Genomic DNA, 110,954 nt, shown 5'->3' with positions numbered 1-110,954 from the left:
CCTGCGGGTGCAGGCCATGGGCGACGTCGACGAGCTCAACTCACAGATCGGCGTGCTGCTCTGCGAGCCGATGCCGGGGCCGGTGCGCGAGCTGCTGGTCGACGTGCAGCACCAGCTGTTCAACCTGGGGGGCGAGCTCTCGATGCCCGGCTACACGCTGCTCAAGGACGAGGCCCTGCTGCAGCTCGACCAGGCGCTGGCTGCGCACAACGCGGCCCTGCCGCGGCTGGCCGAGTTCATCCTGCCGGCGGGCACGCGCGCGGCCTCGCTGGCCCATGTGTGCCGCACCGTGGCGCGGCGGGCCGAACGGGCCGTGGTGGCGCTGGGCGCGGCTGAGGCGATCAACGCCTCGCTGCGCCACTACCTCAACCGCCTGAGCGACTTGCTGTTCGTGCTGGCGCGGGTGCTCAACCGGATCGACGGTGGCGACGATGTGTACTGGAAGAGCGAACGTCTGACGCGCGCCGCGGCCGAGGACGCGCAGGATGCGAAGGCATCGCCGACCTGATCCTGTCCCGCCGCCTTCAAGGAGCGCTCCGATGAACTCCTCAGCTTCTTCTCTTTCACCCGCCTGGTTCCTGGGCGCCCTGCTGGGCCTTGCGCTGGGGCTGCCCGCCGCGGCCCAGGCCCAGAACGCCGACAACCCGCCGCGCGCCCAGCGCGCGCAGACCCTCAAGACGCCGCCACCACCGCGCGACGGCACGGTACTGGGCAGCGCGAAGCGCGGCGCCGATGCCGCGGGTCGTGGGGTGGACCGCGCCGAGGGCGCCACCCGCCGCGGCGTCGACAACGTGTCCGAGCGCGCCAGCCGGGCGGTGCGCCGGGCCGGCGAATCGCTGGGCCGCAAGCTGCCGGGCGGCACGCGCCATCCGGCCCCGCCGCCCGTGGGGCCGCAGAGCACGCAGATGTCGCCGTCCTGAGGCGGCGCAGGCGTGTTCGCGTACGGATACGCGCGCTTACCGCCTTCACGCGATGCGCACCTGCGCCGTGGCTGCGCGACACGCGGCCTGCCGATACTGAAACCCTCATCCAACGCAGAAGGAGTTCCAGATGAACAACAACAGATCCAAGCGCGTCACCACTCTCGTGGCCGGCGTGCTCGCACTGTGCATGGCCGGAAGCGCCTTCGCCCAGGATCGCCGAGGCGACGACCGGGACTATCGCGGTCCACCGCGCCCGGGGCAGCTCTACATCAAGAGCCCCCACGAGCAACGCCAGGACCAGCGCTACAACCAGCAGCGCTACGACCGCCAGGATTACCGCGACGGCCGCTTCGCAGATCGCCGCGGCTATCCGCAGCCGCACGTCGAGTGGCGTCGGGGCGGCCGGGTGCCGACCGAGTACCGCGGCCGCAACTATGTGGTGGACGACTGGCGTGGCCATCGCCTGCAGCAGCCGCCGCGCGGCTACCAGTGGGTCGGCGTGGGCGGCGACTTCGTGCTTGCCGCCATCGCGACCGGTGTGATCGCGCAGATCATCGCCGCGCAGTAAGCTGCGGCGCCCGCCGGCCCGGGGTCAGACCGAGGCCGGCGCGGTGGTCATCTGGGCGCAGACGTTGCGCCCGGTGATGGTCAGGCGCAGGCCGCCGCCGTGCCATTCGAGCCAGTTGAGGCCCACGTAGGCTTCGATGTCGCTGTCCTCGATCAGGTCGGCCTGGCGGTGGTTCAGCCGTTCGACCGTGAGCGGCAGGGCCTGGCGCAATCGTTCGCGCACCACGGCGGCGGCTGCCGCCTTCAACTCAACGCGCGTCTGCTGGTTCGATGCCATGGCGGATCCGTTCCGGAAGCTGAGGAATGAAGTCCAATGTACCTCTTGCAGGTGACAGTCTCCTCAACTTATTTGCGCGGCTGTGTACCTTGGCACACAGAAGCCCCGCTCCAGGCTTCAGACGTTGCTGGTGGACCGCACTTCCTCGATGGTCGTCTGCCCGGCCAGCACCTTGTCGATGCCGTCCTGGCGCAGCGTGCGCATGCCCTCGCGCAGCGCGGTCGCCTGCAGCGCCTCGGCGCGGGCGCCCGTCTGCACCAGGTGGCGCAGCTCGCGTGAGATCACCATCAGCTCGTGCAGCCCGGCCCGGCCCTTGAAGCCGGTCTGGTCGCAGAAGGAGCAGCCCGGGCTGGCGTACATCTGCAGCCGGCCGTTCTGGCCGTGGCGCGCAGTCCAGCGCGCCAGCACCTCTTCGCTGGTCTCGGGCGGCTGTTCGGCCTCGCCGTAGGCGCGCAGGTAGTCGCCCATCAGCTCCTCGATCTCGGCATCGGTCGCGTCGCGGTTCGTGCGGCAGTGGGTGCAGAGCCGGCGCACCAGCCGCTGGGCCAGCACGGCCAGCAGCGAGTCGGCGAAGTTGAACGGGTCCATGCCCATGTCGAGCAGGCGGGTCACGGTCTCGGGCGCGCTGTTGGTGTGCAGGGTGGACAGCACCAGGTGGCCCGTGAGCGAGGCCTCGACCGCCATCTTGGCGGTCTCCTCGTCGCGGATTTCGCCCACCATGATCACGTCCGGGTCGGCCCGCAGGAAGGCCCGCAGCGCCTTGGCGAAGGTCCAGTCGATGCGCGGGTTCACCTGCACCTGGCGCAGGCCGGGCTGGGTGATTTCGATCGGGTCCTCGGCGGTCCAGATCTTGCGCTCGGGCACGTTGATGTGGCTCAGCGCCGAGTGCAGCGTGGTGGTCTTGCCCGAGCCCGTGGGGCCCACGCACAGCACCATGCCGTAGGGCCGCTCGACCGCGTGGCGCAGGCGCTCCAGGTTGAGCTCCGACAGGCCCAGCCGGTCGAGCGCGATCGGCTTGGCCGAGGCCAGGATCCGCATCACCACGTCTTCCAGGCCGCTGTTGGTGGGGATGGTGGCCACGCGCAGTTCGATGCGGTGCTGGGGCGAGAACTTGGCGAAGTTGATCTTGCCGTCCTGCGGCTTGCGGCGCTCGCTGATGTCGAGGTCGCACATGATCTTGATGCGCGCGATCATCGCGTTGCGGTAGTTCGAGGGCAGCTCGAGGTAGGTGCGCAGCAGGCCGTCCTTGCGGAAGCGGATGCGGATCTTCTCGCGGCCGGGGTAGCTCTCGATGTGGATGTCCGACACGCCGCCCGTGTGCGCCTCCAGGATCATCCGGTTGATCAGCTTGACCAGCGAGTTGTCGGACTGCTCGATCGGCGCGTCCTCGTCGACCCGGTCCTCGCCTTCCTTCTCGAGCGACTCGACCAGCGCCGTGGTGTCGCCCGGCTCGAACTCGATCGGGCGCAACGCCTGCGAGAAGCGGCTGTCCGAGGCTGCGCCGATCTTGTCGTAGGCGGCGTGCAGCCCGCGCTCCATGTCGCGGCACTGCGCCAGCACCGGCGCCACCTTCATCTGGGCGATGAACTCGACCTCGTCGACCGCCGCGCGGCGGTTGGCCGGATCGTCCAGCGCCACCACCAGCCGGCCCTCGCTCATCATCAGCGGCATCACCTGCAGGCGCTGGGCCGCGGCATAGGCGATCTTGCGCAGCGCCTCGGGCTCGGGCACGAACACGTCGACGTCGACCAGCGGGTAGCCCATCTTGCGCGTCAGCGCCACCTGCAGGTCGGCCCGCGACACCACGCCGCGGCGCACCAGCAGCTCGCCCAGCGGCACGCCGCGGTCCTTCTGCTGGTGGGCCAGCGCATCGCGCAGGTCGTCGGCGCTCACCATGCCCAGCGAGATCAGCGCTTCGCCGATGCGCACCATCGGCATGCGCGCCTGGTGCTGCAGCGCCTCGACCAGCTCGGCGGCGGTGGTGACGATGCGCGACAGCAGCGGCGTGGACAGCGCTTGCGCCGGGTCGCCGTCGTCGGAGGGGGCGTCGACCTCGAAGCGGGCGAAGGCCGAGCGCGGCAGGAACTCGCGCAGCACGCCGCCGTCTTCACCGGCCGGCGGGAACAGGAACAGGCCGAACGGGCTCTCCACATGGCCGACCGTGCGGCTCTGGCGCTCGGTGCCGTCCTTCATGATCACGCGCACCGCGGCGCTGGCCGGCTCGCGCGGCACGCCCGACTGCGGGTCCACCGCGGGCGTGGCCAGCGGCGCCATCGGGGTGGTCAGCATGATCGACTGGAACTGGTCGAAGCGCAGCGGCACCGTGGTGCGCGCGCGCGGCAGCTGCACCAGCGCCACGGCCTGGTCGGGAATGAAGAAGGTCATGCGGCCGGCCGCGTGCTGGCCGTTGGTGCCGCGGATGTCGCAGGGCAGGGGCTCGGTCTGCACGCGCGGGGGCGGGTAGGCGCCGCCCGGCGGGCTGGGCCACAAAAAACCTTCGGCGTCCGCCGATTCGGCAGGCGTTGCCTTCTTGGGCGCGTCCCACTCGAGGGGCTTCAATGTCGTCATCTGCAACTCCAGGGGTCGTGCGCCATCGTGTGCCGTGGCGGCTTTGCCCCTCCCTGCCCCCCGACTCTAGCGCGCGGATGCGCGCGGTCGAAGCGAAGAAGGCCTCAGCGGGCCGGGACGGCCGTGCTTTCGGGCAGTTCGATCTTGATGTCCAGCACTTCCAGGTCGTCCTGGCGTTCCAGGTGGACCTTGATGTCCTCGGGGCTGATCGACACGTACTTGGAGATCACCGCCACCAGTTCGCGCTGCAGGTCGGCCAGGTATTCGGGCCGCTTGGCGCTCAGGCTGGAGCGCTCGTGGGCCAGGATGATCTGCAGGCGTTCCTTGGCGACGCTGGCCGTCTTCTTCTTTTCGCCGAGAAGAAAGGAAAGGAAGGACATGCTCATTTGCCTCCGAAGATGCGCTTGAAGAAGCCGGGTTTCTCCGCGTCGATGAAGCGCATCGGGCGGTCTTCGCCGAGGAAGCGCGCCACCACGTCGCTGTAGGCCTCCGACACGTCGGTGCCCTTGTCGTGGATCGCGGGGATGCCCTGGTTGGAGGCGTTCAGCACGGTTTCCGATTCCGGGATCACGCCGATCAGCTTGATGCGCAGGATGTCCTGGATGTCTTCCAGCGACAGCATCTGGCCGCCGGCCACGCGGTTCGGGTTGTAGCGGGTGATCAGCAGGTGCTCCTTGATCGGCTCGCCGCCGTCCTTGGCGCGCTGGGTCTTGCTGCCCAGCATGCCCAGGATGCGGTCGGAGTCGCGCACCGAGGAGACTTCGGGGTTGGTCACGATCAGCGCCTCGTCGGCGAAGTGCATGGCCATCATGGCGCCGGTCTCGATGCCCGCGGGGGAGTCGCAGACGATGTAGTCGAAGTCCATCGCCGCCAGGTCCTTGAGCACCTTCTCGACGCCTTCCTCGGTCAGGGCTTCCTTGTCGCGCGTCTGCGAGGCGGCCAGCACGAACAGGTTGTCGCACTGCTTGTCCTTGATCAGCGCCTGGTTCAGGTTGGCCTCGCCCTGGATCACGTTGATCAGGTCGTACACCACGCGGCGTTCGCAGCCCATGATCAGGTCGAGGTTGCGCAGGCCGACGTCGAAGTCGATCACGGCCGTCTTCTTGCCCGCCAGGGCCAGGCCCGACGCGAAGCTTGCGCTCGTGGTCGTCTTGCCGACGCCGCCCTTGCCCGAGGTCACCACCACAATTTTGGCCATTGCCGTTCCTCTTTCGTTATCCGGTTGTTCAGTTGCTGCTGCGGGAGCGGCGATCAGAGGATCGGCTCCATGAGAATTTTCTTGTCGTCCAGATGGATCTGGACCGCCTTGCCCGCCAGGTTGGCCGGCAGCGCGATTTCGGAGGTGCGGTAGATGCCGGCGATCGCCACCAGCTGCGCTTCCATGCAGGTTGTGAAGATGCGGGCCTCGGTGTTGCCGCGCGCGCCGGCGATGGCCTTGCCGCGCAGCGGTGCGTAGACATGCACGTTGCCGTCGGCGATGACCTCGGCGCCGAAGTTCACCACCGCCATCACGATCACGTCGCCGCCGCGGGCGTAGACCTGCTGGCCCGAGCGCAGCGGCCGGTCGATGACCAGCGTGCCGTTGGCGGGCACCTGCACCTCGCGCACGATCTGCGGCGCCTCGCTGGCCGGGGCCGCGGAAGGCGGCGCGGGTGCGCGCGGGGTGGGCGTGACCGGCATCGCGGCGATCGACAGGCCGGCGGCGCGCGCCGCGGCGTTCTGGGCGTCGTTGCCGCCGCGCACCGCGATCGGCTGGGTCTGGTGGCGCGCGAGCAGGTCGCGCAGCACTGTGAAGTCGAGCGGGGCGGCCGTGTCGTCCTCGGGCAGCTGGGACAGGTCGATGACCACCGGCTCCTGCTCGAAAAAGTCGGGCGAGTCGGCCAGCTGGGCGTCGAGCGCCGTCGTCAGCACGCCGAGGTCCGTCGTCTTGAGGATCAGCGCCACCAGCGGCAGCGTGGCGCTCTTGAATTCGAAAACCGCCTTGGTGCGCGCGGCGGAAGCATCGGCCATGTGAAAAGGTCGTCCGAAAAGCGTTGAAGTCTAACGGCCTGCCGCTGTGCCGGGTGGGGCCGTTGGGGCTTCAGCCCCGCCGGCCCACACATTTCTTGCATCGCGTTTCAACTCGGGCCGTGCCCGGTGCCGCTTCAGGCGTTGCGTGCGCGGCCCAGCAGCGCCCACAGGATGATCGCGCCAAAGGTGGCGGTCCCGATGCCGCCCAGCGCGAACTGGCCGAACTTGAGCGTGAAGTCGCCGGTGCCGATGATCAGCGTGATCGCCGCCACGATCAGGTTGCGGTTTTGCGAGAAGTCGACCTTGTTGTCGACCCAGATCTTGGCGCCCGCGACCGCGATCAGGCCGAACACCACGATGCTCACGCCGCCCATCACCGGCAGCGGGATGGCCTGGATCAGCGCGCCGAACTTGGGCGAGAAGCCCAGCACCAGCGCGATCAGCGCGGCCACCACGAACACCGCCGTGGAGTAGATGCGGGTGGCGGCCATCACGCCGATGTTCTCGGCATAGGTGGTCACGCCGGTGCCGCCGGCCGAGCCGCTGACCACCGTCGCCACGCCGTCGGCGATGAAGGCGCGGCCCATCAGCGGGTCCAGGTTGCGCCCGGTCATGGCCGTCACGGCCTTCAGGTGGCCCAGGTTCTCGGCCACCAGGATGATCGCCACCGGGGCGATCAGCAGCATCGCGCTGCCGGTGAACACCGGCGTGGTGAACACCGGCAGGCCGAACCAGGCCGCCTTGGCGATGCCGCTCAGGTCCATCGGCTTGCCCAGGCCCAGGCCGTTGGTGAGCGCCGCATAGACCACCGTCGCCAGGATCAGCCCGACCAGGATCAGCAGGCGCTGCACCATGCCGCGCGCGAACACCGCCACCAGGCCCACGCAGAGGAAGGTCACGGCCTGCATCCAGGCGTCGAAGTTGTTCGCCGCCATGTTCTTGATCGGCACGTTGGCCAGGTTGAGCCCGATCACCGCCACCACGGCGCCGGTCACCACCGGCGGCATGAAGCGCTCGATCCAGCCGGTGCCGATGGCCTGCACCAGCAGGCCGATCAGGATGTAGAGCACGCCGCAGGCCACGATGCCGCCCAGCGCCACCGCCAGGTTGGCGTTGGGGCCGGTGCCCGCATAGCCGCTGGCCGCGATCACCACGCCGATGAAGGCGAAGCTCGAGCCCAGGTAGCTGGGCACGCGCCCGCCGGTGATGAAGAAGAAGAGCAGGGTGCCGACGCCGCTCATCAGGATCGCGATGTTGGGGTTGAAGCCCATCAGGATCGGCGCCAGCACCGTGGCACCGAACATCGCGATCACGTGCTGCACGCCCATCGCGGCGGTCTGCGGCCAGGGCAGCCGCTCGTCGGGCGCCACGACCGCGCCCTCGGTGGCCTGCACCTCGCGCCATTGGAAGATTCCGGACATTGATTTCTCCTCGTTTGTAGTGCGCCCGATGATGCCCGCTCCGAGGCGCTTTGGCGGCCCGGATCGGCATGAATCAACGCTTCAAACGACGAGGGGAATCTGTTCGCAAGACGCCGCGGAACCGGCTTTGCCGGGCCGCTGGCGTCGCCCCCGGAGGGGGAAGGCGAAGCGACACGAAGTGCGCGAGACCTCGGGGGAGAGCCAAGTGCTGCCGCGGAACCGGCTTTGCCGGGCCGCTGGCGTCGCCCCCGGAGGGGGAAGGCGAAGCGACACGAAGTGCGCGAGACCTCGGGGGAGAGCCGTTTTACCTGGGGAGCAGCATGGACATGGTGATGCGCGACACGCAGGTCAGCTCGCCGGCTTCGTTCGTCAGGTCGATCTGCCAGACCTGGACCGTGCGGCCGCGGTGCACCGGCCTGGCGGTGCCCGTGACCCAGCCGCTGCGGGCCGAGCGCAGGTGGTTGGCGTTGATGTCCAGGCCCACGGCGGCATGGCCTTCGGGCGAGGAATAGTAGGCCCCCATCGACCCCAGCGTCTCGGCCAGCACCACCGACACGCCGCCGTGCAGCAAGCCGAAGGGCTGCACCGTGCGCTGGTCCACCGGCACGCGGCCGCGCAGGAAGTCGTCGCCGATCTCGATGAATTCGATGCCCAGGTGGGCGGACGCGGTGTTGACCGCAGCCTTCGCCATCATGTCGAGCGAGAGGGGTTTTTGCCAGATGGCCATGGAGACTCCAGAGAAAGATGGTCAAAACTATAGCGACAGGACGCGCCCCGCGACTACACGGCCTGTCACCCCCGCGCGGCTAAGCTCGCCGCATGAAACGCTCGGTGCTCTGGCTGGCAGGTGGCGCGACCGCGCTCGCGGTGGCCGCCGGGCTGCTCGCTTGGTGGGTGCCCAGCAACGCCGAGCTGGCCGCGCGTGCGCAGGCCGAGTTCGAGCAGCGCACCGGCATCGGCCTGCGCATCGGCGGCCTGCACTGGTCGGTGCTGCCGACGCCGCGCCTGGTGCTGGAAGAGGTGGCGACCATGCAGGACGCTCCGATCCGCGTGCGCCGGCTCGAGTTGCGCGCGCCCTGGCGCACGCTGCTCGAGCGCCGCATCCGCATCGATTGGGCCGAGGCCGACGGCGTGGCCCTGCCGCGCGCTTCGGTGCGGGCCTTCCGTGGCCAGGGCGATGCGGTATCGCCGCCGGGCGGCGGCGCCTGGACGCTGGACCCGCTGCCCGTCGCGCAGGTCCGCTTCACCGACGTCACCTGGATCGACCGGCGCGAGATCGCGCTGGCCTACGACGGCGAGATCGACTTCGATCCGCACTGGCGCCCGCGCAGCGCCGAGCTGCGCCGGGCCGCCGACGCCTCGAGCCCGGTCCGCCTGCGCCTCGAGCGCGAAGGCGATGCGGACCGCTGGCGCACGCTGATCGACGTGGGCGGCGGCACGTGGAACGGCCAGACCGCGCTCGAGACGGCCCAGGACGGCAGCCTGCTGCTGACCGGCCAACTCGAGCCGCGCAACGTCGACATCGAGCAGCTCATGAAAAGCTTCGGGCGTTCCACGCCCGTGGCCGGCAAGGTCAACGGGCGCACCGAGTTGCGCGCCACCGGTGCGGACGCGGGCGCGCTCTGGCGCAGCGCCCACACGCGCACCCGCTTCACGGTGCAGCCGGCCACGCTGACCCGCTTCGACCTGGCCAAGGCGATCCGCAGCGCGGGCACCAGCCGGGGCGGGCGCACGCCGCTCGACTCGCTCACCGGCACCCTCGACACCCAGGCCACGGGCGACGGCACGCGGCTGCAGTACAGCGACCTGAAGGCACGCTCCGGCGTGCTCACGGCCACCGGCAGCGCGCGCATCTTCCTGCGCAAGCTCGATGGCGAGGTGGCGGTCGACATCGTCGACGGCGTGGTCGGCGTGCCGCTCAAGCTCGGCGGCACGCTCGACGATCCCGAACTCTCGCTGACCGGCGGCGCGCTCACCGGCGCGGCCGTCGGCACCGCCGTGCTGCCGGGCGTGGGCACGGCCATCGGCGCGCGCATCGGCCAGCAGGTCGAGCGGCTGTTCGGCGGCGACAAGAAGAAGCCGGCAACCCGGGGACCGCGCGCGCCCTGAAGCGAGTGCGACGCGTCGCGCGCGGGACAGTCGCGCGGCGCCATCGGGCATTCCCGTGGGGCGCGGCGGCGGTGCGCGCCGTAAGCTTCGAATCCTCATGAATCCAGCACCACCGAACGTTCCCCAACTCCGTCTCTACCAGGACTGGCTGCGTGACCATCGCGGCCTGCGCTTCGACGACTACGACACGCTGTGGCGCTGGTCGACCACCGAGCTCGACGCCTTCTGGCAGAGCATCTGGGACTACGCCGGCATGCACTCGCCCACGCCCTACAGCGCGGTGCTGGCCGAGCACCGCATGCCCGGCGCCGTGTGGTTCCCCGGCGCACAGGTCAACTACGCGCGCGAAGTGCTGCGCCATGTCGACGCGGCCCACGCCGCGGGCATGCCGGCGATCGTGAGCGACGACGAGCGCGGCCAGGTGCGCGAGATGAGCTGGCCCGAGCTGCGGCGCCAGGTCGCGTCGGCGGCGCTCAGCTTGCGCGCGCTGGGCGTGCGGCGCGGCGACCGCGTCGCGGCCTACCTGCCCAACATCCCCGAGACCATGGTCGCCTTCCTGGCCTGCACCAGCATCGGCGCCGTGTGGAGCGTGTGCGCGCCCGACATGGGCACGGCCGCGGTGGTCGACCGCCTCCGCCAGATCGAGCCCACGTTGCTGATCGCGGCCGACGGCGTGCACTACGGCGGCAAGGCGCTGGATCGCAGCGCGGTGGTGCAGGAACTGCGCGGCCAGCTGCCCAGCGTGCGCAAGCTGCTGCTGCTGCGCACGCCTTTTGCAGCGACGCAGATCGAGGCCGACGCCGACTGGACCGAAGCCATCGCGCGCGACGACGCCGAGGTCGCGGCCTTCGAGCCCGAGTGGCTGCCCTTCGACCATCCGATCTGGATCGTCTACTCGAGCGGCACCACCGGCCTGCCCAAGCCCATCGTGCATGGGCAAGGCGGCATCATCATGACCATGTACGCCTGCGGGCTGCACAACGACTTCGGCGCCAGCTACGGCGCCAACAACTTCGGCGAGCGCTTCCACTGGTACAGCTCCACCGGCTGGGTCATGTGGAACTGCCAGCTCGCGGGCCTGGCCGCGGGCACCACCATCGTGCTCTACGACGGCAACCCGGCCGGCAGCAAGGAGAAGCCCGACTGGAGCGTGCTCTGGCGCTTCGTCGCCAAGCACCGCGTGACCTTCTTCGGCGCTGGCGCGGCCTACTTCACGCATTGCATGAAGGCCGGCGTCGAGGCCTCGGCCTGTGGCGACCTGTCGCGTGTGCGCGTGCTGGGCAGCACCGGCTCGCCGCTGTCGGAGGAAGTGCAGCGTTGGGGCAGCGCGCAGTTCCGCGCCGCGGGTTCGAAGGACATCTGGTGGTGCAACATCTCGGGCGGCACGGATTTCTGCGGCGCCTTCGTCGGCGGCAACCGCGAGCTGCCTGAAGTGCCGGGCCAGATGCAGTGCCGCCAGATCGGCCACGCGGTCGAGGCCTGGAACGAAAAGGGCCAGCCGGTGATCGGCGAGGTCGGCGAGCTGGTCTGCGTGCAGCCCATCCCCTCGATGCCGCTGTACTTCTGGGGCGACGAGCCGATCGTGCAGCCCCCGGGCGGCGAAGCCGCCCACCCCCCGAGGGGGTCCGGCTCCGACTTGGGGCGGCCCGGCGTCGAGCCGGGGCCGCGCTACCTCTCGAGCTACTTCGACACCTACCCCGGCGTCTGGCGCCACGGCGACTGGCTCAAGGTGGGCGAGGACGGCGGCTGCATCATCTACGGCCGCAGCGACGCCACCATCAACCGCCAGGGCCTGCGCATGGGCACCAGCGAGATCTACAGCGCGGTCGAGGGCCTGCCCGAGGTGCTGGACTCGATGGTGGTCGACCTCGAGTACCTGGGCCGCGACAGCTACATGCCGCTGTTCGTGGTGCTGCGCCCGGGCGTCGCGCTCGACGACGCGATGCGCGCCAGGATCAACGACGCGATCAAGACCTCGCTGTCGCCGCGCTTCCTGCCCAACGACATCTTCCAGGTGGCCGAGATCCCACGCACGCTCTCGGGCAAGAAGCAGGAGCTGCCGATCAAGAAGCTGCTGCTCGGGCAGCCGATCGAGAAGGTGGTCAACCGCGAAGCGATGGCCAACCCGGGCAGCCTGGATTGGTATGTGGCGCTGGCGGCGAAGCGGGCCGAAGCCGCGGCCTCGGCCTAGTCACGCGCGGCGGGGTCAGCCCGCCTCTTCCGACTTGATGATCCACATCACGCGCGTGGTGCCCGTGGCCAGGTTGGTGAAGCGATGGGGTTGCGCGCTGTCGAACTGGAAGGCATCGCCCTCGTCCAGGATGTAGCGCTGCTCGCCCACCTGCAGTTCGAAGCGGCCCTGCAGCACCATGCCGCATTTCTCACCCACGCGGCGCCACGGGTCCGGGCCCGAACTGCCGCCGGGTTCGATGCTCAGGATCAGCATCTCGAGTTCGCGGTGGCCGGCCGGGGACAGCAGTTCCTTGGTCAATCCCGAGTCGCTGAACAGCAGCGCGGAGCGCTGGTGCACACGCGTCACCACGCTGCGTTCCTGGCTCTGGCCGGCGTCGGTGTCGAAGAAGCTGGCCAGCGGCACGCCCAGGGCGATGCGCAGCCGGTCCAGCGTCTTCAACGAGGGCGAACTCTTGCCGCGTTCAATATGGCTCAACATGCCCACAGAGATCTGGCTGCGCTCCGACAGCGCCGCCAGGGTCATGTGCCTCTCGGCGCGCAGCTTGCGCAGGCGATCGCCCAGGCCCCGCAGGGTCTCGGCGTCCAGGTCTTCTTCGACGGCCATGTGCTTCCTCTTGGTTGGTGCGACGAGCGACCCTTCGACCGCTCGGCCAAGCCTTATACCACCAGTGAATTTCTGTGTCGTTGGTGAAGATGCGGATAGGTCAAATTTCATTCACACGATAAATTTCCGTTCGTACTTGCATCTTTCTGGGGCGTATCGGCGCCAGATTGGTTCGAGCGGGAGAGCAGGTGTCCTGTGAACGGCTGAATGAGGAAGTCGATCCGATGCCGTTCTCCTCGCAATCCACGTCGGAACGGTTCATTTTTTCACTGTGGATGAAATTGGCCCAGAAGTTGCAACGAACACGGTGCAACGCATTCGTCACATCAGGAGTACCCGAATGAAGTCATTCAAGCGTCTTCGCCAGCTTGCCTGTGCAATGTCGGTCATGTTCGCCGCGTCGATGGCCGCCGCCGCGCCGCAGTCGGGCGGCACGGTGGTGATCACCACCTCGCCCGAGCCGGCGCTGATCACCAACGCGCTGAGCTCGGCGCCCACCACCGCGGAGCTGGCCACCAAGATCTTCGATGGCCTGCTCGAGTACGACATGAACCTGCAGCCCAAGCCCTCGCTGGCGGAGTCGTGGACGGTGAGTCCCGACGGCAAGAAGATCACCTTCAAGCTGCGCGAGGGCGTGAAGTGGCACGACGGCAAGCCCTTCAGCAGCGCCGACGTGCAGTTCTCGCTGCTCAAGGTCGTCAAGGACTACCACCCGCGCGGCCAGGGCAACCTCGGGCCCGTGACCTCGATCGACACGCCGGACGCGAGGACCGCCGTGCTCAACCTGGCCTATCCCTACCCGCCGTTGATGATGGGCCTGTCCAGCCTCGAGGCGCCGATCGTTCCGAAGCACCTCTACGAGGGCACCGACTTCCGCAACAACCCGGCGGTCAACCAGCCCGTCGGCACCGGGCCCTTCAAGTTCGTGCGCTGGGAGAAGGGCAACTTCATCGAACTGGCGCGCAACGAGAACTACTGGCGTCCGGGTCGGCCCTACCTGGACCGGCTGATCTTCCGCTTCATCGCCGACGGCGCGACCCGCGCGGCCGCGGTGGAGCGCGGCGAGATCGACGTGGCGACCTTCGGCACCATCAATCCGGTGGAGATGCGGCGCCTCGAGAAGCTGCCCAACATCACGATCGCCAAGGGCGGCTACGAAGCCATCGCGCCGGTCATGATGCTCGAGCTCAACGTGAAGCGGCCGCCACTCGACGACAAGCGGGTGCGCCAGGCCATCGCCTATGCGATCGATCGCAACTTCGTGGTCAAGAACGTCTGGTACGGCTTCGGCAAGCCGGCGGTCGGACCGATCTCGTCCTTCGTCAAGGCCTCGGGCGCGTTCACCGACGAAGGCGTCACCAAGTTCGACGTCAAGGACCGGCTCGAGATCGCCAACCGCCTGCTCGACGAGGCCGGCCTCAAGCGCGGCGCCAACGGCATGCGGACCAAGATCGTGCACGACGTCTCGCCCTTCGGCGAGGACTACCGCCGCATGGGCGAGTACATCAAGCAGGCCCTGGCACGGGTGGGCATCGACGTCGAATTGCGCAGCCGCGACTACCCCACCTTCGTCCGCCAGGTGCACAACGAGTACGACTTCAACATGACCTCCACCTGGTCCATCGGCATGGCCGACCCGACGCTGGGCGTGCAGCGCCAGACCTGGTCGAAGATGATCAATCCGAAGGTCCCGTTCGGCAACGTCTCGCAGTACAGCAACCCCGAAGTCGACCAGCGCTGGGTGGCGGCGCAGACCGAGACCGACCGCGCCAAGCGCAACCAGCTGTTCCATGAACTGCAGCGCCTGCTGGTCGACGACAGCCCGATCATCTGGCTGATGGAGATGGACCTGGTCGCGGTGCAGAACAAACGCGTCAACGACCTGATCACCTCGCCGCTGGGCCTGCGCGGCGGCCTCTACGACACCTGGGTCAGCCGCTAAGCCACGGCCTTCGCACCACCGGGGCCCTGCGCCCCGGCCTTCAGCGCGTCATCAACAGGAGAGTGCCATGTGGGCATCGCGGGCAAGGTACGTCCTGGGTCGATTGATCCATGGGCTGCCGATCATCTTGGCCATCGTGGTCGTCAACTTCTTCCTGATCCGGCTGGCGCCAGGCGACGCCGCGCAGGTGATGGCCGGGGAGTCGGGCGCGGCGAGCCCGGAATACATGGCGCAGATCCGGGCCCAGTTCGGCCTGGACCAGCCGCTGTACGTGCAGTTCCTGCAGTACATGAAAAACATCCTGGTGTTCGACATGGGCTACTCCTTCCGCCATGCGCGCGGAGTGGCCGAACTGATCTTCGACCGCCTGGGCGCCACCGCGTTGCTGATGGCCGCCTCGATGCTCATCTCGGTCGGCGTCGGCATCCTGCTGGGCGCGATCGCCGCGGTGCGCGACCGCACCTGGACCGCCAACCTGATCGTGACCTTCGCCATCGTCACCTATGCCACGCCGCTGTTCTGGGTCGGGCTGATGCTGATCATCGCCTTCTCGATCCACCTGCCGTGGTTTCCCACCAGCGGCATCTCGGTGGTGGGCGCGGCCGACACCGGCCTGCGCCATGTGCTGGACGTGGCCCATCACCTGGTGCTGCCGGCCCTGACGCTGTCCTTCTTCTACATGGCGCTGTACACGCGGCTCATGCGCTCGTCGATGCTCGAGACGCTGCGCATGGACTTCATCAACACCGCGCGCGCCAAGGGGCTGGCGAACGGGAAGATCGTCTACCGCCACGCGCTGCGCAACGCCATCCTGCCGGTGCTGACCATGGCCGGCGTGCAGGTCTCCAGCATGCTGGGTGGTTCGGTGATCGTGGAGTCGGTCTTCGGCTGGCCGGGCCTGGGCCTGCTCGCCTTCGAGGCGCTGTTCTCGCGCGACCTGAACCTGCTGCTGGGCATCTTCTTCCTGAGCTCCATCCTGGTGGTCATCACCAACGCCATCGTCGACGTGGTCTACACCATCGTCGACCCGCGCATCGAACTTCGCCGCCAACGCCATGTCAAGTCCTGATGTCCCCTTCAAGGCGTCCGGCCTGCTGGTGCGCACGCTGCGCACGCCGCAGGGCGCGATCGGCCTGTTCCTGCTGCTCTGCGTCGCCGGCCTCGCGTTCACGGCGCCCTGGCTGTTCCCAGAAGGTCCCTACGAGATGCTGGGGGCGCCGTTCAGCGAACCCTTCGGCGAGTTCTGGCTCGGCACCGACATGCTGGGACGCGACATCGCCGCCGGCATCGCCTATGGCGCGCGCATCTCGCTGATCGTCGGACTGGTGGCGGCCTTCGTCATCGTCGTGCTCGGCACCGTGGTGGGCGGCATCGCCGGCTACTACGGCGGGCGCATCGACACCGCGGTGATGCGCGTGACCGAGTTCTTCCAGACCATTCCGACCTTCATCGGCGCGATCGTGATCGTGGCGGTGCTGGGCTCGACGCTGCCCAACGTCATCGGTGCCATCGCCATCGTCTCGTGGGCCCCGCTGGCGCGCCTGGTGCGCGCCGAGGTGATCAGCGTGAAGAACCGCGAGTTCACCTCGGCCTGCCTGGCGCTGGGCATGAGCGACATGCGGATCATGCTGGTGCAGATCCTGCCCAACGTGCTGTCGACCATCACCGTGGCGGGCTCGCTGATGGTGGCCACCGCGATCCTGTTCGAGTCCGGCCTGTCCTTCCTCGGCCTGGGCGACCCCAACATCATGACCTGGGGTTTCATGATCGGCGCCGGCCGGGCGGCGATCCGCACCGCCTGGTGGATGGTCACCATCCCAGGCATCGCCGTGCTGCTGACGGTGCTGTCGATCAACCTGATCGGCGATGCCCTGAACGAAGCACTGAACCCGAGGCACAAGTCATGAGCACGGCCGAACCGGTCCTCCAGGTGCGCGGCCTGCGCACCGAATTCCTCTCGCGTTCCAAGCGCTGGTTTCCCGTCGTCAACGAGGTCGACCTGCAGGTGCGGGCCGGCGAGACGCTGGCCGTGGTGGGCGAGTCGGGCTGCGGCAAGAGCATGCTGGCGTATTCGATCATGCGGCTGCTGCCCAAGCGCATCGCGCGCAACGGCGGCGGCCAGGTGCTGCTGCGCGGGCGCGACCTTCTGGCGCTGGGCGAGCCGCAGATGCGCGCCGTGCGCGGCAAGGACATCTCGATGGTGTTCCAGGAGCCGATGACCAGCCTGAACCCACTGATGACCGTGGGTCGCCAGATCCTCGAGAGCGTGGTCGAGCACGAGCGCTGCACGCCGGAAGAGGCGCACCGGCGCGTGATCGACCTGATGGACCTGGTCGGCATCCCCGAGCCGGAGGCCCGCTTCCACCAGTACCCGCACCACCTGTCGGGCGGCATGCGGCAGCGCATCGTGATCGCCATCGCGCTGGCCTGCCGGCCCCAGGTGCTGATCGCCGACGAGCCCACCACCGCACTCGACGTGACGATCCAGGCCCAGGTGCTGGAGCTCATCGACCGGCTCAAGCGCGAGCTCGGCATGGGCGTGATCCTGATCACCCACGACCTGGGCGTGGTCGCCGAGTGGTCGCAGCGCGTGATGGTCATGTATGCCGGGCGCAAGGTGGAGGAGGCCGATGCCGAGACCTTCTTCTCGGCGCCCGCCCATCCCTACAGCCGGGCGCTGCTGGCCAGCGTGCCGCGCCCCGACATGTCGGTCGACGGCGCGTTCGCGCCGCTGACCGAGATCCGTGGCGCCGTGCCGCCGCTGGACCGGCTCGGTGCCGGGTGCGCCTTCGCCCAACGCTGCGATCGCGCCGATGCGTCGTGCACCGCAACGACGCCGCCGCTCCAGACCTCGGCCTTCCGCGCCGTCGCCTGCTTCAAGGCCGACGCGACAGACATCACTTCCTCGGGGACCGCGCATGCTGCAGCCATTGCTTGACGTCAAGAGCCTGGTCAAGTACCACGCGACCCACAGCGGCACGGTGCGTGCCGTGGACGGTGTGGACCTCCAGGTCCATGCCGGCGAAACACTGGGGCTGGTCGGCGAATCGGGCTGCGGGAAGTCCACCCTGGGCCGCACCATCGTGCGCCTGCACGACCCGGACGAGGGCCGCATCAGCTTCAAGGGACAGGACATCAGCCGGCTGTCGCGGCGTGAACTGCGCCCCGTGCGGCGGCAGATGCAGATGGTGTTCCAGGATCCCTATGCCTCGCTCAACCCGCGCCGCACGATCCGCCAGATCCTGACCGAACCCTTCACCGTGCACGACGTCGGCACGCGGCGCGAACAGGCGCAGCGCGTCGACGAGCTGGTGGCGCGGGTCGGCCTGCATCCGGACCATGCCGACCGCCATCCGCACGAGCTGTCGGGCGGACAGCGCCAGCGCATCTCCATCGCCCGCGCCATCGCGCTGGAGCCCAGCCTGGTGGTCTGCGACGAACCGGTGTCGGCACTCGACGTGTCGATTCAGGCGCAGATCATCAACCTGCTGCGCCGGCTGCAGTCCGAGAGCGGCTCGGCCTACCTCTTCATCTCGCACGACCTGTCGGTGATCGGCTACCTGGCCGATCGCATCGCGGTCATGTACCTCGGCGAGATCGTGGAGATCGCGCCCAAGCGCGCGCTGTGGAACCAGCCGCTGCATCCCTACACGCAGGCCCTGTTCTCCGCCATCGCCGAGCCCCTGCCGCCCAGCGTGCCGCGGCGGCCGCGCGTGTCGATGAAGGGCGACCTGCCCAGTCCGCTGAACCCGCCGTCGGGCTGCCGCTTCCATACGCGCTGCCCGCAGGTCATGCCGCGCTGCCGCGAAGCCGCGCCGCCGCTGCAGGAGGCCGCGCCGGAAGCCGGCGGCGGCCACCGCGTGGCCTGCTGGCTGCACCACGTTCCCTGAGCCGCTTCGGCTCGTTCACAACCCCAGAGGCTATCCATGCACTACATCTCCGCACGCATCCGACCCGCCAAGGTCTTCCATGGCTACGACCAGGCCGGCAAGCTGGTCACCGCGACCATGCCCAACGAGCACTTCGTCGAGAAGGTGATCAAGGTCGAGCGCATCCTGTCGATCACCGAGGACCACATCTTCATCCAGTGCCCGCACGACACCGTGCAGAACTGGGAGTACGAAGGCGGCTTCGACACCATGAAGGGCCGGCTGCGCCAGGCCGGCCTGTTGATCGACTGATGCGATGAAGGCCCGGCTTGCCCTCGACGTCAACGGGTGCGCGACGTCGACCGAAGTGGACACGCGCACCACGCTGCTCGATTTCCTGCGCGAGCAGCTGGGCCTGACGGGCGCGAAGAAGGGCTGCGACCACGGCCAGTGCGGTGCCTGCACGGTCATGGTCGACGGACGGCGCACGCTGTCCTGCCTGCGCCTGGCCGTGGCCGTCGAGGGACGCAGCGTGACCACCGTGGAGGGCCTGGGCAGCGCCGAGACCCTGCACCCGGTGCAGGCTGCCTTCGTGCGCCACGATGCGTTCCAGTGCGGCTTCTGCACCCCGGGCCAGATCATGTCGGCGGTCGAAGTGGCGGCCGATCCCTGCGCCACCAGCCGCTGCGCGATCCGCGAACTCATGAGCGGCAACCTCTGCCGCTGCGGCGCCTATCCGAACATCGTGTCGGCGATCGAGGAGGTCCGTTCCCATGGCGCCCTTTGAGTACCGGCGTGCCGGCGGTGTCGAAGAGGTGCTGGCGCAGTTGGGCCGGCCCGGGCTGCGGCTCCTGGCCGGTGGCACCACGCTGGTGGACCTCATGAAGCTGGGCGTCGAGACGCCGGCCACGGTGCTGGACATCAGCGCGCTGGCGCTCGACGGCATTGCCGTGGAAGACGGATGGCTGCGCATCGGCGCGCTCGCCACGAACACCGACGTCGCGCAGCATGCGCTGGTGCAGGCGCACGCCGGGCTGGTGTCCAAAGCCATCCTGTCGGGGGCCTCGGGCCAGATCCGCAACGTGGCGACCATTGGCGGCAACCTGCTGCAGCGCACGCGCTGCGTGTATTTCCGCGGCACCGACTGGCGTTGCAACAAGCGCAGTCCCGGTGCGGGCTGCTCGGCCATCGACGGGTTGCATCCCGGCCACGCGGTGCTCGGTACGAGCGCCGCATGCCATGCCGTCCATCCCTCGGACCTCGCGGTGGCGCTGCTCGCCGCCGACGCGCAGGTGCATGTGCGCAGCCTCCGGGGCGTGCGCCGCATTCCCTTCGATGCGTTCTATGTGCTGCCGGGTGCGACGCCGCAGATCGAGCATGCGCTGGCCGAGGACGAATTGATCACGCATCTGTCGTTGCCCGTGACGGGGGCGGCGCCGCGCAGCGACTACCTGAAGCTGCGCGGCCGTGCGTCCTACGAGTTCGCCACCGTCTCGGTGGCGGCCTCGCTGCGCATGCACGGCGGCCAGGTGGCGGAGGTCGCGGTCGCGCTGGGCGGCGTGGGCACGGTGCCCTGGCGCATGCGCTCCGCCGAAGCCCTGCTGCACGGCCAGCCCCTGACCGACGCCGCGCTCGACGCCTTCTGCGATGCGCTGCTGGACACCGCGGTCGCCACCGAGCAGAACCGCTACAAGCTGGCTATGGCGCGTGCCGCGGTCTGTCGGGTCCTCGGAGGCTTGCAATGAGCGCGCCGGATGCAGGCGGCACCGCCTCGCACGTCGGCCGCGCGCTGCCGCGCACCGACGGCATCGCCAAGGTGACCGGCGCCGCGCGGTACGCGGCCGACGAGCAAGCGCCCGGCTTGCTGCATGCCGTGGGCGTGCGCGCGACCGTGGCCGCGGGCCGCATCGCGCGGCTCGACGCCCACGCCGCGCTGGCCTTGCCCGGCGTAGTGGCGGTCTATTCGCACCTGAACGCCCAAGCGGCGCTGGGCTGGCGCCGCTCGCCCGAGATCATGCGGCTCAGCGCGGAGGAACTCGGCCTTGGTGCGCTCGCCGATGGGGCCGATCGCCGCGCCGAGGCCTGGCGACCGCTGTGCGCGCCCGATATCCGCTTCGCCGGCCAATGGGTGGCGGTGGTGGTCGCCGAATCGCTCGAGGATGCGCGGCTGGCCGCGCGCCTGATCGACGTCGGATACGAAGCCGAGCCCGCCACCCTGGCCTTGCGGCGTCCTGGAGAAGCGCTGCTGCGGCCGGGCTTCTTCTTCGGCGAAGAGATGCAGGTCGCCGTGGGCACCGCACCGGATGCCTCGACGGTCGCGCATCGACTCGAAGCCACCTACGAGACGCCCACGCAGCACCACCAACCGATGGAGCCGACCGCCACGCTGGCGGCCTGGGACGGCGAACGCATGACGGTGCACGACTCGACGCAGGGCGTGGGCGCGGCACGCGACTACATCGCGGCCTCGCTGGGCATCGCGGCGGCGCAGGTGAGCGTGCATTCGCGCTTCGTCGGCGGGGGCTTCGGCAGCAAGAACCAGATGTGGCCGCACCAGGCCCTGGCGGCGCACCTGGCCCGGGCGCTGTCGCGGCCCGTGCGGCTGCAGCTGTCGCGCGCCGACATGTCGGTGGCCACCGGCCACCGCGGCGAGACCAGCCAGGACGTGGCCTTGGCCACAGACGGCGCCGGGCGCTTCGTGTCCGTGCGCCACGAGAGCTGGACGCCAACGTCCCTGCAGGGCGGCTTCTTCGAGCCCTGCGGCCTCAACACGCTGGTGCTCTATCCCTCGGCGCACCTGCAGGTCGCGCACCACGTGGCGCGGCGTGCGATCCCGACGCCCACGCCCTTCCGCGGACCGGGCGAGACGCCAGGCTCCTTCGCGCTGGAATCCGCAGTGGACGAACTGGCCTGCGGAATGGGCATCGATCCGCTGGCCTTCAGGCTGCAGAACTTCCCGCACCGCGACGCCTTGCACGACCGTCCCTGGTCGTCCATTCACCTCGCGCAGTGCTACGCGGAAGGCGCACGCCGCTTCGGTTGGTCGCAGCGCGCGGCCGAACCCCGCGCGCGGCGCGAGGGTTTCGAATGGGTGGGCTGCGGCATGGCCACCACCGCCTATCCCGCGCCGGCCCTGCCGGCCAGCGTCCGCGTGACGCTGAACGCCACCGGAGACGCGCTGGTGGAGACGGCCGCCACCGACATCGGCACCGGCATGTCCACGATCCTGGCGCAGCTCGTGGCGTCGGAGCTGGGCCTGTCCGTGGCCGCGGTCGAGGTGCGCCTGGGCGACTCCGGCCTGCCGGCGGCACCCACGGCCGGGCGCTCCAAGTCGACGGCCAGCGTGTTGCCCGCGGCGCAGGCGGCCTGCACCCAGCTGCGCGAAAAGATCGAGGCCGCCGAAGCGGCGCTCGGTGCAAGGCCGCGCACGGGGCCTCTGGCGCATCGGATGACCGAAGCCGCGGTGGCCTCGCTGCAGGCGACGGCCACCTCGGCGGGCAAGCCCGCGACGACGGCGTTGAGCTTCCACTCCTTCGGTGCGCATTTCGTCGAGGTCCGGGTGGACGAGGACCTGGCACGCTTGCGCGTCACGCGGGTGGTCAGCGCCTTCGATTGCGGCCGCATCGTGAACCCGTCGCTGGCGGCCAGCCAGATCAAGGGCGGCATCGTCTTCGGCATCGGCATGGCCTTGATGGAAAAGACACAGTTCGACCCGGGCACCGCGCGCATCGTGAACGACAACCTCGCCGACTACCACCTGCCGGTGAATGCCGACGTGCCGGACATCGAGGTGCTGTTCGTCGGCGCGCCGGACGAGCAGTTCAACGCGCTCGGCGTGCGCGGCCTCGGCGAGATCGGTGTTCCGGGCGTCGCCGCCGCCGTCGCGAACGCCGTGTTCCATGCCATCGGCCGGCGCGTGCGCAGCCTGCCGATCCAGGCGGGCGATCTGCTGCCCCGCTGACGTCGGACCCTGCGCATCACTGTTGCGCCAGGTCAAACCGCCTCGAGGCGCGTACCGATAGCCTGAGGTTTTCCGCACAAGGAGAGCCGCATGGCTGCATTGCAATGGTCCGAGTCGCTGTCGCTGGACCTGCCCCCGATGGACCAGACGCACCAGGAATTCGTCGAACTGCTGGCGCAGGTCGAGGGCGCCGACGACGCGCAACTGGTGCCGGCCTGGCGCGCGTTGATCGATCACACGGTCGAGCATTTCGGCACCGAGGACGCCTGGATGCGCAGCACCGGCTTCTCCTCGGCCAACTGCCACACGGTGCAGCATCGCGTGGTGCTGGAGGTGATGCGCGAGGGCCTGGTGCAGGGCCTGAAGAATGAGACCGAGGCCATCCGCCGGATGGCGCGGGAACTCGCCGTGTGGTTCGTGCAGCACGCCCAGACCATGGACGCCGCGCTGGCGCTGCACCTGCGCAGCGTGGGCTTCGATGCGGCCACGCAGCAGGTGCGCATGCCGCAGGGGCTGCCGGCCCAGCCGCTGACCGGGTGCGGCTCGGCCGCCTGCGCGACGGCCTGAGGCGGGCTACAGCCAGGTGCCGCTGCTGGGCATCTGGATGTTCGTCGCCGGGTCGCTGCCGCCGACCATCGAACCGATGGCGATGCTCAGCAGCGAGATGAAGATGCTGGCGAAGAAGGCGGTCCAGAAGCCCGAGACCTTGAAGCCGCGCACCAGGGCCGACACCAGCAGGATCATCAGCGCGTTGATCACCAGCAGGAACAGGCCGAAGGTCAGCAGGGTCAGCGGCAGCGTGAGCACGATCAGCAGCGGCTTGACCACCGCATTGGCGAAGCCCAGCAGCAGGGCCGACACCACCAGTGCCCCGGTGCTGTCGAACTTGAGGCCCCGGAACAGGAAGCTGGCGATCCACAGCGACAGGCCGGTGATGGCCCAGTGGACCAGGAAGGGGGTGAGGTTCTGCAGCATGGACGTTTCTCTCTCTTGCTTGTTGTGTCGGTGAGAAGGCGGTGCGTCGATTCTCGCCCGGCGCCGTGACGCCGAGCGGTGCCGCCCGCAATGGCATCGCGTCCCGCCGGACTTCGGCGGCGGTGCACGAGGCGATCGGCTATGGTGGCCGGATGTCGCAACTCCCCGTCAACCATTTCAAGCGCGCGCTGGCCGAGGGCCGGGCGCAGATCGGGCTGTGGTGCAGCCTGCCCGACCCCTACATCGCGGAGATCGTCGCCGGTGCCGGCTACGACTGGCTGCTGTTCGACACCGAGCACGCGCCCACCGACGTGCCGCGCATGCTTCAGCAGCTGCAGGGCGCGGCCTCGGCGGTGCCCGCCGGTGAGCGAGCGTCGTCGGCCGTGGTGCGCCCGGCCTGGAACGATCCGGTGCTGATCAAGCGCTACCTCGACATCGGTGCCCAGACCTTGCTGCTGCCCTTCGTGCAGAACGCCGACGAGGCGCGCGCCGCGGTGCGCGCCATGCGCTATGCGCCCGCAGGCATCCGCGGCATGGGCGGCTCGATGCGGGCCTCCAACTACGGCCGCACGCAGGGCTATGCGCAGCACGCGCACGAGGAGCTGTGCCTGCTGGTGCAGGTCGAGACCCGCGAGGCGCTCGACCGGCTCGAGGAGATCGCCAGCGTCGACGGGGTCGACGGCGTGTTCATCGGCCCGGCCGACCTGTCGGCCAGCATGGGCCATCCGGGCAATGCCGGCCATCCGGAAGTGCGCGCGGCCATCGACGGCGCCATCGCCCGCATCCGCGCCTGCGGCAAGGCGCCGGGCATCCTGCTGGTGGACGAGGTGCGGGCGCGCGAGTGCCTGGACCTCGGCGCGCTGTTCGTGGCGGTCGCGATGGACCTGCAGATCCTCGCGCGCGGCGCCGAGGCCATCGCCACGCGCTTCGGCGCCGGGGGTGCCGTGCCGGCCGCGAAGATCAGCTACTGAGCGCGGCGGCGCGCCCGGTCGCGCCCCGCGAGACGCGCCACAGCAGCGTGGCCGCGATCGACATGTTGAGCAGGTTCCACGCGATGCCGTTGAGGAAGGCCGCGTGATAGCTGCCGGTGAGGTCGAACACCTTGCCCGACATCCAGCCGCCCAGCGCCATGCCCAGCAGCGTGCACATCAGCACCGTGCCGACGCGCGCGCCGGCCTCGGCGGGCGGGAAGTGCTCGCGCACGATGATCGCGTACGAGGGCACGATGCCGCCCTGGAACAGGCCGAACATCGCCGACACCACGAACAGCGGCACCAGCCCGTCGAAGGGCAGGAACAGCAGCAGCGCCACGCATTGCAGGCCCGAGCCCAGCAGCAGCGTGCGCAGGCCGCCGATGCGGTCGCAGATCGCGCCCGAGATCAGCCGGCTCGCGATGCCGCAGGCCAGCATCAGCGACAGCATCTGGGCGCCGCGCGCCGCGCCGAAGCCCAGGTCGGTGCAGTAGGCCACGATGTGCACCTGCGGCATCGCCATCGCGACGCAGCAGGCCACGCCGGCCACGCACAGCAGGCCCTGGGCGGTGCCCAGGCTCAGGCCGAAGGGGCGCATGCCGGGCACCGGCCGGCCGGCGACGGCGCTCGGCATCGCCATCGAGAGGGCCGGTGGCCGCGCGTGCATCAGCAGCGCCAGGCCGGCCATCGCGAGGCCGCAGAACAGGCCCATGCCCAGGTAGGTCTGGCGCCAGCCCACGGTCTCGACGAAGTGCTGCGCGATCGGCGGCCAGACGGCACCGGCGATGTAGTTGCCGCTCGCGCACACCGCCACCGCGATGCCGCGCCGTTTCACGAACCACAGCGAGGTGTCGGCCACCAGCGGCGCGAAGGCGGCGGAACTGCCGAGCAGCCCGACCAGCACCGCCTGCGCCGCGATGAAGGCCACGATGTTCGGCGCCAGGCCGCAGGCCACGTAGCCCAGGCCCAGCGCGACCGCGCCGCCCAGCAGGGGCCACATCACGCCGAAGCGGTCGGCCACCTTGCCCATCAGCATGCCGCCCACGCCGAAGCCGATCATCAGCAGCGTGTAGGGCAGCGAGGCCTGCGCGCGGTCGATGCCGAAGTCGGCCTGCACCGCGGGGATCACGACCGAGACCACGTACATGCCGCTGCTGCCCACGGTCATGATCAGCAGCGTGACCAGCAGGCGCCAGAGGGCGTAGCGCGAATCGGGCAGGTGGGGCGGGGCGGCGGCGGCGGTCGTGGTCATGCGGCTTGTCTCTGGTTCGCCATCTGGTGTGGCTGGGGCGGCGGTGGCCGTTGCCGGCCCCGCCTTTGGCACGCATTGTGGCCGCGTCAGGCGAAGGGCAGCGCGAGCGTGGCGGCCAGCGGCACCTCGCCGATGCGCTCGCCGCTCGCGACGATGACGGCGCGGTCGCCCTCGGCCGCGATCTCGGCGAGGGTGCGCCACAGGCAGCGCATCGAGGCCGCATCGAGCCCGCCGGTCGGCTCGTCGAGCAGCGTGAGCGGGTGCTTCGAGGCCAGGGCCGCCGCGAGCCAGACCTTGCGCTTGGAGCCCGTGGAAAGCATGTACATGGCCTTGTCGATGTGGGGCGCGAGCGAGAAGCCTTCGACCAGCGCCGCCCAGCGCGCTTCGTTGAACGGCAGGTCGGCGCGGCGCAGCGACAGCGCGCAGTCGCGGCCGCTCATGGCGTCGAAGGCATCGGTGCCGGGCTCGATGAAGAACAGGTGGCGCCGGTAGGCCGCCACGTCGCCGGGCAGCGATGCGCCGCACAGCGTCAGCGTGCCGGCGCTGGCGGGCACCTGGCCCGCGAGCACGCGCAGCAGCGTCGACTTGCCGCTGCCGGTGTCGCCGTGCAGCAGCGTCACGCCGGGGCCGATGGCGACGGACCAGTCGGCCACCAGCGGCGGCTCGCCGGGGTAGGCGAAGCGCAGGCGGTCGATGGCGAGGAGGGGAGAGCGGGAGGGTGCAGCCGTTGTCATGGTTCGAACCGTACCGCAACCTGGCGCCGGCTCAGGCGATCGTCTCCAGCACCCAGCCCTTGGCGTCGAAGCGCAAGCTGTGGGTCGGCCCCAGCGCCTTGATAAAACGCGCATCGTGCGAGGCCACGACCAGCGCGCCCGGGTAGCCCGCCAGCGCCTGCTCCATCGCCTCGACCGAGGCCAGGTCCAGGTGGTTCGTAGGCTCGTCCAGCAGCAACAGCTGCGCGGGCTCGCCGGCCCACAGCGCGCAGGCCAGCGCGGCCTTCATGCGTTCGCCGCCGCTCAGCGCGCCCGAGGGCATGCCGACCTGCGCGGCCCCGAGGCCCAGCCAGGCCAGGTGGCTGCGCAGCATGCCCTCGGGCAGCGGCGTGTGCAAGGCCTGCAGGCGTTCCAGCACCGACTGGTGGCGCGGCAGCAGGCTGTCGGCGCGCTGGTCCAGCCAGGCGTGCGGCACGCCGATGTGGCAGCTGCCCGCGGCGGGCGCGATCTCGCCGGCCAGCAGCTTCAGGAGCGTGGTCTTGCCGCAGCCGTTGGGGCCCTGCACCGCCACGCGCAGCGGGCCGGCGAGCGCCAGCGACAGCGGCGCGGCGCCGGGCGGGAAGGGCGGCACCGCGTCTTCCAGCGTCAGCACGCGCTTGCCGGCCGCCACCGAGGTTGCCGGCAGCATCAGCGCGAGTGCCGGTGCCTGCTCGGTGCGCGCGAGCGCCTGCCGGACCGCGCCCGCGAGCCGGTCGGCGGCGTCGCTGCGGCGTGCGTTCGCCTTGCCGGCGCTGGCCTGCGCTGCGTCCTTCATGCGGCCCAGCACCAGGGCCGGCAGGTTGCGCGTCTTCGCGTCGCGCTGCTGGCGGGCCGTGCGCTGCTGTTGCGCATCGTGCTGTTCGCGCAAGGCGCGCAGGCCGGCCTTCTTCTCGGCCCGCGCGTGCTGCAGCGCGGCCTCCGCGGCGGCCGCCTGCTGCGCGCGCTGCTGCGCGTACAGCGTGAAGTTGCCGCCGTAGCGGGTGAGCCCGTCGGGTCCGAGTTCCAGGATCGCGTCCACGGTTTCGAGCAGTTCGCGGTCGTGGCTCACGACCACGGCCGCGCCGGGCCATGCAGCCAGCTTCGTGCGAAGCCAATCGCGCGCGCCGGCATCGAGATGGTTGGTCGGCTCGTCGAGCACCAGCGCCTCGGCGCCCGACAGGAAGGCGCCGACCAGCGCCACGCGGGTCAGCTCGCCGCCGCTGAGCCGGTCGGCCGGGTCCGAGGGCCGCAACGGCGCCAGCCCACCCTCGGCCAGCGCCTGGGCGAAGGTGGCGGCGATGTCCCACCGACCCTCGAGCAGCGCGAAGTCGGCGGCATCGAGCCCGCCGGCCTCGATGCGCGCGAGCGCGTCGAACAGCGGCGCGAGGCCCGCGACCGTCGCCACGCATGTGCCCGCCGTGGCGCCGACCTCCTGCGGCACCCAGGCCACGCTGCCGCCGCGCACGACGCGGCCCGCACCGGGAGGCAGGCGATCGACCAGCAGCCGGGCCAGCACGCTCTTGCCCGCGCCGTTGCGGCCCACGAGGCCGATGCGTTCGGCATGCAGTTCGGCGTTCAGGCCGTGGAACAGCGCCCGTCCGTCGGGCAGGGCGAAGCCCAGGTGGCGCAGCGAAAAAAAGGAGGCACCGGGGGCGAGGGATGCATCGGCCGAGGCCGGGATCCACGCCATGTGCGCATCGTCATGAAGAACAGCCATGCAAGCGCCTGACAAGAAAGGAAAAGGCCGCGCTCCGGGACGCTCTGGGCGTGCGGGCGCGGTGCTTCTTGAGGAGGACGACGGGCAGGGATCACATGGCGCGTGACGGGGCTTCGAGGGTGGCGGGCCAGGTCGGAGCGCGCGGTGGCGGCGAAAGTTCCTTCGGCGCCGGCTCAGCCGCCTTGCGCCTGGCCCACCAGCCAGTCGGAGAACAGGCCCAGCAGCGGGCGGCCTTCGCCGCGATCGGGCGTGACCAGGTAGTAGTTGCGCTGGCCCGAGAGCACCTGCGCGCAGGCCACGACGAGCTCGCCGCGCGCGAGTTCGTCCTCCACCAGCAGGGTCGGCATCAGCGCCACGCCCAGGCCCTGGGTGGCGGCCGCGGCCAGCATCGAGAACAGCTCGTAGCGCGGCCCGGTGCGCGCGCGGGGCGCATCGACCTGCTGCGCGTCGAACCATTGACGCCAGCCCTCGGGCCGGGTGCTCTGCTGCAGCAGCGGCATCCTGGCGACGGCCTCCGGCGCCACGGGCTGGCCCTGCGGCAGCAGCCGCGGGCTGCACAGCGGCATCACGTCCTCGCGCAGCAGCAGCACCGCGCGCGTGCCGGCCCAGTTGGCCACCTGCGCGGGCGTGCCCGCATAGAGCGCGGCGTCGAATTCGGCGTCGGCGAACAGGAAGGGGCGGGTGCGGGTCTCGATGTGCACCACCACCTCGGGCTGCTGGCGCGCGAAGGCCGGCAGCCGCGGGATCAGCCAGCGCGTGGCGAAGGTGGGCACGGCCGCCAGCGCCAGCGCGCCACCGGCGCCCTGGTCGGCCATGGCGTCGAGCGTGTCGCGCTCCATGGCCTCGAGCCGCTTGGCCGTCTGGCGCGCGTAGGCGGTGCCGGCGGGCGTCAGCGCCACGCCGTGGCGCGTGCGGCGGAACAGCGTGACGCCGAGGAAGGCCTCCAGCGCGCCGATCTGGCGCGAGACCGCGCTCTGCGTGAGGGCGAGCTCCTGCGCGGCCCGCGTGTAGCTCTCGTGGCGCGCGGCGGCGTCGAAGCAGACCAGGGTCTGCAGCGGCGGGATCTTTCGGCGCACTAGAGATCCTCCCCGCTGCGTCTCACCTCGCACAGGAAAATGCGCCGCGTGTGACGCGTGCAGAAACTCAAGGTATTCGTGCAATGCATATCTGGCTGAGTATTGCTCGTTTGCGCCGACCCGGTGCCGAGGCTAGGATCGAGCCATTCATTTCCCGTCTTTTCCCTCTTCTTCCGGAGACAGCACATGGCCGCCAAAGCGCAATTCCACTGGGACGATCCCCTCCTGCTCGATCAGCAGCTGACCGACGAAGAACGCATGATTCGCGACGCGGCCAATGCCTACTGCCAGGAGCGCCTGCTGCCCCGCGTGACCGAGGGCTTCCGCAGCGGCGAGACCGACCCCGCCATCTTCCGCGAAATGGGCGCGCTGGGCCTGCTGGGCCCAACGATTCCCGAACAGTACGGCGGCCCGGGCCTCAACTACGTGGCCTATGGCCTGATCGCGCGCGAAGTCGAGCGCGTCGATTCGGGCTACCGCTCGATGGCCAGCGTGCAGAGCTCGCTGGTGATGGTGCCGATCTTCGAATTCGGCACCGAGGCGCAGAAGCAGAAGTACCTGCCCAAGCTCGCCACCGGCGAGTTCATCGGCTGCTTCGGCCTGACCGAACCCGACCACGGCTCCGATCCCGGCAGCATGGCCACGCGCGCCAAGAAGGTGCCGGGCGGCTATTCGCTGAGCGGCGCCAAGATGTGGATCAGCAATTCGCCCATCGCCGACGTGTTCGTGGTCTGGGCCAAGGAAGTCAGCGAGTCCGGCACGGTCGGCCCGATCCGCGGCTTCGTGCTCGAGAAGGGCATGAAGGGCCTGAGCGCCCCCGCGATCCACGGCAAGGTCGGCCTGCGCGCCAGCATCACCGGCGAGATCGTGATGGACGGCGTGTTCTGCCCCGAAGAGAACGCCTTCCCTGAAGTGCAGGGCCTGAAGGGCCCGTTCACCTGCCTCAACAGCGCGCGCTACGGAATCTCCTGGGGCGCACTCGGCGCCGCCGAGGACTGCATGCACCGCGCCCGCCAGTACACGCTGGACCGCAAGCAGTTCGGCCGCCCGCTCGCGGCCAACCAGCTCATTCAAAAGAAGCTGGCCGACATGCAGACCGAGATCACGCTGGGCCTGCAGGGCAGCCTGCGCCTGGGCCGCATGAAGGACGAAGGCATCGCGGCGGTCGAGATCACCTCGATCATGAAGCGCAACAACTGCGGCAAGTCGCTGGACATCGCCCGCATGGCGCGCGACATGATGGGCGGCAACGGCATCAGCGACGAGTTCGGCGTGGCGCGCCACCTGGTGAACCTGGAAGTCGTGAACACCTACGAAGGCACGCACGACATCCATGCGCTGATCCTGGGTCGCGCGATCACCGGCATCGCCGCTTTCGCGAACTGAGCCCACCCCCGTCCCTCGCTCACTTCGTGTAGCTCGACTCCCCCTCAAGGGGGGCGATGCCGGCGGCCCGGCAAAGCCGGTTCCGCGGCATCCCACTAAGGGGATACTTACAGGACATGCCGATGAAGAAAGAAAACGCAGGCGCGCTCGCCGGCCTCAAGGTCCTCGACCTCTCCCGCGTGCTCGCGGGCCCCTGGTGCACGCAGATCCTGGCCGACCTCGGCGCCGAGGTCGTGAAGATCGAACGCCCCGGCGTCGGTGACGACACGCGCGGCTGGGGCCCGCCCTTCCTCCAGGACGCGGACGGCAACGACACCGACCAGGCCACCTACTTCACCGCCTGCAACCGCAACAAGCGCTCGGTCACGGTCGACATGGCCACGCCCGAGGGCCAGGCCCTGCTGCAGCAGATGGCCGCGCAGAGCGACATCGTGGTGGAGAACTTCAAGACCGGCGGCTTGAAGCAGTACGGCCTCGACCACGAGAGCCTGCGCGCGGCCAACCCGCGGCTGATCTACTGCAGCGTGACCGGCTTCGGCCACGACGGCCCGCACGCGCAGCGCGCCGGCTACGACCTGATGATCCAGGCCACCAGCGGCATGATGAGCATCACCGGCCGGCCCGACGAGGTGCCCGGTGGCGGCCCGCTGCGCGTGGGCGTGGCGCTGACCGACCTGTTCACCGGCGTTTACGCCAGCACGGCCATCCTGGCCGCGCTCGAGGTGCGCCATCGCACGGGCGAAGGCCAGCACATCGACATGGCGCTGCTCGACGTGGGCATGGCGATCCTGGCCAACCAGGCCAGCGCCTTCCTCAACGCGGGCGTGGTGCCGCAGCGCCAGGGCAACAGCCACCCGAGCCTCGCGCCTTATCAGGATTTCCAGACCCAGGACGGCTCGATGCTGCTGGCCATCGGCAACAACGGCCAGTTCGCGCGCTTCTGCGAAGCCGCCGGCCATGCCGAGTGGGCCGCCGATCCGCGCTTCGCGAGCAACACGCTGCGCGTCACGCACCGCGAGGTGCTGATCCCGCAGATGCAGGCGGTCACGCGCACGCGCAGCACCGCCGACTGGATCGCGCTGCTGGAAGACAAGGCCGTGCCCTGCGGCCCGATCAACAACATCGCGCAGGCCTTCGACGACGAACAGGTCAAGGCGCGCGGCCTGGCCGTGACGCTGCCGCGCGATGCGGGCGACGGCATCACCAGCATCACCGGCGTGGCGAGCCCGCTGCGCCTGTCGGCCACGCCGCCGGTGCTGCGCTACGCGCCGCCGGCGCTGGGCCAGCACACCGACGAGGTGCTGGCCGAGTTCGGCCTGGATGCGGAAAAAATCGCGGCGCTGCGCGCCGGCGGGGTGCTCTGACGGCGTCCGCCCGCCTCGCGTCCGCGGCGCCGGCGCCCGATGCGCTGACGCCCGCGGACCGCTACGCGGAGCTCTTCACCGCGGTGCAGGGGGCGCGCGTGTTCCCTGACAGCAAGACCTTCGTCGACTGCGCGCCGCGCGGCGAACCGGCGGCCATCCTCGCGGCCTACCGCGCGCAATGCGGCGCGCCGGGCTTCGACCTGCGGGCCTTCGTGGCCGCCCATTTCGACGAGGAGCATCCGGAGCCCAGCGACTACGTCTCGGTGCCCGGCCAGTCCATCGCGGCCCACATCGACGACCTGTGGCCGGTGCTCACGCGCCATCCACACGCGCATCCGGCCCACGGTTCGCTGCTGCAGGTGCCGCACCCCTACGTGGTGCCGGGCGGGCGCTTCGGCGAGCTCTACTACTGGGATTCGTATTTCACGATGCTGGGGCTCGCGGCCAGCGGGCGCCACGATCTGGTCGGCGACATGGTGCGCAATTTCGCGCACCTGATCGACGAGCACGGCCATGTGCCCAACGGCACGCGCACCTACTACCTGAGCCGCTCGCAGCCGCCGCTGTTCGCCTGCATGGTCGAGCTCGCAGCGCGGCTGGGCGTGACCGATCCGCTCGAGCAGCTGCCGCAGCTGCGCCTCGAACATGCCTGGTGGATGCGTGGCGGCGAGGGCCTCGCGCCCGGCCACGCGCAGGCGCGCGTGGTGCGCCTGCCCGATGGCGCGCTGCTCAACCGCCACTGGGACGCGCGCGACACGCCGCGCGAGGAGGCCTGGGCCGAAGACGTGGCGACCGCCCAGGCCAGCGGCCGCGAACCGGCCGAGGTCTACCGCCACCTGCGCGCCGCGGCCGAATCGGGTTGGGACTTCAGCACCCGCTGGCTCGACGAAGGCGAAGCGCCGACGCTGGCCAGCATCCGCACCACCGACATCGTGCCGGTCGACCTCAACGCCTTTTTGTTCAAGCTCGAGACCACCATCGCCGCGCTGTCCACGCAGGCCGGCGACAGCGAGAGCGCGCGGGCCTTTACGCAGCAGGCGCAGCGCCGGCGCGATGCGGTCACGCGCTGGCTGTGGAATGGGGAACAGGGCGCCTTCTTCGACCACGACTGGCGCCAGGGCCGGCAACGCCAAGGCCTGACCGCGGCCTGCGTCGCGCCGCTGTTCGCGGACCTGGTCGATGGCCCGCAGGCCGACGCGCTGGCGCAGACGGTGCGGCAGCGCCTGCTCGCGCCCGGCGGCCTGTCGACCACCGAATGCTTCAGCGACCAGCAGTGGGACCAGCCCAACGGCTGGGCGGCGCTGCAGTGGATGGCGATCGACGGCTTCGCGCACCATGGCCACCTTGGGCTGGCTGGCAGCATCGGCAAGCGCTGGCTGGCCACGGTGGCCGCCGTCTACGAGCGCGAGGGCAAGCTGGTCGAGAAGTACGCGCTGCGCCAGCAGGAACACCAGCGCTCGGCTGGTGGCGGCGGCGGCGAGTACCCGCTGCAGGACGGCTTCGGCTGGACCAACGGCGTCACGCGCGCGCTGCTGGCGGCCCATCCGCAGCACACGGCGCATGGCTGCGTGGCGCATGCGGCGGAGCCGCTGCACCGATAACGCGCTTCAGAGTGCGCGGCCCACGATCGCGAGCGCGAACACCGCGACGCCGATCGACAGGTTGACCGCCACCAGCTTGCGGATGCTGTTCAGCTGCGCCGCGGCCACCGGCCACTCCTTGGCGGCGATCGCACGCTGCAGCCGCGGGTAGGGCGCGAAGCGGATGTGCAGGAACAGCGCCATCATCACCAGCCCCAGCGTGAACATGCCGTGCACGCTCCAGTGCACACGCGCGAAGCCGCCGGCCGCCATCACCAGCGCGAGGCCGCTCGCGAGTGCGGTGGCCACCGCGACCGAGACGCCGACGAAGAAGCGCGAGAGCGCCGCGGCCATGAAGGGCAGGCGCTGCGGCGGCTCGAGCGTGGCGACGGCCGCGGGGCGCACCGCGAAATGCATCACCGCCATGCCGCCGACCCAGAAGGTCACGGCGAGCAGGTGCAGCAGGAGGAAGAGGGAGGTCGTGAGGAACATGCCGCAGCGTAGTCCATCGCCACGGCCGGCGTGTGCAAAGCCCTTAGAGCCGGCCGATGCGCAGAAGGATGCAGAGACCGGGGAACCACAGTGCGGCCTCGCGCTCCTATGCCCCTCAGGCCGGGCGCAGCGCATGCGCGCCCCGGCGCCTTTTTCTTCTTTCTCCCCCCGCTTCCATGACAGAAATCCGCAACGCCGTTGCAGAACAGATGCGCTTTCGTCGCCGCGTCTTCGTGATCGCCGGCGTCGTGCTGTTCGGCTTCGGCCTGCTGTCCTCCCGCCTCGTCTACCTGCAGGTCACGCGCCACGAGGACCTGTCCCGGCAGGCCGAAAGCAACCGCACGGCCATCGTGCCGGTGGTGCCGAACCGCGGCGTCATCGTCGACCGCAACGGCATCGTGCTGGCCTCGAACTACGCGGCGTACACGCTCGAACTGACGCCCTCCAAGGCCGGCGACATCGATGCGGCCATCGCCGACCTGCAGGAACTGGTGCCGATGTCGCCGCGCGAGGTACGCCGGTTCAAACGCCAGCTCGACGAGTCGCGCCGCTTCGACGCGGTGCTCCTGCGCAATCGGCTCAGCGAAGAGGAAGTGGCCCGCTTCGCCGCGCAGCGCTACCGCTTTCCGGGCATCGAGATCAAGGCACGCTTGCTGCGCACCTACCCGCACGGCGAGACCGGCGCGCATGTCATCGGCTACATCGGACGCATCAACCAGCGCGAGAAGACCGCGATGGACGACTGGGACGACGAGGACAAGGCCAACTACCGCGGGACCGACTACATCGGCAAGCTGGGCATCGAACAGAGCTACGAGAAGGAACTGCACGGCCAGACCGGGGCCGAACTGATGGAGACCTCGGCGGGCGGCCACGCGGTGCGGCGGCTGTCCAGCCATCCGTCGGCGGCGGGGCGCACCGTGATGCTGTCGCTCGACATCAAGCTGCAGAAGCTGGTGGAAGACATGTTCGGCGAGCGCCGCGGCGCGCTGGTCGCGATCGATCCGGGCACGGGCGAGGTCCTGGCCTTCGTCAGCAAGCCCAGCTTCGACCCCAACCTCTTCGTCGAGGGCATCGACGTCGAGAACTGGAAGGCGCTCAACGAATCGCCCGACAAGCCGCTGCTCAACCGCGCGCTGCGCGGCACCTATCCGCCGGGGTCGACCTACAAGCCCTTCATGGCCCTGGGCGCGCTCGAGACCGGTACACGCGCGGCCCACGTGGTGCAGAACGACCCGGGCTTCTACAACTTCGGCGGCCGCACCTTCCGCAGCCATGACGGCGGGCTCGGCGGCGTCGACATGCACCGGGCGATCCAGCGCTCCAGCAACACCTACTTCTATTCGCTGGCCAACGAGATGGGTGTCGACAGGATCCACGATTTCATGAAGCCGCTGGGCTTCGGCCAGCTGACCGGCATCGACCTCGCGGGAGAGAGCCGCGGCGTGCTGCCGAGCACCGCTTGGAAGCGCAACGCCTACAGGAAGGCCTCGATGAAGACCTGGTTCCCGGGCGAGACCATCTCGCTGGGCATCGGACAGGGCTACAACAGCTTCACCATGCTGCAGCTGGCCTCGGCCAACGCCACGCTCGCCAACGGCGGCGTGAAGTACACGCCGCACCTGGTGCGCGCCATCCAGGACCCGATCACCGGCGCGGTGGTGCAGAAGATCCAGCCGCCCGGCGAAGACCTGGGCTATGCCCGCGCGCATGTCGAGGTGGTGCGCAACGCCATGGTGGCCGTGACCCAGGGCGGCACCGGCACCCGCGTCTTCGCCGGGGCGGCCTATGCCTCGGCCGGCAAGACGGGGACCGCGCAGGCAGTGTCGCTCAGCGCGGCCGCGCGCGCGAGCGGCAAGGCGCTCGACCCGCGCCAGCGCGATCATTCGCTCTACATGTCCTTCGCGCCGGCCGCCGAGCCGACGATCGCGGTGGCGGTGATCGTCGAGAACGCGGGCTTCGGCGCGGCGCATGCCGCACCGATGGTGCGGCGCGTGTTCGACTACTGGATCTCGGGCCTGTACCCCAACGAGGCCGACATGGCGGCGGTCAGGGAAGGCAAGGCCGGCGCGCCGATCGGCACGCCCCTGCAGGCCCGCGAGGTCTGGCCCTTCGACGACGCCGATGCGGCCTCGGAAGAGGGCGCGACCGAGTCGCTCTGAGCACCGCCTAGACCGCCGCGCACCCGCAACTGAAGCGCCAGTTCCCCTGGTCGCCGATGATCACCGGCGCCGTCGTCGCGCTGCCGCAGCAGCCGCCCTGGTGCGCGGCCGGCGCGTGCGCCACGGTGCCCTTGCGCCGCTGCTGGTAGCCCCCGTAGACGTTCACCGGCAGCCAGTCGGGCATGGGCTTCACGATGGCCGGCGACTGCGCGGCGAAGGGCCCGCTCGCATGCACCACCTCGCCGCCGACCACGGTGAACACGGCCGTGATGTCCTTGATGTCGTCCTCGTCGACCGCGAAGTAGTCGTCGGACAGCAGCGCAAAGTCGGCCAGCCGGCCGGCCACGATGCTGCCCTTGCGCGCCTCGTCGCCGGTGAGCGCCGCGCCCTCGACGGTCCACATGCGCAACGCCTCCTCGCGGCTCACCAGGTTGCGCTCGGCGTTCAGCCGGGTGTCGCCCAGCGTCTTGCCCGTGACCAGCCAGTGCAGCGAGACCCAGGGGTTGTAGCTGGTCGCGCGGCTCGAGTCGGTGCCGCAGGCCACGGGCAGGCCCATCGAACGCATGCGGCCGATGGCCGGCGCGTCGGCCGCCGCCTCGCGGCCCCAGGTCTGCGCGAACACCTCGCCGTCGAGCGACATACGGTTCTGGATCGCGATGCGCCCGCCCATCGCGGCCACGCGCTCCATCGAGCGCGGCGACAGCGTCTCGCAGTGGTCGAGCGCCCAGCGCACGCTCTTCATCGGCACCTCGCGGTTCACCCGCTCGAGCACGTCGAGGATGCGCGTTGCGGTGCTGTCGTAGCTCGCATGCATGCGGATCGGCCAGCCCTTGGCCACGAGGTAGGTCGCGACTTCGGTGAGCTTCGATTCCATGATGGCTGGCGCCGGTGCCACGCGCTTGCCGAAGTTGGCCGGGTCGGTCGCGGCCCAGAGGATGTACTCGCCGGCGCCGGCCATGCGCAGGTAGTCGTCGCCCTGGCCGGGCGCGACCTTCTGCGCCCAGGCCTGGTAGTCGGCCAGTTCCTGGCCCGGCCGCTGCGCGAACAGGTTGTAGGAGATGCGCAGCGTCATCTTGCGGTCGGCCGCCAGCCGCGCGATGCCCGCGTAGTGGTCCGGATAGTTCTGGCCGCCGCCGCCCGCGTCGACCACGCTGGTGAGGCCCAGCCGATTCATCTCGCGCATGTAGAGCTGCGTCGACAGCGCCTGGTCGTCGTCCGACAGCTTGGGCACGCGCGCGAACAGCGCCACCAGCCCGCCCAGGCTGGTGGTGTTGACCACCAGGCCGGTCGGCTGGCCGGCGGCGTCCTTCTCGAGCACGCTGCCGAAGGGCTCGGGCGTGTCGCGGCCGAAGCCCAGCACGCGCAGCGCCGCGCGGTTGAGGAAGGCGCGGTCGTAGAGATTCAGGATGAAGCAGGGCACCTCGCCCGTGGCCGCATTGATCTCGTCGAGCGTGGGCAGCCGCTTTTCGCGGAACTGGTAGGGCGAGAAGCCGCCCACCACCTGCACCCAGTGCGGCGGCTGCGTGCGCCGCGCCTGGTCGCGCAGCATGGTCATCGCATCGGCCAGCGAGGCCACGCCGTCCCAGCGCAGTTCCTGCGAGTAGGTCAGGCCGCCGCGGATGAAGTGCGCGTGCGAGTCGATCAGGCCGGGCACCACGGTGCGGCCCTGGGCGTCGATCACGCGGGTGCGCGGGCCGATCCAGCGCTGCATCTCGCGCTCGCTGCCCACGGCCGAGAACTGCGTGCCGGTGATGGCCAGCGCCTGCGCGCGCGGCGCCTTCGGGTCCATCGTGGCGATGCGCGCGTTGAGCAGCACCATGTCGGCCGGGCCGGGCGACGCCGTGCTCGCGCAGCCCGCGAGGCCCAGCCCCGACAGCCCGCCGGCCGCCGCCAGGCCCAGCGAGGCGCGCAGGAACTGCCGGCGCGGCGCTTGCTCGTCGAGATGCATGCAGGCGGGATCGCACCAGTGGCGGTACCTGCCCGCGTCGATCGTGGCCTGGCCTTCGGTCGTGCCGACCTTGCCGAACAGCTTCATGGTGGGTGCTCCGTGGGAAGAAGGGGTCAGTCGACCTTGATGCCGGCGGCCTTGACGGTGCGCGCACCCTTGGCGGTCTCGTCGACGATGAACTGGTCGAACTGCGCCGAAGGCATGGTGAAGGGCTCGGCGCCGAGCTTGTCGAGCCGGTCCTTGAGCTCGGGCGCGGCCATGATCTTCGCGACCTCGGCCTGCACGCGCTCGAGCACCGGCTTGGGCGTCTTCGCGGGCGCGAACAGCCCGACCCAGAACAGGTACTCCGAGCCCGGCACGCCGGCCTCGACCGTGGTCGGCAGCTCCGGCTGCACCGCCGAGCGCTTGCCGGTGCCCACGGCCAGTGCCTTCAGCTTGCCGTCCTTGATCAGCGGCAGCGCCGACACCATCGGCGCGAAGAACCAGTCGACGCGCCCGCCCATGATCTCGGTCATGGCCTCCGGCGTGCCGCGGAAGGGCACGTGCTGCGCCTGCACGCCCGCGGCCAGGCGGAACACCTCGGCGTTCATGTGCGTGGCCGAGCCGTTGCCCGCCGAGGCGTAGTTGAAGCCGCCCGGCTTGGCCTTGGCCTGCGCGACCAGGTCCTTCACGTCGGCGAAGCGGCCGGGCGAGGTCACCAGCACGTTGGGCAGGCTGGCCATCGGCGTGATGCCGGCGAAGTCCTTGACGGTGTCGTACGAGAGGTTGGGGTAGATCGAGGGATTGACCAGGTGCCCCGCCGAATGCACCAGCAGCGTGAAGCCGTCGGCCGGCGCCTTGGCGACCTGGGCTGCGCCCAGCGTGCCGCCGGCGCCGGGCTTGTTCTCGACGATCACGCTGGTCGCGAGGGCCGGCCCGAGCCGCTCGGCCACGATGCGCGCGACGATGTCGGTGCCGCTGCCCGCGGTGAAGGGCACGACCAGCTTGATGGGCTGCCCGCGCGGCCAGTCGCCCTGGGCGTGGGCGCCGCCCAGCGCGAAGGCGGCCAGCGCGCCCGCGAGGAGGCGCCGGCGGCGGGTGAGGTGCGATGCGTTCATGTGCTTGTCTCCGTTGTTGAATCTCTGTTCATCTCGGCGCGCGCGATCGGCGGGTGGGGCGGGGGCGTCAGCGCGGCGGGGGCGCCGCGGTCGGCATGACGAGCGCGACCAGCACCGGCCGCTGGCTGCGGTTCTCCAGCTGCCGCTTCTCGCCGGGCGCGAAGCGGCACGAGTCGTAGGGGCCGAGCTCGTGTGCCTCGGTGCGGCCGTCGTGCTCGCCGATCACCGTGAGCCGGCCTTCGAGCACCAGGTAGAGCTTCTCCATCGGCGAGCCGTCGAGCCCGGTGCGCCCGCCCGGCAGGATCTGGCTCAGGCCCATCCACATCTGCTCGGACGGGCCGGCCTCCTTGCCCTGCAGGCGCAGGCAGCGCATGTCGAAATGGTTGGGCGCCTCGTAGACGGGCGCGTTCTCGAAACGGGTGACGTGCATGGCGCGGTCCTCGCGTGTCGCTCAGGGCCGCAGCACCACGCGGTCGGTGCTGCCCGACAGCACCAGCCGGTAGGCGTCGAGGGCCTCGCCGAGCGTGAAGCTGCGCGCCACCGGAAAGGGCCGCAGCGTGCCGCGCTCGAAGCCCTCGCGCATCGCGTCGAGCTGCGCGGTGGCGGCGATGCAGTCCATCGCCAGCGAGTCGATGCCCACGAAGGTGTGCATGCCGCGGTAGAACGCGAAGATGTCGAAGGGCACTGCGCGTTCGTGCGTGGCGATGAAGATCTGCGTCGCGCCCTTGGCCATCGATTGGTTCGCGGCCTCGAAGTAGGCGCTGCCCACGGTGTTGTAGACCAGGTTGGCGCCGCGTCCGCCGGTGAGCTCGCGCACCCGCGCAGCCACCTCGGCCGGTGCCGCGCCGCTGGCGTCGATGGCCTCGACCGGGCCGCAGGCGAAGCCCTCGAAAGGGCCGGCGCGCCGCTGCACCGCGATCACCTTCGCGCCGGCCTGCGCCGCGAGCTGCACCGCCGCCTGCCCGACCTTGCCGTTGGCGCCAAGCACCAGCACCGTCTGCCCGGCCTGCGGCATGCCGCTGCGCCGGAAGCCCTCGTAGGCGGTGACGAAGGGCACGCCCACCGCGCCGGCCTCGTCCATCGAGATGTTGCGTGGGCGCTCGCGCAGCGCGGCTTCGGGCAGCACGATGAAGCGCGCATGCGAGCCGTCGCGGGTGATGCCGATGTCGCCGCCCGAGCCGTAGACCTCGCGCCCGACCCATGCGCCGGGCCCCGCGACCACGGTGCCCGCGAAGTCGCGGCCCGGGGTGCGTGGCCACACCGCCTGCGGCATGATGCCCAGCGTCGCCTTCACGTCGCTGGGGTTCACCGCCGCGGCACCGACCTGCACCACCGCGAAGCCGGGCCGCGCCTCGGGTTGCGGCTGGTCGGCGATCTCGAGCCACAGCGACGCGAGGTCGGCCGCCTTCCGCTCGACGCGCAGTGCGTGTGCCACCGCGTTCATCGCGCGACTCCTGCGGGCAGGCCCAGCATGCCGCGCGCCTCGCTGGCGCTGGCCACCTGGCCGCCCAGGCTGCGAACGATGTCGCGCGCCTTCGCCACCAGCTGGGCATTGCTCTCGGCCAGCACGCCGTGCGAGAGGTAGATGTTGTCTTCCATGCCGACGCGCACATGGCCGCCCATCAGCCAGGCCTGCGCGACGATCGGGAACTCCATGCGGCCGATGCCGAAGGCGCTCCAGAAGGCGCCGCGCGGCAGCATGTTGCGGGCGTACAGCAGTGTCTCGGGCGTGGGCGCGAAGCCGTACTTCACGCCGAGCACGAAGGTCCACATGCCCGGCCCGTCGAGCGTGCCGTCGGCGATCAGGTCGAGCGCCAGGTGGATGTCGCCCGAGTCGAAGATCTCCAGTTCGGGCTTCACGCCCGCCTCGCGGATGACCTTCGCCATGCGGCGCACGTTCTTCGGCGTGTTGATCACCACGTCGGGGCCGCTGTTCATGGTGTTCAGGTCGAGCGAGCACACGTCGGGCCGGATCAGCGCGATGTGCTCCACGCGCCGCTCGGGCGGCAGCAGCGAGGTGCCGGGCGCATAGACCTTGGGGTCGTCCTCGCTCGGGATGAAGCGCCCGCCCGGTCCGGTCGTGAGGTTGACGATCAGCTCGCGGTCCTGGCGGCGGATGCGCTCGACCACTTCGCGGTACAGCTCGACCTCCATCGACGGCTTGCCCGTGCCCGGATCGCGCACATGGATGTGCACCTGGCCGGCGCCGGCCTCGGCCGCGGCCAGGCATTCGTCGGCGATCTGGGTGGGCGTGATGGGCAGGTGCGGCGTCTGCTCGGGCTTCACGAGGTTGCCCGTGACGGCGCAGGTGATGAGCGTCTTGTTCACAGGTGGCGCCCTCCGTCGACGACGATGCGCGTGCCGGTGACGAAGCGCAGCGTGGTGGCCAGCGCCTCGACCGTGGCGGCCACGTCCTCGGGCAGGCCGATGCGGCCCAGCGGCGTGGTGGCGGCCATCTTGTTCTTGAAGTCCTCGCCGCGGCCCGGCACGAAGGCCGACTCGACCGCGCCCGGCGACACCGACACCACGCGCACCGCGGGGGCCAGCGCCTTGGCAAGCGCGTCGCCCACCACGTCGAGGCCGGCCTTGGCCGCGACATAGGCCAGGTTGCTGCCCACGCCGGTGAAGCCCGCGATCGAGGACACGTTGACGATCAGCCCGTCGCCGCTGGCCTTGAGCAGCGGCGCGAAGGCGCGGATGGTGGCGAACACGCCGCGGAAGTTGGCGCGCAGCAGTTCGTCGATGAGCTCGTCGCTCAGGCCCTCGAGGTCGGCCGCGGGCACCGGCCGCGTGTGGCCCGCGCTGTTGACCAGGATGTCGCAGCGGCCGTGCGTGGCCTGCACCTGCTCGGCCGCGGCCCGCAGGCTCGCGCTGTCCACGATGTCGGCGCGCAGCGCGCCGTGGCGCTGGCCACGGTCGGAGGGCAGGGCGGCGGCACGCGCATCGGCGTCTTCGCCCTTGCGATGCAGCAGCACGCAGGTCGCGCCGAGCGCGGCCAGGCGGCGCGCGCTGGCGTAGCCGATGGCGCCGAGGCCGCCGGTGATGACGGCCACCTTGCCGTCCAGTCGTGTGAGGGGATCGAAGCTCATGGTTGAACCTGTGAGGGAGAAAAAGAAGAAGGGATCAGGGGATCGGCGGGCGCGGGAACTTCATCTCGCCGGGCTCGAGCTGGAAGTCGTAGGCCAGGGTCGCGCTGCGGCCGTCGGGCTGCAGCGCGTAGTTGCCGATCAGCCGCCGCGTGACGCCGAAGGTCGGGTCGCTCTCGAGGTTCTGGTCGTCGTCGGCATAGACCTGGCTCACCAGCACCTTGTGACCGGGCTTGCTCACCATGAAGTGCAGGTGGGCCGGGCGGTTCGGATGGCGCTGCTGCGCGCGCAGCAGCACGCCGCAGGGTCCGTCGGTCGGCACCGGGTAGCCCGCGGGCCGCACGCTGCGGAAGTGGTAGCGGCCCTCGGCGTCGGTGCGGAAGCGGCCGCGCAGGTTCATGTCCTCCTGCGTCGGGTCCTGGTTCTCGTACAGGCCGACCGGCGAGGCCTGCCACACGTCGACCATCGCATCGGCCACCGGGCGGCCCTGGGCGTCGCGCACCACGCCCGACACCGCGAGCGGAAGGCCCGGCGTGCCCGAGCGCGCGATCGAGTCGCCGCAGGCGCAGTCCGGCGCGTTGGCGCGCCAGAACGGCCCCAGCAGCGCGGCCGGCGATTCGCCCTGCGGATCCTGGTTGTTCTGCAGTGCGACCAGCGTCGACAGGCCGAGCACGTCGGCGGCCAGCACCACCTCGTTCTTGCTGTCGCCGGTCGCCTGGCCGATGGCCACGATGAATTCGAGCGCCTGCTCGAATTCGTCTTCGCCGAGCCGCACTTCCTGGATGAAGGCATGCAGGTGGCGGGTCAGCGAGGCGATCACTTCGCGCAGCCGCGGGTCGGGCGTGCGTGCCATCGCGTCGAGCGCGATCTGGAGCACCGAGGCAGGGGTGGTGACGATGTTCATGGGGTGGCGTGGGCGAGGGGTTTGTGCGTCAGCATCTTTGCAAACGTTTGCACGATTATTCAATCGATCGGGCCAAAGCTAAAATCCGGGTTAACGCGAATCCCCTCTGGCTTAAAGGTCTTGGAGGATTCGGTCGGCCATATCAAACGTTTGCAAAAAATGCCCACTTCCACCCCCGCCACCGTGACCATCCGCGACGTCGCCCAGGCCGCCGGCGTGCATGTGTCGACGGTCTCGCGCGCGCTCAACCCGGCCAAGCGCGGGCTCATCAGCGACGAGGTGCTGAAGGTGGTCGAGGCGGCGGCGCAACGCCTGGGCTACCGGCCCAACCGGGCCGCCTCGGCCTTGCGCACGGGGCGCACGCACACCATCGGCGTGCTGGTGCCCGATATCACCAACCCGGTGTTCCCGCCCATCCTCCAGGGCATCGAGGCCAGCGCCGCGGCGCGCGGCTACTTCGTGTTCGTGGCCAACGTGGGCGATCCGCAGCTGGCGCAGCCGATCCTGGCGCGCATGCAGGCGCAGCAGATCGACGGCCTGGTGATGGCCATCGCGATGCGTGACGATCCGCTGATCGACTTCATCCGCGCCAACGGCATGCATGCGGTGATGGTGAACCGCGCCGACGAGAGTGGGCGCCTGCCCGCGGTGGTGAGCGACGACCGGCTCGCGATGAAGCTCGCGGTCGACCACCTGGTGGCGCAGGGCCATGTGCGCATCGCGCATCTGGCCGGCCCGCAGAACGTGCCGACCGGCGTCGGCCGCCGCCAGGGCGTGGAACAGGCGCTGCACGACCACGGCCTCGCGGCACCGCGCGTGGTGGCCTGCGAGAGCTACAGCCGCGAGAGCGGGCGGCAGGCGATGCAGGCCCTGCTCGCGAGCGGGCCCCGGCCCGAGGCCGTCGTGTGCTGCAACGACCTGGTGGCGCTGGGCGCCTACGACGTGCTGCGCGAGGCCGGGCTGCGCGTGCCGCGGGACATCTCGGTCACCGGCCACAACGACATGCCGCTGGTCGACATGGTCGACCCGCCGCTCACCACGATCCGGCTGCCCCACCGCGAACTGGGCTGGCGCGCGGCCGAGATGCTGTTCGACGAGATCGAGGGCAAGGCCCTGTCGGCCTCGACGGTGGTGCTGCGGCCCGAACTCGTGGTGCGCGCATCGACGGCCTCGCGCCGGACCTGAGGGGCGCCTTCGCGCGGGTCGTTCAGCGGCCGGCCGCGCGACCATTCCTGGATCTCGCTGCGGCCGATGCCCAGGTCGTTGAGCTCGCGGTCGCTCATGCCGCGCAGCGCCAGCACGTCGCGCCGTTCGATGGCGGCGGCGCGCCGGCGCGCCACCCAGCGGCGCAGCCCGGCGAGCAGGTCGGACGAGAGGCAGGCGGCGGTCGGGCGGGTCATCGGGGGGCTCCAGGGTGGGGTGAGCCGCGATCTTCTGCCTCACAGTGCTATTGTGGAAGTTGAGATTTCTGAGGCCATCGATCAGCTTTCCTGATCGAGCGACAAAGGACCCCCCATGCGCCAACTCAACCTCGACCAGCTGCGCACGCTGATCGCCATCGCCGACCTCGGCACCTTCTCCGCCGCCGCGCAGGCGCTGCACCTCGCGCAGCCCACCGTGAGCCTGCACATCAGCGAACTCGAATCGCGGCTGGGCGCGAAGCTGGTCGCGCGCGGCAGCCGCAGCGTGAGCGTGACGCCCGCGGGCGCCGCGCTGGTCGAGCGCGGGCGCCGGCTGCTGCGCGATGCGGACGAGGCCATCGAGGCCGTGCATCGCCAAGCCGAAGGCCGGCTGGGCCGCGTGCGCCTGGGCACATCCACCGGCGTGGTGATCGACCTGCTGCCGCAGGTGCTGGAGGCGCTGCAGGCCAGCCATCCGGGCATCGACGTCGAGGTGAGCATCCTCGGTTCGACCGAGGCGATGGAGCGCTTGGCGCAGGGCACGCTCGACATCGGCCTGGTGGCGGTGCCGCAGCCGCCGCTGCGCGAGCTGGTCGTCACGCCCTGGCACAGCCAGCCGATGAAGGCCTTCGTGCCGCCCCGATGGAAGGCGCCCCGGCGCGTGACCCCGGCCTGGCTGGCCACGCAGCCGCTGATCTTCAACGACGCGCGCACCCACATGTACCGCCTGGCCATGGAATGGTTCGCGAACGCCGGCCACGCGCCGCGCGCGCGCATCGAGCTCAACTACGACGTCGCCATCCGCAGCCTGGTCGCCGCGGGCTACGGCGCCGCGATGCTGCCCCTGACGCCCAGCACCGACGAGGCATGGCAGGAGCGGGTGCAGATCCTGCCGCTGAGCCCGCCGCTCATGCGGCGGCTGGGCATCGCGCACCGCGACAAGGGGGCGATGGATGGCGCGACCGAACGGGTGGTCGAAGTCCTGCACCGGTTCAGGCAGCGCTGAGCGCGCGCGCACCGCCGATACACTGCCCCCGGCTCTTTTTTCCGGTCCAGAGAATCACCATGCCCGTCCTGCGTCAGCGCCTTCTTTTCCTCGCGGTCTCGTGGGCCTGCGGCCTGGGTGCCGCCTGCGCGGCCGAGCTGCCGGCGACCGTGGCCGATGCCGCCGCGGCCCGCGCGAGCGTTCCGCTGGCGGCCTTCGCCGCGCTGCCCGCGATCCAGCATCCCAGCCTGTCGCCCGACGGCCGGGCGGCCGCCATGGTCCAGAACGTCGACGGCATGAGCTATGTGGTCGTGACCCGCTTCGGCGAGAAGCCGAAGGTCCTGTTCAAGACCGACAACGCCAAGTACACCTTCTGGTCGCTGCGCTGGGCCGGCAACCAGCGCCTGCTCGTCGGCGCGCATTTCTCGGAAGACCTGCGCGGCGTGCGTACGCAGGAGACGCGGCTGATCGCGATGGACGCCGACGGCGGCAACCTCAAGGCCGACCTCACGCGTTCGATGTTGGGCGACGGCTTCTCCGACCGGGCGCGGCGCATGCCGCAGATCCATGACCGCGTCCTCACCGGCCTGCGCGGCGAACCCGAGACCGTGCTGCTGGCCCTGGACACCCGGGAGCCGGGCCAACCCGATGTCTACCGCCTGGACGTGCGCAGCGGACGGTCGCGGCTGGTGCAGCGCAACCTCGGCGGCATCCATGTCTGGCTCACCGACCGGGAGGGCGAGGTGCGGCTGGGCTACGGCACGAGCGGCACCATCGCGCGCGTGATGGTCAGGCCGACGGCCTCGTCCGCGCGGCCCGCCGAATGGACCGCGCTGACACGCTACGACGCCACCGATGCGGCCCAGACGCGCGTGCATGCGCTGACGCCGCTGGGCTTCGATGCCGACCCGCGCTTTCTCTATGCGCTGGCACCGGTCGACGGCCGCAATGCGCTGGTGCGCATCGACCTGCACGACCCCGCCTTCGCGCGCCAGACCCTGCTGGCCGATCCCCGCCTCGACGTGCGCGCCACGCTGCTGCGCGACCCCGCCACGGGCCGGGTCGTCGGCGCCGAGTGCGTGACCGACGCCTTGCATCTCCTGTACTGGGACCCGGAGGCCCGCCGGCGCGGTGAGCTGCTGTCGGCGGCCCTGCCGGGGCGCGCCCTCAAGGTGCTCGGCAGCGACGAGGTGGGCCAGCGCAGCATCGTGGTGGCGAGCGAGGCGGCCCGGCCGCCCGAGTACTTCATGGTCGATTGGGCCCGCGGCCAGGTCGAGCCCTTCGGCCGCAACCATCCCGCGCTGGACGAACAGCCGCTGGCCACGCCGCAGCAGGTCGCGCTGCGCAGCCGCGATGGCCTGGCGCTCGAGGGCTACCTGACGCTGCCGCCGGGCGTCGTGCCCGGCACCCGGCCCGCGCGCCCCCTGCCCACGGTGCTGTTGCCGCACGGCGGCCCCGCCGCGGCCGACAACGGCAGCTACGAATACTGGCCGCAGTTCATGGCCAGCCGCGGCTGGGCGGTGCTGCAGCTGAACTTCCGCGGCTCGACCGGCTACGGCCAGGATTTCCGCGAAGCCGGCCGCCGCCGCTGGGGCCTGGAGATGCAGGACGACCTGGCCGATGGCCTGCGCTGGATGGTCGACCAGGGCATCGCCGACGCCGCTCGCGTGTGCATCGCGGGCAGCAGCTATGGCGGCTACTCGGCGCTCATGGGTGTCGTGAAAGACCCCGCGCTCTACCGCTGCGCCGTGAGCCTGGCCGGCCCGGCCGACCTGCGCGACCTGCTCGCGCATTCGCAGAAATTCGTCGGCTACGCCACGCACGCCGAGGCCGAGATCGGCACCTGGTGGGGCGATCGCGCGCAACTGCGCCAGACCTCGCCGGCGCTGCGCGCGGCCGAGATCCGCGTGCCGGTGCTGCTGATGCACGGCGCGAACGATGCCACGGTGCCGGTGGAGCAGTCGCGCGACATGGCCGAAGCCCTGCAGAAGGCCGGCCGCACCGACGTGCGCTACGTCGAGCTGCCGCTGGGCGACCACGCGCTCAGCCGCCAGCAGGACCGCGAGCAGTTCCTCGCCGAGGTGGAGCAGTTCCTGCGGAAGAACCTCGACTGAAGCGCCCCACCTGCGCCACCACCCAGCGCGGATCGTCCAGCGCCAGGTCGTGCCCCGCCGTCGGATGTTCGGCGAGGGGCAAGCGCCAGGCCTGCGCCAGCCGGCGCGAGCAGCCCGGGTCGACCAGGCCGTCGCCCGCGCCGACCAGCACTTGCAGCGGCACGCGCGGGGGCTCGGCCGGGGCGCGGTAGCGCGCGGCGGCGAACAGCTGGCGCAGCGCGTTGGCGGTCGACACCGGATGTCGTTCGCGCAGCGCGACCCAGTCGGCCACGATGCCGGGCGCGGCGGTGCCGGTGGCATGGTGCCGGCTGGTGAGCCGCAGCACCGTGGCCTCGCGCGCCCGCGCATCGCGCCAGGGCCACAGCACGCCCAGCAGGGCCGCGTAGTGGCGCGGCCGCAGCCGCTGGTGCCAGGCGCTGAAGGGCCGCAGGCTGGTGTTGACCAGCACCGCGCTCTCGATCTCCTGCGGATGCCGATGCGCCCATTCGACCGCCACCATCGCGCCCAGCGACATCGCGAGCAGGTGGCAGCGTGCGATGCCCAGCGCCCGCAGCTGCGCGCGACAGTGTTCCATGGTGGCGCGGATCGATGCCGGGCTCGCGAGCGCATGCAGCGCACCGGCGCCCGGCAGGTCGAGGGCCAGCACGCGGGCGCCGGGCGGCAGCGTGGCGGGCAGCAGCGCGGGCAGGGCGCCCCAGTGGCCGGCCTCGCGCGTGAGGCCGCGCAGCAGCACCCAGGTGGGGGTGGTCGGCGCGGGCGTCATGCGGCGTACCAGCGCGCCAGCGCCTGCGCATGGTGGCGGCGCCGCGCCTCGTCCACCGGCACCCACTGCGCATGGCTGCTGGCCGCGCGCGTGATGAAGTCCATCCACCACATGTGACGGCGCAGCACGCGCTGCTGGCGGTGCGCGATCACCGGGTTGAAGATGCCGTGGCGCGAGAACAGCTGGCGCGGGTTCTTCTTCACCCACAGCCACGAACCCATCTCCAGCGTGAGCGGCAGGAACAGCGTGTCGGGCCGCTCGCAGGCCGTGAGGTAGAGGTGGTCCCAGAGATCGCCGTGCGCCATGTACTGCCGGCTCTGCGGCTCGAGCACGTAGGGGTGGTGCAGCAGGCTCAGGTCGATCAGCTCGCCCAGCGCATGCATCTCGGGCAGGTGCGCCATCGGCTGCGGCGTGTGGGCGTAGGGAAACCACAGCCGGTCGCTCAGGCCGAAGCCCGAGTGGCAATCCAGCGCGATGCTGAAGGGCCGGCTCAGCAGCTCGCTCTCGACCAGCGCGCACAGCGCGGCGCTCTCGGCCTCCATCGCCGCGCCCTCGACGCCGCGGTACCAGGGCAGGGTGGCGCTCAGGCGCTGGCCGCCGAGCAGCCAGGGCACGCGCTCCTGCGAATCGACGGGGGCGTTGCGCATCAGGTCCACGCCGCGCGGGTTGGCGCGCGTGTTGAGCCACAGGCCGCCGGGGTTGACGATCGGCAGGAACACCAGGCGCAGGCTCTCGAGCTGGCGCTGCAGCGTGGTGTCCCACTGCAGCCGCGTCACGATGCTGCGCAGGTAGGCGATCGTGACCTGCGCGCCGATGCGTTCGAGGCCGTGCACGCCGCCGAAGATGCCGACCGCGGGCACGTCGCTGCGCGTGCTGCCCAGCAGGAAGGCCTGCACCTCGAAGCGCTCCTCGCCGACCTCGACCTCGCACAGCACGCGGCGTTCCATCGACGGCCCGGCGAGGTCGACGAGGGCCTGGAGTTCGAGCAGTTCGGGCAGGTCGGAAGGGCGCAAGATGCCTGCAGGATAGCCCCCCGCGCTGCCATCAAAGCGTCACACGAGGCCCCTAGGCTGGCACCCGGTCACCACTCTTTTCCACGAGGCTTCCATGCGTTTTGCACCCCAGCTGATGATGACGACCCACGGCTTGCGCGCGATCGCGGGCGCGCTGGCCTGGGGCCTGGCCGAGTCGATCGCGCTCGCGCGTTCGCGCCGCCGGCAGCGCCCCCGCTGAAGGATTGAAATTCAGCCCGCGTCGGCCACGGTGCGCACGATCCGGCCCAGCTTCTTGAGGGCCGCATCCATCTCTTCGTCATAGGGCCAGCCGCAGTTCAGCCGCATGAAGTGGTCGCTGCGCGAACCGTTGGAGAACAGGTAGCCCGGCGCCACCACGATGCCTTCCTCCTGCAGTGCCGCATCGAACACCGCGGCCGAGGCACAGCCCTTGGGCAGTTCCACCCACAGCTGCAGCCCGCCGTTCGGCAGGTTGATCCGCGTGCCCTCTGGAAAGTAGCGTGCGATGGCCTCGGCCGTGCGTTCGCGCTGCCCGCGCAGGGCGGTGCGCAGCCGGCGCAGGTGGCGGTCGTAGGCGCCGGTGCCCATGAACTGGCCCGCGCCCAGTTGCGACAGCACCTCGTTGTTGCGGCTCTGCGTGTACTTGAGCATCTCCACGCGCGCCTGCCAGCGGCCGGCGCTGATCCAGCCCAGCCGCAGGCCCGGCGCGAGGATCTTGTGCATCGATGCGCAATGGATCACGTTGCCGCTGCGGTCCCACGACTTGATCGCGCGCGGCGGCGTGTCGACGTCGAGCAGCTCGCTGTAGGTGTCGTCCTCGATCAGCGCAATGTGTTGCGCCTCGCACAGCGCCACCAGCTGTTCCTTGTGGGCATCGGGCATCACGCTGCCCAGCGGGTTCTGCAGGTGCGGCACCACCACCACCGCCTTGATGTCGCCATAGGTCTGGGCCGCGAGCTCGAGCGCGCCGATCGACAGGCCGGTCTGCGGGCTGGTCGGAATTTCGAGCGCGCGCAGGCCCAGGCTCTCGAGCACCTGCAGCAGGCCGTAGAAGGTGGGCGATTCGACCGCGATGGTGTCGCCCGGCTGCGCCACCGCGCGCAGCGCGAGGTTGAGCGCTTCGATGCAGCCGTTGGTGATCAGCAGTTCCTCGGGCGACAGCGCCATGCCGGCCGCGACCGCGCGCTTGGCCAGCACGCTGCGGAAGTGCGGGTCGCCCTGCAGCGGCGGCACGCCCGAGATCAGCGCGGGCTTGAGGCGCAGCGCGCGCGTCATCGCGGCGCGCAGTTCCTCGGCCGGATAGAACTGCGGCGCGGCGCGCGCGATCGACAGGTTGAGTTTCACGTTGGCCGCGCGGCGCTGGGCCACGAAGGCCGACACCCGGCCGTGGATGCCCACGTAGCGCGCCGGATCGGGCGGCGCATGGGCCGAGGGCTCGTCCATCGGCGCCATGTGCAGCCGCTGCGGCCGGCGCACGAAGTAGCCCGAGCGCTCGCGCGCCTCGGCCCAGCCGTCGGATTCGAGCGTGCGGCACAGCTGCAGCGCGGTCGACAGGCTGATGTCGTGCAGCCGCATCAGGCCGCGCAGCGAGGGCATGCGCTCGCCCGGCTGCAGCGAGCCGGCCTCGATCGCGTCGCGGTAGTGCGTGGCGAGGCGGCGGTAGAGCGGCGGCGCGGCCGACGCGGTCGTCGAGAGGGACATGGGGCGATGCTGGCCTGGGTGGGGCGGCGAAAACAGATGCAGTTTCCGCCAAAACGACCATAACAGATCAGGCTTCGGCGGCGCTGTTCCGGTCGCAATGCCGGGCGCTGTGCCTGTTACGGAAGGGCCGCGCTGCCGAACATGGAGGCCTGATCCAAGGAGCTTTCGATGACCTCTGCGATTTCCTCTTCCCCGGCCCCGCGGCTGCAGCCCGGCCAGTCCCTGCAGCTGGCGCTGGACGCCGGCACCGTGCTGCAGGTGGCGGCCGGCACGCTGACCCTGCACGAACCGATGCGCTGGATCGGCGGCACCGTGGTGCGGCCGACGCTGCGCCTGTCCGAAGGCCAGTCCCACCGGCTCGCGCAGGGCGGCTGGTGCGTGCTGGCGGCCGAGGGCGAGGCGGCCGAGTGGCGCTGCCATGCGCCGCTGCCGCCTTCGCCCTGGTGGGCGGTGTTCCGGCGGATGGCCGCACGCCCCGCGACGGCGCTGCGCTAGGCGGTCGGCCCTCATGGAATATCCTGAGGGCGCGCGCCGGGCGTCAGACGTTGTAGGACGACCCGCGATCGCGATAAGGAATTCCACGATGAAACGCTGTCACCTCCTGCTTGCCGCCCTCATGGCCGCGGCTGTCCTGCCTGCCACTGCGCAGGTCTCGGTCAACATCAACCTGCCCGGCGTGGTGCAGGCCGCGCCGCCGCCGCCGCGCTACGAGCGCATGCCCGGTCCGCGCGCGGGCCAGGTCTGGGTGCCGGGCCACTGGCAGTGGAACGGGCGCGACTACGCCTGGCGCGGCGGCTACTGGCAGGCCGCGCGACGCGACTACGCCTATGCGCCGGGCGCCTGGGTGCGCGTGGACGACGGCTGGCGCTGGCGTGAAGGCGATTGGCGCCGGGCCGAGCGGCGCGCCGAACGCCGCGAGGAGCGGCGCCGGGAAGAACGCCGGTACGACCGGCATGGCCACGGGCACGGCCACGACCATTGCCCGCCGGGCCAGGCCAAGAAGGGGCGCTGCTAGAGGCTCAGTGGGCGCTGCCGTTGAGGTAGGGCTCGGGGTCCACCGCCGCGCCGCCCTTGCGGATTTCGAAGCGCAGCTTCACGCGGTCGGTTCCGCTCTGGCCCATCTCCGCGATCGGCTGGCCGCGCGTCACCGTCTCGCCTTCGGCGACCAGCGCCTTGCTCACATGGGCATAGGCGGTGATGAAGTCGTCGTCGTGCTTGAGGATCACCATCGTGCCGTAGGCCGGCAGCGCGCTGCTGACCAGCACCACGCGACCGTCGCGCGCGGCCTGGATCGGCTCGCCCAGGCGGCCGCCGATGTCGATGCCCTTGACCACCTCGCCGTCGAAGCGGGCCAGCACCGGGCCCAGGGCGGGGCGGCCGAAGCTCGCGTTCGGGTTGGAGGCCTGCGGCGCCGGCGCGGGCACGAGCGGTGCCGGGGCCGGGCGGATCACGGGCGCGGGCGGTGCCGGCGGCTGCGACGGGGCCGAGGGCAGGGGCGGCAGGGGCGGCAGCGGCGTGGTGGTGCCGCAGGCGGCGAGGGCCGCGATGGCGGCGAGGCACAGACCCGAGCGAAGGCGCGTGGACGTCAGACGGAGAAGATGCATGTTCAGGCCCGTTCGTTGTGGGTGGAAGAATGCCTTGTGACCTCGCCGAGGCGAGGACGTTCCGGCGCTTGCGTCGAATGCGTGTCGGCGGTGCTGGCGGCCGCTCAGCGCGGCCGCGGCGCGTAGCCGCTCTCGATCCAGGCTTCGGCGCTCGTGGCGCTGAGCTTGAAATTCGGTGCCACCCGGGTTTCGCCGAGCGTCTCGCCAGTGTCGTCCTGCGCGCTCAACACGGCATAGGGATTGTCCTCATCCGGCACGATCCGCAGCGCCACGCGGATGCGATCGGCGCCATGGCCTACGCTGACCTGCTTGTTGAGCTGCGCATGCAGCTGCTGCTCGTGGCGGCGCAGCACCTCGTTGGCGGTCTTGACCAGCGTGTGGAAGGCCGGCGTGTCGAGCGGCTTGGGGTTCTTCTTGTCGCGGCCCATGGTCCAGGGGCCGACCAGCGCGGGCTCGGGGTCGCCGTGGCGCGTCATGGCGACGGCCCAGCCGTCGTCCTCCTCGTTCTTGACGATGCGGGCGGTCCAGTTGTCGTCGCGCCAGAGGCGGGCTTCCTGCAGGGGGAGGGTGTCGGAATCTGTCGGGTCGGTCGAGTCGGTCATTCGGTTGCGGGTGTTCTTGTGCGGGCCATTTTCCCCTGTGCGACGGGCGCGGGCGCCATACCCACGTACTGTTGCAGTCCTTCGACCAGCGCATCGAAGGCCACGCGGCAGCGCGGGCTGTGGCGCAGGTCCTCGTGCATGGTGACCCAGGTGTCGAGCCGCAGCGAGAGGGTGCGCGGCATCAGCCGCACCAGCGCCTCGCTGCGCCGGGCCAGCCCGACCTGGCACACGCCGATGCCCGCGCCCGCGCGGATCAGCGCCAGCTGGGCCAGGTCGCTGTCGGTGCGCAGCGAGAAGGCCTCGCGGTGGAAGCCCTGCAGCGCCTTGCCGGCCTGGCGGATGAAGGGCGTGGGCTGGTCGTAGCCGATGACCGTGTGCCCGGCCAGGTCCTCGGGCCGGCGCGGCGTGCCGTGGCGCGCGAGATAGTCGCGGTGGGCATACAGGCCCAGCAGGATGTCGCCGATGCGGCGTGCCAGCAACTGTTCCTGCTTCGGTCGCACCATGCGCACCGCGATGTCGGCCTCGCGCCGCAGCAGGTCCTGCAGCCGGTTGGTCACGACCAGCTCCACCTTGAGCAGCGGATGCATCTCGCGCAGCCGCGCCACGATGGGCGGCAGCACCTCGACGCCGATGACCTCGCTGGCCGAGATCCGCACCACGCCGCGCGCGCCCTCGCCCTGGGGGGTGGCCGCGCGCTGCAGCGAGGCGGCCGTGCTCTCCATGGCCTCGGCATGCGTGCGCAGCGACAGCGCCACCTCGGTGGGCAGCAGCCCCACCTGCGAGCGCGTGAACAGCACCGTGCCCAGCGCGGCTTCGAGCGCCGCCACATGGCGCCCGGCCGTGGGCTGCGTGATGCCGAGCGCGCGCGCCGCACCCGAGAGCGAGCCCTCGCGCAGCACGCCCAGGAAGGTGCGGTAGAGCTCCCAGCCGATGTTCGAGGTCATACGGAAATGTATAGCTGCTGCACCATGTCCGGCAATTTCAATGGAACCCGCACCGGCCCAGAATTCTTCCATCGACAACGCTTTCAGGAGAACTTCATGGCAGGCAACGACACGGTCCTGGTGCTGGGTGCGAGCGGCGGCATCGGCGGCGAGGTGGCGCGCCAGCTGCGCGACGCGGGCTGGCAGGTGCGGGCGCTGCGGCGCGGCGCGATCGAAGGGACAAGGGACGGCATCGCCTGGCTCGCCGGCGACGCGATGGACGCGCAGGCCGTGCGCAGGGCCGCCGCGGGCTGCGCGGTGATCGTGCATGCGGTGAACCCGCCGGGCTACCGCGGCTGGTCGGAGCTGGTGCTGCCGATGCTCGAGCACAGCATCGCCGCGGCGAAGGCCGAAGGCGCCACGCTGGTGCTGCCCGGCACGGTCTACAACTACGGCCCCGACGCCTTCCCGCTGCTGGCCGAGGATGCGCCGCAGCACCCCGCCACGCGCAAGGGCGCGATCCGCGTCGAGATGGAGCGCCGCCTGGAGGCCGCAAGCCGCGAAGGCGCGCGCGTGCTGATCGTGCGCGCCGGCGACTTCTTCGGGCCGCGGGCCGGCAACAACTGGTTCTCGCAGGGGCTGGTGAAGCCGGGCCGGCCGCTGCGCGCCGTGAGCGATCCGGGCCGCCATGGCGTCGGCCACCAGTGGTCCTACCTGCCCGACGTGGCGCGCACCATGGTCGAGCTGCTGGCGCGGCGCGACCGGCTGCCGGCCTTCGCGCGCTTCCACATGGCCGGCCACTGGGATGCCGACGGCACGCGCATGGCCGAGGCCATACGCCGCGTCGCGGCGCGCCGCCTGGGCACCGCGGTGCGGGTGTCGGCCTTCCCGTGGTGGCTGCTCACGCTGGCCTCACCCTTCGTCACCACCTTCCGCGAGCTGCGCGAGATGCGCTACCTGTGGCGCACGCCCGTGGCCATGGACAACGCGAGGCTGCTGGCCTTCCTGGGCCACGAGCCGCACACGCCGCTCGACGCGGCGGTCGAAGCCGCGCTGGAGGGCATGGGCTGCCTGGGCGCTCAGAAGACCGACAGCCCCGTCTTGGCCACGAACAGTTCCAGCGCCTTCATGCCCAGCAGCGAATTGCCCGTCGCGTCGAGTGCGGGCGACCACACCGCCAGCGTGAGCCGGTCCGGCACCACCGCGACGATGCCGCCGCCCACGCCGCTCTTGCAGGGCAGGCCGATCGAGAAGGCCACGTCGCCGGCCGCGTCGTAGGTGCCGCAGGTCAGCATCAGCGCGTTGATGCGGCGCGTCTGCCGTTCCGAGGTGATGGCGGGCAGGCCGTCCTGCGGATGCGCGCCGTCTCGGCACAGGAAGGCCGCGGCGCGCGCGAGCTGCGTGCAGCTCATGCGCAGCGCGCACTGGTGGAAGTAGACGTCGAGCACCGCGTCGACCGGGTGGTCGATCTTGCCGAAGCTCTTCATGAAGTTGGCCAGCGCGATGTTGCGAAAACCGGTGGCGGCCTCCGAGGCCGCCACTTCCTCGTCGAAGGCGATCGGCTCGCCGGCCAGGCTGGCCATCAGCGCGAGGATGTCGCGCCGCGCATCGCCATGGCTCAGCAGGCGGTCGGCCACTGCGATGGCGCCCGCATTGATGAAGGGATTGCGCGGCTTGCCCTGTTCGTTCTCCAGCTGCACCAGCGAGTTGAAGGGATTGCCCGAGGGCTCGCGGCCGATGCGCTGCCAGAGCGCTTCGCCCATGTGCTGCATCGCCAGCGTCAGCGTGAAGAGCTTGGACACGCTCTGGATCGAGAAGGGCGAGGCCGCATCGCCCGCCGCGGCCTGCTGCCCGTCGCAGGTGCGCAGCGCGATGCCGAACTGCGCGGCCGGCACGCGCGCCAGCGCCGGGATGTAGCTGGCCACGGTGCCGGCCTGGCCCAGCAGCGGGCGGATCTCTTCGTTGATCTGGTCGAGGATGGGCTGGAATTGCATGGCGCGATTCTGCGGGAGCCGGGGCGAACGTTCAGGGCGGGTCCCGCGGTCCAATGAAGGCCCTCGTCACGCCCACGCCCCGCAGCGCGCGCCAGAGCCCGAAGGGCACCAGCAGCGCGCCCGCCGCCCAGCCCACGAGCCCGCCGTCGTGCACGACGGCCCAGGCCCCCAGCGCACCAATCGCGAGCCCGCCCACGATGTTCAGCAGCCCGCCGCCCAGCCACTGCAGCGTGAGCAGCGGCAGCAGCGCATCGAGCAGGCGTTCGGCGATGCGCAGGCCCAGCCGGTCGGCCAGCACGTAGAGCCCGAGCACCAGCAGCGGCGCCACGGCGAGGCCGATCAGCAGCCAGGCGAGCAGGCCGACCAGCGTGCTCATCCGCCCCAGAGCCGGTGCTGCAGGTACAGCGCGCCCAGCGCGGCCGCCAGCGCCAGCGGCATCGCGACCGCGCCCACGCGCAGGAACTGCCAGGCCGTAACGTTCTCGCCTTCGCGCCGGATCGCGACCAGCCACAGCAGCGTGGCCAGCGAACCGGTGAGCGAGAGGTTGGGCCCGAGGTCGATGCCGATCGCGACCGCGCTGCGCAGCAGCGGCGCGGCGTCGGCACTGGCCAGCACCGAGCCGGCCATCAGCCCGGCCGGCAGGTTGTTCATCAGGTTGCACAGCACGGCCACCAGCGCGCCGCTGCCAAAGGCGGTGCCGGTGGGCGAGGCGGATGCGGCTTCGCGCAGGGCATGGCTCAGCAGCGGGATCAGGCCCGAATGCACCAGCCCCTCGACCAGCACGAACAGTCCGGCGACCAGCGCCAGCACGCTCCACGACACGCCGCGCAGCAGCGCCCAGGGCGCGCTGCGTTCGCGCAGCAGCACGCCGGCGCAGGCCAATGCACTGGCCGCCAGCGTGGTCGCGCCCAGCGGCCCGCCCAGCGCCGAGGTCGCGACCAGCACCACCGCCACCAGCGCGATGCCCGCGCCCGCCCAGCGGCCGGCCGGCGAGAGTTCGGGCTGTGCGATGTCCCGCGCGATGGGCGCGGCCAGCGCGTCGCGCTGCAGCCAGCGCAGCACCGCGTAGGTCACGCCGATCGAGGCCACGGAGGCCAGCGCGAACTGGCCGAACCAGGCGCCCAGCGGCGGCAGGTGCTCGCCGAAGATCACCAGGTTGGCCGGGTTCGAGATCGGCAGCACGAAGCTGGCCGCGTTGGCGATGAAGGCGCAGGCCAGCAGGTAGGGCAGCGGCTTGGCGCCGGCCTTCTTCGCGGCCGCGTACACGGCCGGCGTGAGCACCACCGCGGTGGCGTCGTTCGACATGAAGACCGTGACCACCACCCCGATCGCGTAGATGCCGAAGAACAGCCGCGGCGCCGAGCCGCGCGCATGGTGCACCGCGCGCGCCGCGAGGAAATCGAACAAACCCTCGCGCCGCGCGAGTTCGGAGATCAGCATCATCCCGGCCAGGAACAGGTAGACGTCCAGGCCCTTGCCGACGGCCTGCAGCGCCTCGCCCCAGGGCAGCAGCTGCGCGCCGACCAGCGCCAGCGCGCCGCCCACGGCCCACACGGCCTCGGGCCAGCGGCCTGGCCGCACGATCACGGCGGCGGTGGCCAGCACCGCAATGGCCCAGGTCGCGAGATGGGCGAGCGTGACGTGGCCCGGCGTCATGCGATGCGCGCCTTGCGGTTGACCAGCAGGATGCCCACGCCGACCCCCGTCAGCGCCAGCACCAGCTGCACCGTCAGCGGCTCCTGGAGCAGCACCACGCCGAACACCAGCGCGAACAGCGGCGTGAGGAAGGTGAAGGAGGAGATGCGCGTGGCCGGGTAGTGCCGCAGCAGCCACATCCAGGTCAGGTAGCTGGCGAAGGCGCCGATGACGGTCTGCAGCCCGATCGAGAACCAGGCATAGCCCGAGTACGACCAGCCGCGTGTCTCGCCCAGCAGCACCGACATCAGCGGCGAGGCCGCGGCCGTGACCGCGATCTGATAGAACAGCGCCTTCTCCGCACTGGCGGTGGCCATCTTCGTGGTGCGCAGCACCAGCGTGGTCAGGCCCCACAGCAGGCCGGCCAGCAGCGCCAGCGCGTCGCCGCGCAGCTGCGTCGGGCTGGCGTCATGGGTGAAGCTCTCGCTGAATGCGAACAGCACGCCCGCGAAGGCCAATGCGAGCCCGGCCCACTGCACGCCGTGCAGCCGCTCGGCCGGCACGAAGCGCGGCAGCAGCACCGCCACCACGAAGGGCGAGCAGTAGAGGAAGACGGTGAGCCGCGAGGCCGTCGTGTACTGCAGCCCGGTGTAGATGCAGAGGAACTCGCCCGCGAACAGCGCGCCGACCAGCAGCCCGCTCCACAGGGTGCCGTCGCGCTCGAACAGCTTCACGCCGCGCGCCAGGCACCACAACCACAGCAGCGCCACCGCGCCGCACATGCGCAAGGTGGCCTGCCACATCGGCGGCACCTCGGTGACCGTGGTCTTGATCAGGATCTGCTGCAGCCCCCAGAAGGCGCAGCAGGCCACGAGCAGGGTCGTGGCACGGGGGTCGAGGTGGCTCTTGCGATCGGTCATGGGGCTCGGGGGGGAGGGGCGGGGCTGCCAGGGATCGTAGCCGCCCGCCCTAGACCGCGAACCGGGCCGCCGCCAGCGGCGAGCCCGCGCCCTCGAAGCGCTTGCCGATGGCCGTGAGCTGCACCTCGAGGAATTCCAGGAACATGCCCATCGCGACGGTGGTGGTCTGGCCGCTGCGCTGGTAGAGGCAGTCGGCCGACCAGGCGGCCGCATCCGCCAGGCCCTGCCACGCCAGCGCGCCGGCGGCCACGTCCTCGGCCACGTTCTCGGGGATCAGGAAGCCGATGCCGGTGCCGCCGCGCACCAGCCGCCGCACCATCGCGACCGAACTGGTCTCGACCAGCGGCCGGGCCTTGCGGTGCTCGCGGTGGTCGATCTGGTCGACCATGGCGCGCAGCTCGGTGTCGGGCGTCATGAGGATCAGCGGATGGTCGAGGCAGTCGCGCAGCCGCGGCGCGCGGCCCAGCTGCGTGAGCGCATGGTCGGGCGGCGTGACCAGGCCCAGCTGCTGCGGAAAGCCGCGCACCTCTTCCACGCCCGGCGGCGGCTTGCGGCGCAGGCAGAAGCCGATGTCGGCCTCGCCGGTGGCCACCCACTTGAGGATGTTCTCGCCGCTGCCCGAGCGCACGCTGTAGGTCACGCCAGGGTAGCGCTGCATCGCGATCTCGATCACGTCGGGCACCAGCTGTTCGGCCGACGAATGCGACACCGCCAGGCTGACGTGGCCGCGCCGCAGCGCGCGCAGGTCCTCGATGTGGGCCAGCGCGCTGTCGAAGTCGCGCTGGCTGCGGCGCACCGCGGCGACCATGATCTCGCCCGCGTTGGTCAGCTGCATGCCGCGCGGCAGCCGCTCGAACAGCGGGGTGCCGACCTGCTCCTCGAGGTTGAGGATCTGCTGGTGCACCGCAGCGGGCGTGAGGTGCAGCGAGTCGGACGCCTTGCGGATGGAGCCGCGTCGCGCGACCTCGTCGAAACAGCGGAAGGACTGGGAAATGGCGGCCATCCTCAAACTGTACGGAATTTCCGAACGTGCTGTTCAAAAGAATCAGATTTTCCAGACGGGCGCAAAGGCCTAGATTCCGCTCCAGACCCAGGCCGCAGCGCGCGGCCTGCCCCCTTCTTCAGGAGCCGCCTTGACCACCACCGTCGACCAAGTCACCCAACGCCGCCGCGGCGTCGGCCTCATCGCCCACGACCCGGCGGCTTCGGCCGGCGGCTACACGCTGATCGCGCCGCAGACGGCCGACGGCCACGTCTACCTGGTCGGCATCGACGGCGCGGTGGTCCACCACTGGAAGATGCCGCTGCGCGCCGGGCGGCACGCGGTGATCCTGCCGAACGGCAACCTCGGCTACAACGGCAACCATGCGCATTCGCCCGATCTCTACGCCGCCTGGTCGATGTGGCACGGCGGCGATTTCTCCGAGGTCACGCCCGCGGGCGAGGTGGTCTGGCACCACGAGGACCCGGCCCACCACCACGACGCCAAGTGGCTGGCCAACGGCCACCTGCTGTACGCGGCCTGCGCGCCGGTGCCCGCGGGCTTCGCCGAGCGTGTGCCCGGCGGCACGGCCCATGGCCCGGACGAAACCATGTACGGCGACGTGATCCGCGAGGTGAACCGCGCGGGCGAGCTGGTCTGGGAATGGAAGGCGTGGGAACACCTCAAGCCGGAGGACTTCCCGATCCATCCCGGCTTCGGCCGCTACCACTGGCCGCTGGTCAACGGGCTCGACGTCGACGCCCAGGGCCGCGTGCTGATGAGCCTGCGCACCACCGCCGGCATCATCGGCGTCGACAAGGCCAGCGGCGCGGTCGCGCTGCACATCCCGCCCAGCGTGGTGTCGCACCAGCATGCGCCGCAGGCCCTGCCCAACGGCCACATCCTGGCCTTCGACAACGGCAATTTCCGCAGCGGCGCGCATGTCGCGTTCTCGCGCGTGCTCGAGATCGACCCGACCGACAACCGCATCGTCTGGGCCTATGCCGACGAGATGGTCAACGCCTTCTACACGGCCTTCATGGGCAACGCCCAGCGACTGTGGAACGGCAACACGCACATCACCGAGTCGGCCACCGGCCGCCTGTTCGAGGTGAACCCCGAAGGCGAAGTGGTGTGGGAATACATCCTGCCGTGGTTCGCCGAGTACCCCGATGCGGCGGCCCGCAAGACCGGCCCCGGCCGCCTCAACAGCGTGTTCCAGACCTGGCGCTATTCGGCCGACCAGCTGCCCTGGCTCCGGGCCTGAACGTTCCCCGATCCTCTCTCTTTCTTTCAGGACATCCCATGACCGCCACCTTCTTCCGCCGCACCGCCCTGGCGATGGCCCTGGTCGCCACTTCGCTGGGTGCCGCGCTGACCGCCGCCGCCCAGGAAGCCAAGCCCGTGCGCATCCTCACCAACTGGTTCGCGCAGCCCGACCAGGCCGGCTACTGGCAGGCGCAGCAGGACAAGCTCGGCGCCGAGGCCGGCATCCGGATCAGCGTGCTGCAGGGCGGCCCGAAGATCCAGACCATCCCGCAGGTCGCCTCGGGCCAGGCCGAGTTCGGCATCGGCAATGCCGACGACGTGATGCTGGCCCGGCTGCGCGGCGCGCCGGTGCGCGCGGTGTTCGCGCACCTCGACTACGTGCCCTATGCGCTGGTCTACCACGCCGACCCGGCCGTGAAGGGCATCGCCGACCTGCAGGGCCGCAGCTTCGCGGTCAACATCGGCAACGCCTACTGGGAGTGGACCAAGAAGCAGTACAAGCTCGCGAACACGCGCGAGATCCCGGTCAGCGGCGACCTGAGCCTGTTCCGCAACGACGCCAGGATGGTGCAGCAGGGCTACTCGCTCTACCTGCCGGCGCGCATGGAAGAGGCCGGCATCGCCGTGCAGTCGATCTCGCTCGCGTCGCTGGGCTACCGGCCCTACAACGTGCTGTTCACCACCGACGAGATGATCCAGAAGCACCCGGCGCTGGTGAAGGCCACCCTCGCCGCGGTGCAGAAGGGCTGGAGCAACTACGTGCGCAACCCCTCGGGGCTCAAGCCGATGCTGCTCGAGATGAACAAGCAGATCTCGCCGGCCGTGTACGACGCGGCCAACAAGGAAATGATCGAGAAGCTGATCTCGCACGACCTCAGCAAGATCGGCTGCATGAACGACGCGCGCTGGACCGAGCTGGCGAGCCAGCTGCGCAGCGTGGCTTTCCTGCCCGCGGGCTTCAACGAGAAGCAGGCCTACGACCGCACGCTGGTGCCCGGCTGCGGATCATGAGCGGCGCCGCCGTCGAGCTCAGGGGCGTTTCCAAGCGCTTCGACAGCGGCCTGCAGGCGCTGGGCGCGATCGACTTCGATCTGCGGGCCGGCGAGTTCGTGTCCATCGTCGGGCCCTCGGGCTGCGGCAAGTCGACGCTGCTGCGCATCGTCGCGGGCCTGATCGCCACCAGCACCGGCGCCTGCCGGCGGCCCGCCGACACCGAGACCGCCTTCGTGTTCCAGGAAGCGGCGCTGCTGCCCTGGCGCACCGTCGAGCGCAACGCGCAACTGCTGATGGAGCTCGAAGGCCACAAGCCCGAGGACTACCGGCCGCGTGCCGCCGAAGCGCTGGCGCTGGTGGGGCTGGCCGGCTTCGAGCAGTCCTATCCGCACCAGCTCTCGGGCGGCATGCGCATGCGGCTGTCGCTGGCACGTGCGCTGGCGCTGCGCCCCGGCCTGCTGCTGCTCGACGAGCCGCTGGCAGCGGTCGACGAGCTCACGCGCGACATCCTGCAGGAAGAGCTGTCGGCGATGTGGCAGCAGGCCGGCTTCACCGGCGTGCTGGTCACGCACAACGTGCACGAGGCGGTGTACCTGTCGAACCGCGTGATCGTGATGTCGCCACGCCCTGGCCGCATCCTCGAGGTGATCGACGTGCCCTTCGCCTTCCCGCGTGCGCCCGAGCTGCGCGCCACGCCCGAGTTCGCGCGCCTGACCGGCGAGGTCACGGCCGCGCTGCGCCGCCAGCCCACCGCCTGAAGGAAATCACATGTCTCCCAACCTGCCCGACGCCCCCCAGGGCGCGCCTTCGCGTGTCGCCACGCTGCTGCGCGACGGCTGGCCCGTGGTGCTGGTGGCGGTGATCGCGCTCGCCGGCTGGTACCTGCTGACCGCCACCGTCTACGCCGGCAAGGGCTACCTCGTGCCCTCGCCCCAGGAGGTCGCGGCGGCGGTGGCCGAGAACGCGGGCGTGCTGCTCGTCGCCACGCTCACGACGCTCAAGGAAGCGACCTTCGGCTACCTGCTCGCGATCGCGGGCGGCATCTCGCTGGCCGCGGTGCTGAGCCAGTCGAAACTGCTCGAGCGCAGCATCTATCCGTATGCGGTGCTGCTGCAGACCGTGCCGGTGGTGGCGGTCGCGCCGCTGATCGTGCTCTGGTTCGGCTACAACGACCTGTCGGTGGTCATCATCAGCCTGATCATGTCGTTGTTCCCGATTGTCAACAACACGCTGCTCGGCCTGCGTTCGACCTCGCGCAACCTCACCGAGCTGTTCGCGCTGCACAACAGGAGCCGCTTCACCGCCTTCTGGAAGCTGCAGCTGCCGGGCGCGCTGCCGCACATCATCGGCGGGCTGCGCATCTCGGCGGGCCTGTCGGTCATCGGAGCGATCGTGGGCGAATTCATCATCGGTTCGGGCAATGCGCAGGGCGGGCTCGGCGTGCAGATCGTCTTCGCACAGGGCCGCATGTACACCGCGCTGCTCTTCGCCGAGGTGATCGCGGCCACGCTGCTGGGCTTCCTGTTCTTCATGGTGGTGAGCGCGATCGGCAACCGGCTGCTGAAGAACTGGCACGAGTCCGCGATCGGCCATTGAGCACAATGCGGGCATGAACGACATCCCGCTCATCGACATCACCGCGCTGGCCTCCGACGATGCGGCCGCGCGCCGCGCCGTCGCCCGCCGCATCGGCACCGCCTGCCGCGAGGTCGGCTTCTTCGCCATCGTCGGCCACGGCGTGGCGCCGGCACAGGTCGCCGCCACCTTCGCGCAGAGCGCGCGGCTGTTCGCACAGCCGACGGAGGCGAAGCGCGCGATGGCGATCGACAAGCTGGGCAGCAACCGCGGCTACGTCGGCCTGGGCGTGGAAGCGTTGGACGAGAAGACCGCCGCCGACCACAAGGAAGCCTTCAACCTGATCTGGACCGACGGACGGACGCGGCCCGACAACGTGTGGCCGGAACTGCCGGATTTCCGCGAGACGGTGCAGGCCTACTTCGATGCGGTGCTGACGGTGGGCCGGCGGCTGCACACCGCCTTCGCGCTCGACCTGGGCCTGGCCGAGGATTTCTTTGCCGACAAGATCGACCGCCCGCTGGCCACGCTGCGCCTGCTGCACTACCCGATGCCCTCGTCGACCGAGCCGAGCGCGCAGATCGGCGCCGGCACCCACACCGACTACGGCAACGTCACGCTGCTCGCGACCGACGGCGTGGCCGGCCTGCAGGTGCGCCGCCGCGACGGCGTCTGGTTCGATGTGCCGGCGCTGCCCGGCGCCTTCGTCTGCAATGTCGGCGATTGCCTGATGCGCTGGACCGACGACGTCTACGTGTCGACGCCGCACCGCGTGGCCGCGCCGACCGCCGAGCGCTATTCGATCGCGGTGTTCCTCGACCCGAACCCGGACGCACTGGTGAGCGCGATCCCGTCCTGCGTGCCCGCGGGCCAGGCACCGCGCTACGCGCCGATCACGGCCAACGACTACCTGCAGCAGCGCTTCGCCGCGACCTACGGCAAGGCTTAAAGAGGGTGTTCGGTGTAGAAGCGCCCGCCGTGGAACAACAAGGGTGAGGCGCCCGGCGTGTGGCTGCAGCGCTCCACTTCGCCCACGAAGATCACGTGGTCGCCTTCGTCGTAGCGGCTGCGGTTGAAGCACTCGAAGCTGGCTGCGGCACCGGCCAGCAGCGGCGCGCCGCCGAGGCCTTCGGTGAATTCCACGCCCTGCCAACGGTCGTCGCGCTTCTTCGCGAAGCGCTCGGCCAGTTCCTTCTGGTTCGCCGCCAGGATGTTGACCGCGTAGTGCGAGCCCGCACTCAGCGCCGGCATCGACCCCGCGCTCAGCGCCAGGCTCCAGAGCACCAGCGGCGGCGTCAGCGACACCGAGTTGAAGGAGTTGGCCGTCAGGCCCACCAGCGAACCGTCGGCGGCGCGCGCGGTGACGATGGTGACGCCGGTGGCGAACATGCCGAGTGCCTGGCGGAATTCATCGACCGAGAAAGAGGGCGGCTGCGCCTGGACGGGAACGTTCACGAGGAAGGGAGATGGAAGGAGGCGGAAGGCTATTCTGGCCGATGCGCCGGGGCCGCACCGGCGGGCGGGCTATCCGAAGAACCAATAGCAGACGCCGATGGCCGCCGCCACACCCGCGAACTCGGCCGCCAGCGCGCAGCCCACCGCATGCCGCGCGCGCTGGATGCCGACGGCGCCGAAGTACACGGCCAGCACGTAGAAGGTGGTTTCGGTGCTGCCCTGGATCACGGCCGCGGCCAGCGCCGGGAAGCTGTCGACGCCCTGGCTCTTCATGGTCTCGATCAGCATCGCGCGCGCCGCGCTGCCCGAGAAGGGCTTGACCAGCGCGGTCGGCAGCGCGTCGACGAAGCGGGTGTCCCAACCGCTCTTCACCACCAGCCAGCGGATGCCGTTGAGCGCGACCTCGAGCGCGCCCGAGGCCCGCAGCACGCCGATCGCGCACAGCATCGCGACCAGGTAGGGCAGCAGGTTCTTCGCCACGTCGAAGCCTTCCTTGGCGCCCTCGATGAAGCGGTCGTAGACATTCACGCGCTTCCAGGCGCCGACCGCCAGGAACAGGATCACCAGGCCGAACAGCGCGAGGTTGCCCATCAGCGAGGAGAGGGCGGCCAGCGCCGCCGACGACAGCGTGGCCAGCAACGCCATGAAGCCGCCCAGCACCAGCGCGCCGGGCAGCAGGTAGGCCAGCACCACCGGGTCCCAGAGCCGCAGGCGCTGCACCAGCGCGACCGACAGCAGGCCCACCAGCGTCGACGCGCTGGTCGCGAGCAGGATCGGCAGGAAGACCATCGTCGGGTCGGGCGCGCCCTGCTGCGCGCGGTACATGAAGATCGTCACCGGCAGCAGCGTGAGCGAGGAGGCGTTGAGCACCAGGAACAGGATCTGCGCGTTGCTGGCCGTGTCCGGCCGCGGGTTGAGCGTCTGCAGCTCGCGCATCGCCTTCAGGCCGATCGGCGTGGCCGCGTTGTCCAGGCCCAGCGCGTTGGCCGCGAAGTTCATGGTGATCAGGCCCAGCGCGGGATGGCCGGCCGGCACCTCGGGCATCAGGCGCCGGAACAGCGGCCCGAGCAGCCGGGCCAGCCAGGCCACCAGCCCGGCCGCCTCGGCGATGCGCAGCAGGCCCAGCCACAGCGTGAGCGTGCCGAACAGCAGCACCATGACCTCGACCGCCAGCCGCGCCATCGCGAACAGGCTCTCGACGATGGCGGCGAACACGGCCGGGTCGCCGCCGATGAGCCAGCGCCCCAGCGCGGCCACGGCTGCGACCATGAAAAAGCCCAGCCAGAGGCCGTTGAGCATGCGTTCTTCCCCGTGTTGTTCGTTCGGCGGATGCCGGCCGATCATAGGGGCGGCGTCAGCGCACCTCGATCAGCCGGTCGGGCCGGAAGCCTTCCTGCTCGCCCTTGGACGCGTAGCCCAGCGGGTTGGCCACGACGCGGCAGCCGTCCTTCACATAGTCGAAGGCGCAGTGCAGGTGGCCGTGCAGCCACAGCTGCGCGCGGGGCAGCAGTTCGTCCAGGCTGTTGCAGAAGCCGGCCGTGCCCGGGCGCAGGCCGTAGCGCGGATCGGCGCTGGCCAGGGTGGGGGCGAAGTGCGTCACGGCCACGGTGGTGCCGTCGAAGGGCTCGGCGAGTGCGTTGTGCAGCCAGTCCTGGCACGCGAGTGAGTGCTCTCTTTGCTGCGCCGCGAGAAAGGGGTGGCCGCCCCGCGTGGCTGCGGCCTTCACGAGGTAGAAGTCGGCCGCGCGCATCGCCTTGCCGCGCTTCTTCAGGCGCTCGCCCAGGTCGTCGGTCGGTGCCACCAGCGCGTCGAAATCGGCCCAGAGCGTGGTGCCGACGAAGCGGACGCCGCCATGCACCACGGTCTCGCGCTCGAGCCAGGTGATGTCCAGCTCGGCGCACAGCGCGCGCAGGCGGGCGTGGGTGTCGTCGAGGTCGGTGCCGTCGTACTCGTGGTTGCCCGGCACATAGAAGACCGGGGTCGGCCAGCCGTGGCGAGGCGAGAAGCGGGTCAGACCGAAGTCGTCGCCGACCAGCCGGGAGCCCTCCTGGTAGGAGCCGACGTCGCCGGCCAGCACCAGCAGGTCGGCGCCCGGCGCGGGGGTGATCTGCAGGTTCGGGTGCGATTCCAGGTGCAGGTCGGACAGCAGTTGAAGCTTCATGGCCCCAGTCTAGAGGCTGCGGCCGCGGCGGGTTTCGGATCGCCCTATGCACAAGGCGCATGAAGTTCGTGTTGAAAGACTAGGGATAACCCTTATTCTTAAGACAGTCCTTCCAACACCAGCGCGGGCAGGCCGCGCAAACACCATGTCCAGTCTGATCGCCCAAGTGGCCAGTTTCTTCCGTTCCTCCACCGCCCAGGTGCCGGCCAGCTACGCCGCCACGCTGATGGAAAGCGCCGACCTGCGCGCCGGCCTCGACGCGCACCACGCCCAGGAACTGCGCGAAGCCGCCAGCGCCTGGCTGCGCGTCGTCCGCTGAGCCTTCTTCAGCTTTTTTCGGCCCCGGCCACCGGGCCGGTCCCCAGCAGCGAGCGCGCGAAAGCCGCCGCCGCCGAGCGCACCAGCGCCGCGCGCAGCCACTCGTGCGCATGGCCGTGCTGTGCGCGCCGATGCCAGACCGCGTCCACGTGGACCAGCGGTTGGTCGAAGGGCAGGTCGCGCAGCACCAGTTGCGCGTCGATGCCGGTCACGCTCACGAAGTGGCGCGGCAGCACCGTCAGCAGGTCGGAGTTCGCGACCACGCGGCCGGCGGTGAAGAACTGGTTGACCGTCACCACGATGCGCCGCTCGCGCCCGAGCGCCGCCAGCGTCTGGTCGATGAAGCCGTAGGGCCGGCCCGAGAAGCTCACCAGCAGGTGGCGCGCGGCGCAGTAGTCGTCCAGCGTCAGCGGCTTCTGCGCCAGCGGATGGTCGCGCCGCATCACGCACACGTACTGGCCCACATAGAGGCGCTGGGCCTCGAAGGGCACCGCCACGCCGGTCTGGCCGCGGGCCGTGAGGCTGGCGATCACGGCCGGGAAATAGCCGACCGCCATGTCGGCCTCCTCGTTCTCCAGCAGCTGCCGCGGGTCGCGCGTGGTCAGCGGCACCACGCGCACCGAGATCGCCGGCGCCTCGGCTTCCAGGATCTGCATCAGGCCCGGCATCAGCTCGGCGGCGGTGGCGTCGGCCATGGCCAGCACGAAGGTGGTGTCGGCCACCGCGGCGTCGAACTCGTTGGGCGCCAGCGTGTGCTGCAGTTGCAGCAGCGCCTCGCGCACCGTCGGCCAGAGCGCCAGCGCGCGCGGCGTGGGCTCGACGCCCGCGCCCGCCCGGCGCACCAGTTCGTCGCCCAGCACCTCGCGCAGCCGCCGCAGCGCGTTGCTCACGGCCGGCTGGGTCAGCGAGAGGTTGCGGGCGGCGCGCGTCAGGTTGCGCTCGGCCATCACCTCGTCGAAGACGCGCAGCAGGTTGAGGTCCAGCGTGCGGAAGTTCACGTTCATCATCGTTGTGAATGATAAACATCAAGAAGATAAAGTGGCGGAACACTAGGGTAACCCCTAATATTCAGTCCATCGGCTTCGGCCATTCACCCCTTTGGAGGGAAATTCTCATGACCAGCTTTGTCCACGTTGATCAACCGGCGGCTCACCCGGGCGTCACCCGCGCCGAAGCCGTTTTTGACCATTTCCGTACCGCCTCGCATGACGTCGACGGCTCGCGCGGCCTTGCCGCCCTGCTGCTGGCCGCCGTGGTTTCGGCCCTGCTCGTCGTCGCCGACAAGCTGGTGTCGAACATCGACGAAGGCGGCCTGCTCGTCGCCTGGCTCGTGATGTGGGCCGTCGCCTTCGTGGTGCTGGCCTTCTTCGCCGGCACGGCCCGCACCCTGGCCGCCCGTGCCACCGCCGGCTGGAGCGCCTATGCCCAGCGCCGTGAAGCGGCCCGCAGCGATGCGCGCTTCCTGGCCTACGCCCAGCACGACGCCCGCATCATGAACGACATCCAGGCCGCCGTGACCCGTCACGAAGCCCTGACCGGCGAGCCCGCCAAGGTGCCGGCCCAGCTGGCCCGCGCGATCGTCGCCCAGCGCTCGGCCGACGTGAAGGTGCCGACGCTGTACGAAGCGATGCGCCGCGTGAACCTCGGCAAGTACTATTGAGCCAGGCTCCGGCCCCATGAAAAAACCGCCCCGAGGGGCGGTTTTTTTGTGGGCGCTCCAGGCGCCCATCCGGCATCAGGCCGCGAGGCGCTGCTCGATCTCGGCCTTGGTGGCCGGCAGTTCCTTGGGCAGGTGGTGCGCCAGCTGCTGGAACAGCTCGCCGTGCAGCTGCAGCTCGGCCAGCCAGGCGGCCTTGTCGGTGCTGGTCACGGTCTCGAACTGTTCGGTGCTGAAGTCCAGGCCGGTCCAGTTCAGGTCCTGGTAGCGCGGCGACACGCCGAAGGCGTGCTCGGTGCCGGCGGCCTTGTCCTCGATCCGGTCGATCATCCACTTGAGCACGCGCATGTTCTCGCCGTAGCCCGGCCAGGCGAACTTGCCGTCGGCGCCCTTGCGGAACCAGTTGGTGGTGTAGATCTTCGGCAGCGTGGCGCCCGAGGCCTCGAGCTTCCTGCCCAGGTCGAGCCAGTGCTGGAAGTAGTCGCTCATGTTGTAGCCCATGAAGGGCAGCATCGCGAACGGGTCGCGGCGCACCACGCCGGCCTGGCCGGTGGCCGCGGCGGTGGTTTCCGAGCCCATGGTGGCGGCCATGTAGACGCCTTCGGTCCAGTTGCGCGCCTCGGTCACCAGCGGCACGGTGGTCGAGCGGCGGCCGCCGAAGATGAAGGCGTCGATCTTCACGCCCTTCGGGTCGTCCCAGGCCTCGTCCAGCGCCGGGTTGTTGGTGGCGGCGACGGTGAAGCGGGCGTTCGGGTGCGCAGCCTTGGCGCCGGTTTCCTTGGCGATGGCCGGCGTCCATTCCTGGCCCTGCCAGTCGATGGCGTGGGCCGGGGCCTCGCCCATGCCTTCCCACCAGACGTCGCCGTCGTCGGTCAGCGCGACGTTGGTGAAGATCACGTCGCGGTGCAGGCTGGCCATGCAGTTGGGGTTGGTCTGCTCATTGGTGCCCGGGGCCACGCCGAAGTAGCCGGCTTCCGGGTTGATGGCGCGCAGCGAACCGTCGGCCTGGGGCTTGATCCAGGCGATGTCGTCGCCGATGGTGGTGATCTTCCAGCCGTCGAAGCCGGCCGGCGGGATCAGCATCGCGAAGTTGGTCTTGCCGCAGGCGCTGGGGAAGGCGGCCGCCACGTGGTACTTCTGGCCCTGGGGATTGCTCACGCCCAGGATCAGCATGTGCTCGGCCAGCCAGCCTTCGTCGCGGCCCATGGTCGATGCGATGCGCAGCGCGAAGCACTTCTTGCCCAGCAGCGCGTTGCCGCCGTAGCCCGAGCCGTAGCTCCAGATCTCGCGCGTTTCCGGGTAGTGGACGATGTACTTGGTCTTGTTGCAGGGCCAGGCGACGTCCTGCTCGCCCGCGGCCAGCGGCGCGCCCACCGTGTGCACGCAGGGCACGAATTCGCCGTCGGTGCCCAGCACGTCGTACACGGCCTTGCCCATGCGGGTCATGATCTTCATGTTGACCGCGACATAGGGGCTGTCGGACAGCTCGATGCCGATGTGCGCGATCGGCGAGCCCAGCGGGCCCATCGAGAAGGGCACGACGTACATCGTGCGGCCCTTCATGCAGCCGTCGAACAGCGGCTGCAGCGTGGCGCGCATCTCGGCCGGCGCCATCCAGTTGTTGGTCGGGCCGGCGTTTTCCTTGGTGGCCGAGCAGATGTAGGTGCGGTCTTCCACGCGCGCCACGTCGGTCGGGTCGGAGGTGGCGAGGAAGGAGTTCGGGCGCTTGGCCGGGTTGAGCTTCTTGAAGGTGCCGGCGTCGACCAGCTGCTGGCACAGGCGGTCGTATTCCGCGGTGCTGCCGTCGCACCAGTAGATGTTGTCGGGTTTGCACAGCGCGGCCATCTCGGCCACCCAGGCGATCAGCCTGGCGTTCTTGACGTGCGGGGGCGCCTGAATGGGCAGGCCATTCATCACAGGTGCGTTCATCGAAAATCTCCGGAGTTGAAAATTCGTCTTTTCGAGCGGGGCTCGGAGTCGGCGGGAGAGCCGTTTGAAAAAACGTTTTCGGTCGGAGAGGTGATGAGGCGCAGGCGTCTGCGCTACAGGCCGATCAGGCGCGGCACGAAGGCTCAGTCCTTCGGGACGTTGAAGGTGTGGAGGGACCGTCGCGAGCGGTCCGAGCTTGCGCCGAGAACCGCAGCCGTACTCCAGTACGGCGAGGACCGCAGGTGCGAGATCGGATCGCGCAGCAGGTCCATCCGCACCTTCAAGCCATGTAGACGGCGATGGAGGCTAGCAACAGCATCAGCACGCCACCGACCAGCGGCAGCACGATCGGCATCAGGTGCACGACCGACTCGACCGCGTCTTTTTCAACGGTGGCAGCGTGGCCGGGTTCGACGGGCGTAGGGTTGGACATGGGGGATTCCTTTGAATTCTGGCAAGGCAAGACTGCCCGCATTTTAGCCAAGGGGCCCCGGCCGCCCTGCGAGGGCTTGCCCGGAGCAGGTCAATGCTGCTCTTCGGCCTCGAAGCCCGCCTGTCGCAAGGCGGACAGCACCGCCGCCAGATGCGCGCGCCCGCGGGTCTGCAGCACCAGTTCGATGTCCACGTTCTGGGCCGCCAGCATGGTGAAGGCGCGCTGGTGGTGCACCTCGTCGATGTTGGCGCCCGCTTCGGCCACGGTCGTGGTGATCCGGGCCAGCATGCCCGGCACGTCGCGCGCGCTCACGCGCAGCCGGGCGAGCCGGCCGGCGCGCACCATGCCGCGTTCGATGATCGCGGCCAGCAGCAGCGGATCGATGTTGCCGCCCGACAGCACCAGCCCGACCCGCTTGCCCTGGAAACGCGCCGGATGCCGGATCAGCGCCGCCAGGCCGGCCGCGCCCGCGCCCTCGACCAGGGTCTTCTCGATCTCCAGCAGCATCAGCACCGCCTGCTCGATGTCGCCCTCGTCGACCAGCAGCAGGTCGTCCACATGTTTTTCGATCACTGCGCGTGTCAGCACGCCGGGCGTGCCCACGGCGATGCCTTCGGCGATGGTGCTGGTGCCCTGCGGGTGGTGGGTGCCCTGGACGGCGTTGACCATGGCCGGGAAGCGCGTGGTCTGCACGCCGACGATCTCGATGCCGGGCTTGCGGGCCCGCGCCGCGACCGCCATGCCGGCGATCAGGCCGCCGCCGCCGACCGACACCACCAGCATGTCCAGGTCGGGCACGGCGTCGAGCATTTCGAGCGCCACCGTGCCCTGGCCGGCCATGATGGCCTCGTCGTCGTAGGGGTGGACCAGCGCCAGGCCGTCGCGCTCCGACAGCTCGACCGCATGGGCGCGCGCCGCGTCCAGCGTGTCGCCGTGCAGCACCACTTCGGCGCCGAAGCTGCGCGTGCGCTCGATCTTCACGCCCGGCGTGAAGCGCGGCATCACGATGGTCGCGCGCATGCCCAGGCGCTGCGCATGGTAGGCCACGCCCTGGGCGTGGTTGCCGGCCGACATGGCCACCACCCCCTGGACGCCGCTCTCCGACAGGTCGACCAGCTTGTTGCAGGCGCCGCGCTCCTTGAAGGAGGCGGTGAACTGCAGGTTCTCGAACTTGAGGAACACCTGGGCGCCGACGATGTCGGACAGGGTGCGCGATTCGACGCAGGGCGTGGCCAGCAGCTGACCTTGCAGGCGCGCCGCGGCGCGTTCGATGTCTTGGATACCGATCATGCATGGCATTGTGGAGGGAATTGCAACATCGGGACATTTACCGATGCGCTGTCTTCCACAACGCAAAACTCTGCGTTATGGTCGCGCTGGGATTCCTTCATTGGAGGTCGTCGAATGGTCAAGCGCGCGGGTATCGATGCGGTGACTGCTCCCTTGCGCGGGCAGGCACTGCCGTCGCCCGGACTCAAGGAAGCACCGGTGCTCGAGCTCATGTGTTCGCACTTCGTGCTCACGCTCGCGGCCAAGCAGGGCCCGCGCTTCAACGTGCGCCGCGACCTCAACGGCCTGCTCTCGCTGACCGGCCGCCACCTGGTGTGGCCCGCCCCGGTGCTGCAGCGCCTGCGCGAATTCCTCGGCCGCCGCTGCGCCGGCAACGAGGTCTGGAAGGGCGTCGAGGCCTTCGACGGCCGCACGCTGCTGGAGCGCCACGGCGTCTGGCGCGGCCCCTATGAAGAGGGCACGCTGTTCTTCTACCTCGACGAATACGTCAAGGACCAGCCCAAGGACCTGCTCACGGTGCTCTCGGTCACCCGCGACTGGCTCACGCATGCGCTGCGCAAGCAGTCGACGCTGGTCGAGAAGAACATCGAGGCGCTGGCCGGTTTGCTGCAGCTCAACAAGGCCGAACGCGCGCTGCTGCTCTACGGCACGCTGGCGCGCTACCAGCGCGACCTGCGCTCGCTGCTGGTCGAGTTCAAGGTCAACAACGCGCCCGAGGCCTATGCCGCGATCGCCGAGGTGGCGGGCGTGAGCGCCAGCGACGTGGGCGAGGCGCTGCGCGCCGGCTCGCGGCTCGAGCGCATCGGGCTGGTCGAGAACCTGATCTCCGAACACAACATCACCGACCTGGCCGACCTGATGAAGGTCAGCGAGAAGCTGCCGCCGGTGCTGATGCGCGAGTACCGCGACCACAGCGAGCTGATGGCGGTGTTCACCCGGCCGTCGGCCAAGAGCACGCTCACCATCGACGACTTCTCCTTCGCGGCCGAGGACGCGCGCATGCTGGTCACGCTGTTGCGCGCCGCGGTGTCGCGCAAGGAGCCGGGCGTCAACGTGCTGCTCTACGGGCCGCCCGGCACCGGCAAGACCGAGCTGGCCAAGGTGGTGGCGCAGGCCGCGGGCCTGGACCTGTTCGAGGTCGAGTACGCCGACCGCGACGGCAATTCGCTCTCGGGCCGCGACCGCTACCGCTCGCTGCAGATCGCCCAGGTCTTCCTCAAGGGCAGCGCCCAGGCCGCGCTGCTGTTCGACGAGGTCGAGGACGTGTTCCCGCCGATCAGCACCGAGGCCGCGCAGTTCATGGCCCGCGCCGAGCAGATTGCCGCGCCCGCCAGCGGCAGCGTGAGCGGGAAGGCCTGGGTCAACCAGATCCTCGAATCGAACGCCGTGCCCACGCTGTGGGTCACCAACCGCATCGAGCAGATCGACCCGGCCTTCCGGCGCCGCTTCGCCTACCACCTCGAACTCAAGTCGCCGCCGCCCGGCGCGCGCGAGCAGCTGGTGCGCAAGACGCTCGAAGGCGTGACGGTGTCCGATGCCTTCACCGCCAAGCTGGCCGAGCGCCGCGGCCTGACGCCCGCGCAGATCCGCACCGCGGTGCGCTTCGCGCAGCTGGCGCGCACCGACGACGCCTCGGTCGAGGGCCTGATCGAGCGCCAGCTGAAGAACGCCGACCTGGCGCTGGGCACGGTCGACAAATCCCCCGGCGCGCGCCGCAGCGTGACCACCTACGACCTGGGCATGCTCAACGTCGAGACCCGCTTCGAGCTCCCGCGCATCGTCGAGGCGCTGCGCGTGCGCGGCCACGGCACACTGTGCTTCTACGGCGCGCCCGGCACCGGCAAGACCGCGCTGGCCGAGCACATCGCGCAGGCCATCGGCCGGCCGCTGATCGTCAAGCAGGCCAGCGACCTGATGAGCAAGTACGTGGGCGAGACCGAGCAGAACATGGCCGCCATGTTCAGGGAAGCCGAAGCCGAGAAGGCCGTGCTGCTGCTCGACGAGGCCGATTCCTTCCTGCAGGACCGGCGCGGCGCCCAGCGCACCTACGAAGTCACCGAGGTCAACGAGATGCTGCAGGGCATGGAGCGCTTCGGCGGCATCTTCGTCTGCACCACCAACCTGCTCGACCGGCTCGACCAGGCCGCGCTGCGCCGCTTCACCTTCAAGATCAAGTTCATGCCGCTGACCGCGCCGCAGCGCGAGCGCATGTTCGTGGCCGAGGCGCTGGCCGGCGACGCGTCGCTGCTGGATGCGGCGCTCCGGCAGCGGCTCGCGCGCCTGACGCAGCTGTGCCCGGGCGACTTCGCGGCGGTGAAGCGGCAAACGGATATCCTCGCGGCCGAGTTCTCGGCGGCCGAATTCCTCGACCAGCTCGAGGCCGAGCACCGCATCAAGCCTGAAGTGCGCGAATCGCGCGGCATGGGCTTCGTGCAATAGCATCGGCCGCCAACCGAAACCTGCCCGAGGGGGCAGCCACCACAACAGACGCAACGCCTTCGGCGGGATCGATGCGGCGTCACCAGAAGAAAGCGATGGGGGGAGACATGACACACCGGAACCCGGACGGCGCGGTGCGCCTTGTGCTGCAGGGCATGGCTTGCGCCGCCGTGCTGTCGATCGCCGGCTGCGGCGGAGGCGGCGGCGGTGGTGCTGCATCGGGGTCAGGTGCCACCCCGTCGACGGAGCCACCGCCGAGCGCGGCCAGCAGTGCGGCCCAGTGCGTCGCGCCGCGCACCGGCATCAACCCGTCCACCGGGCTGGCCTACGCCGACCGCGCGGGCACCGTGGCCGACGAGAAGAACTGGGTCCGCAGCTGGATCGACCAGACCTACCTCTGGTACGACGAGGTGCCGACCAACCTGCAGGCCGCCAGCTACGCCACGCCGGTCGCCTACTTCAATGTGCTCAAGACGCCGGTGCTCACCGCCTCCGGCCGCGCCAAGGACCGCTTTCATTTCAGCTATCCCACGGCCACCTACGGCGACGTGCAGCAGGGCACCGAGGTCGGCTACGGTGTCGAGTTCGCCTTCCTGCAGCGCATGGCGCCGCGCACCATCCGTGTGGCCTATACCGAACCGGACTCGCCGGCGTCGCGGGCCGGCATCGTGCGCGGCGACACCCTGCTGGCCATCGACGGGGTCGACGCGGCCACCGCCAGCAGCCAGGCCGATGTGGACCAGCTCAACAGCGCGCTGGCGCCGGCCACCAGCGGCCAGAGCCACGCCTTCAAGCTGCGCGCCAAGGACGGCACGGAGCGCACGGTCACGCTGGTGTCCGCCGGCATCGAGCGCTCGCCGGTGCAGAACGTGCGCACCCTCGACACGCCGGGCGGCCGCGTCGGCTACCTGCAGTTCAACGACCACGTCGCGAAGTCCGAAGCCCAGCTGGTGGCGGCGATGGGCCAATTGAGCGCGGCCGGCGTGAACAACATGGTGCTCGACATGCGCTACAACGGCGGCGGCCTGCTGGGCATCGCCAGCGAGGTGGCCAGCATGATCGCGACGCCCCAGGCAAGCCAGAGCGCGGTGTTCGAGAAGCTGCAGTTCAACCGCAAGAATCCTTTCAACGTGTCGGCCACGGGGTCGTCGGTGCTCTTCCCCACCACCACGCGCGGCTACTCGGTCACGGCCGGCCAGCCGCTGCCGCGGCTCGGGCTCACCCGCGTGTCGGTGCTGGCCGGCCCCGACACCTGCTCGGCCAGCGAGTCGGTGGTCAACGGCCTGCGCGGCATCGGCGTCACGGTCGACCTGATCGGCGCCGCCACCTGCGGCAAGCCCTATGGCTTCTATCCGCAGGACAACTGCGGCACCACCTACTTCGCGATCCAGTTCCAGGGCGTCAACGCCAAGGGCTTCGGTGACTACGGCGACGGCATGGCGCCGACCTGCACTGTCGCCGACGACTTCGAGCATGCGCTGGGCGACCCGGCCGAGGGCCGCTTCGCGGCAGCGCTGAGCTATCGCGCCAGCGGCGTCTGCCCGGTGCCGGCCGTGGCCTCGGCCGCGCGGCGCAGCGCCGCGGCGGCACCGCTGCCCGAAGCGAGCGGCACGCCCTACCTGGATCGCAACATGCTGCGCTCCAACCGGATCATCGAGTCCGCCGACCTCCAGTAGCAAAAAAAGACGCAGCGTCGCTGCTCACGGTGCGCTTGGGCCTTCACGGGCGCAAGCGTGCGGCCTGGCTGCGACTGCGACGCGCGGCGCCGATGAGGAGCGACCTGCGCCATGCGCGCGGGAAGCCCGTGCTTGGGTCAAAAAGAGTACTTTTGCACGAACAAAACCCAAGTTATTGACAATTTGAGGAGCTTTGAAAAGAAATTCCTTAGGATCCCGGCCGCACGGCAACGCACTGTGCGTGGCTTTGCTTTGGTTTTAAAAAAAAACATCCAGGGAGTTTTCAATGAGGTTCTTTTCTCGCTCGACGGTGTTGGCCGCCGTCCTGGCCGTGTGTGCTTCTCATGCATCGGCCCAGTCCGTCACCCTTCACGTAGACGATGGCACACAGGCCAGAAATTTCGGGCCGGGCGGTTCCACCGCGACGGCCAGTGGTGGGCCCTCGGTCACGAGCTTCGTCTTTGACGCCAATGGTCACGGATCGGTCGTCGACCAGCGGCCGACAGACATCACGGCGACGGCAGGGGCTTCGCGAAGCCGCGTGAGCACCACCGGCGCGACGCTCGAACACAGCCGCCCGCAGGGCGGCGTCAGCGCCGTGAGCGCGAACGACAACACGGCCTCCATCGGCAATTTCGACCGCAGCCCCAACGCCGGCCCCCAGTCCATCCGCAACGGCATGGTCGCCAGCTACGACGCCGCGGCGTCGAAGAACACCGTCCAGGCCGGCATCTTCGGCGCCAACCAGCAACTGTCGGCCGGCTTGCTCAGCGACGACACCGCGGGCAGCAACACGCTGATCGGCGACACCACGCTCACCGACAGCCTGACGGTGGAGGGCGCCACCACCACCCACGGCGTGACCAACACCGGCCACATTGCCACCACCACGCTGTCGAGCAGCGGCGATGCCGGTGTGGGCCATGGGGCGCAGTCCACAACGACGACGACGACGGCCAACTCTCGGGTCTTTGACAGCACTGGCAACATGTCGACCATCCAACAGACGAGTTCGACTGCTTCCGTCGGGGTGAATGACGGCAATGGAAACAATACGGCGCTCAGCCAGACGGCGACGGGCAACCTTGTCAGGGCGGCTGACGGCAACGGAAACCAGACTTCGCTCAAGCAGACGGCGACGACGTCGGATTCCCTGGTCAGCGACAACGCCGGCAATCAATCGCAGATCGACCAGACAGCGACAACCAGCGCGGTCGGGGTGAAAGACGGTACCGGAAACAATACGGCGCTCAACCAGACGGCTACGAACAGGGTCCTCGGAGTGAAAGACGGTAGCGGGAACCAGGCGGCGCTCTTTCAGACGGCGACGGGTTCGACCTCTTATGTCGACGACAGTGCCGGCAATCTGGCGACGATCGACCAGGCGGCGACGGGCAACACCGTCACGACGAAGGACAACAGCGGGAATCTGGGATCGCTCCATCAGACGGCGACGAACAGCTCTCTCAGAGTGAACGACGGGAACGGAAACCAGGCGTCGCTCAATCAGACGGCGACGAGCTCCAACACGGCGGTCCGCGACGGTGCCGGCAATGCGTCGGCGCTCGGGCAGACAACGACGAGCACCATTCTCGGCGTGGTTGACACTGCGGGGAACGGGTCGGGCATCCAGCAGACAGCGACGACCTTCAAATCGACCGTCCAAGACAGCGCGGGCAACTTCACGCAGATCAACCAGACGCCGAAGGAGATCTCGTTGGAGAGCCCGTCGTCGTCGGGGAACGGGGGGGGCTCGGTGGTCAACGTGACGCCCGACGCTGCGCAGTTGCTTCACTTCAACGGTACGGCCCCCATCATCACGGGCACCGTCGCTGCCGATGCAGGGACCACCACTGGCACTTTCGACAACGGGACGGGTCGCCTGTTGAGCGGGACCGCCTCCGACTACGACGCCGCCAGCGGCACGAGCACCACCAGCACCGGCATTTTCTCCGGCGCTTCCCCGAACGCGTTGACCACTGGTATCCGCAGCAGTGGCGCCACGGGCACCAACACGATCCTGGGCAGCACCACGCTCACCGACAACCTGACGGTGCGGGGCACCACCACCACCAACGGCATCACCAACACCGGCGATATCAAGACAGACACGCTCACGACCACGGGTGCGGCCACCAACGCGCAGGTTCAGCAGCAGCTCAGCGACAACCGCAAGGTTTCCGGCACCGGCGTCGCGATCGCCGTGGCGGCCTCGTCGATGCCGGCGCTCGAGGCCGGCAAGAACTTCGGCATGGGCGTGGGCGTAGGCACCTACGACGGCCGCTCGGCGGTTGCCGTGGGCTTGGCGGCACGCATTTCCGAATCGCTGCAGATCAAGCTCAACGTCGGCACCGGCACCGACGGCCGTGCCGCGGCCGGTGTGGGCGGCATGTTCTCCTGGTAAGCGGAAAGCGACTTCTCCACGGCGCCAGGTGCGCCGTCGGCGTCTTCAAAACCCGGCAGGCCTCAGGCCTGACCGGGTTTTTTTACGGCCCGGAGGCTCAGAACGCGCTGCATACCCGAAGCACATCCGCCCCGTAGGCCTCGAGCTTCTTGGTGCCGATGCCGCTGATGCCCTGCAGGTCTTCCAGCGTGGCGGGGGCACGTTCTGCAATGGCGGCTAGCGTGGCGTCGTGGAAGATCACGTAGGCCGGCAGGTTGTGCTCGCGCGCCACCTCGGCGCGCCAGGCCTTGAGCGCTGCGAAGCGCTGCTGGCCGGCCTCGTCCAGCGTGGCGGCGGCGGGCGATGGCGCGCCGCGCGCCGTCTTCTCGCGCCGCGGCTTGCGTTCGGCCGGCGCCGACACCGACTCGCGCAGGCTCACCACCTGTTCGCCCTTGAGCACCGCGCGCGAGCCGTCGGTGAGTTGCAGCGTGTTGAAGGCTTCCGAATTCACGGCCAGTGCGCCGGTCGCGATCAGCTGCCGCAGCACGCCGCGCAACTGCACTTCGCTGAACTCCGCGCCCAGGCCGAAGGTGCTGATGCCCTCGTGCCCGAACTGCTTGACCTTCTCGGTCGGCTTGCCGCGCAGTATGTCCATGATGTGGCCGGCGCCGAAGCTGATGCCGCTGTGCTGGTTCACGCGGTAGATGGTGCTGAGCAGCTTGCGCGCGGCATCCGTACCGTCCCAGACCTGCGGCGGCGTGATGCAGTTGTCGCAGTTTCCGCAGGGCGTGCTCTGCTCGCCGAAATAGCCCAAGAGCCGCACGCGCCGGCAGTCGCTCGCCTCGGCCAGCGACAGCAGCGCGTCGAGCTTGCCGCGCATGACCTGCTTGAACTCCTCGCCGGCCGGGCTCTCGTCGATCATGCGGCGCTGGTTCACCACGTCCTGCAGGCCGTAGGTCATCCAGGCGTCGGCGGGGGCGCCGTCGCGGCCGGCGCGGCCGGTCTCCTGGTAGTAGCCCTCGATGTTTTTCGGCATGTCGAGGTGGCCGACGAAGCGCACGTCGGGCTTGTCGATGCCCATGCCGAAGGCGATGGTCGCGACCACCACGATGCCTTCCTCGCGCAGGAAGCGGTCCTGGTGCTTCTGGCGCACCGCCGAATCGAGGCCCGCGTGATAGGGCAGGGCGTTGATGCCCGCGTCCTGCAGCGCGACGGCCACGTCTTCGACGCGCTTGCGCGACTGGCAATAGACCACGCCCGCATCGCCTTCGTGCTCGCGCTGGATGAAGCGCAGCAGCTGCGTGGTGGCGTCCTTCTTCTCGACGATGGTGTAGCGGATGTTCGGCCGGTCGAAGCTCGAGACGAACTGCCGCGCTTCCTCCAGCTGCAGCCGCTCGACGATGTCGGCGCGCGTCAGGTCGTCGGCCGTGGCGGTGAGCGCGATGCGCGGCACGCCCGCATAGCGCTCGTGCAGCACGGTGAGCGAGCGGTACTCGGGGCGGAAGTCGTGGCCCCACTGGCTCACGCAATGCGCCTCGTCGATGGCGAACAGGCTGAGCTTGCCGCGCTCGTGCAGCGAGTCGAGCTGCGACAGGAAGCGCGGCGTGTTGAGCCGTTCGGGCGCGGCATAGAGCAGCGTGATCTCGCCGCGCAGCATGCGGCGCTCGACGTCCTGCGTCTGTTCCCAGTCGAGCGTGGAATTGAGGAAGGCGGCGTTCACGCCGGCCTCGTGCAGCGCGCCGACCTGGTCGTGCATCAGCGCGATCAGCGGCGACACCACCACCGACACGCCGTGCCCCGCGCGCTGCCGCGCGATGGCCGGGATCTGGTAGCACAGCGACTTGCCGCCGCCTGTGGGCATCAGCACCAGCGCATCGCCGCCGCCGACGACATGGTCGACGATGGCCTGCTGGGCACCCCGGAACTGGGTGTAGCCGAACACCTCGTGAAGGATGTCCGCGGGCGTGGCGCTGCCCTGGTTTTCGGTGGAAGGGGGGAGGGTGGCGAGGGACACGGGGCCATTGTCCCCGATCGGTCCGTGCCATGGCTGGCACGCGCTTTGCAATAGACCAGTGGTCACGCGATGCCAACCTGTCTAGACAGCAATCTGGTGCATTCCCACTGAGACAATGCACCGAGATCGAGCGCTGGGGTAACCCTGTATAGACAAGTTGGGGCGCATGGCCACAATCCGTTCTCACCGACGCGGGCGCCAGCCCCCGACGCGTCGAACGGCTCGCTTTTCATCACGAACGGAATCCAGGAGTACCCATGGTCAAGATGGTCGTCAAAGTCACCTCGCTGCTCGCAGCCGGCCTGTGCGCAGCGGGCATTGCCACCACCGCTTCCGCGCAGGACACCAAGATCGTGCTCGGCATGTCCGGCTGGACCGGCTTCGCGCCGCTGTCGCTGGCCGACAAGGCGGGCATCTTCAAGAAGAACGGGCTCGACGTCGAGCTCAAGATGATCCCGCAGAAGGACCGCCACCTGGCGCTGGCATCCGGCGCGATCCAGTGCGCGGCCACCACCATCGAGACCCACGTCGCATGGAACGCCAACGGCGTGCCCATCGTCCAGATCTTCCAGATGGACAAGTCCTACGGCGCCGACGGCATCGCGGTGCGCGGCGACATCAAGAACTTCGCTGACCTCAAGGGCAAGACCATCGGCGTCGATGCACCGGGCACCGCGCCTTACTTCGGCCTGGCCTGGATGCTCAGCAAGAACGGCATGACGCTCAAGGACGTGAAGACCACCACGCTGTCGCCGCAAGCCGCCGCGCAGGCCTTCGTCGCCGGGCAGAACGATGCCGCCATGACCTACGAGCCCTACCTGTCGACCGTGCGCAGCAATCCGGCCGCCGGCAAGATCCTCGCGACCACGCTCGACTACCCGATGGTGATGGACACGGTCGGCTGTGCGCCGACCTGGCTCAAGGCCAATGCCAAGGCCGCTCAGGCGCTGACCAACTCGTACTTCGAGGCGCTCGAGATGATCAAGGCCGACCCGGCCAAATCCAACGAGCTGATGGGCTCGGCGGTCAAGCAGACCGGCGAGCAGTTCGCCAAGTCGGCGGCCTACCTGCGTTGGCAGGACAAGGCGGCCAACCAGAAGTTCTTCGCGGGTGAGCTCACGGCCTTCATGAAGGACGCCGAGAAGATCCTGCTGGAAGCCGGCGTGATCCGCAAGGCGCCGGAAGACCTGGCCGTCACCTTCGACGCGTCGTTCATCAAGTAAGCAGCAAGCAAGACAGACAATGGCGAACACGCGAACGGCACCGATGCCCGTGCCCCCTCCTTCGATCCCGGCGGCAACGCTCGCGCCCGTGCGGCGCCGGCGCATCGCGCCGCTGGAGCCGGTGAGCGCCCGCGCCCGCTGGCTGCTCGGCGTCGGCTTCTTCGTGCTGTTCGTCGCGGTCTGGGCCTTCTTCACCTTGGGCGGCTTCGTGTCGCCGACCTTCCTGGCCAGCCCGGTCACGATGGTGAAGGAAGCCTGGCTGCTGTTCACCGAGTACAACTTCATCCACGACATCGGCATGACGGTGTGGCGCGTGCTGGGCGGCTTCGTGCTGGCCACGGTCGTGGCCGTGCCGCTGGGCATCGCGATGGGCGCCTACAAGCCGGTCGAGGCCTTCCTCGAGCCCTTCGTGTCCTTCTGCCGCTACCTGCCGGCATCGGCCTTCATTCCGCTGCTCATCCTCTGGGCCGGCATCGGCGAGACGCAGAAGCTGCTCGTCATCTTCATCGGCTCGGTGTTCCAGATCATCCTGATGGTCGCGGTCATCGTGGGCGGGGCACGCAAGGACCTGGTCGAGGCCGCGTACACGCTGGGCGCCGACAGCCGCGGCATCGTCAGGCGCGTGCTGATCCCGGGCGCCGCCCCGGGCATCGCCGAGACGCTGCGCCTGGTGCTCGGCTGGGCCTGGACCTACGTCATCGTGGCCGAGCTCATCGGCTCATCCTCGGGCATCGGCCACATGATCACCGACAGCCAGGCGCTGCTCAACACCGGGCAGATCATCTTCGGGATCATCGTGATCGGCATCATCGGCCTCGTCTCGGACTTCGCATTCAAGGCCCTCAACCGCAAGCTCTTTGCATGGAGCACGATCTGATGTCGCGCAACCAGCTTTCCATCCAGGGTGTGTCCCGCGTCTTCGAGGGCACCAAGGGCCAGCGTACGCAGGCACTGCAGCCCATCGATTTCGAGGTCAAGGAAAACGACTTCGTCACCATCCTCGGCCCATCGGGCTGCGGCAAGTCGACGCTGCTGCGCATCGTCGCCGGCCTCGACTTCCCAACCACCGGCCAGGTGCTGCTCGACGGCGAGCGCATCGAAGGCCCGGGCGCCGACCGCGGCGTGGTGTTCCAGAGCTACACGCTGTTCCCCTGGCTGACCATCGCGCAGAACATCCGCTTCGGGCTCCGGGAGCGCGGCATGAGCGAAGCGCAGCAGAAGGAGCGCAGCGACTTCTTCATCGCCAAGGTCGGCCTGCGCGGCTTCGAGAACCATTTTCCCAAGCAGCTCTCGGGCGGCATGCAGCAGCGCACGGCCATCGCGCGCGCGCTTGCCAACGACCCCAAGATGCTGCTGCTCGACGAGCCTTTCGGCGCACTCGACAACCAGACCCGCGTGCTGATGCAGGAGCTGCTGCTCGGCATCTGGGAGTCGGCGCAGAAGACGGTGCTGTTCGTTACGCACGACATCGACGAGGCCATCTTCATGGCCAACCGCGTGGCCGTGTTCAGCGCGCGGCCGGGGCGCATCAAGACCGAAATCGCGGTCGACTTCCCGCACCCGCGCCACTACACGATCAAGACCTCGCCCGAATTCATGGCGATCAAGGCGCAGCTCACCGAAGAGATCCGCGCCGAGTCCATGGCCTCGGCCGAGCACTGAAAAGAAACCACGGCCATGAAACGCGATCTGCCGGCCCTTGCGCTCTACGAGCAGGTGAAGGAATTCATCTCTCGCAAGATCCAGGACGGCACCTGGCCGGCCGGCCATCGGCTGCCGTCGGAGCACGAGCTGGTCGCGCAGTTCGGCGTCGCGCGCATGACGGTCAACCGCGCGCTGCGCGAGCTGGTCGCGCAGGGCCGCATCACCCGCCTGGCCGGCGTCGGCAGCTTCGTGGCCGAGGACAAGCCGCAGTCGACGCTGCTGCAGATCGCCAACATCGCGAGCGAGATCCGCCAGCGCGGCCACGACTACCGCTGCGAGATGCTGGCCGTCGAACGCATCGCCGCCGCGCCCGACGTGGCCGTGTGGCTGGGCCTGCAGTCCGGCGCATCGGTGTTCCACAGCGTGTGCCTGCACCGCGAGAACGACACGCCCGTGCAGCTCGAGGAGCGCTACGTGAATCCGCTCGTCGTGCCCGACTATCTGGCCCAGGATTTCGAGGTCATGCCGCCCAGCGAGTACCTGGTGCGCAACGTGCCCTTCGACCAGATCGAGCATCTGGTCGACGCGGTGCTGCCCAGCCCCGAACAGGCCGAGCGGCTCGCGATGTCCCTCACCGAACCCTGCCTGCTGCTGACGCGTCGCACCTGGACGCGCACCACGCCCGTCACCTGGGTGCGCTGCCTGCACCCCGCTTCCCGCTACCGCCTCGGCAGCCGCTTCCGCGCCGACGGCAACCCCAGCTTCGGCTGAGGCCGCACCGTTTTCCGCTGTCCACATCCGCCCGCTCACGCGCCGAACCACCTGTATAGACAAGTAACATGACCGGTCTTTCCATCGCTTCTCCTATCGCCCGAGTGCTCACGCCGGCGGCTGTCGATCTGCCACTGCTGCGCGCCATCCATGCGGGCGGCGTCACCTTGTCGCTCGACCCGTCGACCACCGCCGGCATGTGCGCCGCGCAGGCCGCCGTGCAGCATATCGTCGACAACGACCAGGTGGTCTACGGCATCAACACCGGCTTCGGCAAGCTCGCGAGCACGCGCATCGGCAACGACCATCTGGCCGAGCTGCAGCGCAACCTCGTGCTCTCGCACAGCGTAGGCACGGGTGCGCCGCTGGCCGCGCCGGTGGTGCGGCTGGTGCTGGCCACCAAGGCGGTGAGCCTGGCGCGCGGCCACTCGGGCGTGCGGCCCGAACTGGTCGATGCGCTGCTGGCGTTGTTCAACGCCGGCGTCATGCCGCGCATCCCCGCCAAGGGCTCGGTCGGCGCCTCGGGCGACCTCGCGCCGCTGGCGCACCTGGCCTGCGTGCTGATCGGCGAAGGCCAGGCCACCATGGCCGACGGTCGCGTGGTCAGCGGTGCCGAGGCGATGCGCAGCATTGGCCTCGACCCCTTCGTGCTCGGCCCCAAGGAAGGCCTGGCGCTGCTCAACGGCACACAGGTGTCGACAGGGTTGGCGCTGGCGGGCCTGTTCGGCGCCGAGAACGTGTTCGCGTCGGCGCTGATGGCGGGTGCGCTGTCGCTCGAAGCCATTCAGGGCTCGATCAAGCCCTTCGATGCGCGCATCCATGCGGCACGCGGCCAGCCCGGCCAGATCGCGGTGGCCGCGGCCGTGCGCGAACTGCTCGACGGCAGCGACATCGTGCCCTCGCACGCCGACTGCGGCCGCGTGCAGGACCCGTACTCGATCCGCTGCATCCCGCAGGTCATGGGCGCCTGCCTCGACAACCTCGCGCATGCGGCGCGCGTGCTGGTGATCGAGGCCAACGCCGCCTCGGACAACCCGCTGGTCTTCGTCGACACCGGCGAAGTCATCTCGGGCGGCAACTTCCATGCCGAGCCCGTGGCCTTCGCGGCCGACATCATCGCGCTGGCCGTGAGCGAGGTCGGTGCAATCAGCGAGCGCCGCATCGCGTTGCTGCTCGACACCGGACTTTCGGGCCTGCCGCCCTTCCTGGTGCACGACGGCGGCCTCAACTCGGGTTTCATGATCGCGCAGGTCACGGCCGCCGCGCTTGCGTCGGAGAACAAGTCGCTCGCGCACCCGGCCAGCGTCGACAGCCTGCCCACCTCGGCCAACCAGGAAGACCATGTGTCGATGGCGACCTTCGCGGCGCGCCGGCTCGGCGACATGGTGGACAACACCGCAGTGGTGGTCGGTGTGGAAGCGATGTGCGCGGCCCAGGGCATCGAGCTCAAGCGCGGCAGCGTCACCCCCACGCTCGGCACTGACGTGTCCTCGCTTCCCCCCGAGGGGGCGCAGGCCGCCTTGGGGCGGCCCGGCGGCGGCCTGAAGAGCTCCGCGCTCGTCGAAGCCGAGTTCGCCAAGATCCGCACCCAGGTCGCCTTCCTCGAACGCGACCGCTATCTCGCCCCCGACATCGAGGCGATGCGCCAGTGGGCGCTGGCCGCCGATCTGCCGTCCGCCTTGCTGGGCTGCCTGCCCAGCCATTCGTTCCACGCCATCGCCCAGTAGTAGTTGAGGAGAACCGATCCATGAACGCACCTGAAAAACTCACCGCCGACCCGCGCCACGACCCGACCCGCGTGATCCGCGCGCCGCGCGGCAGCACGCTGACCTGCAAGAGCTGGCTCACCGAAGCGCCGTTCCGCATGCTGCAGAACAACCTCGACGCCGAAGTCGCCGAGCGCCCGCAAGACCTGGTGGTGTACGGCGGCATCGGCCGCGCCGCGCGCAACTGGGAGTGCTATGACCAGATCCTCGCCTCGTTGAAGGAACTCGAGGACGACGAATCGCTGCTCGTGCAGTCGGGCAAGCCGGTCGGCGTGTTCAAGACCCACGCCAACGCACCGCGCGTGCTGATCGCCAACTCGAACCTCGTGCCCAAGTGGGCGACCTGGGAGAAGTTCAACGAGCTCGACCGCGCGGGCCTGTTCATGTACGGCCAGATGACGGCCGGCAGCTGGATCTACATCGGCGCGCAGGGCATCGTGCAGGGCACCTTCGAGACTTTTGTCGAAGCCGGCCGCCAGCACTATGGCAACGACCTGTCGGGCAAGTGGATCCTCACCGCCGGCCTGGGCGGCATGGGCGGCGCGCAGCCCCTGGCCGGCGTGTTGGCCGGCGCCTGCGTGCTGGCCATCGAATGCCAGCAGTCGAGCATCGACTTCCGCCTGCGCACGCGCTATGTCGACAAGCAGGCCAAGGACCTCGACGACGCGCTCGCATTGATCGCGCACCACACGGCGAAGAAGGAAGCCGTGTCGATCGCGCTCCTGGGCAATGCGGCCGAGATCGTGCCCGAGCTCGCACGCCGCGCCAAGGCCGGCACCGCCATCAAGCCCGACCTGGTGACCGACCAGACCTCGGCCCACGACCTGATCCACGGCTACCTGCCCGCGGGCTGGAGCGTGCCGCAGTGGCAGGCCGCGATGAAGGATGCGTCGCAGCACGCGGCGCTCACGGCCGCCGCCGCCAAGTCCTGCGTGGTGCACGTGCAGGGCATGCTCGACTTCCAGGCCATGGGCGTGCCCACGGTCGACTACGGCAACAACATCCGACAGGTCGCGTTCGACGAAGGCGTGGCCAACGCCTTCGACTTCCCCGGCTTCGTGCCCGCCTACATCCGACCGCTGTTCTGCGAAGGCAAGGGCCCGTTCCGCTGGGTCGCGCTCTCGGGCGACCCGGAGGACATCTACAAGACCGACGCCAAGATCAAGGAGCTGTTCCCCGAGAACAAGCACACGCACCGTTGGCTCGACATGGCACGCGAGCGCATCGCCTTCCAGGGCCTGCCCGCACGGATCTGCTGGCTGGGCCTGGGCGAGCGCCACATCGCGGGCCTGGCCTTCAATGAGATGGTCCGGACCGGCGAGCTCAAGGCGCCGATCGTGATCGGCCGCGACCACCTCGACACCGGCTCGGTCGCGAGCCCGAACCGCGAGACCGAATCGATGAAGGACGGCACCGATGCGGTCAGCGACTGGCCGCTGCTCAACGCGCTGCTCAACACCGCGGGCGGCGCGACCTGGGTCAGCCTGCACCACGGCGGCGGCGTCGGCATGGGCTATTCGCAGCACGCGGGCATGGTGATCGTGTGCGACGGCACCGAGGCCGCGGCCAAGCGCATCGGCAACGTGCTCTGGAACGATCCGGCCAGCGGGGTGATGCGCCATGCGGACGCTGGCTATGACATCGCCGTAGCGACCGCGAAGAAGCACGCGCTCAAGCTGCCGATGGTCAAGTAGGGCGCGCCGCCATGCCCATGCAACGCTTCTCGCGCGCGCAACTCCAGCCCACACCATGGAAGAACGGCGGCGGCAGCACGCACGAGATCGCGAGCTGGCCGCCGGGCGCCGGCTTCGAAGCCTTCGACTGGCGCGTGAGCATCGCGACCATCGCCGCCGGCGGTCCGTTCTCGGTGTTCGCGGGCGTGGACCGCACGATCATGCTGCTCGAGGGCGATGGTGTGCGCCTGCATGCCGCCGACAGCGGCCTCGACCACCGGCTCGACACGCCCTTTGCGCCTTTCGCTTTCAGCGGCGACATCGCACTCGATTGCGCGCTGCTCGGCGGCACATCGAACGACTTCAACGTGATGAGCCGGCGTGCGCGTTGCGAGGCCGAGGTGCGCGTGCTGGCCGATGCGCAATCGCTGCCCGTTGCATCGGGCGGGCTGCTGATGAGCCTGCGCGGCCGATGGCAGGCGGGCGATCAGGCACTGGCCGTCGGCGAGGGGCTCTGGTGGGCCGATGCCGTGATGGCGTGGACACTGACACCCCTCGACGACGACGCACGCCTCGTGGACGTGCGCTTTCAGACGAAGCTCCAGGAGACGTGACGATGAATGCCTTCGATGTCTCGCCCTCGGCCGACGGCCTCTGGACCGATCTGCGGCTGGCGTCCGATGCCAGCGTGCAGGCCGCGATCGTGGTGGCACAGGGAACGGTCCGGTGGTTCGGCCCGCGTGCCGACCTGCCCGCGACATTCGCATCGCTGCCAGTGCACCACGGCGGCGATGCGTTGGTCACGCCGGGCCTCGTCGATTGCCACACGCACCTGGTCTACGGTGGCCAGCGCGCCAACGAGTTCGCGATGCGGCTCGCGGGTGCGAGCTACGAGGAAGTGGCCAGGGCGGGAGGCGGCATCGTCTCCAGCGTGCGCGCGACGCGCGAGGCCAGTGAGGACGAACTGTTCGCGAGCGCATCGCACCGGCTGCAATCGCTGCTGGCCGAAGGCGTGTGCGCGATCGAGGTCAAGTCGGGCTATGGACTGGCGCTGGCGCACGAACGCAAGCAGCTGCGCGTGGCGCGCCGCCTGGCCGAAGCACACTGCGTGACGGTGCGCACCACCTTCCTCGGTGCGCATGCCTTGCCGCCCGAGTACGCAGGGCGAAACGGCGACTACATCGACCTCGTGTGCCATGAGATGTTGCCGGCACTGGCCGCCGAAGGCCTGGTCGATGCGGTCGACGTGTTCTGCGAGCGCATCGCGTTCTCGCTGGAAGAAACCGAGCGCGTGTTCCAGGCGGCCAAGGCCCTGGGCCTGCCGGTCAAGCTCCATGCCGAGCAGCTGTCGGACATGGGCGGTGCTGCATTGGCCGCGCGCTACGGCGCGCTGTCGTGCGACCACATCGAACACCTCTCGCAGGCCGGCATCGACGCGATGCGCGAAGCGGGCACCGTGGCGGTGCTGTTGCCCGGCGCGTTTTACACGCTGCGCGACACCATGGTGCCGCCGATCGCCGCGTTGCGCGCGGCCGGCGTGCCGATGGCCGTCTCGACCGACCACAACCCCGGCACCTCGCCCGTGCTGAGCCTGCTGCTGATGGTCAACATGGCCTGCACGCTGTTCCGCCTGACGGTGCCCGAAGCCATCGCGGGCGTCACGGTGCACGCGGCGCGTGCCTTGGGCCTGCAGAAAACGCATGGCGCGATCGCCGTCGGCATGCCGGCGAACTTCGTGCTGTGGGACCTGAAGGAGGCCGCGGAACTGGCCTACTGGTTCGGGCAACGGCCGGTGCGCGGCGTGGTGCGGCAGGGGAGGGTGGTGCTGTGATCGTCGGCTGTGGGCAAAGCGCCCGGCAGGCTGTACGGCCAGTTCGACCCCACTGCACCGGCCCTTCGGGCTCCCTTGCGGTGCTCGCCTTTCGCGGGGTCTCGCTCGAACTCGCTTCGCTCAGACAATCGCGAGCCCTGATCCGCGAAAGGCTGCGCTCCTCAGCGGCGCAGAGGGGATCGCCCGACCCGCACTGCCTGCCGAGCTTGGGTTTGTCTTGCGCCCTCTCCCTCTGGGAGAGGGCGGGGGTGAGGGCGTCAGCCTTGCACGACGCGCAACCGATCTACAGCCCATGCCCTCACCCTGCCCTCTCCCAGAGAGAGAGGGGAAAGAAGGACGCCCTTCTCCAACGACACCCATGACCCATTCCCTCATCGCAGCACATGCCCTGCTCCCCACCGGCTGGGCCCGCAACGTCCGCCTGGCCTGGAACGACCAGGGCCGACTGACCCACGTCGAGCCCGACACCGACGCCGCGCCCACGACTCAGGGCCCGCTGATCCCCGGCACCCCCAACCTGCATTCGCACGCCTTCCAGCGCGGCATCGCGGGCCTCACCGAGTTCCGTGGGGCCGAGGCCAGCGACAGCTTCTGGAGCTGGCGCACGCTGATGTACCGCTTCGCGCTGCGGCTCGACCCGGCGCAACTCGAGGCGATCGCGCTCGGGCTCTATGTCGAGATGCTCGAAGCCGGCTACACGTCGGTGTGCGAGTTCCACTACGTGCACCACCAGGGCGACGGCCGGCCCTATGCCGACGATGCCGAACTCGCCCATGCGCTGATGCGCGCCGCGCAACGCGCGGGCATCGGCCTCACCTTGCTGCCGGTGCTCTACCAGACCAGCGGCTTCGGCGCCAAGCCGCCCAACGATGGGCAGCGGCGTTTCATCCGTTCGACCGAGTCGATGCTGCGCCTGCTCGAAAAGCTCAAGCCGCTGTGCGATGCCCAGGGCGCGCGCCTCGGCCTGGCGCCGCACTCGCTGCGCGCAGTGCCGCCCGATGCGCTGCGTGAGGCGCTGGCCGGGCTCGACGCCATCGACGCCACTGCGCCCGTGCACATCCACATCGCCGAACAGACGCAGGAGGTGGACGACTGCGTCGCCTGGAGCGGGCAGCGTCCGGTCGCCTGGCTGCTCGACCATGCGCCGGTCGACGCGCGCTGGTGCCTGGTGCACGCCACCCACATGGACGCCGACGAGTACCGCCGCGCGGCCGCCAGCGGTGCCGTCGCGGGCCTGTGCCCGACCACCGAGGCCAACCTCGGCGACGGCATTTTCGACCTGCCCGCCTGGCGCGCCGCGGATGGCGTGTGGGGCGTCGGCTCCGACAGCCACATCTGTGTCAACGCGGCCGAAGAACTGCTGATGCTCGAGTACAGCCAGCGCCTGGCCACGCGCCGGCGCAACGTCGCGGCCGAAGCGGCGCAGCCGAACGTGGCCACCGCCATGACGCTGGCCGCCGTGCAGGGCGGGGCGCGCGCCTCGGGCCGTGCGCTGGGCGGCCTCGCGGTCGGGCAGCAGGCCGACTTCAGCGTGCTCGACGCGGCGCACCCCGCGCTCGCGGGCCTCGATGCGCCCACCATGCTCTCGTCGCACGTCTTCGCGAGCCACCGCAGCAACGCCATCGATGCGGTCTGGGTCGCGGGCCGCCCGCGCGTGCAGGCCGGCCGCCATCCGCTGCACGACAGCGCCACCGCCGGCTTCGCCGCCGCGCGCCGCCAATTGCTTCAGGAGGACCAGCCATGAGCTTCCACACCACCGAATCCGCCTTCCGCTTCCGCCAGGGCACGCGCCCCTTGCTGATCTCGATGCCGCATGTCGGCACGCACGTGCCGCCCGCGCTGGCCGCGCGCTTCACCGACGAGGCGCGCCAGGTGCCCGACACCGACTGGCACCTCGAACGCCTCTACGACTTCGCCGATGCGCTCGGCGCCTCGGTGCTGGTCGCCACGCACTCGCGCTACGTGATCGACCTCAACCGCGCGCCCGACGGCGCCAGCCTCTACCCGGGCCAGAGCGTCACCGGCCTGTGCCCGGTCGACACCTTCGACGACACGCCGATCTATGCGAGCGCCGACGACGGGCCCGACGAGGCCGAGATCGCCGCGCGCCGCGACGCCATCTGGCACCCGTACCACGCCAAGCTCGGCGAGGAGCTGGCGCGCATCAAGGCGCGGCACGGCATCGCCGCGCTGTGGGATGCGCATTCGATCCGCTCGGTGCTGCCGCGCTTCTTCGAGGGCAAGCTGCCCGACCTGAACCTGGGCACCGGCAAGGGCACGAGCTGCGACCCCGCGCTCGCGCAGACGCTGCGCGGCATCGCCGAGAACGCGCCCGGCTACACCGGCGTGCTCAACGGCCGCTTCACCGGCGGCTACATCACGCGCCATCATGGCCAGCCCGCGCAGAACGTGCATGCGGTGCAGCTGGAGATGACGCAGTCGAGCTACATGCAGGAGGCGCTGCCCTTCGACTACCTGCCCGAGGTCGCTGTCGGTGTGCAGCCGCATGTGCGGCGCATGCTGGAGGCCGTGCTGGCCTTCGTCGAGACGCCGCGTGGCTGAGTTCGTGGCCTTCATCGACGCGCTGGTCGCCGCGGCCGGCGCCGACGCGGTGCAGACCGGCGAGGCGATTCCCGCGCGCCACCACACCGACTGGAGCGGCGCCGCGCCGGTGCAGCCGCTGGCGCTGGTGCGCCCGCGCAGCACCGAGCAGGTCGCGGCCGTGCTGCGCGTGTGCAGCGCGCACCGCGTGCCCGTCGTGCCGCAAGGCGGCCTCACGGGCCTGGCCGGTGCAGCCGTGCCGAACGCCGACGCGATCGCGCTGTCGCTCGACCGCATGCACGCGATCGAGGCCGTCGACACGGCCGCGTCCACGGTCACGGTGCAGGCCGGTGCCACGCTGCAGGCGGTGCAGGAAGCGGCCGCCGCGCACGGCCTGCAGTTCGGCGTCGACCTCGGCGCGCGCGGCTCCTGCCAGATCGGCGGCAACCTCGCGACCAATGCCGGCGGCAACGGCGTGCTGCAGTTCGGGATGATGCGCGAGCAGACCCTGGGCCTGGAGGTGGTGCTGGCCGACGGCACGCTGCTGCCGATGCTGCGGCCGATGATCAAGAACAACACCGGCTACGACCTCAAGCAGTTCTTCATCGGCGCCGAAGGCACGCTGGGCGTGATCACGCGCGCGGTGCTGCGCCTGCATCCGGCTCCTCGCGCCAGGGCCACGGTGCTGGCGGCGCTCGCCGGCTTCGACGAGGCGCTGGCCTTGCTGCGCCGTCTGCAGGTGCGCTTCCCGGGTGCGGTCGCGGCCTTCGAGCTGATGTGGCGCGACTTCGTGGCCGCGTCGCTGCAATGGCAGTCGCTGCGCGAGCCCTTCGATGCGACGCACGCCTTCGCCGCATTGGTCGACGTGACGGGCGCGGACGAAGAAAGCCTGCGCACGGCCCTCGAGGAAGTGCTGGGCGAATCGATGGAAGCCGGCGAGGCGCGCGATGCGGTCGTCGCGCAATCGCAGGCGCAGGCCCGCGCGCTGTGGAAGATCCGCGAGGCCACGGCCGAGCTGCCGGCGAACATGCACCCGCCGATCAACTTCGACGTGAGCCTGCCGATGGCCGGGATCGGCCGCTTCGCCGAAGCCTGCCGGGCCGCGCTCGACGCGCGCTGGCCCGCCAACGTGTCGCTGTTCTTCGGCCACGTGGGCGACAGCAACCTGCACATCTCCACCGATGCCAGCACCGTCGACGGCGACGAAGCCGGCGTCGAGCGCATCGTCTACGAACAGGTCGCCGCCTGCGGCGGCAGCGTGTCGGCCGAGCACGGCATCGGCACGCACAAGAAGCCCTGGCTGGGCGCCAGCCGCACACCGGCCGAGCTGGCCGCGATGCGCGCCATCAAGCAGGCGCTCGATCCCCTCCACCTCCTCAACCCCGGCAAGGTCTTCGATCTCCGATGAACGCTCCCGCCCTCCATGCCTTCGCGCGGCCCGAAGTGCCGCCGCTGCCGGTCTACAACGCCGGCCTGTCTTCCGCTGCGGTGCGTGCGCGCTACGGCGTGGCCGACATCGCGCGCCTCGCGAGCAACGAGAACCCCTTCGGCGCGAGCCCGGCGGTCGGGCTGGCGCTGGCGGGTCTGGCCGTGCAGGTCGGCAGCTACCCGGACGCGAACTGCACCGCGTTGCGCGCGGCCCTCGCGCAGCGGCTCGGCTGCACGCCCGAGGCCATCGTGGTCGGCAACGGCTCCGAGGACATCCTGCAGATGCTGTGCCAGGCCTTCCTCTCGCCCGGCGAGCGCGTGCTCACGCAGCGCCCGGCCTTCGGCTTGCACGAGATCTACCCGAAGATGATGGGCGCCGAGGTCGAGCTGCTGGCGCTCACGCCATCGCTCGAGTTCGACGTCGACGCCTGGTGCGCGGCGCTGGCGCGCGGCCCGAAGATCGCCTTCATCGCCAACCCCTCGAACCCGGTCGGTTGCATGTTCGACACCGGCGACTTCGTGCGCCTGCTCGATGCGGCGCCGCCGAACACGCTGTTGGTGATCGACGAGGCCTACGTGGAATATGCGCGCCTCGCGCCGGGCTATCCCGACGTGCTGGCGCTGCTGCGCGGCCGCGCGCAGCCCTGGATCGTGCTGCGCACCTTCTCCAAGGCCTGGGGCCTGGCGGGCCTGCGCGTGGGCTACGGCATCGCGTCGGACCCGGCGCTGGTGCAGCTGCTCGACCGCGTGCGCACGCCCTTCAACGTCAACCAGGCGGCGCAGGTCGCGGCGCTGGCGGCCTGGGGCGACGAAGCCTTCATGGCGCAGGCAGTGGCCCAGACCGTGCAGCGGCGCGAAGTCCTGGCCGAGCAACTGCGCGCCTTGAAACTGCCGGGTCTTCGCATCGCACCCTCGGCCACCAACTTCCTGTTCCTCGACCTGGGCCGGCCCAACGGCCCGGTGAACGAGGCGCTGCTGGCGCAGGGCGTGATCGTCAAGCCGTGGAAGGACCCGGGCTTCGAGACCTTCCTCCGGGTCTCGATCGGCACGCCCGAGGAGAACGCGCGCTTTCTCGCCGTGCTGCAAGCTCTTTAGCCGCTTTCTACAATCGGCGGCTATGAAGCCCGTCGTCTATACCCGTGGCCAGGCCTTGCCTGGCATCCTCGCCCAACGCATCGCCATCCTCGATGGCGCCATGGGCACGATGATCCAGCGCTTCAAGCTCACGGAAGCGCAGTACCGCGGCGAGCGCTTCAAGGATTTCGAGCGCGACGTGAAGGGCAACAACGAGTTGCTCTCGCTCACGCGGCCCGACGTGATCTCCGACATCCACGAGGGCTACCTTGCAGCCGGCGCCGACCTGATCGAGACCAACACCTTCGGCGCGACCACCATCGCGCAGGAGGACTACAAGATGGCGCACCTGGCGCGCGAGATGAACCTCGAGTCCGCCAAGCTCGCGCGCGCGGCCTGCGACAAGTTCAGCACGCCCGACAAGCCGCGCTTCGTGGCCGGCGCGCTGGGCCCGACGCCCAAGACCGCGAGCATCAGCCCCGACGTCAACGACCCCGGCGCGCGCAACGTCGACTTCGAGTCGCTGCGCGCGGCGTACTACGAGCAGACCGAGGCGCTGGTCGAGGGCGGGGCCGACGTCATCCTGGTCGAGACCATCTTCGACACGCTCAACGCCAAGGCCGCGCTGTTCGCGGTCGACGAGTACTTCGACAACTCGGGCCACCGGCTGCCACTGCTGATCAGCGGTACCGTGACCGATGCCTCCGGCCGCATCCTCAGCGGCCAGACGGTCACCGCCTTCTGGCACAGCGTGCGCCATGCGCGGCCGCTGGCGGTCGGCCTCAACTGCGCCCTGGGCGCGGCGCTGATGCGGCCCTACATCCAGGAACTGGCGCGCGTGGCTGAGGACACCTTCATCAGCTGCTACCCCAACGCCGGCCTGCCCAACCCGATGAGCGACACCGGCTTCGACGAGACGCCCGACGTCACCTCGCGCCTGCTGCACGAGTTCGCGGCCGACGGCCTGGTGAACATCGTGGGCGGCTGCTGCGGCACCACGCCCGACCACATCGCGGCCATCGGCAAAGCCGTGGCGCCGGTGCCGGGCCGCACGCTGTTCTACCGCGAAGCGGCCTGAGGCCGGTCGCGGCGGGCCGGGCGGTTGGCGCCTCGGCCGATTGACAGGGCTTCGGCGCGGCGCCTACCCTGCACGGGAAGGAATCCCGACATGATGAACAAGCTTGCCTGGCGCTGGATCGGCATCGGCGCGATCGCCCTCTCTCTGCCGCTCGCGGCCGCCGCGCAGCAGGCCTTCACCCGCGGCGCGCTGAACCTGCGCGCCGGCCCCGCGCCCGACTACCCGGTGGTCGCCACGCTGGGCGGCGGCCAGCCGGTCGACGTGATGGGCTGCACCAACGGCTACAGCTGGTGCGACGTGGTGCTGCCCGACGGGCTGCGCGGCTGGGTCTACGCGCCCAGCCTCGACTACGCCTACGAGCAGCAGCGCGTGCCGCTCGCGACCTACGGCGCGGTGATCGGCGTGCCGATCGTGGCCTTCACGCTGGGCAGCTACTGGTCGAACTACTACCGCGACCGGCCCTGGTACGGCGACCGCCGCTGGTGGGGCCAGCGCCCGCCGCCGCCGGTGCAGGGCTGGCGCCCGCCGCCGCCGCCGCGGCCCGAATGGCGGCCCAACCCTTGGCGCCCCGGCGGCCCGGGCGGTCCCGGCCCCGGTTTCCGCCCGCGTCCCGATCCGCGGCCCACGCCCGGCCCGGGTTTCCGGCCGCCGCGCGACGACGGCTTCCGGCCCCGGCCCGATCCGGGCGTGCGCCCGGTGCGACCGCCGGGACCGCGGCCTGAATTCAGGCCCGACCGGCCGCGCCCGCAGCCGCCGCAAGGCGCTGTCCGTCCGGATCGCGGCCCGCGCGAAGGCGGCGGCCGGCCCCAGGGGCCGGGGCGCGGCGGTGAGCACCGTGGCGGGGGCGAGCACCGGGGCGGCGGCGGCGAGGGCCGCCACGGGCGCTAAGCCTTCTCCTCGCCACCTTTGTCGCGCGCGATCAGCGCGACGAAGCGCTGCGCGCCCAGCCCCAGCGGCCGCTCGCGCGACCACACCACGTCGACCCACAGGTCCAGCCCGTTGCTCAGGTTCTCGAACGGGATCTCCAGCAGCGCGCCGGCCGCCACGTGCGGCTTGGCGAAGTTGCGCGGCAGCCAGCCCCAACCCAGGCCGGCGGTGATCAGGCTCAGCGCAGCCAGTGCGTTGTCGGTGCGCCAGACATGGCGGCCGAAGACGAAGCGCGGGTCGCTGGTCGCGAGGTCGCGGCCGGCCACCACGATCTGCCGCGTGTTGTGCAGGTGCTCCTCGCGCAGCCGCCCGCCGGCCGCGGCCAGCGCCGGATGGTCGGGTGCCATCACCGCCACCATGGTGTCGCTCGCCACCTCCTGGAAACCTTCGCGGCCGTCGAGGCTGGGCCGCTCGAACACCAGCGCGAGCTGGGCCCGTCCGGCATGCAGCAGCGCCAGCGCATCGGCCTGAGGCGCCGCCAGCACCTCCACTTCCAGCAGCGGGTATTCCTGCGCCAGGGCGGCCAGCGCGCCGCTCCATGGGGCCGCCAGCAGCTCGGGCGCGATGGCCAGCGTCAGCCGGTTCTCCAGACCCTGTGTCAGGGCCAGCGCCTGCACCTCCAACTGCTTGAACTGCGCGGCCAGCAAGCGGGCCTGCGGTTCCAGCGAGCGCGCCGCCGCGGTCGGTTTGGGTTCGCGGCCGCTGCGGTCGAACAGGGGCAGGTCGAGTTCGGCTTCCAGCCCGGCGATCGCCATGCTGACGGCCGAGGGCACCCGGCCCAGCGAGCGCGCGGCGGCCGAGAAGGAGCCGTGGTCGAGCACCGCGAGGAAGACCTGCAGGTTGTCGGAGGAAAAAGCCATGGGCGGCCGATCTGTCAATTGAATTGATAGAAGATGACTTTATATATCAGCAAGAGACACATAAAGTCCAGACCTGTTCACCGTTTCTATTCGAGGTTTCTCATGCAAGGGCTCAAGCGCCGCGTCGTCTACATCACCCTCTACGAAGGCATCGCCATCGTGGCGGCCAGCATCGGCCTGGCCCTGATGTCGGGCCAGGGCCTGGCGCATTCGAGCGTGCTGTCGGTCATCGCCTCGGCCATCGCGGTGTGCTGGAACCTGACGTTCAACTGGCTGTTCGAGCGCTGGGAGTCGCGCCAGGCCGTGCGCGGCCGCAGCCTGCGCCGCCGCATCGCCCATGCCATCGGCTTCGAGGGCGGCCTGATCGCCTTCCTGGTGCCGGCCATCGCCTGGTGGCTGGACATCAGCCTCTGGGCCGCGCTGGTGATGGACCTGGGCCTGGTGGTCTTCTTCCTGGTCTACACCTTCGTCTTCAACTGGGCCTTCGACGCCATCTTCGGCCTGCCGGCCTCGGCCGTCGACCCCAAGGGCGCGCCGCAACCGGCCTGAGGCTGCCGGAACGGCCCGCCGCGCCGAAGCGCGCGGGTCGTGCACACTCGCTGCATGTCTTCTTTGGAATGGGCCGCGTCCGCCCTGCAGGCGTTCGATGCGGTGGTCCAGGCCAGCGAGGGTTTTCGTGGCCGCGAAGGCCAGCGGCGCATGGCCGAGCAGGTGGCGAACACGCTGGGCGCCGCCACGCTGGGCAAGGTCGATGACGAGGAGGCGGCCCCGCCGGTGCGCGCCATCGCGGTGATCCAGGCCGGCACCGGCGTCGGCAAGTCGCTGGCCTACTGCGCACCGGCCATCGCGCTCGCGCTGGCGCGCAACACCCGCGTCGTGATCTCCACCGCCACCGTGGCGCTGCAGGAGCAACTGGTCCACAAGGACCTGCCCGCGCTGGCGGCGCTGCTGCCGCAGCCCTTCCGCTTCGCGCTGGCCAAGGGCCGGGGCCGCTACGTGTGCCAGCAGAAGCTCGAGCGCCTGACCGGCATGGCCGGCGAACTGGACGAGGAAGACGAGGAGGAGGGCGGCTACGACCTGTTCGCCGACGAACAGGCCAGCGAAGCCGCGGCCCGCGCCACCCGCCCGGCGCACGAGGTCGAGGCGCGGCTCAAGTTCTACTCCGGCATCGCGCACACCCTGTCGACCGGTGCCTGGGACGGCGACCGCGACACGCTGGACACGCCCCCCGCCGCCGAGGCCTGGCTGCCGATGGCGGCCGATGCCGCCTCGTGCAGCGGCAAGCACTGCCCCTCGTTCAGCCAGTGCGTCTACTACGAGCGCCGCAAGGCGCTGGTCGGCGCGCAGGTCATCGTGGTCAACCATGACCTGCTGCTCGCCTCGCTGGGCAACCGGCAGCTGCCCGAACTCGACAACTCGCTGCTGGTGCTCGACGAGGCCCATCACCTGCCCGCCACCGCGCTGGCCCAGTTCGGCTGCCGCATGGACCTGGGCCAGCACGCCTGGGCCGAGCGGCTGGCCCGGCGGGCGGTGCGCGTGGGCGTGCGCTTCGAGGTGACCGAGGTGGCCGACATCCCGACCCATGCGGCGCAGATGCGCCAGGCGCTGCAGGACACCGAGCGGCTGGTGATGGACCTGTACGGCGACACCCTGCGCGCCGGCCTCGACGGCCCGGCCGCGCGCGGCCCCGCGCGGGCCCGGCTGCCGCTGGGCGCGCTGCCCGAGGTGCTGCAGGGCCCGCTGGGCCGGGTGGCGCATCACGCCTCGGGCTTCCTGGAGGCGCTGCGCGTGATCGCCAACGCCCTGCGCGCCGAGATGCGCGAGCAGCCCGCCATGGCGCGCAAGCTGTCGGCGATGTATGCCCAGCTCGGCGCGCTGGCGCCGCGCCTGGAGCAGATGCTCGACACCGCCCAACTGCTGCTGCGCGACGCCGCGCCCGACGCGGTGCCGGCCGCCAAGTGGTTCACGCTCGAGGTCTACGGCGACCGCGAGGTGCTGCAGGCGCACGCGAGCCCGCTGCTGCCGGGCGCCACGCTGCGCCACCAGCTCTGGAACAAGGTGCGCGGCGCGGTGCTGACCTCGGCCACGCTGACGAGTTGCGGGCGCTTCGATTTCTTTTTGCGCGAATCGGGCCTGCACGGCGACGAGGCCGCGACCACGCTGGAGGTGCCCAGCCCCTTCGACTACGCGGCGCAGGGCCGGCTGATCGCGGTCGAGACCCGGGCCGACCCGCGTGACGCCGCCGGCTACGTCGCCGAGATGGTGCAGGCCCTGGTGCGCGACCTGGCCGAGGTGCGGCACGGCGCGCTGGTGCTGTTCACCTCGCGCGAGCAGCTGCGGCTGGCGGTCGAGGCGCTGCCCGCGGCGCTGCGCCCGCGCGTGCTGCTGCAGACGGCCCTGCCGCGCCAGCAGCTGCTGGCCACGCACCGCCACCGCGTGGGCGAGGGCCTGCCCTCGGTCATCTTCGGCATGCAGTCCTTCGGGGAAGGGCTGGACCTGCCGGGCAAGCTGTGCGAATCGGTGTTCATCGCCAAGTTGCCCTTCGCGCCGCCCGACGACCCGGTGGGCGAGGCGCGCGCCGAATGGCTGCGCACCGTGGGCCGCGACCCCTTCACCGAGCTGGTGGTGCCCGCCACCGCGATCCGCCTGGCGCAATGGGTGGGCCGCGCGATCCGCAGCGAGGACGACCGGGCCAGCGTCTACTGCTACGACCGCCGGCTGGTGCGCACCTCCTACGGGCAACGGCTGCTGCAGGGGCTGCCGCCGTTTGCGTTGACGACGGTGCGAGCCGGGGAGCCTGCAGCGGCTTGAGGTGTTTCTCCCTCTCCCTCTGGGAGAGGGAAAAGAAGAGTGCACCACGCGCGCGTCCACGTCGGTGGGCGGCATGCCTTTGGGCGGCTGTCGAGCCTGCGGCGAGCACCGCAGCGGCGGGCGGATCAGGGCCGCGCATGTTTGAGCGCAGCGAGTTTGCGCGGACCCCGCCCGGCGCGAGGAGCAGCAGCGAAGTCCGAAGGACCGCAGGCGTCTGCCGCCCAAAGGCATGCCGTCCGCCGACGCCCCTCGCCCGATGCACCCCCTGAACACCGCCCACACCTTGGCAAGCCCCTCATCCGCCTCCCAACACGAATCCCGCCTAAAATCCCCACCCCCGAGGAGCGTTGCAGCGGCCGGCTTCACAGCCCCGCCAGGCTCGGGTCTGTCCCCGCAACGACGCTCACCTGAACCTTGTGCATCCAGGTGAGTTCCATGTCCGCTCCTTCCCCGTCCGCCGCTGCCGCCGAAACCGTTCCCCCGATGAAGCTGTCGGGCCTCGAGCCCGTGCTGATCGGCGACGGCACGCTGTTCGTCAACATCGGCGAGCGCACCAACGTCACCGGTTCCAAGGCCTTCGCGCGGATGATCCTCAACGGCCAGTTCGAGGAGGCCCTGGCGGTCGCGCGCCAGCAGGTCGAGAACGGCGCGCAGGTGATCGACATCAACATGGACGAGGCCATGCTCGACAGCAAGGCCGCGATGGTGCGCTTCCTCAACCTGATCGCCTCGGAGCCCGACATCGCGCGCGTGCCGATCATGGTCGACAGCTCCAAGTGGGAAGTGATCGAGGCCGGCCTGCGCTGCATCCAGGGCAAGGGCATCGTGAACTCGATCAGCATGAAGGAGGGCGAGGACCAGTTCCGCCACCATGCCAAGCTGCTGCGCCGCTACGGCGCCGCCGCGGTCGTGATGGCCTTCGACGAGAAGGGCCAGGCCGACACCTACGAACGCAAGATCGAGATCTGCGAGCGCGCCTACCGCATCCTGGTCGACGAGATCGACTTCCCGGCCGAGGACATCATCTTCGACCCCAACATCTTCGCGGTCGCCACCGGCATCGAGGAACACAACAACTACGCGGTCGACTTCATCGAGGCCACGCGCTGGATCAAGCAGAACCTGCCCGGCGCCAAGGTGTCGGGCGGGGTGTCGAACGTGAGCTTCAGCTTCCGCGGCAACGACCCGGTGCGCGAAGCCATCCACACCGTGTTCCTGTACCACGCGATCAAGGCCGGCATGGACATGGGCATCGTCAACGCCGGCATGGTCGGCGTCTACGACGACCTCGAGCCGGTGCTGCGCGAGCGCGTGGAGGACGTGATCCTCAACCGCCGCCCCGACGCCGGCGAGCGCCTGGTCGAAGTCGCCGAGACCGCCAAGAGCGGCGCCAAGGACGAGAGCAAGCGCAACGACTGGCGCGGCACGCCCGAGGCGCCGGTCACGGTCGGCGCGCGCCTGAGCCATGCGCTGGTGCACGGCATCACCGACTTCATCGTCGAGGACACCGAGGAGGCCTACCGCGAGATCCTGGCCAAGGGCGGCCGCCCGCTGCACGTGATCGAAGGCCCGCTGATGGACGGCATGAACGTGGTCGGCGACCTGTTCGGCGCCGGCAAGATGTTCCTGCCGCAGGTGGTGAAGTCGGCCCGCGTGATGAAGCAGGCCGTGGCCCACCTGCTGCCCTACATCGAGGAAGAGAAGCTGCGCGACGAAGCAGCCGGCCGCGACGTGCGCACCAAGGGCAAGATCATCATCGCGACGGTCAAGGGCGACGTGCACGACATCGGCAAGAACATCGTCACCGTCGTGCTCCAGTGCAACAACTTCGAAGTCGTGAACATGGGCGTGATGGTCCCGTGCCACGAGATCCTGGCGCGCGCCAAGGTCGAGGGCGCGGACATCGTGGGCCTGTCGGGCCTGATCACGCCCAGCCTGGAAGAGATGCAGTACGTGGCAGGCGAGATGCAGCGCGACGACCATTTCCGCATCAAGAAGATCCCGCTGATGATCGGCGGCGCCACCACCAGCCGCGTGCACACCGCGGTGAAGATCGCGCCGCACTACGAAGGCCCGGTCGTCTACGTGCCCGACGCCTCGCGCAGCGTGAGCGTGGCGCAGTCGCTGCTGTCCGACCAGGCGTCGAAGTACATCGACGAGCTCAACGCCGACTACGACAAGGTGCGCCACCAGCACGCCAACAAGAAGCAGGTGCCGCTGTGGCCGCTGGCCAAGGTGCGGGCCAACAAGACGCCGATCGACTGGTCGCACTACACGCCGCCCGTGCCCAAGTTCATCGGCCGCCGCGTGTTCAAGAACTACGACCTGACCGAACTCGCCAAGTACATCGACTGGGGCCCCTTCTTCCAGACCTGGGACCTGGCCGGGGCCTTCCCCGCGATCCTGAAGGACGAGATCGTCGGCACCGAAGCCGTGCGCGTCTATGCAGACGGACAGCGCATGCTGAAGCGCCTCATCGAAGGCCGCTGGCTCAGCGCGAGCGGCATCGTCGGCTTCTGGCCGGCCAACACCGTCAACGACGACGATATCGAGCTCTACACCGACGAGACGCGCAGCGAAGTCGCACTCACCTGGTACGGCATGCGCCAGCAGACCGAGAAGCAGGTGATCGACGGCGTGATGCGCCCCAGCCGCTGCCTGGCCGACTTCGTCGCGCCCAAGGAGAGCGGCCTGAAGGACTACGTGGGCATGTTCGCCGTCACCGCGGGCCTGGGCGTGGAGAAGAAGGAGAAGTACTTCGTCGACGACCTCGACGACTACTCGGCCATCATGCTCAAGGCCCTGGCCGACCGGCTGGCCGAGGCCTTCGCCGAATCGCTGCACCACCGCGTGCGCACCGACCTCTGGGGCTATGCGGCCGACGAAGCGCTGAGCAACGAGGACATGATCGCCGAGAAGTACCGCGGCATCCGCCCCGCGCCCGGCTACCCGGCCTGCCCGGACCACAGCGTCAAGCGCGCGATGTTCGAGGTGATGCAGTGCGCCGACATCGGCATGACGCTGACCGAGAGCCTGGCGATGACGCCGGCCGCCAGCGTGAGCGGCTTCCAGCTGAGCCATCCGCAGGCGGTCTACTTCAACGTCGGCAAGATCGGCCACGACCAGCTGGCCGACCAGGCCGCGCGCCGCGGCCAGCCCGAGAGCGAACTCGAGCGCCTGCTCGCGCCCAATCTCTGAGCCCTGTTCCGACGGGGCTTGCAAGCGCCGGCTGACGCGCCGCGCGCGCGGATGCGTCCATGCTGGCGCTGTCGCGCCGTTGGCGGCGCGCAGCAAAGGACACGCGCGATGGACAGCTTTTCTTCCTCCCCATCGGTGCCGGAAACAGCGCCGCGTTCCAGCGCGCCCAAGGCGCTCTGGGGCGTGATCGGCGCCCTGGCCGTCGCCGTCGCCGCGCTTGGCGGCACGCTGCTCTACCAGCAGGGCGGACGCAATGCCGGCGCCCCGCCGACGGCCGCCACACAGCCGCTGCATGCGCCGGACGACGGCACCCCGCCCCCGTCACCGCTCGCCGCGGTACCGCCGGCGGCCGTCACCGCACCGGCGCCCGTCCAGGCGCCGGCACCGGCCGCGCAGGTCGCGCCGCCGGCGGCCGTGGCCGGCAACGGCGCGCCCGCCGCGCGTCCCGCCGCGCCGGCCTGCAGCGTGTGCGGCCGGGTCGAATCGGTGCAGGTCGTGAAGCGCGCGGCACCGGCCACCGGCGTGGGTGCCGTGGCTGGCGGCGTGCTGGGCGGCGTGGTCGGCAACCAGTTCGGCCATGGCGGCGGACGCACCGCCGCCACGGTGATCGGCGCGGTCGGCGGCGGCTATGCGGGCAACGAGATCGAGAAGCGCACCCGCACCGAGACCTTCTACCAGGTGCGCGTGCGCATGGACAACGGCGCGCTGCGCACGGTCGAGACGCGTACCGCGCCGCCCATCGGCAAGCCGGTCACGCTCAAGGGCCAGGTGCTGCGGCCGGCCGACGGGCGCATGGGATAAGGGACCCCGCTCAGCGCGCCGCCGACGGCTTGCGCCGCCGCGGCGCCTTCGCCAGGTCGCGCGGCGTGAGCACGAAGTCCTCGTTGTCGCCCAGCATCTCCGCCGCGAGGTCGATGAAGGCCCGCACCCGCGCCGGCTGCGCCACCCGGCTGCCGTAGTAGACGTACAGCCCCAGGTGCTCGGTGACGTGGTCGGTCAGCAGCGGCAGCAGCTGGCCCGAGCGGATCAGCGGCACCGCGGTCGCGCCCACCAGCTGCCCGATCGCTTCCCCGGCCACCACGGCCTGGGCCTCGAGGTCGATGTCGTTGGTGCAGAACACCGGTGCCAGATCACGTGACACGATCTCCTCGCCGACCTTGAATTCCCAGGGCATCACCTTGCCCGTGGCCGGGTGCCTGAAGCCGCTGCAGCGGTGCCTGGCCAGGTCGTCGATGTGCGTGGGCGTGCCGAAGCGCGCGAGATAGGCCGGCGCGGCGCACACCACCAGCTGCACCGGCATGAGGCGGCGCGCGATCAGCCCGTCCTGGGGCGCGCTGCCCACGCGAAAGCCGATGTCGACCCGCTCCTCGACCCAGTTGCCGACCCGGTCGTCGAGCTGCACGTCGGGCTCGATCCGCGGATGTCGGCGGCAGAAGGCCTCGAGCACCGGCCACAGGATGCGCAGCATGGTCGCGCGCGGCGCCACGATGCGCAGCGGCCCGGCGATCTCCTCGCGCCCGCGGCGCGCGCCCTGCAGCGCCCGTTGCAAGGTGCTCAGGCCGGGCTGCGCGGCCTCGAGGAACTGGCTGCATTCCTCGGTCAGGCTCAGCTTGCGCGTGGTGCGGTGGAACAGCCGCACGCCCAGGTGCGATTCGAGCTGCGCCAGCGCCTGGCTCGCGGCCTGCGGCGTGATCGCCTGCGCGGCAGCGGCCTGGCGCAGGCTGCCCAGCTCGGCGGCCTGGATGAAGGTGGAGATCGCGCGCAGTTCGTTGAAGGCCATAGCTGGATTATCACGATTGTCTTGTGAATGAAGCCAAGGAATGTGGGCTATTCGGATGCGGATCGGGAACCTACATTGGCCTCATCGCAACCTTCCTGAAAGACCCGACATGACCGCCACCCCTGCTTCCATCCCCGCCGGATTCCCGCGCGTCTGGCTGATCACCGGCGCCTCGCGCGGCCTGGGCGCCCGCATGGCCGAAGCCGCGCTCGCCCATGGCGATGCCGTGGTCGCCACGGCGCGCGACGCGGCCTCCATCGCCCAGCGTTTCGGCGAGCATCCGGCGCTTTTGGGCGTGTCGCTCGACGTCACCGACGAGGCGCAGATCGCGCAGGCCGTCGAGGCCGCGCTGGCGCGCTTCGGCCGCATCGACGTGCTGGTCAACAACGCCGGCTTCGGCCTGCTGGGCGCGGTCGAGGAGGCCACGGCCGACGAGGTGCGCAAGCTCTACGAGACCAACGTGTTCGGCCTGCTGAACGTCACGCGCGCCGTGCTGCCCGCGATGCGCGCGCGGCGCAGCGGCCACATCCTCAACCTGTCCTCGGTCGGCGGCCAGCGCTCGGGCCCGGGCTTCGGCATCTACTGCTCGACCAAGTTCGCGGTCGAGGGGCTCAACGAGGCGCTGCACCACGAGCTCGCGCCGCTGGGCATCCACGTCACTGCGGTCGAGCCCGGCTATTTCCGCACCGAGTTCCTGGAAAGCACCTCGCTCACCGTGTCGCCGCGCCTGATCGCCGACTACGAAGGCACGGCGGGCCAGGTGCGCGCGGCCGCGCGCGCGATCAGCCTGAACCAGCCGGGCGATCCGCAGAAGCTGGCGCAGGCCGTGCTGGCGCTGGTCGCCTCGCCGACGCCGCCGATGCGCCTGCCGCTGGGCACCGACACGCTCCAGGCCATCGGCGAGAAGATCGCCTACCTCGAGCGCGAGACCGCCGAATGGGCCGAGGTGGCGGCTTCGACCGACTACGCGCCGGCCTGAGCCGGCCGGGCGGGCGCATCGGCCTCATTGAACAGCCGCTCGCACGCGAAGTCGACGAAGGCCCGCACCTTGGGCGACAGCTGCCGGCTCGATGCCCAGAGCGCCGAGAACTGGCCCTGGCGCACCACGTGCGCGCCCAGCACGCACTGCAGCTCGCCGCGGCCCAGCGCATCGCGCGCCAGGAAGTCGGGCATGTAGGCCACGCCCAGGCCGGCCACCGCGGCGCCGAGCATGGCCTCCATATTGTTGGTCGCCAGGCACAGCGGCAGCTGCGCGGGCAGGCCGGCCAGGTCCCATTCCTCGATCCGGCCGTCGGTCACGAACTTGTAGCGCAGGCAGAAGTGCTGCGCCAGATCGGCCGGCGTCCGCGGCACGCCGACGCGCGCCAGGTAGGCGGGCGAGGCCACCAGCACGAAGTTGAAGGGGCCGAGCCGGCGCGCCACCAGGCCGGAGTCGACCAGCTCGCCGCTGCGGATCGCCACGTCGACGTTCTCGGCGATCACGTCGACCAGCCGGTCGTTGAAGTCGAGGTCGAGCTCGATGTCGGGATAGCGGGCCTTGAACTCCGGCAGCACCGGCAGCAGGAAGCGGTAGCCGATGGTCGGCAGGCTCACGCGCAGGTGGCCGCGCGGCGTGGCGACCGCGTCCTGCATCATCGCGCGCGCATCGTCGAGCTCGTCGAGGATGCGGCGGCAGCGTTCATGGAACAGCGCGCCTTCGGTCGTGAGCCGCACCTGGCGTGTGGTGCGGTGGAACAGGCGCAGGCCCAGCTGCGCCTCGAGCCGCGCCACGTTCTTGCCCACGGCCGAGGCCGAGATGCCCAGCTGCCGGCCGGCGCCCGCGAAGCTCAGCAGGTCGGCCGCCCGCACGAAGGATTCGAGTCCGCTGAAGCTGTCCATGGGGGTGAGGAGATTGGCAACCTGAGGTTGGGGGTGTGAGGAATCGGGCGGCTATTTTCATTGCATTGAATCCTTTCTATCTTCTCCCCACGCCCCGCCTGGGCGTTTCGATGCCCTCATTCCGTCTCCGCGTGAAAGCCTCTGCGATGTCTTCCCCGTCTTCTTCCCCGGCCTCCAGGGCCTGGCTGCTGGCCGCCGTCTGCCTCGCGGCACTGGGCATGCCGCTGAGCTTCACCGGCCCGGCCGTCGTGCTGCCCGCCATCCATGCCGCGCTGGGCGGCAGTCCGGTGCAGCTCAACTGGGTCACCAACGCCTTCATGCTGAGCTTCGGCGCCACCTTGCTGGCGGCCGGCGCGCTGGCCGATGCCTTCGGGCGCAAGCGGGTCTTCCTGCTGGGGCTGGCGGTGGTGGCGCTCAGCTGTTCGATGCTGACCTGGGCGCCGGGCATCGTGGCCTTCGACCTGGTGCGTGCGCTGCAGGGGCTGGGTTCGGCGGCCGGCTTCGCGGCCGGCACGGCCGCGCTGGCGCAGGTGTTCGACGGGCCGGCGCGCACGCGCGCCTTCAGCCTGATCGGCACCTCCTTCGGCGTCGGGCTGTCCTGCGGTTCGATCCTCTCGGGCTGGCTGGCCCAGAGCTTCGGCTGGCAGGCCGTGATGCTGAGCCCGGGGGCGGTCAGCCTGCTGGCGCTGTACATCGCCGCGCCCGGCATGCGCGAGTCGCGCAACCCGCAGGCCCAAGGCCTGGACCTGCCGGGCGCGCTGAGCTTCACCGCCGCGCTGAGCCTGCTCACCCTGGGCGTGCTGCAGGCGCCCGACAGCGGCTGGGGCAGCCCGTGGGTGCTCGGTGCGCTGGCCGCTGCGGCGCTGATGGGCGCGGTGTTCGTCGCCATCGAGCGGCGCGTCGCGCACCCGATGCTCGACCTGTCGCTGTTCCGCTTCCCGCGTTTCGTCGGCGTGCAGCTGCTGGCCGCGGCACCGGCCTATGGCTTCGTGGTGCTGCTGGTGCTGCTGCCCTTGCGCTTCATTGGGCTCGAAGGACGCAGCGCGCTGGAGGCGGGGGGCTTCATGTTCGCGCTGTCGGGGCCGATCCTGGTGGTGCCGACGCTGGCGGCCTGGCTCGCGCAGCGCCATCCGGCCGGCCTGCTGTCGGCGCTGGGCCTGCTGATGTGTGCGGCCGGCCTGTTCTGGCTCAGCCGCTGCGCGCCGGGCACGCCGCTGCCCGGCATGGTGGGGCCGCTGCTGCTGATCGGCGCGGGCATCGGCCTGCCCTGGGGCCTGATGGACGGCCTGGCGGTGAGCGTGGTGCCGCGCGAGCGCGCCGGCATGGCCTCGGGCATCTTCAACACCGTGCGCGTGGCCGGCGAGGGCATCGCGCTGGCGCTGGTCGGCGCGGGGCTGACGGCGCTGGTGGCGCGGCAGTTGGGCCTCACGGGCCACGGCGCGCTGGCCGCCTCGCAGGCTGCGCAACGCGTGACCACCGGTGACCTGTCGCAGGCCTTGGCGCTGCTGCCGGGCCTGGGTCGAAGCGCGCTGCTGCAGGCCTACGGCGCAGCCTTCTCGACGCTGCTGTGCGTGCTGGCGGCGGTGACCGTGCTGACGGCCCTGGCCGTGTTCGCCTTCCTGCGGGACCGCAAGCAACCGGCGGCGGCGGTGGCCTCGGCGTCCATCGCCTGAGCCCGTTCGGGGTCCAGGGGCCGAATCGCGCGCGGCACAAGGAACCGTGCCGCGCTCAGAGTCCGATCGTCAGACGGGCCAGAGGGACCTTTTCGGCCACGCCGAATTCGAGCGTCGGTGCGTCGATCTCCTTGGGCGAGCGGAAGGTGCCGAACATCCTGTCCCACACGGACAACAGCACGCCGAAGTTGCGCTGGTAGTGTGCCGGCTGCTTGCTGTGGTGGATCTCATGGCTGCGCGGCGTGACGATCAGCCATTCGAGCGCGCCCAGCTGCCAACGCACGTTCATGTGCATCCAGGAGTTCGTCACGGCGCTCATGACGAACAGGCCGCTCGCAATCCACCAGGGCGAGACGTCGATCAAGGGGCTGGCAAAGATGTAGGGCAGGTTGAACAGCGTCTGCTGCAGGATCGAACCGCGGGTGCCGGACAGCCAGTACACGCGGTCCGGCATGTGATGCCAGCGGTGCACCCGCCAGAGCCAGGGGAGGTGGACCAGCCGGTGCATCCAGTAGGCGCCGAAATCGGCCACCACCAGGTACAGCAGCAGCCGCGGCCACAGCGGCCATTCGCCCAGCAAGGCGGGCCAGGGTCCGCGCAGGCCGATCCACCGATTGAGGAAATGCGCCGCCTGGGCCACGACGGCGACATAGAACAGGGCGGCGAGCACGTCGCGCAGCACGATGGCGCGCCGTGGCATGGGCCGCGCCCCCCAACGCAGCTCCACGAAGCCGAAGCCCAGAACCAGGCCGCTGAACAGGATCCCGTAGAACAGGAACGGGTTGGTAACGAATATCGACACAACCGACACCCCGCTTGGTGATGAGTTTCTGTGCAATCGACCGCGGAAAATGGCCCACGACATTCACGCGCGGCAGTGGCCTCGGCCGCACCACAGGCGCATCGCAACGTCCGTGCCATTTGTCGATGAACCGGCGGTCGGGCAGCCCTCGCGGCGAGCGATCTTAGCCGCAGGGGGCGCAGGAGGCCATGGCCCGACGGGCACGGCGGCCGTGCATCGCCGGACCGCGGCAACATGTGGAAACCTGCTGCCGGCACTCCCGGCGGGCGCTTTCGTGCAAAGTGCAGTGCTATGTCCAACCCCACGTCCTCGACGACCGTGTGCGCGGCCTGCGGCCGGGTCAACCCTGCGAACGCCCGCTTCTGCGTGGCGTGCGCCGCCCGGCTGGGCGCCGAGCCCTCGATCGGCGACGCCGCTGCGCCTGCGCCGCCCGACGGCCCGCTCGATGCCTCGCACGTCGTGCCGTCGCGGCCGGCCGCGCTGGAGGCATCGGCCGGGGCCGACACCGGCACGGTCTGGCTCCAGCGCCTCGTCGGCGGCCTGGTGATCCTGCTCGGCCTCATGGGCTGGGCGCTCTACATGC

Annotated in this window: 101 protein-coding genes, 2 pseudogenes and 1 riboswitch (1 of these 104 running past the window's edge); of the genes and pseudogenes, 58 read left to right on the top strand and 45 right to left on the bottom strand. The window is 70.2% G+C overall.

Annotation, left to right across the window (positions count from 1 at the left end):
* From A9977_RS30085 to A9977_RS30075, 3 genes are all read left to right on the top strand, one after another.
* Window positions 1-508, top strand: partial view of a cob(I)yrinic acid a,c-diamide adenosyltransferase gene (locus A9977_RS30085; protein ID WP_183028476.1) — the 3' portion only. 89 nt of this gene lie to the left of the window's left edge; 508 of the gene's 597 nt are visible here — the last part of the coding sequence; its start codon lies off the left edge, out of view; the stop codon is at window positions 506-508.
* Between the two features lie 31 nt (window positions 509-539).
* Entirely contained in the window at window positions 540-920 is a 381-nt protein-coding gene (locus A9977_RS30080; RefSeq protein ID WP_183028475.1) for a hypothetical protein, read from the top strand.
* Between the two features lie 130 nt (window positions 921-1,050).
* Entirely contained in the window at window positions 1,051-1,491 is a 441-nt protein-coding gene (locus A9977_RS30075) for an RcnB family protein (protein WP_183028474.1), read from the top strand.
* Between the two features lie 24 nt (window positions 1,492-1,515).
* Here A9977_RS30075 and A9977_RS30070 read toward each other — a convergent pair whose 3' ends face one another.
* The 7 genes from A9977_RS30070 to A9977_RS30040 all read right to left on the bottom strand — a co-directional run bounded on the left by A9977_RS30070 (window position 1,516) and on the right by A9977_RS30040 (window position 8,493).
* A complete protein-coding gene (locus A9977_RS30070; protein ID WP_183028473.1) occupies window positions 1,516-1,767 on the bottom strand; it encodes a hypothetical protein in 252 nt (83 codons plus the stop codon).
* 117 nt (window positions 1,768-1,884) lie between these two features.
* Window positions 1,885-4,335 (bottom strand): GspE/PulE family protein, encoded by a 2,451-nt coding sequence (locus A9977_RS30065; RefSeq protein ID WP_183028472.1) that lies wholly within the window; start codon window positions 4,333-4,335, stop codon window positions 1,885-1,887.
* Between the two features lie 104 nt (window positions 4,336-4,439).
* Complete coding sequence (gene minE / locus A9977_RS30060) at window positions 4,440-4,715, bottom strand: cell division topological specificity factor MinE (protein ID WP_183028471.1); 276 nt, start codon at window positions 4,713-4,715, stop codon at window positions 4,440-4,442.
* Window positions 4,716-4,717: 2 nt separating this feature from the next.
* Complete coding sequence (gene minD, locus A9977_RS30055; protein WP_183028470.1) at window positions 4,718-5,533, bottom strand: septum site-determining protein MinD; 816 nt, start codon at window positions 5,531-5,533, stop codon at window positions 4,718-4,720.
* Between the two features lie 53 nt (window positions 5,534-5,586).
* Window positions 5,587-6,345: a septum site-determining protein MinC gene (gene minC / locus A9977_RS30050; RefSeq protein ID WP_183028469.1), complete on the bottom strand. Its 759-nt coding sequence runs from the start codon at window positions 6,343-6,345 to the stop codon at window positions 5,587-5,589.
* 134 nt (window positions 6,346-6,479) lie between these two features.
* On the bottom strand, window positions 6,480-7,766 hold the full coding sequence (locus A9977_RS30045; protein WP_183028468.1) for a solute carrier family 23 protein: 1,287 nt from the start codon (window positions 7,764-7,766) through the stop codon (window positions 6,480-6,482).
* Window positions 7,767-8,070: 304 nt separating this feature from the next.
* Window positions 8,071-8,493 (bottom strand): hotdog fold thioesterase, encoded by a 423-nt coding sequence (locus A9977_RS30040; RefSeq protein ID WP_183028467.1) that lies wholly within the window; start codon window positions 8,491-8,493, stop codon window positions 8,071-8,073.
* A 92-nt stretch (window positions 8,494-8,585) separates the two neighbouring features.
* On the opposite strand from A9977_RS30040, the gene A9977_RS30035 reads away from it, so the two are divergent.
* Together A9977_RS30035 and A9977_RS30030 are read left to right on the top strand one after the other, a co-directional pair.
* Entirely contained in the window at window positions 8,586-9,875 is a 1,290-nt protein-coding gene (locus A9977_RS30035) for an AsmA-like C-terminal region-containing protein (protein ID WP_183028466.1), read from the top strand.
* A 97-nt stretch (window positions 9,876-9,972) separates the two neighbouring features.
* Entirely contained in the window at window positions 9,973-12,066 is a 2,094-nt protein-coding gene (locus tag A9977_RS30030) for an acetoacetate--CoA ligase (RefSeq protein WP_183028465.1), read from the top strand.
* A gap of 15 nt (window positions 12,067-12,081) precedes the next feature.
* Here A9977_RS30030 and A9977_RS30025 read toward each other — a convergent pair whose 3' ends face one another.
* Window positions 12,082-12,672, bottom strand: a complete 591-nt coding sequence (locus A9977_RS30025; RefSeq protein ID WP_183028464.1) for a helix-turn-helix domain-containing protein — start codon at window positions 12,670-12,672, stop codon at window positions 12,082-12,084.
* A gap of 340 nt (window positions 12,673-13,012) precedes the next feature.
* Here A9977_RS30025 and A9977_RS30020 point away from each other — a divergent pair, with 340 nt between their 5' ends.
* The 10 genes from A9977_RS30020 to A9977_RS29975 all read left to right on the top strand — a co-directional run bounded on the left by A9977_RS30020 (window position 13,013) and on the right by A9977_RS29975 (window position 23,011).
* Window positions 13,013-14,614, top strand: coding sequence for an ABC transporter substrate-binding protein (locus A9977_RS30020; RefSeq protein ID WP_183028463.1), 1,602 nt, complete (start codon window positions 13,013-13,015; stop codon window positions 14,612-14,614).
* A gap of 67 nt (window positions 14,615-14,681) precedes the next feature.
* Complete coding sequence (locus tag A9977_RS30015) at window positions 14,682-15,683, top strand: ABC transporter permease (RefSeq protein WP_183028462.1); 1,002 nt, start codon at window positions 14,682-14,684, stop codon at window positions 15,681-15,683.
* Entirely contained in the window at window positions 15,670-16,521 is an 852-nt protein-coding gene (locus A9977_RS30010; protein ID WP_183028461.1) for an ABC transporter permease, read from the top strand. The genes A9977_RS30015 and A9977_RS30010 overlap by 14 nt, the downstream gene beginning before the upstream one ends.
* Window positions 16,518-17,552 (top strand): ABC transporter ATP-binding protein, encoded by a 1,035-nt coding sequence (locus tag A9977_RS30005; protein ID WP_183028460.1) that lies wholly within the window; start codon window positions 16,518-16,520, stop codon window positions 17,550-17,552. The genes A9977_RS30010 and A9977_RS30005 overlap by 4 nt, the downstream gene beginning before the upstream one ends.
* A complete protein-coding gene (locus A9977_RS30000) occupies window positions 17,533-18,504 on the top strand; it encodes an ABC transporter ATP-binding protein (protein WP_183028459.1) in 972 nt (323 codons plus the stop codon). Before A9977_RS30005 ends, A9977_RS30000 begins: the two co-directional genes overlap by 20 nt.
* A 36-nt stretch (window positions 18,505-18,540) precedes the next feature.
* Complete coding sequence (locus tag A9977_RS29995) at window positions 18,541-18,795, top strand: hypothetical protein (RefSeq protein ID WP_183028458.1); 255 nt, start codon at window positions 18,541-18,543, stop codon at window positions 18,793-18,795.
* A gap of 4 nt (window positions 18,796-18,799) precedes the next feature.
* Entirely contained in the window at window positions 18,800-19,270 is a 471-nt protein-coding gene (locus tag A9977_RS29990; protein ID WP_183028457.1) for a (2Fe-2S)-binding protein, read from the top strand.
* The gene (locus A9977_RS29985; RefSeq protein WP_183028456.1) at window positions 19,257-20,228 is read left to right on the top strand and encodes a xanthine dehydrogenase family protein subunit M; all 972 of its coding nucleotides are present in this window, start codon (window positions 19,257-19,259) and stop codon (window positions 20,226-20,228) included. Before A9977_RS29990 ends, A9977_RS29985 begins: the two co-directional genes overlap by 14 nt.
* Window positions 20,225-22,444, top strand: coding sequence for a xanthine dehydrogenase family protein molybdopterin-binding subunit (locus A9977_RS29980; protein ID WP_183028455.1), 2,220 nt, complete (start codon window positions 20,225-20,227; stop codon window positions 22,442-22,444). Before A9977_RS29985 ends, A9977_RS29980 begins: the two co-directional genes overlap by 4 nt.
* A gap of 90 nt (window positions 22,445-22,534) precedes the next feature.
* Window positions 22,535-23,011 carry a hemerythrin domain-containing protein gene (locus A9977_RS29975; protein WP_183028454.1) on the top strand — a complete coding sequence of 159 codons (477 nt, stop codon included), beginning with the start codon at window positions 22,535-22,537 and terminating at the stop codon, window positions 23,009-23,011.
* A 6-nt stretch (window positions 23,012-23,017) separates the two neighbouring features.
* On the opposite strand, the gene A9977_RS29970 is transcribed toward A9977_RS29975, so the two are convergent.
* Window positions 23,018-23,419 (bottom strand): phage holin family protein, encoded by a 402-nt coding sequence (locus A9977_RS29970; RefSeq protein ID WP_183028453.1) that lies wholly within the window; start codon window positions 23,417-23,419, stop codon window positions 23,018-23,020.
* Window positions 23,420-23,571: 152 nt separating this feature from the next.
* On the opposite strand from A9977_RS29970, the gene A9977_RS29965 reads away from it, so the two are divergent.
* Window positions 23,572-24,390 carry an aldolase/citrate lyase family protein gene (locus A9977_RS29965; RefSeq protein ID WP_183028452.1) on the top strand — a complete coding sequence of 273 codons (819 nt, stop codon included), beginning with the start codon at window positions 23,572-23,574 and terminating at the stop codon, window positions 24,388-24,390.
* Here A9977_RS29965 and A9977_RS29960 read toward each other — a convergent pair.
* The 4 genes from A9977_RS29960 to A9977_RS29945 form a co-directional block, all read right to left on the bottom strand.
* The gene (locus A9977_RS29960; protein WP_183028451.1) at window positions 24,380-25,642 is read right to left on the bottom strand and encodes an MFS transporter; all 1,263 of its coding nucleotides are present in this window, start codon (window positions 25,640-25,642) and stop codon (window positions 24,380-24,382) included. The two genes, A9977_RS29965 and A9977_RS29960, sit on opposite strands and share 11 nt — an antisense overlap.
* An 86-nt stretch (window positions 25,643-25,728) precedes the next feature.
* Window positions 25,729-26,376: an ATP-binding cassette domain-containing protein gene (locus A9977_RS29955; protein WP_183028450.1), complete on the bottom strand. Its 648-nt coding sequence runs from the start codon at window positions 26,374-26,376 to the stop codon at window positions 25,729-25,731.
* Window positions 26,377-26,407: 31 nt separating this feature from the next.
* Window positions 26,408-28,090 (bottom strand): ABC-F family ATP-binding cassette domain-containing protein, encoded by a 1,683-nt coding sequence (locus A9977_RS29950; RefSeq protein ID WP_259652215.1) that lies wholly within the window; start codon window positions 28,088-28,090, stop codon window positions 26,408-26,410.
* A 173-nt stretch (window positions 28,091-28,263) separates the two neighbouring features.
* Complete coding sequence (locus A9977_RS29945) at window positions 28,264-29,166, bottom strand: LysR substrate-binding domain-containing protein (protein WP_183028449.1); 903 nt, start codon at window positions 29,164-29,166, stop codon at window positions 28,264-28,266.
* A 186-nt stretch (window positions 29,167-29,352) separates the two neighbouring features.
* Between A9977_RS29945 and A9977_RS29940 the strand changes: the two genes are divergently transcribed.
* From A9977_RS29940 to treF, 3 genes are all read left to right on the top strand, one after another.
* Entirely contained in the window at window positions 29,353-30,552 is a 1,200-nt protein-coding gene (locus A9977_RS29940) for an acyl-CoA dehydrogenase (protein ID WP_183028448.1), read from the top strand.
* Window positions 30,553-30,674: 122 nt separating this feature from the next.
* Window positions 30,675-31,916: a CaiB/BaiF CoA-transferase family protein gene (locus A9977_RS34525; RefSeq protein ID WP_183028447.1), complete on the top strand. Its 1,242-nt coding sequence runs from the start codon at window positions 30,675-30,677 to the stop codon at window positions 31,914-31,916.
* The gene (treF, locus tag A9977_RS29930; RefSeq protein ID WP_183028722.1) at window positions 31,913-33,517 is read left to right on the top strand and encodes an alpha,alpha-trehalase TreF; all 1,605 of its coding nucleotides are present in this window, start codon (window positions 31,913-31,915) and stop codon (window positions 33,515-33,517) included. The genes A9977_RS34525 and treF overlap by 4 nt, the downstream gene beginning before the upstream one ends.
* A gap of 6 nt (window positions 33,518-33,523) precedes the next feature.
* On the opposite strand, the gene A9977_RS29925 is transcribed toward treF, so the two are convergent.
* Window positions 33,524-33,988 (bottom strand): CopD family protein, encoded by a 465-nt coding sequence (locus A9977_RS29925; RefSeq protein WP_183028446.1) that lies wholly within the window; start codon window positions 33,986-33,988, stop codon window positions 33,524-33,526.
* A 176-nt stretch (window positions 33,989-34,164) separates the two neighbouring features.
* Between A9977_RS29925 and mrdA the strand changes: the two genes are divergently transcribed.
* Complete coding sequence (gene mrdA / locus A9977_RS29920; RefSeq protein WP_183028445.1) at window positions 34,165-36,150, top strand: penicillin-binding protein 2; 1,986 nt, start codon at window positions 34,165-34,167, stop codon at window positions 36,148-36,150.
* A 7-nt stretch (window positions 36,151-36,157) separates the two neighbouring features.
* On the opposite strand, the gene A9977_RS29915 is transcribed toward mrdA, so the two are convergent.
* The 7 genes from A9977_RS29915 to A9977_RS29885 all read right to left on the bottom strand — a co-directional run bounded on the left by A9977_RS29915 (window position 36,158) and on the right by A9977_RS29885 (window position 43,185).
* Window positions 36,158-38,185: an amidohydrolase gene (locus A9977_RS29915; RefSeq protein ID WP_183028444.1), complete on the bottom strand. Its 2,028-nt coding sequence runs from the start codon at window positions 38,183-38,185 to the stop codon at window positions 36,158-36,160.
* A 26-nt stretch (window positions 38,186-38,211) separates the two neighbouring features.
* The gene (locus A9977_RS29910) at window positions 38,212-39,195 is read right to left on the bottom strand and encodes a tripartite tricarboxylate transporter substrate binding protein (protein ID WP_183028443.1); all 984 of its coding nucleotides are present in this window, start codon (window positions 39,193-39,195) and stop codon (window positions 38,212-38,214) included.
* Between the two features lie 67 nt (window positions 39,196-39,262).
* On the bottom strand, window positions 39,263-39,625 hold the full coding sequence (locus A9977_RS29905; protein WP_183028442.1) for a cupin domain-containing protein: 363 nt from the start codon (window positions 39,623-39,625) through the stop codon (window positions 39,263-39,265).
* A gap of 21 nt (window positions 39,626-39,646) precedes the next feature.
* Window positions 39,647-40,639 carry a zinc-binding alcohol dehydrogenase family protein gene (locus A9977_RS29900; RefSeq protein WP_183028441.1) on the bottom strand — a complete coding sequence of 331 codons (993 nt, stop codon included), beginning with the start codon at window positions 40,637-40,639 and terminating at the stop codon, window positions 39,647-39,649.
* A complete protein-coding gene (locus A9977_RS29895) occupies window positions 40,636-41,523 on the bottom strand; it encodes a 3-keto-5-aminohexanoate cleavage protein (protein ID WP_183028440.1) in 888 nt (295 codons plus the stop codon). The genes A9977_RS29900 and A9977_RS29895 overlap by 4 nt, the downstream gene beginning before the upstream one ends.
* Entirely contained in the window at window positions 41,520-42,284 is a 765-nt protein-coding gene (locus A9977_RS29890) for an SDR family NAD(P)-dependent oxidoreductase (protein WP_183028439.1), read from the bottom strand. The genes A9977_RS29895 and A9977_RS29890 overlap by 4 nt, the downstream gene beginning before the upstream one ends.
* A 34-nt stretch (window positions 42,285-42,318) precedes the next feature.
* Window positions 42,319-43,185, bottom strand: coding sequence for a dioxygenase (locus A9977_RS29885; RefSeq protein ID WP_183028438.1), 867 nt, complete (start codon window positions 43,183-43,185; stop codon window positions 42,319-42,321).
* 159 nt (window positions 43,186-43,344) lie between these two features.
* Between A9977_RS29885 and A9977_RS29880 the strand changes: the two genes are divergently transcribed.
* Window positions 43,345-44,370: a LacI family DNA-binding transcriptional regulator gene (locus A9977_RS29880; protein WP_183028437.1), complete on the top strand. Its 1,026-nt coding sequence runs from the start codon at window positions 43,345-43,347 to the stop codon at window positions 44,368-44,370.
* A 59-nt stretch (window positions 44,371-44,429) separates the two neighbouring features.
* Here the strand turns inward: A9977_RS29880 and A9977_RS29875 are convergent.
* A pseudogene (locus tag A9977_RS29875) lies at window positions 44,430-44,585 on the bottom strand (hypothetical protein); the annotation flags it as partial.
* 115 nt (window positions 44,586-44,700) lie between these two features.
* Between A9977_RS29875 and A9977_RS29870 the strand changes: the two are divergent.
* Both A9977_RS29870 and A9977_RS29865 read left to right on the top strand, forming a co-directional pair.
* Entirely contained in the window at window positions 44,701-45,591 is an 891-nt protein-coding gene (locus tag A9977_RS29870; RefSeq protein ID WP_183028436.1) for a LysR family transcriptional regulator, read from the top strand.
* Window positions 45,592-45,650: 59 nt separating this feature from the next.
* A complete protein-coding gene (locus A9977_RS29865) occupies window positions 45,651-47,684 on the top strand; it encodes a S9 family peptidase (RefSeq protein ID WP_183028435.1) in 2,034 nt (677 codons plus the stop codon).
* Here the strand turns inward: A9977_RS29865 and A9977_RS29860 are convergent.
* Window positions 47,614-48,447, bottom strand: a complete 834-nt coding sequence (locus tag A9977_RS29860) for an alpha/beta fold hydrolase (protein WP_183028434.1) — start codon at window positions 48,445-48,447, stop codon at window positions 47,614-47,616. The two genes, A9977_RS29865 and A9977_RS29860, sit on opposite strands and share 71 nt — an antisense overlap.
* Window positions 48,444-49,460, bottom strand: a complete 1,017-nt coding sequence (locus tag A9977_RS29855) for a M14 family zinc carboxypeptidase (RefSeq protein ID WP_259652214.1) — start codon at window positions 49,458-49,460, stop codon at window positions 48,444-48,446. Before A9977_RS29855 ends, A9977_RS29860 begins: the two co-directional genes overlap by 4 nt.
* Before the next feature lie 94 nt (window positions 49,461-49,554).
* Between A9977_RS29855 and A9977_RS34520 the strand changes: the two genes are divergently transcribed.
* The gene (locus A9977_RS34520) at window positions 49,555-49,680 is read left to right on the top strand and encodes a hypothetical protein (protein ID WP_259652213.1); all 126 of its coding nucleotides are present in this window, start codon (window positions 49,555-49,557) and stop codon (window positions 49,678-49,680) included.
* 11 nt (window positions 49,681-49,691) lie between these two features.
* Here A9977_RS34520 and A9977_RS29850 read toward each other — a convergent pair whose 3' ends face one another.
* Window positions 49,692-51,161, bottom strand: a complete 1,470-nt coding sequence (locus tag A9977_RS29850; RefSeq protein ID WP_183028433.1) for a PLP-dependent aminotransferase family protein — start codon at window positions 51,159-51,161, stop codon at window positions 49,692-49,694.
* Between the two features lie 168 nt (window positions 51,162-51,329).
* On the opposite strand from A9977_RS29850, the gene A9977_RS29845 reads away from it, so the two are divergent.
* Entirely contained in the window at window positions 51,330-51,656 is a 327-nt protein-coding gene (locus tag A9977_RS29845) for a hypothetical protein (RefSeq protein ID WP_183028432.1), read from the top strand.
* Between the two features lie 88 nt (window positions 51,657-51,744).
* Entirely contained in the window at window positions 51,745-52,176 is a 432-nt protein-coding gene (locus A9977_RS29840; RefSeq protein ID WP_183028431.1) for a YXWGXW repeat-containing protein, read from the top strand.
* 4 nt (window positions 52,177-52,180) lie between these two features.
* Here the strand turns inward: A9977_RS29840 and A9977_RS29835 are convergent, their stop codons facing one another.
* From A9977_RS29835 to A9977_RS29825, 3 genes are all read right to left on the bottom strand, one after another.
* Complete coding sequence (locus tag A9977_RS29835; RefSeq protein ID WP_183028430.1) at window positions 52,181-52,765, bottom strand: murein hydrolase activator EnvC; 585 nt, start codon at window positions 52,763-52,765, stop codon at window positions 52,181-52,183.
* A gap of 104 nt (window positions 52,766-52,869) precedes the next feature.
* A complete protein-coding gene (locus A9977_RS29830) occupies window positions 52,870-53,367 on the bottom strand; it encodes a hypothetical protein (RefSeq protein WP_183028429.1) in 498 nt (165 codons plus the stop codon).
* A complete protein-coding gene (locus A9977_RS29825; RefSeq protein WP_183028428.1) occupies window positions 53,364-54,311 on the bottom strand; it encodes a LysR family transcriptional regulator in 948 nt (315 codons plus the stop codon). The genes A9977_RS29830 and A9977_RS29825 overlap by 4 nt, the downstream gene beginning before the upstream one ends.
* Before the next feature lie 96 nt (window positions 54,312-54,407).
* Between A9977_RS29825 and A9977_RS29820 the strand changes: the two are divergent.
* A pseudogene (locus tag A9977_RS29820) lies at window positions 54,408-55,364 on the top strand (NAD-dependent epimerase/dehydratase family protein); the annotation flags it as partial.
* A 5-nt stretch (window positions 55,365-55,369) separates the two neighbouring features.
* Here A9977_RS29820 and A9977_RS29815 read toward each other — a convergent pair.
* Genes A9977_RS29815 through A9977_RS29795 form a run of 5 tightly spaced genes read right to left on the bottom strand, consistent with a single transcriptional unit; the run spans window position 55,370 to window position 59,842 of the window.
* Window positions 55,370-56,284, bottom strand: a complete 915-nt coding sequence (locus A9977_RS29815; RefSeq protein ID WP_183028427.1) for a glutaminase — start codon at window positions 56,282-56,284, stop codon at window positions 55,370-55,372.
* Between the two features lie 31 nt (window positions 56,285-56,315).
* Window positions 56,316-56,660, bottom strand: coding sequence for a hypothetical protein (locus A9977_RS29810; RefSeq protein WP_183028426.1), 345 nt, complete (start codon window positions 56,658-56,660; stop codon window positions 56,316-56,318).
* Window positions 56,657-57,940 carry an arsenic transporter gene (locus A9977_RS29805; RefSeq protein ID WP_183028425.1) on the bottom strand — a complete coding sequence of 428 codons (1,284 nt, stop codon included), beginning with the start codon at window positions 57,938-57,940 and terminating at the stop codon, window positions 56,657-56,659. Before A9977_RS29805 ends, A9977_RS29810 begins: the two co-directional genes overlap by 4 nt.
* Window positions 57,937-58,839: a DMT family transporter gene (locus A9977_RS29800; RefSeq protein ID WP_183028424.1), complete on the bottom strand. Its 903-nt coding sequence runs from the start codon at window positions 58,837-58,839 to the stop codon at window positions 57,937-57,939. The genes A9977_RS29805 and A9977_RS29800 overlap by 4 nt, the downstream gene beginning before the upstream one ends.
* Before the next feature lie 49 nt (window positions 58,840-58,888).
* On the bottom strand, window positions 58,889-59,842 hold the full coding sequence (locus tag A9977_RS29795; protein WP_183028423.1) for a LysR family transcriptional regulator: 954 nt from the start codon (window positions 59,840-59,842) through the stop codon (window positions 58,889-58,891).
* A gap of 130 nt (window positions 59,843-59,972) precedes the next feature.
* Here A9977_RS29795 and A9977_RS29790 point away from each other — a divergent pair, with 130 nt between their 5' ends.
* The 5 genes from A9977_RS29790 to A9977_RS29770 are packed head-to-tail and all read left to right on the top strand — an operon-like array spanning window position 59,973 to window position 64,607.
* Window positions 59,973-61,088, top strand: a complete 1,116-nt coding sequence (locus A9977_RS29790) for an aryl-sulfate sulfotransferase (protein WP_183028422.1) — start codon at window positions 59,973-59,975, stop codon at window positions 61,086-61,088.
* Window positions 61,089-61,126: 38 nt separating this feature from the next.
* Window positions 61,127-62,101, top strand: coding sequence for an ABC transporter substrate-binding protein (locus A9977_RS29785; RefSeq protein ID WP_183028421.1), 975 nt, complete (start codon window positions 61,127-61,129; stop codon window positions 62,099-62,101).
* Window positions 62,098-62,841 carry an ABC transporter ATP-binding protein gene (locus A9977_RS29780; protein WP_183028420.1) on the top strand — a complete coding sequence of 248 codons (744 nt, stop codon included), beginning with the start codon at window positions 62,098-62,100 and terminating at the stop codon, window positions 62,839-62,841. Before A9977_RS29785 ends, A9977_RS29780 begins: the two co-directional genes overlap by 4 nt.
* Window positions 62,842-62,851: 10 nt before the next feature.
* Window positions 62,852-63,679, top strand: a complete 828-nt coding sequence (locus A9977_RS29775) for an ABC transporter permease (RefSeq protein ID WP_220812193.1) — start codon at window positions 62,852-62,854, stop codon at window positions 63,677-63,679.
* Window positions 63,680-63,692: 13 nt separating this feature from the next.
* Window positions 63,693-64,607: an isopenicillin N synthase family oxygenase gene (locus A9977_RS29770; RefSeq protein WP_183028419.1), complete on the top strand. Its 915-nt coding sequence runs from the start codon at window positions 63,693-63,695 to the stop codon at window positions 64,605-64,607.
* Here the strand turns inward: A9977_RS29770 and A9977_RS29765 are convergent.
* The 3 genes from A9977_RS29765 to A9977_RS29755 form a co-directional block, all read right to left on the bottom strand.
* Window positions 64,604-65,113 (bottom strand): flavin reductase family protein, encoded by a 510-nt coding sequence (locus tag A9977_RS29765; protein WP_310936224.1) that lies wholly within the window; start codon window positions 65,111-65,113, stop codon window positions 64,604-64,606. The two genes, A9977_RS29770 and A9977_RS29765, sit on opposite strands and share 4 nt — an antisense overlap.
* Before the next feature lie 69 nt (window positions 65,114-65,182).
* Window positions 65,183-66,412 carry a nucleoside recognition domain-containing protein gene (locus A9977_RS29760; RefSeq protein WP_183028418.1) on the bottom strand — a complete coding sequence of 410 codons (1,230 nt, stop codon included), beginning with the start codon at window positions 66,410-66,412 and terminating at the stop codon, window positions 65,183-65,185.
* 55 nt (window positions 66,413-66,467) lie between these two features.
* Window positions 66,468-67,274, bottom strand: a complete 807-nt coding sequence (locus tag A9977_RS29755; RefSeq protein WP_183028417.1) for a metallophosphoesterase — start codon at window positions 67,272-67,274, stop codon at window positions 66,468-66,470.
* Between the two features lie 145 nt (window positions 67,275-67,419).
* Between A9977_RS29755 and A9977_RS29750 the strand changes: the two genes are divergently transcribed.
* On the top strand, window positions 67,420-67,593 hold the full coding sequence (locus A9977_RS29750; RefSeq protein ID WP_183028416.1) for a hypothetical protein: 174 nt from the start codon (window positions 67,420-67,422) through the stop codon (window positions 67,591-67,593).
* A 7-nt stretch (window positions 67,594-67,600) separates the two neighbouring features.
* Here the strand turns inward: A9977_RS29750 and A9977_RS29745 are convergent, their stop codons facing one another.
* On the bottom strand, window positions 67,601-68,596 hold the full coding sequence (locus tag A9977_RS29745) for a LysR family transcriptional regulator (RefSeq protein ID WP_183028718.1): 996 nt from the start codon (window positions 68,594-68,596) through the stop codon (window positions 67,601-67,603).
* Between the two features lie 110 nt (window positions 68,597-68,706).
* Between A9977_RS29745 and A9977_RS29740 the strand changes: the two genes are divergently transcribed.
* A complete protein-coding gene (locus tag A9977_RS29740; protein ID WP_183028415.1) occupies window positions 68,707-69,252 on the top strand; it encodes a hypothetical protein in 546 nt (181 codons plus the stop codon).
* 75 nt (window positions 69,253-69,327) lie between these two features.
* Here the strand turns inward: A9977_RS29740 and A9977_RS29735 are convergent, their stop codons facing one another.
* From A9977_RS29735 to A9977_RS29725, 3 genes are all read right to left on the bottom strand, one after another.
* Complete coding sequence (locus tag A9977_RS29735) at window positions 69,328-71,178, bottom strand: phosphoenolpyruvate carboxykinase (GTP) (protein WP_183028414.1); 1,851 nt, start codon at window positions 71,176-71,178, stop codon at window positions 69,328-69,330.
* A 280-nt stretch (window positions 71,179-71,458) separates the two neighbouring features.
* Entirely contained in the window at window positions 71,459-71,611 is a 153-nt protein-coding gene (locus tag A9977_RS29730) for a hypothetical protein (protein ID WP_183028413.1), read from the bottom strand.
* A gap of 90 nt (window positions 71,612-71,701) precedes the next feature.
* On the bottom strand, window positions 71,702-72,901 hold the full coding sequence (locus tag A9977_RS29725) for a threonine ammonia-lyase (RefSeq protein ID WP_183028412.1): 1,200 nt from the start codon (window positions 72,899-72,901) through the stop codon (window positions 71,702-71,704).
* Window positions 72,902-73,015: 114 nt separating this feature from the next.
* On the opposite strand from A9977_RS29725, the gene A9977_RS29720 reads away from it, so the two are divergent.
* The 3 genes from A9977_RS29720 (at window position 73,016) to A9977_RS29710 (ending at window position 79,420) form a co-directional block, all read left to right on the top strand.
* Window positions 73,016-75,340, top strand: coding sequence for an ATP-binding protein (locus tag A9977_RS29720; protein ID WP_183028411.1), 2,325 nt, complete (start codon window positions 73,016-73,018; stop codon window positions 75,338-75,340).
* A 107-nt stretch (window positions 75,341-75,447) separates the two neighbouring features.
* Window positions 75,448-77,016, top strand: coding sequence for a S41 family peptidase (locus A9977_RS29715; RefSeq protein WP_259652212.1), 1,569 nt, complete (start codon window positions 75,448-75,450; stop codon window positions 77,014-77,016).
* A gap of 286 nt (window positions 77,017-77,302) precedes the next feature.
* Entirely contained in the window at window positions 77,303-79,420 is a 2,118-nt protein-coding gene (locus A9977_RS29710) for a YadA C-terminal domain-containing protein (RefSeq protein ID WP_183028409.1), read from the top strand.
* A gap of 97 nt (window positions 79,421-79,517) precedes the next feature.
* On the opposite strand, the gene recQ is transcribed toward A9977_RS29710, so the two are convergent.
* Window positions 79,518-81,413 carry a DNA helicase RecQ gene (recQ, locus tag A9977_RS29705; protein ID WP_183028408.1) on the bottom strand — a complete coding sequence of 632 codons (1,896 nt, stop codon included), beginning with the start codon at window positions 81,411-81,413 and terminating at the stop codon, window positions 79,518-79,520.
* Window positions 81,414-81,670: 257 nt separating this feature from the next.
* Between recQ and A9977_RS29700 the strand changes: the two genes are divergently transcribed.
* From A9977_RS29700 to A9977_RS29635, 14 genes are all read left to right on the top strand, one after another.
* Window positions 81,671-82,636 carry an ABC transporter substrate-binding protein gene (locus A9977_RS29700; RefSeq protein ID WP_183028407.1) on the top strand — a complete coding sequence of 322 codons (966 nt, stop codon included), beginning with the start codon at window positions 81,671-81,673 and terminating at the stop codon, window positions 82,634-82,636.
* A gap of 43 nt (window positions 82,637-82,679) precedes the next feature.
* Window positions 82,680-83,513: an ABC transporter permease gene (locus tag A9977_RS29695; RefSeq protein WP_259652224.1), complete on the top strand. Its 834-nt coding sequence runs from the start codon at window positions 82,680-82,682 to the stop codon at window positions 83,511-83,513.
* A complete protein-coding gene (locus A9977_RS29690; RefSeq protein ID WP_183028405.1) occupies window positions 83,498-84,298 on the top strand; it encodes an ABC transporter ATP-binding protein in 801 nt (266 codons plus the stop codon). Before A9977_RS29695 ends, A9977_RS29690 begins: the two co-directional genes overlap by 16 nt.
* Before the next feature lie 15 nt (window positions 84,299-84,313).
* Window positions 84,314-85,051: a histidine utilization repressor gene (hutC, locus tag A9977_RS29685; RefSeq protein ID WP_183028404.1), complete on the top strand. Its 738-nt coding sequence runs from the start codon at window positions 84,314-84,316 to the stop codon at window positions 85,049-85,051.
* Between the two features lie 68 nt (window positions 85,052-85,119).
* Window positions 85,120-86,778, top strand: a complete 1,659-nt coding sequence (gene hutH / locus A9977_RS29680) for a histidine ammonia-lyase (protein ID WP_183028403.1) — start codon at window positions 85,120-85,122, stop codon at window positions 86,776-86,778.
* Between the two features lie 20 nt (window positions 86,779-86,798).
* Window positions 86,799-88,511, top strand: coding sequence for a urocanate hydratase (hutU, locus tag A9977_RS29675; protein WP_183028402.1), 1,713 nt, complete (start codon window positions 86,799-86,801; stop codon window positions 88,509-88,511).
* Between the two features lie 17 nt (window positions 88,512-88,528).
* Window positions 88,529-89,104 carry a HutD family protein gene (locus A9977_RS29670; protein ID WP_183028717.1) on the top strand — a complete coding sequence of 192 codons (576 nt, stop codon included), beginning with the start codon at window positions 88,529-88,531 and terminating at the stop codon, window positions 89,102-89,104.
* Window positions 89,105-89,106: 2 nt separating this feature from the next.
* Window positions 89,107-90,321 (top strand): imidazolonepropionase, encoded by a 1,215-nt coding sequence (gene hutI / locus A9977_RS29665; protein ID WP_183028401.1) that lies wholly within the window; start codon window positions 89,107-89,109, stop codon window positions 90,319-90,321.
* Between the two features lie 358 nt (window positions 90,322-90,679).
* The gene (locus A9977_RS29660; protein WP_183028400.1) at window positions 90,680-92,065 is read left to right on the top strand and encodes a formimidoylglutamate deiminase; all 1,386 of its coding nucleotides are present in this window, start codon (window positions 90,680-90,682) and stop codon (window positions 92,063-92,065) included.
* Window positions 92,062-92,883 (top strand): N-formylglutamate deformylase, encoded by an 822-nt coding sequence (gene hutG, locus A9977_RS29655; RefSeq protein ID WP_183028399.1) that lies wholly within the window; start codon window positions 92,062-92,064, stop codon window positions 92,881-92,883. Before A9977_RS29660 ends, hutG begins: the two co-directional genes overlap by 4 nt.
* Complete coding sequence (locus A9977_RS29650; RefSeq protein WP_405054718.1) at window positions 92,876-94,270, top strand: FAD-binding oxidoreductase; 1,395 nt, start codon at window positions 92,876-92,878, stop codon at window positions 94,268-94,270. The genes hutG and A9977_RS29650 overlap by 8 nt, the downstream gene beginning before the upstream one ends.
* Window positions 94,267-95,385 carry a histidinol-phosphate transaminase gene (locus tag A9977_RS29645; protein ID WP_183028397.1) on the top strand — a complete coding sequence of 373 codons (1,119 nt, stop codon included), beginning with the start codon at window positions 94,267-94,269 and terminating at the stop codon, window positions 95,383-95,385. Before A9977_RS29650 ends, A9977_RS29645 begins: the two co-directional genes overlap by 4 nt.
* Before the next feature lie 22 nt (window positions 95,386-95,407).
* Complete coding sequence (locus tag A9977_RS29640) at window positions 95,408-96,442, top strand: homocysteine S-methyltransferase family protein (protein ID WP_183028396.1); 1,035 nt, start codon at window positions 95,408-95,410, stop codon at window positions 96,440-96,442.
* Window positions 96,443-96,532: 90 nt separating this feature from the next.
* Window positions 96,533-97,330 carry an SH3 domain-containing protein gene (locus A9977_RS29635; protein ID WP_259652211.1) on the top strand — a complete coding sequence of 266 codons (798 nt, stop codon included), beginning with the start codon at window positions 96,533-96,535 and terminating at the stop codon, window positions 97,328-97,330.
* Here A9977_RS29635 and A9977_RS29630 read toward each other — a convergent pair.
* Window positions 97,327-98,229, bottom strand: coding sequence for a LysR family transcriptional regulator (locus A9977_RS29630; RefSeq protein WP_183028395.1), 903 nt, complete (start codon window positions 98,227-98,229; stop codon window positions 97,327-97,329). The two genes, A9977_RS29635 and A9977_RS29630, sit on opposite strands and share 4 nt — an antisense overlap.
* 102 nt (window positions 98,230-98,331) lie before the next feature.
* Here A9977_RS29630 and A9977_RS29625 point away from each other — a divergent pair, with 102 nt between their 5' ends.
* From A9977_RS29625 to A9977_RS29610, 4 genes are all read left to right on the top strand, one after another.
* Window positions 98,332-98,778, top strand: a complete 447-nt coding sequence (locus A9977_RS29625; RefSeq protein WP_183028394.1) for a PACE efflux transporter — start codon at window positions 98,332-98,334, stop codon at window positions 98,776-98,778.
* Window positions 98,779-98,832: 54 nt separating this feature from the next.
* Window positions 98,833-101,040, top strand: coding sequence for an ATP-dependent DNA helicase DinG (gene dinG / locus A9977_RS29620; protein ID WP_183028393.1), 2,208 nt, complete (start codon window positions 98,833-98,835; stop codon window positions 101,038-101,040).
* Between the two features lie 335 nt (window positions 101,041-101,375).
* A riboswitch (S-adenosyl-L-homocysteine riboswitch) is annotated at window positions 101,376-101,452 on the top strand.
* A gap of 23 nt (window positions 101,453-101,475) precedes the next feature.
* Window positions 101,476-104,238, top strand: coding sequence for a methionine synthase (gene metH / locus A9977_RS29615; RefSeq protein ID WP_183028392.1), 2,763 nt, complete (start codon window positions 101,476-101,478; stop codon window positions 104,236-104,238).
* Window positions 104,239-104,346: 108 nt separating this feature from the next.
* Window positions 104,347-105,039 carry a glycine zipper 2TM domain-containing protein gene (locus tag A9977_RS29610; protein ID WP_183028391.1) on the top strand — a complete coding sequence of 231 codons (693 nt, stop codon included), beginning with the start codon at window positions 104,347-104,349 and terminating at the stop codon, window positions 105,037-105,039.
* A 10-nt stretch (window positions 105,040-105,049) separates the two neighbouring features.
* Here the strand turns inward: A9977_RS29610 and A9977_RS29605 are convergent, their stop codons facing one another.
* On the bottom strand, window positions 105,050-106,018 hold the full coding sequence (locus A9977_RS29605) for a LysR family transcriptional regulator (RefSeq protein WP_183028390.1): 969 nt from the start codon (window positions 106,016-106,018) through the stop codon (window positions 105,050-105,052).
* 109 nt (window positions 106,019-106,127) lie between these two features.
* Here A9977_RS29605 and A9977_RS29600 point away from each other — a divergent pair, with 109 nt between their 5' ends.
* Window positions 106,128-106,997, top strand: coding sequence for an oxidoreductase (locus tag A9977_RS29600; protein WP_183028389.1), 870 nt, complete (start codon window positions 106,128-106,130; stop codon window positions 106,995-106,997).
* Here A9977_RS29600 and A9977_RS29595 read toward each other — a convergent pair.
* Window positions 106,982-107,896 carry a LysR family transcriptional regulator gene (locus A9977_RS29595; protein WP_183028388.1) on the bottom strand — a complete coding sequence of 305 codons (915 nt, stop codon included), beginning with the start codon at window positions 107,894-107,896 and terminating at the stop codon, window positions 106,982-106,984. The two genes, A9977_RS29600 and A9977_RS29595, sit on opposite strands and share 16 nt — an antisense overlap.
* Window positions 107,897-108,042: 146 nt before the next feature.
* On the opposite strand from A9977_RS29595, the gene A9977_RS29590 reads away from it, so the two are divergent.
* Window positions 108,043-109,569: an MFS transporter gene (locus A9977_RS29590; protein WP_183028387.1), complete on the top strand. Its 1,527-nt coding sequence runs from the start codon at window positions 108,043-108,045 to the stop codon at window positions 109,567-109,569.
* Window positions 109,570-109,624: 55 nt separating this feature from the next.
* On the opposite strand, the gene A9977_RS29585 is transcribed toward A9977_RS29590, so the two are convergent.
* Window positions 109,625-110,371, bottom strand: coding sequence for a sterol desaturase family protein (locus tag A9977_RS29585; RefSeq protein ID WP_183028386.1), 747 nt, complete (start codon window positions 110,369-110,371; stop codon window positions 109,625-109,627).
* A gap of 291 nt (window positions 110,372-110,662) precedes the next feature.
* On the opposite strand from A9977_RS29585, the gene A9977_RS29580 reads away from it, so the two are divergent.
* On the top strand, window positions 110,663-110,954 hold a 292-nt coding region (locus A9977_RS29580; RefSeq protein ID WP_183028385.1), incomplete at its 3' end, for a zinc ribbon domain-containing protein.

The sequence above is a fragment of the Variovorax sp. UMC13 genome, assembly GCF_014170375.1.
Lineage (GTDB): Bacteria > Pseudomonadota > Gammaproteobacteria > Burkholderiales > Burkholderiaceae_C > Variovorax.
Note: the sequence above shows the minus strand (reverse complement) of the source record. Positions and strands in the feature narration are given on the sequence as shown.

What these genes read in the sequence shown, in the direction of transcription:
- A9977_RS29745 (WP_183028718.1), bottom strand. Translation starts at nt 68,596, where the DNA reads ATGAACGTGAACTTCCGCACGCTGGACCTCAACCTGCTGCGCGTCTTC.
- A9977_RS29980 (WP_183028455.1), top strand. Translation starts at nt 20,225, where the DNA reads ATGAGCGCGCCGGATGCAGGCGGCACCGCCTCGCACGTCGGCCGCGCG.
- A9977_RS30045 (WP_183028468.1), bottom strand. Translation starts at nt 7,766, where the DNA reads ATGTCCGGAATCTTCCAATGGCGCGAGGTGCAGGCCACCGAGGGCGCG.
- A9977_RS29925 (WP_183028446.1), bottom strand. Translation starts at nt 33,988, where the DNA reads ATGTTCCTCACGACCTCCCTCTTCCTCCTGCTGCACCTGCTCGCCGTG.
- A9977_RS29740 (WP_183028415.1), top strand. Translation starts at nt 68,707, where the DNA reads ATGACCAGCTTTGTCCACGTTGATCAACCGGCGGCTCACCCGGGCGTC.
- A9977_RS29835 (WP_183028430.1), bottom strand. Translation starts at nt 52,765, where the DNA reads ATGCATCTTCTCCGTCTGACGTCCACGCGCCTTCGCTCGGGTCTGTGC.
- hutG (WP_183028399.1), top strand. Translation starts at nt 92,062, where the DNA reads ATGAGCTTCCACACCACCGAATCCGCCTTCCGCTTCCGCCAGGGCACG.
- A9977_RS29805 (WP_183028425.1), bottom strand. Translation starts at nt 57,940, where the DNA reads ATGACGCCGGGCCACGTCACGCTCGCCCATCTCGCGACCTGGGCCATT.
- hutC (WP_183028404.1), top strand. Translation starts at nt 84,314, where the DNA reads ATGAAACGCGATCTGCCGGCCCTTGCGCTCTACGAGCAGGTGAAGGAA.
- A9977_RS29645 (WP_183028397.1), top strand. Translation starts at nt 94,267, where the DNA reads ATGAACGCTCCCGCCCTCCATGCCTTCGCGCGGCCCGAAGTGCCGCCG.
- A9977_RS30005 (WP_183028460.1), top strand. Translation starts at nt 16,518, where the DNA reads ATGAGCACGGCCGAACCGGTCCTCCAGGTGCGCGGCCTGCGCACCGAA.
- A9977_RS29660 (WP_183028400.1), top strand. Translation starts at nt 90,680, where the DNA reads ATGACCCATTCCCTCATCGCAGCACATGCCCTGCTCCCCACCGGCTGG.
- hutU (WP_183028402.1), top strand. Translation starts at nt 86,799, where the DNA reads ATGAACGCACCTGAAAAACTCACCGCCGACCCGCGCCACGACCCGACC.
- A9977_RS29595 (WP_183028388.1), bottom strand. Translation starts at nt 107,896, where the DNA reads ATGGACAGCTTCAGCGGACTCGAATCCTTCGTGCGGGCGGCCGACCTG.
- A9977_RS29760 (WP_183028418.1), bottom strand. Translation starts at nt 66,412, where the DNA reads ATGCTCAACGGCCTCTGGCTGGGCTTTTTCATGGTCGCAGCCGTGGCC.
- A9977_RS29880 (WP_183028437.1), top strand. Translation starts at nt 43,345, where the DNA reads ATGCCCACTTCCACCCCCGCCACCGTGACCATCCGCGACGTCGCCCAG.
- A9977_RS29860 (WP_183028434.1), bottom strand. Translation starts at nt 48,447, where the DNA reads ATGACGCCCGCGCCGACCACCCCCACCTGGGTGCTGCTGCGCGGCCTC.
- A9977_RS29775 (WP_220812193.1), top strand. Translation starts at nt 62,852, where the DNA reads ATGTCTCCCAACCTGCCCGACGCCCCCCAGGGCGCGCCTTCGCGTGTC.
- A9977_RS29710 (WP_183028409.1), top strand. Translation starts at nt 77,303, where the DNA reads ATGAGGTTCTTTTCTCGCTCGACGGTGTTGGCCGCCGTCCTGGCCGTG.
- A9977_RS29750 (WP_183028416.1), top strand. Translation starts at nt 67,420, where the DNA reads ATGTCCAGTCTGATCGCCCAAGTGGCCAGTTTCTTCCGTTCCTCCACC.
- A9977_RS29870 (WP_183028436.1), top strand. Translation starts at nt 44,701, where the DNA reads ATGCGCCAACTCAACCTCGACCAGCTGCGCACGCTGATCGCCATCGCC.
- A9977_RS30035 (WP_183028466.1), top strand. Translation starts at nt 8,586, where the DNA reads ATGAAACGCTCGGTGCTCTGGCTGGCAGGTGGCGCGACCGCGCTCGCG.
- A9977_RS29955 (WP_183028450.1), bottom strand. Translation starts at nt 26,376, where the DNA reads ATGACAACGGCTGCACCCTCCCGCTCTCCCCTCCTCGCCATCGACCGC.
- A9977_RS29670 (WP_183028717.1), top strand. Translation starts at nt 88,529, where the DNA reads ATGCAACGCTTCTCGCGCGCGCAACTCCAGCCCACACCATGGAAGAAC.
- A9977_RS29830 (WP_183028429.1), bottom strand. Translation starts at nt 53,367, where the DNA reads ATGACCGACTCGACCGACCCGACAGATTCCGACACCCTCCCCCTGCAG.
- A9977_RS29640 (WP_183028396.1), top strand. Translation starts at nt 95,408, where the DNA reads ATGAAGCCCGTCGTCTATACCCGTGGCCAGGCCTTGCCTGGCATCCTC.
- A9977_RS29850 (WP_183028433.1), bottom strand. Translation starts at nt 51,161, where the DNA reads ATGTCCCTCTCGACGACCGCGTCGGCCGCGCCGCCGCTCTACCGCCGC.
- A9977_RS29825 (WP_183028428.1), bottom strand. Translation starts at nt 54,311, where the DNA reads ATGACCTCGAACATCGGCTGGGAGCTCTACCGCACCTTCCTGGGCGTG.
- A9977_RS29815 (WP_183028427.1), bottom strand. Translation starts at nt 56,284, where the DNA reads ATGCAATTCCAGCCCATCCTCGACCAGATCAACGAAGAGATCCGCCCG.
- A9977_RS30025 (WP_183028464.1), bottom strand. Translation starts at nt 12,672, where the DNA reads ATGGCCGTCGAAGAAGACCTGGACGCCGAGACCCTGCGGGGCCTGGGC.
- A9977_RS29940 (WP_183028448.1), top strand. Translation starts at nt 29,353, where the DNA reads ATGGCCGCCAAAGCGCAATTCCACTGGGACGATCCCCTCCTGCTCGAT.
- A9977_RS29770 (WP_183028419.1), top strand. Translation starts at nt 63,693, where the DNA reads ATGAACGACATCCCGCTCATCGACATCACCGCGCTGGCCTCCGACGAT.
- minC (WP_183028469.1), bottom strand. Translation starts at nt 6,345, where the DNA reads ATGGCCGATGCTTCCGCCGCGCGCACCAAGGCGGTTTTCGAATTCAAG.
- A9977_RS29635 (WP_259652211.1), top strand. Translation starts at nt 96,533, where the DNA reads ATGATGAACAAGCTTGCCTGGCGCTGGATCGGCATCGGCGCGATCGCC.
- A9977_RS29695 (WP_259652224.1), top strand. Translation starts at nt 82,680, where the DNA reads ATGCCCGTGCCCCCTCCTTCGATCCCGGCGGCAACGCTCGCGCCCGTG.
- A9977_RS29965 (WP_183028452.1), top strand. Translation starts at nt 23,572, where the DNA reads ATGTCGCAACTCCCCGTCAACCATTTCAAGCGCGCGCTGGCCGAGGGC.
- A9977_RS29900 (WP_183028441.1), bottom strand. Translation starts at nt 40,639, where the DNA reads ATGAACGCGGTGGCACACGCACTGCGCGTCGAGCGGAAGGCGGCCGAC.
- A9977_RS29840 (WP_183028431.1), top strand. Translation starts at nt 51,745, where the DNA reads ATGAAACGCTGTCACCTCCTGCTTGCCGCCCTCATGGCCGCGGCTGTC.
- mrdA (WP_183028445.1), top strand. Translation starts at nt 34,165, where the DNA reads ATGACAGAAATCCGCAACGCCGTTGCAGAACAGATGCGCTTTCGTCGC.
- A9977_RS29845 (WP_183028432.1), top strand. Translation starts at nt 51,330, where the DNA reads ATGACCTCTGCGATTTCCTCTTCCCCGGCCCCGCGGCTGCAGCCCGGC.
- A9977_RS29810 (WP_183028426.1), bottom strand. Translation starts at nt 56,660, where the DNA reads ATGAGCACGCTGGTCGGCCTGCTCGCCTGGCTGCTGATCGGCCTCGCC.
- A9977_RS29700 (WP_183028407.1), top strand. Translation starts at nt 81,671, where the DNA reads ATGGTCAAGATGGTCGTCAAAGTCACCTCGCTGCTCGCAGCCGGCCTG.
- A9977_RS29905 (WP_183028442.1), bottom strand. Translation starts at nt 39,625, where the DNA reads ATGCACGTCACCCGTTTCGAGAACGCGCCCGTCTACGAGGCGCCCAAC.
- A9977_RS29720 (WP_183028411.1), top strand. Translation starts at nt 73,016, where the DNA reads ATGGTCAAGCGCGCGGGTATCGATGCGGTGACTGCTCCCTTGCGCGGG.
- A9977_RS29890 (WP_183028439.1), bottom strand. Translation starts at nt 42,284, where the DNA reads ATGAGCTTCGATCCCCTCACACGACTGGACGGCAAGGTGGCCGTCATC.
- A9977_RS34520 (WP_259652213.1), top strand. Translation starts at nt 49,555, where the DNA reads ATGCGTTTTGCACCCCAGCTGATGATGACGACCCACGGCTTGCGCGCG.
- A9977_RS29865 (WP_183028435.1), top strand. Translation starts at nt 45,651, where the DNA reads ATGCCCGTCCTGCGTCAGCGCCTTCTTTTCCTCGCGGTCTCGTGGGCC.
- A9977_RS29735 (WP_183028414.1), bottom strand. Translation starts at nt 71,178, where the DNA reads ATGAACGCACCTGTGATGAATGGCCTGCCCATTCAGGCGCCCCCGCAC.
- A9977_RS29785 (WP_183028421.1), top strand. Translation starts at nt 61,127, where the DNA reads ATGACCGCCACCTTCTTCCGCCGCACCGCCCTGGCGATGGCCCTGGTC.
- A9977_RS29755 (WP_183028417.1), bottom strand. Translation starts at nt 67,274, where the DNA reads ATGAAGCTTCAACTGCTGTCCGACCTGCACCTGGAATCGCACCCGAAC.
- A9977_RS30065 (WP_183028472.1), bottom strand. Translation starts at nt 4,335, where the DNA reads ATGACGACATTGAAGCCCCTCGAGTGGGACGCGCCCAAGAAGGCAACG.
- minD (WP_183028470.1), bottom strand. Translation starts at nt 5,533, where the DNA reads ATGGCCAAAATTGTGGTGGTGACCTCGGGCAAGGGCGGCGTCGGCAAG.
- A9977_RS30080 (WP_183028475.1), top strand. Translation starts at nt 540, where the DNA reads ATGAACTCCTCAGCTTCTTCTCTTTCACCCGCCTGGTTCCTGGGCGCC.
- A9977_RS30030 (WP_183028465.1), top strand. Translation starts at nt 9,973, where the DNA reads ATGAATCCAGCACCACCGAACGTTCCCCAACTCCGTCTCTACCAGGAC.
- dinG (WP_183028393.1), top strand. Translation starts at nt 98,833, where the DNA reads ATGTCTTCTTTGGAATGGGCCGCGTCCGCCCTGCAGGCGTTCGATGCG.
- A9977_RS29995 (WP_183028458.1), top strand. Translation starts at nt 18,541, where the DNA reads ATGCACTACATCTCCGCACGCATCCGACCCGCCAAGGTCTTCCATGGC.
- A9977_RS29610 (WP_183028391.1), top strand. Translation starts at nt 104,347, where the DNA reads ATGGACAGCTTTTCTTCCTCCCCATCGGTGCCGGAAACAGCGCCGCGT.
- A9977_RS29605 (WP_183028390.1), bottom strand. Translation starts at nt 106,018, where the DNA reads ATGGCCTTCAACGAACTGCGCGCGATCTCCACCTTCATCCAGGCCGCC.
- A9977_RS29780 (WP_183028420.1), top strand. Translation starts at nt 62,098, where the DNA reads ATGAGCGGCGCCGCCGTCGAGCTCAGGGGCGTTTCCAAGCGCTTCGAC.
- A9977_RS30070 (WP_183028473.1), bottom strand. Translation starts at nt 1,767, where the DNA reads ATGGCATCGAACCAGCAGACGCGCGTTGAGTTGAAGGCGGCAGCCGCC.
- A9977_RS29600 (WP_183028389.1), top strand. Translation starts at nt 106,128, where the DNA reads ATGACCGCCACCCCTGCTTCCATCCCCGCCGGATTCCCGCGCGTCTGG.
- A9977_RS29625 (WP_183028394.1), top strand. Translation starts at nt 98,332, where the DNA reads ATGCAAGGGCTCAAGCGCCGCGTCGTCTACATCACCCTCTACGAAGGC.
- A9977_RS29795 (WP_183028423.1), bottom strand. Translation starts at nt 59,842, where the DNA reads ATGGCCGCCATTTCCCAGTCCTTCCGCTGTTTCGACGAGGTCGCGCGA.
- hutI (WP_183028401.1), top strand. Translation starts at nt 89,107, where the DNA reads ATGAATGCCTTCGATGTCTCGCCCTCGGCCGACGGCCTCTGGACCGAT.
- A9977_RS29630 (WP_183028395.1), bottom strand. Translation starts at nt 98,229, where the DNA reads ATGGCTTTTTCCTCCGACAACCTGCAGGTCTTCCTCGCGGTGCTCGAC.
- A9977_RS29915 (WP_183028444.1), bottom strand. Translation starts at nt 38,185, where the DNA reads ATGAAGCTGTTCGGCAAGGTCGGCACGACCGAAGGCCAGGCCACGATC.
- A9977_RS29800 (WP_183028424.1), bottom strand. Translation starts at nt 58,839, where the DNA reads ATGACCGATCGCAAGAGCCACCTCGACCCCCGTGCCACGACCCTGCTC.
- A9977_RS29990 (WP_183028457.1), top strand. Translation starts at nt 18,800, where the DNA reads ATGAAGGCCCGGCTTGCCCTCGACGTCAACGGGTGCGCGACGTCGACC.
- A9977_RS30015 (WP_183028462.1), top strand. Translation starts at nt 14,682, where the DNA reads ATGTGGGCATCGCGGGCAAGGTACGTCCTGGGTCGATTGATCCATGGG.
- A9977_RS29970 (WP_183028453.1), bottom strand. Translation starts at nt 23,419, where the DNA reads ATGCTGCAGAACCTCACCCCCTTCCTGGTCCACTGGGCCATCACCGGC.
- A9977_RS29885 (WP_183028438.1), bottom strand. Translation starts at nt 43,185, where the DNA reads ATGAACATCGTCACCACCCCTGCCTCGGTGCTCCAGATCGCGCTCGAC.
- A9977_RS29910 (WP_183028443.1), bottom strand. Translation starts at nt 39,195, where the DNA reads ATGAACGCATCGCACCTCACCCGCCGCCGGCGCCTCCTCGCGGGCGCG.
- A9977_RS29690 (WP_183028405.1), top strand. Translation starts at nt 83,498, where the DNA reads ATGGAGCACGATCTGATGTCGCGCAACCAGCTTTCCATCCAGGGTGTG.
- A9977_RS29985 (WP_183028456.1), top strand. Translation starts at nt 19,257, where the DNA reads ATGGCGCCCTTTGAGTACCGGCGTGCCGGCGGTGTCGAAGAGGTGCTG.
- A9977_RS29975 (WP_183028454.1), top strand. Translation starts at nt 22,535, where the DNA reads ATGGCTGCATTGCAATGGTCCGAGTCGCTGTCGCTGGACCTGCCCCCG.
- A9977_RS34525 (WP_183028447.1), top strand. Translation starts at nt 30,675, where the DNA reads ATGAAGAAAGAAAACGCAGGCGCGCTCGCCGGCCTCAAGGTCCTCGAC.
- hutH (WP_183028403.1), top strand. Translation starts at nt 85,120, where the DNA reads ATGACCGGTCTTTCCATCGCTTCTCCTATCGCCCGAGTGCTCACGCCG.
- A9977_RS30040 (WP_183028467.1), bottom strand. Translation starts at nt 8,493, where the DNA reads ATGGCCATCTGGCAAAAACCCCTCTCGCTCGACATGATGGCGAAGGCT.
- A9977_RS30020 (WP_183028463.1), top strand. Translation starts at nt 13,013, where the DNA reads ATGAAGTCATTCAAGCGTCTTCGCCAGCTTGCCTGTGCAATGTCGGTC.
- minE (WP_183028471.1), bottom strand. Translation starts at nt 4,715, where the DNA reads ATGTCCTTCCTTTCCTTTCTTCTCGGCGAAAAGAAGAAGACGGCCAGC.
- A9977_RS29730 (WP_183028413.1), bottom strand. Translation starts at nt 71,611, where the DNA reads ATGTCCAACCCTACGCCCGTCGAACCCGGCCACGCTGCCACCGTTGAA.
- A9977_RS29950 (WP_259652215.1), bottom strand. Translation starts at nt 28,090, where the DNA reads ATGGCTGTTCTTCATGACGATGCGCACATGGCGTGGATCCCGGCCTCG.
- A9977_RS30000 (WP_183028459.1), top strand. Translation starts at nt 17,533, where the DNA reads ATGCTGCAGCCATTGCTTGACGTCAAGAGCCTGGTCAAGTACCACGCG.
- A9977_RS29590 (WP_183028387.1), top strand. Translation starts at nt 108,043, where the DNA reads ATGTCTTCCCCGTCTTCTTCCCCGGCCTCCAGGGCCTGGCTGCTGGCC.
- A9977_RS30075 (WP_183028474.1), top strand. Translation starts at nt 1,051, where the DNA reads ATGAACAACAACAGATCCAAGCGCGTCACCACTCTCGTGGCCGGCGTG.
- A9977_RS29715 (WP_259652212.1), top strand. Translation starts at nt 75,448, where the DNA reads ATGACACACCGGAACCCGGACGGCGCGGTGCGCCTTGTGCTGCAGGGC.
- A9977_RS30010 (WP_183028461.1), top strand. Translation starts at nt 15,670, where the DNA reads ATGTCAAGTCCTGATGTCCCCTTCAAGGCGTCCGGCCTGCTGGTGCGC.
- A9977_RS29725 (WP_183028412.1), bottom strand. Translation starts at nt 72,901, where the DNA reads ATGATCGGTATCCAAGACATCGAACGCGCCGCGGCGCGCCTGCAAGGT.
- A9977_RS29960 (WP_183028451.1), bottom strand. Translation starts at nt 25,642, where the DNA reads ATGACCACGACCGCCGCCGCCGCCCCGCCCCACCTGCCCGATTCGCGC.
- metH (WP_183028392.1), top strand. Translation starts at nt 101,476, where the DNA reads ATGTCCGCTCCTTCCCCGTCCGCCGCTGCCGCCGAAACCGTTCCCCCG.